Source organism: Streptomyces sp. NPDC001348, assembly GCF_053597535.1.
Genome location: NZ_JBSFIK010000003.1, coordinates 239209 through 341148 on the forward strand (window position 1 = coordinate 239209; position 101940 = coordinate 341148).

General features: G+C 71.6%; 97 protein-coding genes, 4 pseudogenes and 2 riboswitches. Of the genes and pseudogenes, 44 read left to right on the forward strand and 57 right to left on the reverse strand.

All coding sequences use genetic code 11. From position 1 onward, the window contains the following. Window positions 1-1813, forward strand: a 1813-nt coding sequence (locus tag ACWC21_RS04635; protein WP_450878092.1) for a transglutaminase TgpA family protein, incomplete at its 5' end; no start/stop codon positions are given. Between the two features lie 291 nt (window positions 1814-2104). On the opposite strand, the gene ACWC21_RS04640 is transcribed toward ACWC21_RS04635, so the two are convergent. From ACWC21_RS04640 to ACWC21_RS04650, 3 genes are all read right to left on the reverse strand, one after another. Further along, entirely contained in the window at window positions 2105-2494 is a 390-nt protein-coding gene (locus ACWC21_RS04640; RefSeq protein WP_450878094.1) for a DUF3040 domain-containing protein, read from the reverse strand. Window positions 2495-2778: 284 nt separating this feature from the next. After that, window positions 2779-3549 (reverse strand): methyltransferase, encoded by a 771-nt coding sequence (locus tag ACWC21_RS04645; protein WP_450878096.1) that lies wholly within the window; start codon window positions 3547-3549, stop codon window positions 2779-2781. Window positions 3550-3637: 88 nt separating this feature from the next. Continuing rightward, on the reverse strand, window positions 3638-4201 hold the full coding sequence (locus ACWC21_RS04650) for an SAV_6107 family HEPN domain-containing protein (RefSeq protein WP_450878098.1): 564 nt from the start codon (window positions 4199-4201) through the stop codon (window positions 3638-3640). A 180-nt stretch (window positions 4202-4381) separates the two neighbouring features. Between ACWC21_RS04650 and ACWC21_RS04655 the strand changes: the two genes are divergently transcribed. The 4 genes from ACWC21_RS04655 (at window position 4382) to ACWC21_RS04670 (ending at window position 9808) form a co-directional block, all read left to right on the forward strand. Continuing rightward, entirely contained in the window at window positions 4382-5194 is an 813-nt protein-coding gene (locus ACWC21_RS04655; protein WP_450878100.1) for an ATP-binding cassette domain-containing protein, read from the forward strand. Next, window positions 5166-7250 carry a YhgE/Pip family protein gene (locus ACWC21_RS04660; protein ID WP_450878102.1) on the forward strand — a complete coding sequence of 695 codons (2085 nt, stop codon included), beginning with the start codon at window positions 5166-5168 and terminating at the stop codon, window positions 7248-7250. Before ACWC21_RS04655 ends, ACWC21_RS04660 begins: the two co-directional genes overlap by 29 nt. A 50-nt stretch (window positions 7251-7300) precedes the next feature. After that, window positions 7301-7930 (forward strand): TetR/AcrR family transcriptional regulator, encoded by a 630-nt coding sequence (locus ACWC21_RS04665; RefSeq protein WP_450878104.1) that lies wholly within the window; start codon window positions 7301-7303, stop codon window positions 7928-7930. A 366-nt stretch (window positions 7931-8296) separates the two neighbouring features. Further along, on the forward strand, window positions 8297-9808 hold the full coding sequence (locus tag ACWC21_RS04670; RefSeq protein WP_450878106.1) for a phytoene desaturase family protein: 1512 nt from the start codon (window positions 8297-8299) through the stop codon (window positions 9806-9808). Between the two features lie 15 nt (window positions 9809-9823). Here the strand turns inward: ACWC21_RS04670 and ACWC21_RS04675 are convergent, their stop codons facing one another. The 6 genes from ACWC21_RS04675 to ACWC21_RS04700 form a co-directional block, all read right to left on the reverse strand. Further along, on the reverse strand, window positions 9824-10768 hold the full coding sequence (locus ACWC21_RS04675) for an SCO2102 family sporulation regulator (protein ID WP_450878108.1): 945 nt from the start codon (window positions 10766-10768) through the stop codon (window positions 9824-9826). Between the two features lie 56 nt (window positions 10769-10824). Then, window positions 10825-11748 carry a methylenetetrahydrofolate reductase [NAD(P)H] gene (gene metF, locus ACWC21_RS04680; RefSeq protein ID WP_450878110.1) on the reverse strand — a complete coding sequence of 308 codons (924 nt, stop codon included), beginning with the start codon at window positions 11746-11748 and terminating at the stop codon, window positions 10825-10827. Window positions 11749-11862: 114 nt separating this feature from the next. Beyond that, window positions 11863-12522, reverse strand: a complete 660-nt coding sequence (thiE, locus tag ACWC21_RS04685) for a thiamine phosphate synthase (protein ID WP_450878112.1) — start codon at window positions 12520-12522, stop codon at window positions 11863-11865. A gap of 118 nt (window positions 12523-12640) precedes the next feature. Beyond that, on the reverse strand, window positions 12641-13006 hold the full coding sequence (locus ACWC21_RS04690) for an Rv2175c family DNA-binding protein (RefSeq protein ID WP_053671919.1): 366 nt from the start codon (window positions 13004-13006) through the stop codon (window positions 12641-12643). A gap of 79 nt (window positions 13007-13085) precedes the next feature. Beyond that, entirely contained in the window at window positions 13086-14270 is a 1185-nt protein-coding gene (locus ACWC21_RS04695; protein WP_450878286.1) for an NAD(P)/FAD-dependent oxidoreductase, read from the reverse strand. Between the two features lie 86 nt (window positions 14271-14356). Further along, window positions 14357-14707: a hypothetical protein gene (locus ACWC21_RS04700; protein WP_450878114.1), complete on the reverse strand. Its 351-nt coding sequence runs from the start codon at window positions 14705-14707 to the stop codon at window positions 14357-14359. 53 nt (window positions 14708-14760) lie between these two features. Next, window positions 14761-14871: riboswitch (TPP riboswitch) on the forward strand. Here ACWC21_RS04700 and thiO point away from each other — a divergent pair. The 5 genes from thiO to ACWC21_RS04725 all read left to right on the forward strand — a co-directional run bounded on the left by thiO (window position 14869) and on the right by ACWC21_RS04725 (window position 20131). Continuing rightward, complete coding sequence (gene thiO, locus ACWC21_RS04705) at window positions 14869-16029, forward strand: glycine oxidase ThiO (RefSeq protein ID WP_450878116.1); 1161 nt, start codon at window positions 14869-14871, stop codon at window positions 16027-16029. Its footprint overlaps the riboswitch before it by 3 nt. Beyond that, window positions 16026-16226: a sulfur carrier protein ThiS gene (gene thiS / locus ACWC21_RS04710; protein ID WP_450878118.1), complete on the forward strand. Its 201-nt coding sequence runs from the start codon at window positions 16026-16028 to the stop codon at window positions 16224-16226. Before thiO ends, thiS begins: the two co-directional genes overlap by 4 nt. A 2-nt stretch (window positions 16227-16228) precedes the next feature. After that, window positions 16229-17023 carry a thiazole synthase gene (locus tag ACWC21_RS04715; protein ID WP_450878120.1) on the forward strand — a complete coding sequence of 265 codons (795 nt, stop codon included), beginning with the start codon at window positions 16229-16231 and terminating at the stop codon, window positions 17021-17023. A gap of 200 nt (window positions 17024-17223) precedes the next feature. Beyond that, on the forward strand, window positions 17224-19197 hold the full coding sequence (gene pknB, locus ACWC21_RS04720; protein WP_450878122.1) for a Stk1 family PASTA domain-containing Ser/Thr kinase: 1974 nt from the start codon (window positions 17224-17226) through the stop codon (window positions 19195-19197). Between the two features lie 34 nt (window positions 19198-19231). Beyond that, window positions 19232-20131 carry a deoxyribonuclease IV gene (locus ACWC21_RS04725; protein WP_450878124.1) on the forward strand — a complete coding sequence of 300 codons (900 nt, stop codon included), beginning with the start codon at window positions 19232-19234 and terminating at the stop codon, window positions 20129-20131. Between the two features lie 3 nt (window positions 20132-20134). Here ACWC21_RS04725 and ACWC21_RS04730 read toward each other — a convergent pair whose 3' ends face one another. Beyond that, window positions 20135-20776, reverse strand: a complete 642-nt coding sequence (locus ACWC21_RS04730) for a sulfite oxidase-like oxidoreductase (protein WP_450878127.1) — start codon at window positions 20774-20776, stop codon at window positions 20135-20137. Between the two features lie 176 nt (window positions 20777-20952). Here ACWC21_RS04730 and bfr point away from each other — a divergent pair, with 176 nt between their 5' ends. After that, on the forward strand, window positions 20953-21432 hold the full coding sequence (gene bfr, locus ACWC21_RS04735) for a bacterioferritin (protein ID WP_450878129.1): 480 nt from the start codon (window positions 20953-20955) through the stop codon (window positions 21430-21432). Between the two features lie 26 nt (window positions 21433-21458). Here bfr and ACWC21_RS04740 read toward each other — a convergent pair whose 3' ends face one another. Both ACWC21_RS04740 and ACWC21_RS04745 read right to left on the reverse strand, forming a co-directional pair. Next, entirely contained in the window at window positions 21459-21671 is a 213-nt protein-coding gene (locus ACWC21_RS04740; protein WP_450878131.1) for a (2Fe-2S)-binding protein, read from the reverse strand. Window positions 21672-21820: 149 nt separating this feature from the next. Further along, window positions 21821-23173, reverse strand: a complete 1353-nt coding sequence (locus ACWC21_RS04745) for a class II 3-deoxy-7-phosphoheptulonate synthase (protein WP_450878133.1) — start codon at window positions 23171-23173, stop codon at window positions 21821-21823. A 105-nt stretch (window positions 23174-23278) separates the two neighbouring features. Between ACWC21_RS04745 and ACWC21_RS04750 the strand changes: the two genes are divergently transcribed. Both ACWC21_RS04750 and ACWC21_RS04755 read left to right on the forward strand, forming a co-directional pair. Beyond that, window positions 23279-23335: a trp operon leader peptide gene (locus ACWC21_RS04750; protein ID WP_123970384.1), complete on the forward strand. Its 57-nt coding sequence runs from the start codon at window positions 23279-23281 to the stop codon at window positions 23333-23335. Between the two features lie 105 nt (window positions 23336-23440). Then, on the forward strand, window positions 23441-25306 hold the full coding sequence (locus tag ACWC21_RS04755; RefSeq protein ID WP_450878134.1) for an anthranilate synthase family protein: 1866 nt from the start codon (window positions 23441-23443) through the stop codon (window positions 25304-25306). Window positions 25307-25351: 45 nt separating this feature from the next. On the opposite strand, the gene ACWC21_RS04760 is transcribed toward ACWC21_RS04755, so the two are convergent. The 4 genes from ACWC21_RS04760 to ACWC21_RS04775 all read right to left on the reverse strand — a co-directional run bounded on the left by ACWC21_RS04760 (window position 25352) and on the right by ACWC21_RS04775 (window position 29208). Further along, window positions 25352-26380 carry a 6-phosphofructokinase gene (locus ACWC21_RS04760; protein WP_450878136.1) on the reverse strand — a complete coding sequence of 343 codons (1029 nt, stop codon included), beginning with the start codon at window positions 26378-26380 and terminating at the stop codon, window positions 25352-25354. A gap of 110 nt (window positions 26381-26490) precedes the next feature. After that, the gene (locus tag ACWC21_RS04765) at window positions 26491-27168 is read right to left on the reverse strand and encodes a response regulator (RefSeq protein WP_450878138.1); all 678 of its coding nucleotides are present in this window, start codon (window positions 27166-27168) and stop codon (window positions 26491-26493) included. Then, window positions 27165-28391: a MacS family sensor histidine kinase gene (gene macS, locus ACWC21_RS04770; RefSeq protein ID WP_450878140.1), complete on the reverse strand. Its 1227-nt coding sequence runs from the start codon at window positions 28389-28391 to the stop codon at window positions 27165-27167. The genes ACWC21_RS04765 and macS overlap by 4 nt, the downstream gene beginning before the upstream one ends. A gap of 49 nt (window positions 28392-28440) precedes the next feature. Continuing rightward, window positions 28441-29208, reverse strand: a complete 768-nt coding sequence (locus tag ACWC21_RS04775; RefSeq protein ID WP_450878288.1) for a lysophospholipid acyltransferase family protein — start codon at window positions 29206-29208, stop codon at window positions 28441-28443. Between the two features lie 166 nt (window positions 29209-29374). On the opposite strand from ACWC21_RS04775, the gene ACWC21_RS04780 reads away from it, so the two are divergent. Together ACWC21_RS04780 and ACWC21_RS04785 are read left to right on the forward strand one after the other, a co-directional pair. Continuing rightward, window positions 29375-30154, forward strand: coding sequence for an alpha/beta hydrolase (locus tag ACWC21_RS04780; RefSeq protein WP_450878142.1), 780 nt, complete (start codon window positions 29375-29377; stop codon window positions 30152-30154). Beyond that, window positions 30147-30740 (forward strand): hypothetical protein, encoded by a 594-nt coding sequence (locus ACWC21_RS04785; RefSeq protein WP_450878144.1) that lies wholly within the window; start codon window positions 30147-30149, stop codon window positions 30738-30740. The genes ACWC21_RS04780 and ACWC21_RS04785 overlap by 8 nt, the downstream gene beginning before the upstream one ends. A 99-nt stretch (window positions 30741-30839) precedes the next feature. On the opposite strand, the gene ACWC21_RS04790 is transcribed toward ACWC21_RS04785, so the two are convergent. The 6 genes from ACWC21_RS04790 to ACWC21_RS04815 all read right to left on the reverse strand — a co-directional run bounded on the left by ACWC21_RS04790 (window position 30840) and on the right by ACWC21_RS04815 (window position 35924). Continuing rightward, complete coding sequence (locus ACWC21_RS04790) at window positions 30840-31586, reverse strand: endonuclease/exonuclease/phosphatase family protein (RefSeq protein ID WP_450878146.1); 747 nt, start codon at window positions 31584-31586, stop codon at window positions 30840-30842. A 69-nt stretch (window positions 31587-31655) separates the two neighbouring features. Beyond that, window positions 31656-32609: an ROK family glucokinase gene (locus ACWC21_RS04795; RefSeq protein WP_388788471.1), complete on the reverse strand. Its 954-nt coding sequence runs from the start codon at window positions 32607-32609 to the stop codon at window positions 31656-31658. A gap of 113 nt (window positions 32610-32722) precedes the next feature. Further along, window positions 32723-33232 carry a DUF5304 domain-containing protein gene (locus ACWC21_RS04800; protein WP_450878148.1) on the reverse strand — a complete coding sequence of 170 codons (510 nt, stop codon included), beginning with the start codon at window positions 33230-33232 and terminating at the stop codon, window positions 32723-32725. A gap of 87 nt (window positions 33233-33319) precedes the next feature. Beyond that, window positions 33320-34486, reverse strand: a complete 1167-nt coding sequence (locus ACWC21_RS04805) for an ArsA family ATPase (protein WP_450878149.1) — start codon at window positions 34484-34486, stop codon at window positions 33320-33322. A 43-nt stretch (window positions 34487-34529) separates the two neighbouring features. Beyond that, on the reverse strand, window positions 34530-34973 hold the full coding sequence (locus tag ACWC21_RS04810) for an SRPBCC family protein (protein WP_450878151.1): 444 nt from the start codon (window positions 34971-34973) through the stop codon (window positions 34530-34532). A gap of 153 nt (window positions 34974-35126) precedes the next feature. Further along, entirely contained in the window at window positions 35127-35924 is a 798-nt protein-coding gene (locus tag ACWC21_RS04815; RefSeq protein WP_450878153.1) for a metallophosphoesterase family protein, read from the reverse strand. Between the two features lie 296 nt (window positions 35925-36220). Between ACWC21_RS04815 and ACWC21_RS04820 the strand changes: the two genes are divergently transcribed. Continuing rightward, the gene (locus tag ACWC21_RS04820) at window positions 36221-38017 is read left to right on the forward strand and encodes an AMP-dependent synthetase/ligase (RefSeq protein WP_450878155.1); all 1797 of its coding nucleotides are present in this window, start codon (window positions 36221-36223) and stop codon (window positions 38015-38017) included. Window positions 38018-38048: 31 nt separating this feature from the next. Here the strand turns inward: ACWC21_RS04820 and ACWC21_RS04825 are convergent, their stop codons facing one another. Beyond that, a complete protein-coding gene (locus tag ACWC21_RS04825; RefSeq protein WP_450878157.1) occupies window positions 38049-39686 on the reverse strand; it encodes a GMC oxidoreductase in 1638 nt (545 codons plus the stop codon). A gap of 32 nt (window positions 39687-39718) precedes the next feature. After that, window positions 39719-40861 (reverse strand): glycosyltransferase family 4 protein, encoded by a 1143-nt coding sequence (locus ACWC21_RS04830; protein WP_450878159.1) that lies wholly within the window; start codon window positions 40859-40861, stop codon window positions 39719-39721. A gap of 119 nt (window positions 40862-40980) precedes the next feature. Between ACWC21_RS04830 and ACWC21_RS04835 the strand changes: the two genes are divergently transcribed. Further along, the gene (locus tag ACWC21_RS04835; RefSeq protein WP_450878161.1) at window positions 40981-42216 is read left to right on the forward strand and encodes a glycosyltransferase 87 family protein; all 1236 of its coding nucleotides are present in this window, start codon (window positions 40981-40983) and stop codon (window positions 42214-42216) included. Between the two features lie 102 nt (window positions 42217-42318). Here the strand turns inward: ACWC21_RS04835 and ACWC21_RS04840 are convergent, their stop codons facing one another. From ACWC21_RS04840 to ACWC21_RS04860, 5 genes are all read right to left on the reverse strand, one after another. After that, window positions 42319-43509, reverse strand: a complete 1191-nt coding sequence (locus ACWC21_RS04840) for a hypothetical protein (RefSeq protein WP_450878163.1) — start codon at window positions 43507-43509, stop codon at window positions 42319-42321. Window positions 43510-43539: 30 nt separating this feature from the next. Continuing rightward, window positions 43540-44553, reverse strand: coding sequence for an NlpC/P60 family protein (locus ACWC21_RS04845; protein ID WP_450878165.1), 1014 nt, complete (start codon window positions 44551-44553; stop codon window positions 43540-43542). Between the two features lie 213 nt (window positions 44554-44766). After that, window positions 44767-45804: an NlpC/P60 family protein gene (locus ACWC21_RS04850; protein WP_450878167.1), complete on the reverse strand. Its 1038-nt coding sequence runs from the start codon at window positions 45802-45804 to the stop codon at window positions 44767-44769. 213 nt (window positions 45805-46017) lie between these two features. After that, on the reverse strand, window positions 46018-47361 hold the full coding sequence (locus ACWC21_RS04855; protein WP_450878169.1) for an NYN domain-containing protein: 1344 nt from the start codon (window positions 47359-47361) through the stop codon (window positions 46018-46020). 33 nt (window positions 47362-47394) lie between these two features. Then, complete coding sequence (locus ACWC21_RS04860) at window positions 47395-47634, reverse strand: hypothetical protein (RefSeq protein WP_389140449.1); 240 nt, start codon at window positions 47632-47634, stop codon at window positions 47395-47397. Window positions 47635-47796: 162 nt separating this feature from the next. Here ACWC21_RS04860 and ACWC21_RS04865 point away from each other — a divergent pair, with 162 nt between their 5' ends. Together ACWC21_RS04865 and ACWC21_RS04870 are read left to right on the forward strand one after the other, a co-directional pair. Beyond that, the gene (locus ACWC21_RS04865; RefSeq protein ID WP_450878171.1) at window positions 47797-48507 is read left to right on the forward strand and encodes a rhomboid family intramembrane serine protease; all 711 of its coding nucleotides are present in this window, start codon (window positions 47797-47799) and stop codon (window positions 48505-48507) included. Next, window positions 48504-48785 carry an Lrp/AsnC family transcriptional regulator gene (locus tag ACWC21_RS04870; protein ID WP_450878173.1) on the forward strand — a complete coding sequence of 94 codons (282 nt, stop codon included), beginning with the start codon at window positions 48504-48506 and terminating at the stop codon, window positions 48783-48785. Before ACWC21_RS04865 ends, ACWC21_RS04870 begins: the two co-directional genes overlap by 4 nt. Before the next feature lie 63 nt (window positions 48786-48848). Here the strand turns inward: ACWC21_RS04870 and ACWC21_RS04875 are convergent, their stop codons facing one another. The 8 genes from ACWC21_RS04875 to ctaE form a co-directional block, all read right to left on the reverse strand. After that, window positions 48849-50225: an aminotransferase class V-fold PLP-dependent enzyme gene (locus ACWC21_RS04875; RefSeq protein WP_450878175.1), complete on the reverse strand. Its 1377-nt coding sequence runs from the start codon at window positions 50223-50225 to the stop codon at window positions 48849-48851. Window positions 50226-50387: 162 nt separating this feature from the next. Next, a riboswitch (SAM riboswitch) is annotated at window positions 50388-50504 on the reverse strand. A gap of 65 nt (window positions 50505-50569) precedes the next feature. Beyond that, the gene (locus tag ACWC21_RS04880; RefSeq protein WP_450878177.1) at window positions 50570-50740 is read right to left on the reverse strand and encodes a hypothetical protein; all 171 of its coding nucleotides are present in this window, start codon (window positions 50738-50740) and stop codon (window positions 50570-50572) included. Window positions 50741-50767: 27 nt separating this feature from the next. After that, on the reverse strand, window positions 50768-51124 hold the full coding sequence (locus ACWC21_RS04885) for a PRC-barrel domain-containing protein (protein ID WP_450878178.1): 357 nt from the start codon (window positions 51122-51124) through the stop codon (window positions 50768-50770). A gap of 116 nt (window positions 51125-51240) precedes the next feature. After that, on the reverse strand, window positions 51241-52305 hold the full coding sequence (gene trpD, locus ACWC21_RS04890; RefSeq protein WP_450878180.1) for an anthranilate phosphoribosyltransferase: 1065 nt from the start codon (window positions 52303-52305) through the stop codon (window positions 51241-51243). Between the two features lie 121 nt (window positions 52306-52426). Next, window positions 52427-54064, reverse strand: coding sequence for a cytochrome bc1 complex cytochrome b subunit (qcrB, locus tag ACWC21_RS04895; RefSeq protein WP_450878182.1), 1638 nt, complete (start codon window positions 54062-54064; stop codon window positions 52427-52429). Further along, a complete protein-coding gene (gene qcrA / locus ACWC21_RS04900; RefSeq protein WP_450878184.1) occupies window positions 54061-55119 on the reverse strand; it encodes a cytochrome bc1 complex Rieske iron-sulfur subunit in 1059 nt (352 codons plus the stop codon). Before qcrA ends, qcrB begins: the two co-directional genes overlap by 4 nt. Further along, window positions 55116-55928, reverse strand: coding sequence for a cytochrome bc1 complex diheme cytochrome c subunit (qcrC, locus tag ACWC21_RS04905; protein ID WP_450878186.1), 813 nt, complete (start codon window positions 55926-55928; stop codon window positions 55116-55118). Before qcrC ends, qcrA begins: the two co-directional genes overlap by 4 nt. A 64-nt stretch (window positions 55929-55992) precedes the next feature. Further along, entirely contained in the window at window positions 55993-56613 is a 621-nt protein-coding gene (gene ctaE / locus ACWC21_RS04910; protein ID WP_450878187.1) for an aa3-type cytochrome oxidase subunit III, read from the reverse strand. A 198-nt stretch (window positions 56614-56811) separates the two neighbouring features. Here ctaE and ACWC21_RS04915 point away from each other — a divergent pair, with 198 nt between their 5' ends. Beyond that, window positions 56812-57213 carry a hypothetical protein gene (locus ACWC21_RS04915; RefSeq protein WP_450878189.1) on the forward strand — a complete coding sequence of 134 codons (402 nt, stop codon included), beginning with the start codon at window positions 56812-56814 and terminating at the stop codon, window positions 57211-57213. Window positions 57214-57267: 54 nt separating this feature from the next. On the opposite strand, the gene ACWC21_RS04920 is transcribed toward ACWC21_RS04915, so the two are convergent. The 4 genes from ACWC21_RS04920 to ctaC form a co-directional block, all read right to left on the reverse strand. Continuing rightward, window positions 57268-58527 carry an Ig-like domain-containing protein gene (locus tag ACWC21_RS04920; RefSeq protein WP_450878191.1) on the reverse strand — a complete coding sequence of 420 codons (1260 nt, stop codon included), beginning with the start codon at window positions 58525-58527 and terminating at the stop codon, window positions 57268-57270. Between the two features lie 145 nt (window positions 58528-58672). Then, window positions 58673-59071 carry a cytochrome c oxidase subunit 4 gene (locus ACWC21_RS04925; protein WP_389140473.1) on the reverse strand — a complete coding sequence of 133 codons (399 nt, stop codon included), beginning with the start codon at window positions 59069-59071 and terminating at the stop codon, window positions 58673-58675. Next, a complete protein-coding gene (gene ctaD / locus ACWC21_RS04930; RefSeq protein ID WP_450878193.1) occupies window positions 59068-60804 on the reverse strand; it encodes an aa3-type cytochrome oxidase subunit I in 1737 nt (578 codons plus the stop codon). Before ctaD ends, ACWC21_RS04925 begins: the two co-directional genes overlap by 4 nt. Beyond that, the gene (gene ctaC / locus ACWC21_RS04935) at window positions 60801-61760 is read right to left on the reverse strand and encodes an aa3-type cytochrome oxidase subunit II (protein WP_450878195.1); all 960 of its coding nucleotides are present in this window, start codon (window positions 61758-61760) and stop codon (window positions 60801-60803) included. Before ctaC ends, ctaD begins: the two co-directional genes overlap by 4 nt. A gap of 315 nt (window positions 61761-62075) precedes the next feature. Here ctaC and ACWC21_RS04940 point away from each other — a divergent pair, with 315 nt between their 5' ends. Further along, window positions 62076-63455: an aminotransferase class V-fold PLP-dependent enzyme gene (locus ACWC21_RS04940; RefSeq protein WP_450878197.1), complete on the forward strand. Its 1380-nt coding sequence runs from the start codon at window positions 62076-62078 to the stop codon at window positions 63453-63455. A 5-nt stretch (window positions 63456-63460) separates the two neighbouring features. Here ACWC21_RS04940 and ACWC21_RS04945 read toward each other — a convergent pair whose 3' ends face one another. After that, on the reverse strand, window positions 63461-64435 hold the full coding sequence (locus ACWC21_RS04945; RefSeq protein ID WP_450878199.1) for a carbohydrate kinase family protein: 975 nt from the start codon (window positions 64433-64435) through the stop codon (window positions 63461-63463). A 133-nt stretch (window positions 64436-64568) separates the two neighbouring features. Between ACWC21_RS04945 and ACWC21_RS04950 the strand changes: the two genes are divergently transcribed. After that, entirely contained in the window at window positions 64569-64778 is a 210-nt protein-coding gene (locus tag ACWC21_RS04950; protein ID WP_450878201.1) for a hypothetical protein, read from the forward strand. 101 nt (window positions 64779-64879) lie between these two features. Further along, the gene (locus ACWC21_RS04955; RefSeq protein WP_450878203.1) at window positions 64880-66709 is read left to right on the forward strand and encodes a hypothetical protein; all 1830 of its coding nucleotides are present in this window, start codon (window positions 64880-64882) and stop codon (window positions 66707-66709) included. A 94-nt stretch (window positions 66710-66803) separates the two neighbouring features. Here the strand turns inward: ACWC21_RS04955 and erpA are convergent, their stop codons facing one another. Next, window positions 66804-67160 (reverse strand): iron-sulfur cluster insertion protein ErpA, encoded by a 357-nt coding sequence (erpA, locus tag ACWC21_RS04960; RefSeq protein WP_388788385.1) that lies wholly within the window; start codon window positions 67158-67160, stop codon window positions 66804-66806. Window positions 67161-67412: 252 nt separating this feature from the next. Between erpA and nadA the strand changes: the two genes are divergently transcribed. Continuing rightward, the gene (gene nadA, locus ACWC21_RS04965) at window positions 67413-68609 is read left to right on the forward strand and encodes a quinolinate synthase NadA (RefSeq protein WP_450878206.1); all 1197 of its coding nucleotides are present in this window, start codon (window positions 67413-67415) and stop codon (window positions 68607-68609) included. 62 nt (window positions 68610-68671) lie between these two features. Here nadA and ACWC21_RS04970 read toward each other — a convergent pair whose 3' ends face one another. Both ACWC21_RS04970 and ACWC21_RS04975 read right to left on the reverse strand, forming a co-directional pair. Then, on the reverse strand, window positions 68672-69316 hold the full coding sequence (locus ACWC21_RS04970; protein WP_450878208.1) for a dihydrofolate reductase family protein: 645 nt from the start codon (window positions 69314-69316) through the stop codon (window positions 68672-68674). Between the two features lie 149 nt (window positions 69317-69465). Beyond that, complete coding sequence (locus tag ACWC21_RS04975; protein WP_450878210.1) at window positions 69466-69762, reverse strand: hypothetical protein; 297 nt, start codon at window positions 69760-69762, stop codon at window positions 69466-69468. A gap of 124 nt (window positions 69763-69886) precedes the next feature. Here ACWC21_RS04975 and ACWC21_RS04980 point away from each other — a divergent pair. After that, window positions 69887-70732, forward strand: a pseudogene (locus tag ACWC21_RS04980) (helix-turn-helix domain-containing protein). After that, complete coding sequence (locus tag ACWC21_RS04985) at window positions 70711-70908, forward strand: DUF397 domain-containing protein (protein WP_450878212.1); 198 nt, start codon at window positions 70711-70713, stop codon at window positions 70906-70908. The pseudogene ACWC21_RS04980 and the gene ACWC21_RS04985 overlap by 22 nt, the downstream one beginning before the upstream one ends. Before the next feature lie 7 nt (window positions 70909-70915). On the opposite strand, the gene ACWC21_RS04990 is transcribed toward ACWC21_RS04985, so the two are convergent. From ACWC21_RS04990 to ACWC21_RS05005, 4 genes are read right to left on the reverse strand one after another with little or no spacing between them, the layout of a single operon-like run. After that, the gene (locus ACWC21_RS04990; RefSeq protein ID WP_450878214.1) at window positions 70916-71593 is read right to left on the reverse strand and encodes a response regulator; all 678 of its coding nucleotides are present in this window, start codon (window positions 71591-71593) and stop codon (window positions 70916-70918) included. Beyond that, complete coding sequence (locus ACWC21_RS04995) at window positions 71590-72813, reverse strand: sensor histidine kinase (RefSeq protein ID WP_450878216.1); 1224 nt, start codon at window positions 72811-72813, stop codon at window positions 71590-71592. The genes ACWC21_RS04990 and ACWC21_RS04995 overlap by 4 nt, the downstream gene beginning before the upstream one ends. Before the next feature lie 42 nt (window positions 72814-72855). After that, the gene (gene pspAA, locus ACWC21_RS05000; protein WP_450878290.1) at window positions 72856-73134 is read right to left on the reverse strand and encodes a PspA-associated protein PspAA; all 279 of its coding nucleotides are present in this window, start codon (window positions 73132-73134) and stop codon (window positions 72856-72858) included. A gap of 43 nt (window positions 73135-73177) precedes the next feature. Beyond that, window positions 73178-73966, reverse strand: a complete 789-nt coding sequence (locus ACWC21_RS05005; protein WP_450878218.1) for a PspA/IM30 family protein — start codon at window positions 73964-73966, stop codon at window positions 73178-73180. 247 nt (window positions 73967-74213) lie between these two features. On the opposite strand from ACWC21_RS05005, the gene ACWC21_RS05010 reads away from it, so the two are divergent. From ACWC21_RS05010 to ACWC21_RS05020, 3 genes are all read left to right on the forward strand, one after another. After that, the gene (locus tag ACWC21_RS05010; protein WP_450878292.1) at window positions 74214-74849 is read left to right on the forward strand and encodes a DUF3043 domain-containing protein; all 636 of its coding nucleotides are present in this window, start codon (window positions 74214-74216) and stop codon (window positions 74847-74849) included. Window positions 74850-74929: 80 nt separating this feature from the next. Beyond that, entirely contained in the window at window positions 74930-75634 is a 705-nt protein-coding gene (locus tag ACWC21_RS05015) for a class I SAM-dependent methyltransferase (RefSeq protein ID WP_450878294.1), read from the forward strand. A gap of 146 nt (window positions 75635-75780) precedes the next feature. Next, window positions 75781-76851 (forward strand): S1C family serine protease, encoded by a 1071-nt coding sequence (locus ACWC21_RS05020; RefSeq protein WP_450878220.1) that lies wholly within the window; start codon window positions 75781-75783, stop codon window positions 76849-76851. 46 nt (window positions 76852-76897) lie between these two features. On the opposite strand, the gene ACWC21_RS05025 is transcribed toward ACWC21_RS05020, so the two are convergent. Further along, complete coding sequence (locus ACWC21_RS05025) at window positions 76898-77110, reverse strand: hypothetical protein (RefSeq protein ID WP_388788357.1); 213 nt, start codon at window positions 77108-77110, stop codon at window positions 76898-76900. Between the two features lie 113 nt (window positions 77111-77223). Here ACWC21_RS05025 and ACWC21_RS05030 point away from each other — a divergent pair, with 113 nt between their 5' ends. Both ACWC21_RS05030 and ACWC21_RS05035 read left to right on the forward strand, forming a co-directional pair. Continuing rightward, the gene (locus ACWC21_RS05030) at window positions 77224-78432 is read left to right on the forward strand and encodes a bifunctional adenosylcobinamide kinase/adenosylcobinamide-phosphate guanylyltransferase (RefSeq protein WP_450878222.1); all 1209 of its coding nucleotides are present in this window, start codon (window positions 77224-77226) and stop codon (window positions 78430-78432) included. 147 nt (window positions 78433-78579) lie between these two features. Beyond that, window positions 78580-78915, forward strand: a pseudogene (locus ACWC21_RS05035) (two-component system response regulator); the annotation flags it as partial. A gap of 123 nt (window positions 78916-79038) precedes the next feature. On the opposite strand, the gene ACWC21_RS05040 reads toward ACWC21_RS05035, so the two are convergent. The 3 genes from ACWC21_RS05040 to ACWC21_RS05050 all read right to left on the reverse strand — a co-directional run bounded on the left by ACWC21_RS05040 (window position 79039) and on the right by ACWC21_RS05050 (window position 82287). Beyond that, window positions 79039-81495, reverse strand: coding sequence for a SpoIIE family protein phosphatase (locus tag ACWC21_RS05040; RefSeq protein WP_450878224.1), 2457 nt, complete (start codon window positions 81493-81495; stop codon window positions 79039-79041). A gap of 238 nt (window positions 81496-81733) precedes the next feature. Further along, window positions 81734-81907: a DUF6980 family protein gene (locus ACWC21_RS05045; protein WP_450878226.1), complete on the reverse strand. Its 174-nt coding sequence runs from the start codon at window positions 81905-81907 to the stop codon at window positions 81734-81736. Beyond that, entirely contained in the window at window positions 81904-82287 is a 384-nt protein-coding gene (locus tag ACWC21_RS05050; protein WP_450878228.1) for a winged helix-turn-helix transcriptional regulator, read from the reverse strand. The genes ACWC21_RS05045 and ACWC21_RS05050 overlap by 4 nt, the downstream gene beginning before the upstream one ends. A 96-nt stretch (window positions 82288-82383) precedes the next feature. Between ACWC21_RS05050 and ACWC21_RS05055 the strand changes: the two are divergent. Continuing rightward, window positions 82384-83264: pseudogene (locus ACWC21_RS05055) on the forward strand (NAD(P)-dependent oxidoreductase). Between the two features lie 100 nt (window positions 83265-83364). On the opposite strand, the gene ACWC21_RS05060 reads toward ACWC21_RS05055, so the two are convergent. Beyond that, the gene (locus ACWC21_RS05060; protein WP_450878230.1) at window positions 83365-84363 is read right to left on the reverse strand and encodes a class I SAM-dependent methyltransferase; all 999 of its coding nucleotides are present in this window, start codon (window positions 84361-84363) and stop codon (window positions 83365-83367) included. 133 nt (window positions 84364-84496) lie between these two features. Between ACWC21_RS05060 and cobT the strand changes: the two genes are divergently transcribed. The 3 genes from cobT (at window position 84497) to ACWC21_RS05075 (ending at window position 88565) form a co-directional block, all read left to right on the forward strand. After that, window positions 84497-85699, forward strand: coding sequence for a nicotinate-nucleotide--dimethylbenzimidazole phosphoribosyltransferase (cobT, locus tag ACWC21_RS05065; RefSeq protein WP_450878232.1), 1203 nt, complete (start codon window positions 84497-84499; stop codon window positions 85697-85699). 68 nt (window positions 85700-85767) lie between these two features. Further along, window positions 85768-87813 carry a phosphatidylglycerol lysyltransferase domain-containing protein gene (locus ACWC21_RS05070; protein WP_450878234.1) on the forward strand — a complete coding sequence of 682 codons (2046 nt, stop codon included), beginning with the start codon at window positions 85768-85770 and terminating at the stop codon, window positions 87811-87813. Next, entirely contained in the window at window positions 87810-88565 is a 756-nt protein-coding gene (locus ACWC21_RS05075; protein WP_450878236.1) for a hypothetical protein, read from the forward strand. Before ACWC21_RS05070 ends, ACWC21_RS05075 begins: the two co-directional genes overlap by 4 nt. Here the strand turns inward: ACWC21_RS05075 and ACWC21_RS05080 are convergent. Then, window positions 88466-89233 carry a hypothetical protein gene (locus ACWC21_RS05080; protein WP_450878238.1) on the reverse strand — a complete coding sequence of 256 codons (768 nt, stop codon included), beginning with the start codon at window positions 89231-89233 and terminating at the stop codon, window positions 88466-88468. The genes ACWC21_RS05075 and ACWC21_RS05080 overlap by 100 nt on opposite strands. Window positions 89234-89315: 82 nt before the next feature. Here ACWC21_RS05080 and ACWC21_RS05085 point away from each other — a divergent pair, with 82 nt between their 5' ends. From ACWC21_RS05085 to ACWC21_RS05120, 8 genes are all read left to right on the forward strand, one after another. After that, window positions 89316-90101: an adenosylcobinamide-GDP ribazoletransferase gene (locus tag ACWC21_RS05085; protein WP_450878240.1), complete on the forward strand. Its 786-nt coding sequence runs from the start codon at window positions 89316-89318 to the stop codon at window positions 90099-90101. 531 nt (window positions 90102-90632) lie between these two features. Then, window positions 90633-92180: a leucyl aminopeptidase gene (locus ACWC21_RS05090; protein WP_450878242.1), complete on the forward strand. Its 1548-nt coding sequence runs from the start codon at window positions 90633-90635 to the stop codon at window positions 92178-92180. Between the two features lie 307 nt (window positions 92181-92487). Continuing rightward, window positions 92488-93876 carry a dihydrolipoyl dehydrogenase gene (lpdA, locus tag ACWC21_RS05095; RefSeq protein WP_450878244.1) on the forward strand — a complete coding sequence of 463 codons (1389 nt, stop codon included), beginning with the start codon at window positions 92488-92490 and terminating at the stop codon, window positions 93874-93876. 73 nt (window positions 93877-93949) lie between these two features. Beyond that, window positions 93950-95776 carry a 2-oxoglutarate dehydrogenase, E2 component, dihydrolipoamide succinyltransferase gene (gene sucB, locus ACWC21_RS05100; protein ID WP_450878246.1) on the forward strand — a complete coding sequence of 609 codons (1827 nt, stop codon included), beginning with the start codon at window positions 93950-93952 and terminating at the stop codon, window positions 95774-95776. A gap of 201 nt (window positions 95777-95977) precedes the next feature. Further along, window positions 95978-96601 (forward strand): GntR family transcriptional regulator, encoded by a 624-nt coding sequence (locus tag ACWC21_RS05105; RefSeq protein WP_450878248.1) that lies wholly within the window; start codon window positions 95978-95980, stop codon window positions 96599-96601. A 295-nt stretch (window positions 96602-96896) separates the two neighbouring features. Next, window positions 96897-99647 carry a pyruvate dehydrogenase (acetyl-transferring), homodimeric type gene (gene aceE, locus ACWC21_RS05110; protein WP_450878250.1) on the forward strand — a complete coding sequence of 917 codons (2751 nt, stop codon included), beginning with the start codon at window positions 96897-96899 and terminating at the stop codon, window positions 99645-99647. A 119-nt stretch (window positions 99648-99766) separates the two neighbouring features. Next, window positions 99767-100744, forward strand: a complete 978-nt coding sequence (locus ACWC21_RS05115; protein WP_450878252.1) for a helix-turn-helix transcriptional regulator — start codon at window positions 99767-99769, stop codon at window positions 100742-100744. Between the two features lie 56 nt (window positions 100745-100800). Then, window positions 100801-101319: a DUF4240 domain-containing protein gene (locus ACWC21_RS05120; RefSeq protein WP_450878254.1), complete on the forward strand. Its 519-nt coding sequence runs from the start codon at window positions 100801-100803 to the stop codon at window positions 101317-101319. Between the two features lie 3 nt (window positions 101320-101322). Here ACWC21_RS05120 and ACWC21_RS05125 read toward each other — a convergent pair whose 3' ends face one another. Together ACWC21_RS05125 and ACWC21_RS05130 are read right to left on the reverse strand one after the other, a co-directional pair. After that, on the reverse strand, window positions 101323-101517 hold the full coding sequence (locus ACWC21_RS05125) for a hypothetical protein (protein ID WP_450878256.1): 195 nt from the start codon (window positions 101515-101517) through the stop codon (window positions 101323-101325). A gap of 136 nt (window positions 101518-101653) precedes the next feature. Further along, window positions 101654-101803: a DUF397 domain-containing protein gene (locus ACWC21_RS05130; RefSeq protein WP_450878258.1), complete on the reverse strand. Its 150-nt coding sequence runs from the start codon at window positions 101801-101803 to the stop codon at window positions 101654-101656. A 59-nt stretch (window positions 101804-101862) separates the two neighbouring features. Here ACWC21_RS05130 and ACWC21_RS05135 point away from each other — a divergent pair. After that, window positions 101863-101940, forward strand: a pseudogene (locus ACWC21_RS05135) (helix-turn-helix domain-containing protein); the annotation flags it as partial.

Consider the following 101940-nt stretch of genomic DNA (forward strand, 5'->3'; position numbering starts at 1 on the left):
GTGGGGCCGGGTGTTCGGCGGGGCGCCCCGCACGCCCGGCGGGTCGTCGGACGGTGCGGTGGCCCCGGTCCGTACCGGGCGGCGCATCGGCGCGGCGGCGCTGGGCGTGGCGCTGTTCGTGCCGCTGGCCCTGCCCGCGATGAGCGGCGGCCTGCTGGACGCCGCCGGTACGGGCATCGGGAGGGGCAACGGCAACGGCGGCACGATCTCCGCGGTGAATCCGCTGGTGTCGCTGCGCGACAGCCTGAACGTGGACCAGGACCGCCAGGTGCTGTCCGTGAAGACGAGCACGAACGACATCTCGGATCTGTACCTGCGGATCGTCTCCCTGGACGACTTCGACGGCACCACCTGGAAGCCGTCCCAGCGGCACATCGTGGGCGTGCCGGACCGGTTCCCGACACCGATCGGCCTGAGCCCCGACGTCAAGCGCAGCAGTATGCGGACCGTGATCACGGCGGCCGACTGGTACGCCCAGGACTGGCTGCCGATGCCGTACCCGCCGAGCAGCGTGCGGATCAGCGGCAACTGGCGCTACGAGCCGGTGGGCATGACGGTCGTCGGTGACCACGGTCAGAACACGCGTGGCAAGTCGTACACGGTGACCAGCGTGGACGTGCAGCCGACCGCGGAGCAGCTGGGCGGTGCCCCGCAGCCGCCGGCCGCCCTGGTGCGGGAGTACACCAAGGTGCCGTCCTCGCTGCCCAAGGTGGTGAAGCGGACCGCCGAGGAGGTCACCTCGGGCGCGACGAGCCACTACGACGAGGCGGTCAAGCTCCAGGACTACTTCGCCGTGACCGGTGGCTTCCAGTACGACACCCGGGTGGAGGTCGGCCGGGGCCCGAACGCCATAGCCAACTTCCTGAAGCAGAAGCAGGGCTTCTGTGTGCACTTCTCGTTCGCGATGGCCGCGATGGCCCGCACGCTGGGCATCCCGGCCCGGGTGGCGGTGGGTTTCGCACCCGGGTCCCCGCAGGTGGACGGCTCGGTGTCGGTCGGTCTGAAGGACGCGCACGCCTGGCCGGAGCTGTACTTCGAGGGCGTGGGCTGGACCCGTTTCGAGCCGACCCCGACCCGGGGCACGGCACCGTCGTACACCCAGACGGACACACCCGGCAGCAGCCTCCCGGACCAGGTACGGCCCTCGCAGACGACGAGCGCGGCGCCGGCCGCGCCGGTCTCCCCGAGCGAGAGCTGCTCGGCGCAGCAGCGCAAGCTCGAGGCGTGCGGCGGTCCGTCGACGCAGGCCGCGCAGGACAACCAGCCGCAGTCCCGGTCGTGGTGGGTGTACGCGCTCTGGGTGCTCGGCGGGCTCGCCGTCGCGCTGGTCCCGTTCCTGCCGATGCTCTGGCGGGTCCGGCTGCGCGGGGCGCGGCTGGGCGGGCACGCCCGTACCGACAAGGGTGCGGCGGCGCACACGCTGGCCGCCTGGCAGGAACTGACCGACTCCGCCTGGGACTTCGGAATTCTGCCGGACGAGTCGCAGACGCCGCGCAAGGCGGCCGCCCGGATCGTCCGGCTCGGCCACCTCGACCCGGTGGCCGGGGCCGCGGTGCACCGGGGGGCGGACGCGGTGGAGCAGGTCCTGTACGCGCCTCGGCCGCGCCCGAAGGCCGGGCTGGCGGAGGATGTGCGGCAGGTGATCGCCGCGTTCGAGGGCTCGGTGAGTTCCCGTACGCGGCTGCGGGCGTTGTTCGCGCCCCGTTCCACCGTGCGGGTGCTGTGGGCGGCTTCGGCCTGGTGGGCGTCCGTCACGGCGCGCGCGGCGGCGGCCCGTCCGGCACCGCGCAGGGCGTCGGGCCAGCAGGGCTGAGGCTCCGCCGGAAACCGCCGGACAGCGGCAAAGGCCTCGCGGCATGCACGAGGGGCGGCCACCGGGATGGTGGCCGCCCCTCTCACGTCTGTCGCCCGAGCCGCCGGAGGCTGGTGGGCGGTCTTGCCCCGGGGGAACGGCGTCCGTCGCGGCGCACGGGGTGTCGGGACAGCAGGCCCGAAGCCCTGAGGCGGACAGCCGGACCGCGTCCCAGGCTTCGCCGCATGCACGAGGGGCGGCCACCGGGATGGTGGCCGCCCCTCTCACGTCTGTCCCCCGAGCCGCCGGAGGCTAGTGGCCCTGCTCGTCACGGCGGCGCTGCCAGCGCTGCTCGATCCTGTCCATCATGGAGCGCTTGGGCCGTCCCTGCCGCCGTGCCTGCGGGGCGCCGGCGGGCTGTTCGCCCGGCTTGGGGGCCTTGCGCCAGCCGGTGACGGCGAGCACCGCACAGCCCAGCATGACGAGGAAGCCCACCACGCTGACCCAGATCAGCTGCGCGACCATTCCGGCCATGAGGAGCGCGATACCCACGAGGAAGCCTGCGACCGCCTGGTAGACCCGCCGCCGGGTGTACGTACGCAGCCCGCTTCCCTCGAGCGCCGACGCGAACTTGGGATCTTCTGCGTACAGCGCTCGCTCCATCTGCTCGAGCATGCGCTGCTCGTGCTCCGAGAGCGGCACGGAGTCCTCCTCATCGTGCAGTCGCCGGGGCGACCGGGGGGTCCCTTCAGGATAGGCAGGGAATCGCCCCCGTGAAACCCGCCCCTATGCGCCAATTGGCCAACCAGGACCGCCATGCCGGGCCCGGCTCGCTGAGGCTTCCATTCCCCGGCGGCCGACCCGTCATGCCGAGCGGTCTCCTTCGATCATACGGCGCAAACCCCTCGATCGGGGGGCCTGTGGCGTACTCCATGTGCCGTCGACGCCCTGATCAGCGGGGTGCCGCTGTCGGCACGTGGGGCGGCTCACGCCGCCCTGGGCCCCGCCGTCTCGCCGAGCACGTGCAACTGGGTGGCCACGGAGTGGAAGGCCGGGAGCTCGGCGGCCGCCGCCTCCAGCTTCAGCAGGGCGTCGACGGCGCCGGGCTCGGTGTCCACGAGGACGCCCGGGACCAGGTCGGCGAAGACCCGCACGCCGTGCACGGCACCGACCCTCAGGCCCGCGCCCTCGACCAGGGCGGTGAGCTGCTCGGCGGTGAAGCGCCGCGGCACCGGGTCGCCGGAGCCCCAGCGGCCGTCGGGGTCCTCGAGTGCCTGCTTGGCCTCCTTGAAGTGGCCCGCGAGGGCGCGCGCGAGCACCGCGCCGCCGAGGCCGGCGGCGAGCAGGCTGAGGACGCCCTCGGGGCGCAGGGCTGCCACCGCGTTGCGGACGCCCTCGGCCGGGTCGTCCACGTACTCCAGGACACCGTGGCACAGCACCGCGTCGTACCCGCCGCGCTCGACCACGTCGAACAGGCCGTGGGCGTCTCCCTGCACGCCCCGCACCCGGTCGGCGACGCCGGCCTCGGCGGCCCGGCGCTCCAGCGCGAACAGCGCGTTGGGGCTGGGGTCGACGACGGTGACGCGGTGGCCGAGGCGGGCGACGGGCACCGCGAACTTGCCGCTGCCGCCGCCGGTGTCGAGGACGTCCAGCGAGTCCCGTCCCGTGGCCTTGACCCGGCGGTCGAGGGCGTCCTGGAGGACCTCCCAGACCACGGCGGTACGGAGAGAAGCGCGAGGGCGCATCGGGTCCGACACGGTTGTTGACTCCTCGGGACGGAAGGCTTCGGCAACGCTTCAGGCGTCCTCCACCCTATTGCCTCCGCCGCCGCTCGCGGTCACCGTCTCAGCCCGCGTCCGGCATCTCGCGCGGGGCGGCCGGGCCCTCCGGCTCGTCGGCGTCGCGACGGGGCTGGGGCAGGACCGGCTGGAGCACCAGCATCCGCTCCACGAGGCGGACGAACATCGCCACGTCACGTATCAGGTCGTCGGCGTCACGGCTGCTCGCGGCGCCCTGGATGCCCGCCTCGGCCCGGGCGCGGCGGTCGGCGCCGGAGGCGAACAGCGCGCTCCACTCGGTGAGTTCGGGTGCGATCTCGGGAAGCACTTCCCAGGCGCTCCGGATGCGTGCGCGGCGCCTCGGGGAGGGCTCGGGGCGGCCGCGGGCGGCGAGGACGGCGGCGGCGGTGCGCAGCGCGGCGAGGTGTGCGGTCGCGTAGCGCTCGTTGGCGGTTTCCAGGACGGCGGCCTCGTCGAGGCCGGCACGGGCCTGGGCGAGCAGGTCGAGGGCGGCGGGCGGGGCCGTGGACCGGCGCAGCACGGGATGCACGTCGCTCGCCGGTCCGGTCAGTGAGGGGGCAGGGCCGGTGGCGCGGCGCCGGTGGGCGGCGGCTGCGGACGAGTGGGCCATGACGAACCTCCTGTCGTCTGGGTAACGGCACGCCCTGCTATGAGGTGCCGTATGTGCCCATCGTGAGGTATGGCACTGACAATCCGTTCTGACCTGGACTTTTGCTTCGATCGAAGGTTCGGGTTAGTTTTTGCACTGACCAGTCAGTTCAAAGAATCGCGCAGGGGGAAGGCGGGAGCCATGGACCCGTCACAGGACAGTGCCCAGGACCTCGGTGTCACAGCCCTCGGCGTCACGGCCCGCGACTTCGGGCTGCGCGGGCCGCGCGGCTGGGCGTTCCGGGGCGTCTCGGTCGACGCGGAGCCCGGCTCGCTGATCGCCGTCGAGGGGCCCTCCGGCTCCGGCCGTACGTGTCTGCTGCTCGCGCTCACGGGACGCATGAAACCCACGGAAGGAGTCGCCACCGTCGGCGGCCTCAAACTCCCGCGCCAGATGTCCGCCGTGCGCCGGATCAGCGCCGTGGCCAACGTCGCCGGGGTCACCGACCTGGAGCCGGCCCTCACCGTCGGGGAGCACCTGCGGGAACGGGCGCTGCTGCAACGCCGCTTCGGCGGTTCCCTGCGCTCCCTGCTGCGGCCCCGGGCGGAACGGGCGGGTGAGGCCCGGCGCCGGCTCGACGCCGCGCTGGCCGCCGCCGGGCTCGACCTCGACGCCCTGCCCAAGGGCGCCCGGACGGCCGTACGGGACCTCGAGCGGCTCGAGGCGTTGCGGCTGTCCGTCGCCCTGGCCCTCGCCGGCGACCCCCGGCTGCTGGCCGTGGACGACACCGACCTCAAGCTCTCCGACACGGAGCGGGCCGAGGCGAACGCGCTGCTGGCCTCCGTGGCCGCGGCCGGGACGACGGTCGTGGCGGTGTACGCCGACGCCCCCGAGGGCGTCCCGACCGTCTCCCTCCGGCCCTCCGGTACCACCGGCGACGCGACCCACGACGAAGCGACCTACGACGAAGCGAAGGAGGCGGCGGATGCGCTCGCCGGGACTGGCCGCCCTTGAGCTCAGGCGCTTCGGCCGGGGCCGGCTCCCCCGTGCCGCCCTAGTCGCGCTCCTCGTGCTGCCCCTGCTGTACGGCGCCCTGTACCTGTGGTCGTTCTGGGACCCGTACGGCCGCCTCGACCGCATCCCCGTGGCCCTCGTCAACGACGACAAGGGGGCGACCGCCGACGGGAAGAGGATCACGGCGGGCGACGACATCGCCGACGGGCTGCGCGACAGCCGGACCTTCGACTGGCACCAGGTGAGCGCCGCCGAGGCCCGCCGGGGCGTCGAGAACGGCACCTACTACCTGTCGCTGACCATGCCCGCCGACCTCAGCCGGCGCATCGCCTCGAGCACGGGCGACTCCCCCGAGACGGGTGCGCTGCAGGTGCGCACCAACGACGCGAACAACTACATCGTCGGGCAGATATCCCGGACGGTGTTCAGCGAGGTGCGCACGGCCGCGTCCACCAAGGCGTCCCGGTCGTTCCTGGACCGGATCTTCATCTCCTTCTCCGACATCCACGGGCGGACGGAGAAGGCCGCCGAGGGCGCCGACGAGCTGGAGGGCGGCATCGGGAAGGCGGAGCGGGGCGCCAAGGACCTCGCCGACGGGCTGAAGGACGCCAAGAGCGGCAGCGGCAAGCTGGCCAAGGGCCTGAAGAAGCTCGACCGGGGCGCGGGCGACCTCCAGGACGGCTCGCGGCAGGTCGCCGACGGCACCCGGACCCTCGCCGACAAGGTCAACGGGGTCTACGCGAAGGTGGGCCCCTTCGTGAAGAACAACGAGAAGACCATCGGGGACACCGCCCGGCTCGTCGCCGACTCGGCGAAGACGGTCCGCGACAACCTCGACGTCCTGGTCAGGACGGCCCCGGCCGCCGCGAGGACCGCCCACGCGGCCTCCACCACGCTGGACGAGGTCTACCGGACGCACTGCGGGACGGCCGTACTCCCCGACCCGGTCTGCCCCGACCTGAAGAAAGCCAGGACGGCGGCCTCCGACGTGGCCACGGTCGCCGACGACCTGAACACGCTGATCGCCGACCAGGACGGTGACCTCAAGACCCTCCGCACGAACCTCGGCACGCTGCAGGAGCAGGCCCAGGCGCTCGCCGACCGCGCCCCGCACCTCTCCGAGGACCTCGACGACGCCGTGTCCCGGGTCAACGAGCTGAACGAGGGGGCGGGCAGGGTCGCCGCGGGCGCCGAGAAGCTGCACACCGGGCTGGGCACCGCGACGACCGGAGCGACCACGCTGGACAAGGGCATCGGCACGGCCGAGTCCGGCGCCGAGGACCTCGACGGCGGCCTGTACAAGCTGGTCGACGGATCCGGGAAACTGGCCGGCGGCCTGCACGACGGGGCGAGGAAGATCCCCGACTACGGCAAGCAGGACCGCGACAAGCGCACCGGGGTCATGGCCGATCCGGTACAGCTGGCCTCCAGGGACCTGCACCACGCGCCGAACTACGGCACCGGGTTCGCCCCGTACTTCATCCCGCTGTCCCTGTGGGTGGGCGCGATGGTGGCGTACATGCTGATCCCGCCGCTCAACCGGCGTGCCCTCGCGGTCGGCTCCTCCGCCTGGCGGATCGCGCTGGCGGGCTGGCTGCCGGTGGCCGCGGTCGGGGTGCTGCAGACGGCCGCCCTGATGTCCGTGCTGCACTGGGCGATCGGCCTGGAGATGACCCGGGCGGCCGGGACGGTGGGCTTCCTGTTCCTGGTGGCGGCCTGCTTCGCGGCGATCGTGCAGTGGCTGAACGCGCGCTTCGGCCCGGCGGGCCGGATTCTCGTCCTCGCACTGCTGATGCTCCAGCTGACCTCCGCGGGCGGCACGTACCCGGTGGAGACCAGTCCCGGCTTCTTCAACGCGATCCACCCCTTCCTGCCGATGAGCTACGTCGTGACGGCCCTGCGCCGGCTCATCACCGGCGGCGGGCTCGGCCCGGTGTGGCCGGCGTGCGCCGTGCTGGCGGCGTTCACCGTGGGAGCCCTCGCGCTCACCGCCCTGTCCGCGCGCCGCCTCCAGGTGTGGACACTGGACCGGCTGCATCCGGAACTGAGCCTGTGACCTCGCCTTTCGCATCCCCTTCGGGAGCCGTTCCTGTGACAATCGACGCCATGGAAAGCAGCAGCGCCACGTCGGGTGGCAGCACACGCCGGGAGGCCACCCGGCAGAAGCTCTACGAGGCGGCCGTCACGCTCATCGCCGAACAGGGCTTCTCCGCCACGACCGTCGACGAGATCGCCGAGCGGGCCGGGGTCGCGAAGGGCACGGTCTACTACAACTTCGCGAGCAAGTCGGTTCTCTTCGAGGAGCTGCTGCGGCACGGTGTCGGCCTCCTCACCGCGTCCCTGCGCGAGGCCGCCGAACGGACGGCGAGCGAGGGCGGCAACAAGGTCGACGCCCTGGACGCGATGATCCGGGCCGGGCTGGTCTTCATCGACCGCTACCCGGCCTTCACCCAGCTGTACGTGGCCGAGCTCTGGCGGACCAACCGCGCCTGGCAGTCGACGCTGATGGTGGTCCGGCAGCAGGCCGTCGCGGTCGTGGAGGGCGTACTGCGCGAGGGCGTGGCGAACGGCGAGTTCAGCGAGGACATCGACGTCCAGCTGACCGCGGCCGCCCTGGTCGGGATGGTCCTGGTGGCCGCACTGGACTGGAAGTCGTTCCAGCCGGAGCGGTCGCTGGACGACGTCCATGCGGCGCTGTCCCGGCTGCTCCAGGGGCGGGTCAGCGGGAAGGGCTGAGCGATCCGCACGCGCGCGTGCACGGAAGAAGGCGCCGGTCCCTCGTGGCCGCGTCCCCCGCGGGCCACCTCGAACCGGCGCCTCTCCCTTGCTCCCCCGTGCGGTCGTCCCCCGGGCACCCCCGTGCCTCGCTTCCGCCGACGGATCGGCGGCAACGAGCGGATCGAGGGCGGCCCCGTTCCGGCGCCCCGTGTCGCCGGTGCCGGAGCCAGGCCCCTTCTCCGTGTCTCCACTCTCTCGTCCGCGCAGGTGGCAGCCCATCCGTGCGCGTACTCATCTCATGCACTAGGTACGGATACTCAGCCCCGAGCGCTCATCCACAACCCCTGGGCGGAACTGTCGGTGCCGGTCGCTAAAGTCGCAGGCATGGCACGGATTGCGGTGATCGGCGCCGGGATGGGCGCGATGGCGGCCGCCGCCAGGCTGGCCGTCGCGGGCCACCGGGTGGCGGTGTACGAGCGTACGGAGACGTACGGCGGTGCGGTGCGCCGGTTCGAACGGGAGGGGTTCCGCTTCGACACCGGTCCCGGGCTGCTGCCCCTGCCCGCGGTCTACCGCGACCTGTTCGTCAAGACCGGCAAGGAACCCCTGGAGTCCTGCGTCGAGCTGGTGCAGGTCGACCCGTCGTCACGGCACGTCTTCGCGGACGGCACCGAGGTGTCGTTGCCGAACGCCTCGCGCGCGGGTGTCGTGGCCGCCCTGGACGAAGCCCTGGGCGAGGGCGCGGGCCGACGCTGGGGCGACTTCCTGGTGCGGGCACGCGAGGCCTGGGACCGCACCCGGCGCCCCCTGCTGGAAGAGCCCCTGTGGCCGAACTGGCAGGTGCTGGCCGAGCGCGAGCCCTATCCCGCCGTCCCGCACAAGCGGCTGCTGCGCACCCGGCGTGCCACCACGCTGTCCCAGGTCGGTGACTGGGAGCTGCGCGACCCGCGTCTGGCGGCGCTCCTGGAGAGCCACGCCCTCGCCCACGGCCTCGATCCCCGGGTGGCTCCGGCGAGCGCGGCCGTACTGCCGTACATGGAGCACGCCTTCGGCGTCTGGTATGTGCGCGGCGGCGTCCGGGAGTTGGCGCGCGCGGTGTACGAGCGGTGCGTGGCCCGCCGGGTGGAGTTCACCTTCGGCGCGGAGGTCACCGGGATCCTGGAGAAGGACGGCCGGGCCGCCGGTGTCGAGCTGGCCGAAGGGGCGGTGGCCGAGGCCGACTTCGTGGTGGCGGACGTGGACCCGGTGCGGCTGCGGGGCCTGACGGAGCATCCGCTCGACGCCGACGGGGACGTGCGCGCCGAGACCACGGCGTCCCGTCCGGGCCGGTTCACCGTGCTGCTGGCCCTGCGCGGCGAGCGCGAACCCGGCACCGCGCACCGCACGGTGGTGCACGCGCCGGACGCCGAGACCGAGCAGGACTTCCTGGCCTCCCCCGGCGGCGACGAGCCGGTGCGGCCCACGGTGACCGTGCTGCGGCCCGACGACCCCTCCCTGCGCCCGGAGGCCGGGTACGAGTCGGTGGTCGTCCATGCGGTGGCGCCGGCGGACGCGGGCTGGGAAGAGGCGGGCCTGGTCCGGCGCTTCACCGAGCTCGTCCTGGACGCCGCCGGGTCCGCCGTACCCGGGCTGCGGGAGCGGCTGATGTGGCACGAGGTGCGCACGCCGGGCGACGTGGCGGCCGGGACGGGCGCCGCTGCCGGAGCCGTTCCCGCTCCTTCGCTGGCCGCCGGCGGCGGCCGTTTCCTGCATCCGGCCAACACCACGCGCCTGCCGGGTCTGTACCGGGTGGGCGGCTGGGCACATCCAGGCGGGGGGCTCCCCCACTCCGGCATGTCCGGCGCGCTGGTCGCGGGGCTGATCGTGGAGGGGCCGGACTTCCGCGGTTCCCAGTGAGACCCGCGACGGGCCTCAGAAACGGTACTGCTCGTCGAATCCGTGCCCCTGCTGCTGCCCGCCCGACTGGTAGGGATACGGCTGCTCGGTGGGGAGTTCACCGCCGTAGGGCTCGTCGGTGCGCTGCTGCGGCACCCAGACGCCGTCGGAGGGGGTCTCGCCGTAGCCACCGGTGCCGTAGTGGCCCTGGCCGTAGCCCTGCTGGTCGTAGCCCTGGCCGCCGTAGCCCTGGTCGTACCCGGTCCCGCTGCCGGTCCCGTTGTAGGGGTCGGAGTAGCCGTTGTACTGCTGCTGGCCTCCGGCGTCGTAGGCGTAACTCTGCTGGCCGTAGCCGGAGTAGTCGTAGGCGTACGACTGGTCGGTGCCCGGGGCCGCCGTCGCGTAGGTCTCCTGGGGCTGGGCGGCGGAGGTGTGGGCGGAGCCCGTGAAGGAGTCGCCGTACACGCCGTACGAACCGGTGTCGTCGGGCATCGGCTGCGGCTCGTAGACCGCGGTGGTCTCGGCGGCCGTGGGCTCGGCGGAGCGGGTGAGAGGAGTGAAGACGTCGTCGCGGTCGTAGTCGTCGAGGCCGTAGGCGGTGCCGTCCGGGCCGAGGTCGCCGTAGCCGGCCGCCTCCGCCGCCTTGCGGCCGGAGACGTCGAGGGCGGGCTCGTCGGGCTCGGGTTCGCCGCGGCGGCGCTTGCTCCGGCCGGCTTCGCCTGCGGCCGGCCGGCTGACCGCCCAGCCCGCGGCGAAGCCGCGGCGGAACGACAGCGTGACGTAGGTCTGCCCGACCGCGAAGGCGGCCGCGCCCAGACCGATGACCAGCACGGACGGGATCAGCACACCGGCCACGACACCGAGGAAACCGACGAAGGCGAGCAGCCGCCAGCGCAGGCGCGCCTTGTACTGCAGCAGCACCTCACCGAGCAACCACAGCGCGACGATGCCGAACGCGATGTAGAGGACCGCCCAGCCCATGTACGCCCCTCTCCCAGTGGCCGCTACGCAGTGTGGCGTATCGCGGTGCGGCCGGTCTAGGCCTGCGGGGGATGGTGCAGGCCCAGGTTCTCGTAGATTTCCAGCGTCGCCGTGGAGTTGTTCAGCGTGATGAAGTGCAGTCCGGGCACTCCCTCGGACAACAGCCGTGCGCAGAACTCCGTGGCGAATTCGATACCGATTGAGCGTACCGCCGCCGGATCGTCTTTGGCTGTGAGGATCCGCTCTTTCAGGGCGGGCGGGAAGAGCGCGTTGCTGAGCTTCGGCAACCGCTGCAGCATCTTCACACTAGTCACCGGCAGGACCTCGGGGATGACCGGGGTCTCGCAGCCCGCGGCGGCCACCCGGTCGCGCAGGCGCAGGTAGGACTCCGGCTGGAAGAACATCTGCGTGATGGCGTAGTCGGCGCCGGCCCGGCACTTGTCGACGAAGTGCTCGACGTCGGTGTCCCACTCGGTGGAACGCGGATGCATCTCCGGGAAGGCCGCGACGCCCACGCAGAAGTCACCCGACTCCTTGATGAGCCTGACGAGCTCGGCCGCGTAGGTCAGGCCCTGGGGGTGCGGCACCCAGTCGCCCATCGGGTCACCGGGCGGGTCGCCGCGCACGGCGAGCATGTTGCGGATCCCCGCGTCCGCGTACTGGCCGATGATGTTGCGCAGCTCGGCGATGGAGTGGTTGACCGCGGTCAGGTGGGCGACCGGCGTCAGCGTGGTGTCGACGACGATCTGCTGGGTCTCCTTGACCGTGGTGGCACGCGTGGAACCACCGGCCCCGTACGTCACCGACACGAAGTCGGGCGCCACCGCCTCGACCCGGCGCAGCGCGTTCCAGAGGTTCCGCTCTCCCTGGGGTGTCTTTGGCGCGTAGAACTCGAAGGAGTACGTCGTCTTGCCGGTGCCGAGGATGTCACGCACCGTGCGCGCGCGATCGGTCCTGGTGGATGCGGTTCCGAGGGCCATACCGGCAGGTTAGCCAGGGGCGGCCGGTCCCCCAACCGAAGGCCGGAAATTTGCCCGAATTTGTCGGCCTGCTGTCCACCACTTGGACATACGTGCACACCGGTGGGTGCGGCGTCAGGCCTGTCGCAGTCGCTTGGTGAACTCCGCCGCCGCCGCTCCCGGGTCCGGGGCATCGGTGATCGCCCGGACGACGACCACCCGGCGGGCCCCCGCGTCCAGGACCTCGTCGAGGTTGCCCAGGTCGATGCCGCCGATCGCGAACCAGGGGCGGTCGGTGCCCAGTGCGGCGGTGTGCCGGACCAGGTCGAGACCGGGGGCGTGGCGGCCGGGCTTGGTGGGGGTGGGCCAGCACGGGCCCGTGCAGAAGTAGTCCACACCCTGCTGCGCGGCGGCGGCCTCCGCCTCCGCCTCGGCGTGCGTGGACCGGCCTATCAGGACGTCCGCTCCGAGGATGGCGCGGGCCGCGGGGACCGGGAGGTCGCCCTGTCCGAGGTGGAGCACGTCCGCGGCGGCGGCGTGGGCCACGTCCGCGCGGTCGTTGACCGCCAGCAGCTTGCCGTGCCGGGCGCAGGCGTCGGCGAGGACCGCCAGGTGCTCCAGCTCCTCGGCCGCCTCCATGCCCTTGTCCCGCAGTTGCACGACGTCGACACCGCCGGCCAGCACCGCGTCCAGGAACTCGGCCAGGTCGCCCTGCCGTCTGCGGGCGTCCGTGCACAGGTAGAGCCGTGCGTCGGCCAGGCGCTCGCGTGCGGTGCCGGCGGCAGTCTCAGTCATGCGCGGGTCCCCCCGGTGTCGTGCGGTGCCGGCGGCGTACGGACCGTGCCCCACCGTGGCCGGGCCCCGGCGGCCGCGGCCCGTACGCCGGACGGTGTTCGGTTCGAGACGATCTGGTTCAGACGGCGAGCGCCTGGGCGCGGCGCTTCACCTCCGTGCCGCGATTCTCGCTCAGGGCCTGCGCGGGGGTCCCGGGCAGGCTCGGGTCGGGAGTGAAGAGCCACTCCAGCATCTCTTCATCCGTGAAGCCGTCGTCCCTGAGGAGCGTCAAGGTGCCGGACAGGCCCTTGACGACCTTGTCCCCGTCGATGAAGGCGGCGGGGACGTGCAGCGCCCGGTTCTCACCACGGCGTACGGCGATGAGCTGGCCCTCCTTGACCAGCTGCCGCACACGTGTCACCTCGACGCCGAGCTGTTCGGCGATGTCGGGGAGGGTCAGCCAGGCGGGGACGAGCGCATCGATCTTCGCGTCAATCTCGGTCACGGAAACAAGCCTGCCATCTGCCACTGACAGTCGGAAGCCAGGAGGGCCCACACGGGGGTGACGCGGCAGGTCGCGGGCGCTACGCCGTGGCGTCCTTCAGGGGCCTCGCCGGGTCGGTCAGCGCCTCGGGGTGCATGGGTGTGCCCGCCTCGATCAGACGCCGGCCCTGGGCCAGGTCCCTGGGGCGCCCGACGGCGAGCAGGGCCACCAGCCGGTCCTCCTTCAGCCAGCAGACCGTCCAGGCCGGGCCGGCGGGGTCACCGCGCCAGAGGGTGCGGTCGGCGGCGCCGTGGTGGCCGGCGTACTGGACGAAGCGGCCGAACTGCTCGGACCAGAAGTAGGGCACGGGATCGTAGGCCGCGGGGGTCTCGCCGATGATGTTCGCGGCGACCGTGCGGGGGCCCTGGAGGGCGTTGTCCCAGTGGTGGACGAGCAGCCGCTCCCCGTACCGGCGGGAGGGGAAGGAGGCGCAGTCGCCGACCGCGTACACGTCGGAGGCGGAGGTCCGCAGGTGTTCGTCGGCCACCACCTCGTGCTGCGTGCCGAGCTCGATGCCGGAGCCGGCCAGCCACGCCGTGGCGGGACGGGCGCCGATACCCACGACGACGGCGCCCGCGGGCAGCCGCGAGCCGTCGTCGAGCACCACCGTGCCCGGCTCGACCCGCTCCACGCGTGCGTGGGTGCGCAGCACCGCGCCGCTGTCGGCGTACCAGGACGCCATCGGCGCGGCCACCTCGGCCGGGAGCGCCCCGGCGAGCGGGCGGTCCGCCGCCTCCACGACCGTCACCGCGCACCCCGCCTCCCGGGCCGCCGTGGCGAACTCGGCGCCGATCCAGCCGGCGCCGACGACCACGATGTCGTGCTGCCGGGTGAGCACCGGCCGCAGCCGCTCGGCGTCGTCGAGGGTGCGCAGCAGGTGCACTCCGGGCACGCCCTCCGTACCGGGCAGCCGGATCGGTTCGGCGCCGGTGGCCAGGACCAGGACGTCGTACGGCACAGGCCCGGCCTCGGTGTCCAGCTCGTGGTCGGCGGGGCGCACGCCCAGCGCCACGTGGCCGAGCCGGAGTTCGATGCCGAGCGCCTCGAAGTCGATGTCGAAGGCGGAGCCTTCGGCCTTGCCGAGCAGCACCGCCTTGGACAGCGGGGGCCGGTCGTAGGGCTGATGGGGTTCGGCGCCGATCAGTGTCACGGTGCCCTTCAGGCCCTGTTCACGCAGGGCGACCGCGGTCTGCACCCCGGCCATGCCCGCGCCGACCACGACCACTCGCCGCGTCTGTGACGTGCCCTGTTCCCGCGTCTCCCGCGTCTGCTCGCTCACTCGATCACCATAGTCAACTGACTCTGCGTCAGTCAGGGGGCGTGCTCAGTGACCTGCTCCACAACGCTCGTGCCGGCTCCCGACTGCGATTCCCACTGCCAGGTCTCCTCCAGGCGCAGCCGTCCGTCGGGCAGCTCGGCGACGGTCGACGCGCAGTGCCCGGAGGAGGTGGTTCCGTCCCGTTTGAGCTGCACGTACCGGAAGTCCAGCCGGTCGCCCTCCCGGGTGCCCACCAGGTACCCGCGGACGACGTCCCCACCCGTGTACTCGGCCCAGACCTCGCCCTCCTCCTCGTGGTAGGAGAAGCGGGTGCGCGTGCCCACCTGACCGGGGGCCTGGTCGGCGACGGGCGCGAGGACGAGGCCGTCGAGCGAACGGGCCATGTACCGAGGCCTCCTTACGGGTCCGGTGCGCTGCGGGCTAGGGTGGCCACCGTACAAGCACTCGCGGGAGCCCGGACGACCGGGCTGAGAGGGAGGCTGGCGGCCTCCGACCGTACGAACCTGATCCGGGTCATGCCGGCGAAGGGAGGGGCTGGACGCCCATGTCGTCACGTACCTCGGACGTCCTCGTCATCGGGGGCGGGATCATCGGGCTGGTCACGGCCTGGCGCGCCGCGCAGCGCGGGCTCGTCACGGCCGTGCTGGACCCGGAGCCGGGCGGAGGGGCCGCGCAGGTGGCGGCGGGGATGCTGGCCGCCGTCACGGAACTGCACCACGGCGAGCAGACTCTGCTCGGCCTGAACCTGGCGTCGGCCCGCCGGTACCCGGACTTCGCGGCCGAGCTGACCGACTTCACCGGCCTGGACCTCGGCTACCGCAGGTGCGGCACGCTCGCCGTCGCGCTGGACGCCGACGACCGCGCCCACCTGCGCGAACTGCACGCCCTGCAACACCGCTCAGGACTGGAGTCGGAGTGGCTGTCCGGCCGGGAGTGCCGGCGCCTGGAGCCGATGCTCGCGCCGGGCGTGCGCGGCGGGCTGCGGGTGGACCGCGACCACCAGATCGACCCGCGCCGCCTGGCGGCCGCGCTGGTCGCCGCGTGCGAGCGGGCCGGGGTGGTCTTCCACCGGGCGTGGGCCGAGCGCTTCGCCGTCGTACGGGACCGGGCGGCCGGGGTCACCACCTCGGACGGCGACGAGCTGGGCGCGGACCAGGTGGTGCTCGCGGCGGGCAGCCTGAGCGGGCGGCTCGCGGGCCTGCCGGGGGACCTGCTGCCGCCGGTACGGCCGGTGAAGGGGCAGGTGGTGCGGCTGTCCGTGCCCGGACGGTACGCGCCGTTCCTCAACCGGACCGTACGGGCCGTGGTGCGCGGCAGCCATGTGTACCTGGTGCCCCGGGAGAACGGCGAGCTGGTCGTCGGGGCCACCAGCGAGGAAGTGGGCTGGGACACGACGGTGACCGCCGGTGGCGTGTACCAGCTGCTGCGGGACGCACACGAGTTGGTGCCCGGCATCACCGAACTCCCGCTCACCGAGACCCGGGCCGGACTGCGTCCCGGGTCCCCCGACAACGCGCCGCTGCTCGGCCCGACCGGTCTGGACGGGCTGCTGGTGGCGACCGGGCACCACCGCAACGGGGTGCTGCTCACCCCGGTCACCGGCGACGCCCTGGCGCAGGCCCTGACCACCGGCGAACTGCCGGAGGAGGCACGCCCGTTCACCCCGAAGCGCTTCAGCACGGCACTCACGGAGCAGCCCGTATGAACATCTCCGTCAACGGGGAGCGCCGGGAGATCGCCCCGGGCACCGCTCTCGACACCCTCGTGAAGTCCCTCACCACGGCGCCGCGCGGAGTGGCCGCCGCGCTCAACGAAACCGTCGTCCCGCGCGCGCAGTGGCCGGCCACGGCACTGGCCGAGGGCGACCGCGTCGAAGTCCTCACCGCCGTCCAGGGAGGCTGACCATGGCCGACGACCCCTTCGTCCTCGGCGGTACGTCCTTCACGTCCCGTCTGATCATGGGGACCGGCGGCGCGCCCAGCCTCGAGGTGCTGGAGCGGGCGCTGGTGGCCTCCGGCACGGAGCTGACGACCGTGGCGATGCGGCGGGTGGATCCCGGCGTGCACGGGTCGGTGCTGTCGGTGCTGGAGCGGCTCGGCATCCGGGTGCTGCCGAACACCGCGGGGTGCTTCACCGCCGGGGAGGCCGTGCTCACCGCCCGGCTCGCCCGGGAGGCACTGGGCACCTCACTGGTGAAGCTGGAGGTCATCGCCGACGAGCGCACGCTGCTGCCGGATCCGGTCGAGCTGCTGGACGCGGCGGAGACGCTGGTCGACGACGGGTTCACGGTGCTGCCGTACACCAATGACGATCCCGTGCTGGCGCGGAAGCTGGAGGACGTCGGCTGTGCCGCGATCATGCCGCTGGGGTCGCCGATCGGGTCCGGGCTGGGGATCCGCAATCCGCACAACTTCCAGCTGATCGTCGAGCACGCGCGGGTGCCGGTGATCCTGGACGCCGGGGCCGGGACGGCGTCGGACGCGGCGCTGGCGATGGAGCTGGGGTGTGCGGGGGTGATGCTGGCCTCGGCCGTCACCCGGGCTCAGGAGCCGGTTCTGATGGCGGAGGCCATGCGGCGGGGGGTGGAGGCGGGGCGGCTGGCCCGACGGGCGGGGCGGATTCCCCGGCGGTACTTCGCCGAGGCGTCTTCTCCCGCGGAGGGCCTGGCCGTGCTCGATCCGGAGCGGCCTGCCTTCTAGTGGCCCGGGGCCGGTCCCGGTTTTGTCTCCCACCCACGCACCACCCGTTTCCAGTCGGTTCAGAGGTGGACGTCTCCTGTGGGGCTCGTTCGCCGTTGGCGGCCTTCCGTGCGTGGGAAGCGTCACAGGTGCGCTGCAGTACCGGTCCGATCCTGGCCGAAACCGGTGGGGTGTCGGTTCCGGCTCGTACACTCGCCTGCGTGGATACGACCCTTCAGGACGCCCTTGTCGGGCAGGTGCTCGACGGCCGTTACCGTGTCGACGCGCGGATCGCGGTCGGCGGGATGGCCACGGTCTACCGGGCCCTGGACACCCGCCTGGACCGGGTCCTCGCGCTCAAGGTGATGCACCCGACGCTCGCGGCGGACGTGTCGTTCGTGGAGCGGTTCATCCGGGAGGCGAAGTCGGTGGCCCGGCTCGCCCACCCCAACGTCGTCCAGGTGTTCGACCAGGGGGCCGAAGGGGCGTACGTCTACCTGGCCATGGAGTACGTCGCCGGGTGCACCCTGCGGGACGTGCTGCGCGAGCGGGGCGCACTGCAGCCGCGGGCCGCGCTGGACATCCTGGAGCCGGTGCTGGCCGCGCTCGGCGCCGCGCACCGGGCCGGGTTCGTGCACCGGGACATGAAGCCGGAGAACGTCCTGATAGGGGACGACGGACGGGTCAAGGTGGCCGACTTCGGGCTCGTGCGGTCCGTGGACACGGTGACCAGCACGACGGGGACCGTGCTCGGCACGGTCTCGTACCTGGCGCCCGAGCAGATAGAACACGGCACGGCCGATCCGCGCGTCGACGTGTACGCGTGCGGTGTCGTGCTCTACGAGATGCTCACCGGCGGCAAGCCGCACGCCGGGGACACCCCCGCCCAGGTGCTCTACAAGCACATCCACGAGGACGTACCGCCGCCCTCGGCCGTCGTACCGGGGCTGGCGTACGAGCTGGACGAGCTGGTCGCCGCCGCCACCGCCCGCTCCCCCGGGCTCCGGCCGCAGGACGCCGTGGCCCTCCTCGCCCAGGTGCGGGAGGCCCACGCGGCGCTCGGCGACGAGCAGCTGGACGCGGTGCCGCCGCAGGCGGTCGCGGCGGCGCACGACAACGCGGAGGACCGCACGAGCGTGATCCCGCGCGCGCTCACCTCCCCCACACTCGGCTTCGCTCGCGCGGGGGGACCCCCATCGCGCCCGCTGCCCGTCGACGAGGACGGCCTCCCGGACGCCGCGGCGGCCCTCGACCGGACCAGCGTGCTCCAGTCCCCGCCCGCCGAGCCGCCGCGTCGTCGGCTGGGGCGGCCCCGGCGCGGGCTCGTCACGGTCGTCGCGGCCGTGCTGCTGGTCCTCGGAGTCGGTGCGGGGGTCTGGTACATCAACTCCGGTCAGTTCACGAGGGTCCCGCCGCTCATGACCAGGACCGAGGACCAGGCCAAGGAGCGGCTGGACAAGGCCGGGCTGGAGCTCGGGAAGGTCGAGCACGCCTACAGCGACACGGTGAAGAAGGGCACGGTGATCAGCAGCGACCCGTCGAGCGGCGCCCGTGTCCGCAGCAACGACTCGGTGACGCTGACGATCTCCGACGGCCCGAAGACGGTGAAGGTGCCCGACCTGTCGGGCCAGGAGCTGGCCAGGGCGAGGGCTCGGCTGAAGGCGGAGGGGCTGGCGCCGGGCATGGTGAACCAGCAGTTCAGCGAGGACGTGCCCAGGGGCTCGGTGATCGGCACGACCCCGGCGGCCGGCACCGTACGGCACGCCGGCTCGGCGATCGCGCTGACCGTCAGCAAGGGCAGCCCGATCGACGTGCCGGACGTCACGGGCGACGACCTGGACAGCGCGAAGCAGGAGCTTCAGGGCGCGGGGCTGAAGGTGCGGGTGTCCGCGCAGCAGGTCAACTCCGAGTACGACAAGGGCAAGGTCGCCCGGCAGACCCCGGCGGGCGACAGCCGGGCCGCCGAGGGCGACACCGTGACGCTGACCGTGTCCAAGGGTCCGGTGATGGTCGAGGTGCCGGACGTGGTGGGCGACAGCGTGGACGACGCGCATCAGCGACTGGAGGACGCCGGCTTCCAGGTCGAGGACGACCGCGGACTGCTCGGCCTGTTCGGCGACACCGTGAAGAAGCAGTCCGTGGACGGCGGCGAGAAGGCGCCCAAGGGGTCGACGATCACGATCACCATCCGGTGACGGGGATCCGGTCGGGGCATGACACCCTGAAGGGGTGACACCGCAGCACCCCGCTCCCGCCGTCCCCGCCCCCGGCCCCGCCCGCAATCCCGTGGGCGGGCACGTGCCCGTGGCCGGTGGTCTGCACTCCGTGGGGCTGTCGTACGCCCGCGAGCTGGAGGCCGAGACGGTGCAGGTCTTCGTCGCCAACCCGCGTGGATGGGCGACGCCCGCCGGGAACCCGCGGCAGGACGAGGCGTTCCGTCAGGCGTGCGCGGAGAGCGCCGTCCCGGCGTACGTGCACGCGCCGTACCTGATCAACTTCGGCTCGCACACCGAGGCGACCGTGGAGAGGTCGGTGGAGTCCCTGCGGCACTCGCTGCGGCGGGGCCGGGAGATCGGTGCGCTCGGGGTCGTGGTGCACACCGGGAGCGCGACCGGCGGCCGGGAGCGGTCCGTGGCGCTGCAGCAGGTGCGGGAGCATCTGCTGCCGCTGCTGGACGAGCTCACCCACGACGACGATCCGTATCTGCTGCTGGAGTCGACGGCCGGGCAGGGCGCCTCGCTGTGCTCCCGCACCTGGGACTTCGGACCGTACTTCGAGGCACTGGACGCCCATCCGAAGCTGGGTGTGTGCCTGGACACCTGCCACGTCTTCGCCGCCGGCCACGACCTGACCGGGCTCGGCGGCATGCACCGGACGCTGGACCTGCTGGTGGACACGGTCGGCGAGGGCCGGCTGAAGCTGATCCACGCCAACGACTCCAAGGACGTGGTGGGCGCCCACAAGGACCGGCACGAGAACATCGGCGCCGGCCACATCGGCGAGGACGCCTTCCGCGCCCTGATGACCCACCCGGCGACCGCGGGAGTCCCGCTGGTCATCGAGACACCGGGCGGCAAGGAGGGCCACGCGGCCGATGTGGAGCGCCTGAAGAAGCTCAGGGACGGCTGAGGTTCACAGCTCCGGCCCGTCTCCCGGTTCCTCCTGGTAGGAGTAGCGCTGTTCCCTCCAGGGATCGCCGATGTTGTGGTAGCCCCGCTCCTCCCAGAAGCCACGGCGGTCCGTGGTCATGTACTCGACCCCGCGCACCCATTTGGGGCCCTTCCATGCGTACAGATGGGGGACGACGAGGCGGAGCGGGAAGCCGTGCTCGGCGGTGAGGAGTTCGCCGTCCTTGTGGGTGGCGAAGAGCGTCCGCCCGGAGGCGAAGTCGGTCAGGCGGAGGTTGGAGCTGAACCCGTACTCCGCCCAGACCATCACATGGGTGACGTCGGGCGCGGGCGGGGCGATCTCCAGGATGGTCCGGGCCGGGATGCCGCCCCATTCGGCGCCGAGCATGCTGAACTTCGTGACACAGTGCAGATCGGCCACGACGGTGGTGTACGGCAGGGCCGTGAACTCCTCGTGGTTCCAGCAGTGCTTCTCGCCGTCGGCGGTGGCGCCGAAGACCCGGAACTCCCAGCGCTCGGGCCGGAACTTGGGCACCGGACCGTAGTGCGTGACCGGCCAGCCGCGCTGGATTCGCTGCCCCGGCGGAAGCCCGGGCCGTGCGGTCTCTCCCGACTCTCCAGACTCGCGCTCCACCGGCTGACCCATGACTCCATCCTGACAGACCCCGGGCAGTGCACATGACCAGGGAGGCACCAAGGCGGGCAAACCGGAAGTAAGTACGCGCTAACTTACTGAGTACGCGCTTACTGGACGATCTTCGACGCCGATGACATCATGCCGCCGCAACCTCCCCCGTTCCCCATGTGGAAGGAGCCGCCGCGATGCAGGGCGATCCCGAGGTAATCGAGTTCCTGAACGAGCAGCTCACCGCCGAGCTCACCGCGATCAACCAGTACTTCCTGCATGCGAAGATGCAGGAGAACTTCGGTTGGACGAAGCTCGCCAAGTACACACGGCACGAGTCCTTCGACGAGATGAAGCACGCGGAGGTGCTCACCGACCGCATCCTGTTCCTGGAGGGGCTGCCGAACTACCAGCGGCTGTTCCATGTCCGGGTGGGGCAGACGGTCAGGGAGATGTTCGAGGCGGACAAGCAGATCGAGGTGGAGGCGATCGACCGGCTCAGGCGTGGCATCAAGCTGATGCGCGAGAAGGGCGACATCACGTCCGCGAACATCTTCGAGGACATCCTCGCCGACGAGGAGCACCACATCGACTACCTCGACACCCAACTGGAACTGCTGGACAAGCTCGGCGAGGCCCTCTACATCGCCCAGCTGATCGAACAGCCGGAGAGCTAGGGTCAGGCCCTGGGGAGCGGCTTTTCCTAGGCCGCCTCGTCCAGGGCCGGCAGTCGGCCGGCCGGCTCACGGGTGGGGCAGGCGCCGCGGCCGAGGATGGACTGGATACGGCGGACGCAGGAACCGCAGTCGGTGCCGGCCTTGCAGGCGGAGGCGATCTGGCGGGGCGTGCAGGCGCCGTCCTCCGCGTGCTTCTTCACCTGGGCCTCGGTGACACCGAAGCAGCTGCAGACGTACACGCGGGTTCACCTCCCGATGGGATCGATCGGTCCTGCCGTCCCGATTCCTCGGTGAGGCAAACCTAACCTTACTCGCCGGGTCGGGCCCGCGAAAGCGGAGTGGGGCGCGGATCGCATGTGATCCGCGCCCCACCGACGAAGCACGCCGCTTACTGGTCCCGGTACATCTCCGCCACGAGGAAGGCGAGGTCCAGGGACTGGCTGCGGTTCAGCCGCGGGTCGCAGGCCGTCTCGTAGCGCTGGTGCAGGTCGTCGACGAAGATCTCGTCGCCGCCGCCCACGCACTCGGTGACGTCGTCACCGGTGAGCTCGACGTGGATGCCGCCCGGGTGGGTGCCCAGCTCCTTGTGCACCTCGAAGAAGCCCTTGACCTCGTCGAGCACGTCGTCGAAGCGGCGGGTCTTGTGCCCGGAGGCCGCCTCGAAGGTGTTGCCGTGCATCGGGTCGGTCACCCAGGCCACCGTCGCCCCGGACGCCGTGACCTTCTCCACCAGGTGCGGGAGCCGGTCGCGGATCTTGTCGGCGCCCATCCGGACGATGAAGGTGAGTCGGCCCGGCTCCCGGTCGGGGTCGAGGCGGTCGATGTACTGCAGCGCCTCCTCGGGCGTCGTCGTCGGGCCGAGCTTGATGCCGATCGGGTTGCGGATCCTCGAGGCGAACTCGATGTGCGCGTGGTCCAGCTGCCGGGTGCGCTCGCCGATCCACACCATGTGCCCGGAGACGTCGTACAGCTGCCCGGTGCGGGAGTCGACCCGGGTGAGCGCCGACTCGTAGTCGAGCAGCAGCGCCTCGTGCGAGGAGTAGAACTCGACGGTCTTGAACTCCTCCGGATCGGCCCCGCACGCGTGCATGAAGTGCAGCGCGTTGTCGATCTCCCGGGCGAGCTGCTCGTAGCGCTGGCCGGACGGGGACGACCGCACGAAGTCCTGGTTCCAGGCGTGCACCTGGCGCAGGTCGGCGTAGCCGCCGGTGGTGAAGGCGCGCACCAGGTTCAGCGTCGAGGCGGACGCGTGGTACATCCGCTTCAGCCGCTCGGGGTCCGGGACACGGGCGGCCTCGGTGAAGTCGAAGCCGTTGACGGAGTCGCCCCGGTAGGTCGGGAGCGTCACGCCGTCGCGGGTCTCGGTCGGCTTGGAGCGCGGCTTTGAGTACTGGCCGGCGATGCGGCCGACCTTCACCACGGGCACCGAGGCGGCGTACGTCAGGACGGCGCCCATCTGGAGCAGCGTCTTGAGCTTGTTGCGGATGTGGTCGGCGGACACGGCGTCGAAGGCCTCGGCGCAGTCGCCGCCCTGGAGGAGGAACGCCTCTCCCTTGGCGACGGCCGCCATCCGGGCGCGCAGCTGGTCGCACTCGCCCGCGAAGACGAGCGGCGGATACGACTCGAGGTCCGCGATCACTGCGCGCAGAGCCTCGGCGTCGGGGTACTCGGGCTGCTGCGCCGCGGGCAGGTCTCGCCAGGTGTTGCCAGCGCTCTGGCTGGTCTTAGCGTTCACGGTCACCCGGTAAACACTACGGGGTCATGTCGACGGATTTTCCTCCTGCTCGAAAAGTGAGACGGGGCGATCACCCTACGGACGGGCGAGCGGTGCGGTAGGGTTCCCGGCATGTTCGCGCTGACGACCCAGAACTGGTGGTGGACCGCTCATCCGGCGGCCCACTGACTGCGCGTACGCAAGACTTCGCGAAGGCCGCCCGAGGGGCGGCCTTCGGTGTTCCCGGGGTCGTTCCTCACCGACATCGACGACAGTTCGACGGAAGAGGAACCCATGGACCTGGCACAGCTCCTTGCCGACCCCCGCCCCTTCGCCCTGCTGCGCCGCCGCACCCCCGGCCGCGACGAGAACACGGTCGAGGTCCTCCTCGGCCCGGTCGTCACCCGCGACCGTCTCGCCGACCTGCCCGACGAGGGCCTCGCGCTCGTCCCCTTCCGGCAGATCGGCGAGCGCGGCTTCGACGTCCGGGACGACGGCACACCGCTCGCGGTGCTGCTGCCCGAGGAGTCGTACGAGGTCCCGCTCACCGACGCGCTGGCGGCGCTGCCCTCCCACCGGGTGCGGGTCGAGGGCGGTGGCTTCGACGTCGACGACGAGGAGTACGGCGGGATCGTCGGACGGGTGCTGCGCGAGGAGATCGGGCGGGGCGAGGGCGCCAACTTCGTGATCCGGCGGACGTACCAGGGGGAGATCCCGGAGTTCTCCAGGGCCGACGCGATGGCGCTGTTCCGGCGGCTGCTGGAGGGCGAGCGGGGGGCGTACTGGACGTTCGTCGTGCACACCGGGGACCGGACGCTGGTCGGCGCCAGCCCGGAGGTGCACGTGCGGATGGCCGGCGGCACCGTCGTCATGAACCCGATCAGCGGGACGTACCGCTACCCCGACGGGGGACCGACTCCCGAGCACCTGCTGGGCTTCCTGGCCGACGGCAAGGAGATCGAGGAGCTGTCGATGGTGGTCGACGAGGAGCTCAAGATGATGTGCACCGTCGGGGACATGGGCGGGGTCGTCGTCGGTCCCCGGCTGAAGGAGATGGCCCACCTCGCGCACACCGAGTACGAGCTGCGCGGGAAGTCCTCCCTGGACGCGCGGGAGGTGCTGAGGGAGACCATGTTCGCGGCGACGGTCACCGGGTCCCCGGTGCAGAACGCGTGCCGGGTGATCGAACGCCACGAGGTCGGCGGACGGGGTTACTACGCGGGCGCCCTGGCCCTGCTCGGCCGGGACTCCGGCGGTGCCCAGACCCTGGACTCCCCGATCCTGATCCGCACCGCCGACATCTCCCGCGAGGGCCGTCTGCGCGTCCCGGTCGGCGCGACCCTCGTGCGCGGGTCGGACCCGGCGGGCGAGGTGGCGGAAACCCATGCGAAGGCGGCGGGCGTGCTGGCGGCCCTCGGGGTGCGGCCCGCCCGGCCGCGCGACGAGCGGGAACGCCCCCGCCTGGCCGACGACCCGCGGGTCCGGGCCGCGCTGGACGGGCGCCGGGCCTCGCTGGCCCCGTTCTGGCTGCGGATGCAGGAGCGGTCCGCGAAACTCACCGGGCACGCCCTGGTCGTCGACGCGGAGGACACCTTCACGGCGATGCTCGCGCACGTCCTGCGCTCCGGTGGCCTCGACGTGACCGTCCGGCGGTACGACGAGCCCGGTCTGCGGGAGGCGGTACTCGCACACGAGGGTCCGGTGGTGCTCGGGCCGGGTCCGGGCGACCCCTCGGACCCGGCCGACCCGAAGATGCGGTTCCTGCGCGAGCTGACCGCCGAGGTGGTCCGGGAGCACCGGCACGGTGTGCTCGGGGTCTGCCTCGGCCACGAGCTGATCACGGCCGAGCTGGGACTGGACCTCGTACGCAAGCGGGTGCCGTACCAGGGGGCGCAGACGACGATCGACCTCTTCGGACGCCCCGAGACGGTCGGCTTCTACAACAGCTTCACCGCGCACTGCGACGAGGAGACCGCCCGGGAGCTGGCCGCGCACCGGATCGAGGTGAGCCGGGCGGAGAACGGCGAGGTGCACGCCGTACGGGGTCCCGGGTTCGCCGGGGTGCAGTTCCACCCGGAGTCGGTGCTCACCCTGAACGGGGCGGCGATCGTGCGCGAGCTGATCGGCCGGCTCCGCACGGCGGCGGACAGCAGGAACTGAGCGTTCCGGGCCCGGGGATCGCGCTTCCCGGGCCCGGCAGGGTTGTCAGCCGAAGAAGACGCCGACCTCCGCGTACAGCGCGGGATCGACCGTCTTCAGCTTCGCCGTGGCCTCCCCGATCGGGACGCGGACGATGCCGGTGCCGCGCAGGGCGACCATCTTGCCGAAGTCACCGTCGCGGACGCAGTCGATGGCGTGCAGACCGAAGCGGGTGGCGAGCCAGCGGTCGAAGGCGCTGGGCGTGCCGCCGCGCTGGATGTGCCCCAGCACGGTCGTGCGGGCCTCCTTGCCGGTGCGCTTCTCGATCTCCTTGGCAAGCCACTCGCCGACCCCGGACAGGCGGACGTGGCCGAAGGAGTCGAGCGACCCGTCCTTGAGCACCATCTCGCCGTCCTTCGGCATGGCGCCTTCCGCCACCACGACGATCGGGGCGTAGGAGGCCCTGAAGCGGGAGGTGATCCAGGCACAGACCTGGTCGAGGTCGAAGCGCTGCTCGGGGATGAGGATGACGTTCGCGCCGCCCGCGAGCCCGGAGTGCAGGGCGATCCAGCCGGCGTGACGGCCCATCACCTCGCAGACCAGGACCCGCATGTGGGACTCGGCGGTGGTGTGCAGCCGGTCGATGGCCTCGGTGGCGATGCCGACCGCGGTGTCGAAGCCGAAGGTGTAGTCGGTGGCGGAGAGGTCGTTGTCGATGGTCTTCGGCACGCCCACGCAGGGCACGCCGTACTCGTCCGACAGGCGCGCGGCGACCCCGAGGGTGTCCTCGCCGCCGATCGCGATCAGTGCCTCGACCTCCTGCTTGGCGAGGTTGTCCTTGATCCGGCGGACGCCGTCCTCCTGCTTGAGGGGGTTGGTCCGCGAGGAGCCGAGGATCGTGCCGCCGCGGGGCAGGATGCCGCGCACCGCGGGGATGTCGAGACGGATGGTGTCGCCCTCGAGGGGCCCCCGCCAGCCGTCCCGGAAGCCGACGAAGTCGTAGCCGTACTCCTGTACGCCCTTGCGCACGATGCCCCGGATGACGGCGTTGAGCCCGGGGCAGTCGCCGCCTCCGGTCAGTACTCCGACCCGCATGGAATTGTCCCTTCGCAGCGGTTGCCTGACGGAGAGTAACGGTAGTGGTGATGCGCGTCACACAGCGAGAGGCGGGAAGGGCAATTCCGGTGAACCGACGGGAATTTGCTTTACTCGTCGTCAAGCCCGCGTTCTATGGCGTACCGCACGAGTTCGACCCGGTTGTGCAACTGGAGCTTGCCCAGGGTGTTCTGCACGTGGTTCTGCACCGTGCGGTGCGAGATGACCAGGCGTTCGGCGATCTGCTTGTAGCTCAAACCCTTGGCGACCAGCCGCAGCACCTCGGTCTCGCGCTCGGTGAGCCGAGGCGCCTTCGGCTCGTCGGTGTCCGGAGCGGGCGCGGGCTCGGAGGCGAGCCGGCGGTACTCGCCGAGCACCAGACCGGCCAGGCCGGGGGTGAACACCGGGTCGCCGACCGCGGTACGGCGCACCGCGTCCAGCAGTTCCTCCGTGGACGCCGACTTCAGCAGGTAGCCGGTCGCGCCGGACTTCACCGCCTCCAGCACGTCGGCGTGCTCACCGCTCGCCGACAGCACCAGCACGCGCAGCGCCGGATCGGCGGCCACCAGCTCCTTGCAGACCTGGACGCCCGGCTTGACGGGCAGGTTGAGGTCCAGCACGAGGACGTCGGGCGCCGCGGCTTTCGCACGGCGCACCGCCTGCTCGCCGTCGCCCGCGGTGGCCACCACCTCCAGGCCGGACTCGGCCAGGTCCCGGGCGACCGCGTCGCGCCACATCGGGTGGTCGTCGACCACCATGACCCTGATCGGGTCCTGCCGCTGGGTCATCGCCTGTCCGCCTTCCCCCGGGAGACCTTGTCGTCCTTCGGTACCTTCAGTTCGACTTCCGTGCCCTGCCCCGGAGTCGAGACCAGCTCGGCGCTTCCGCCGAGGTCGCGCAGCCGCCCCCGGATGGACAGGGCCACTCCGAGCCGCCCCTCGCCCTCGGCCTGGTCCAGCCGCCCTTCCGGGATACCGGGTCCGTCGTCCCGTACGGTCACCACGACCTCGTCGGGTTCGTCCTCGACCAGGATCCAGGCCCGGGCCCCCTCGCCCGCGTGCCGCCGGACGTTGTCCAGGGCGGCGCCGACCGCCGCGGCCAGCTCCCGTGCGGCGCCGGGCGGGAGGAACACGGGGGCGCCGGGCTCGGCGAGGCTGACGAGCGCGCCGGCGTACGGGGCGAGCAGTGCGCGCAGGTCGACGGGGCCGGCGGGAACGTCCGGCTCCTCGACGGCCCGTACGACCGCCCCCTCGGCCGGGTCCTGGGAGGTGCGCGGGACGGGCACCAGGCCGCCGGAGACCAGCGTGCGCAGCGCCACCTCCTGCTCCCCCGCCATCCGGCCCAGCTCGGCCGCCTCGCCGCCGATGACCGCGCCGCGCCGCTGCACCATGGCGAGCACCTGCAGCACGCTGTCGTGGATGTCCCGGGCGAGCCGCACGCGTTCCCGGGTCGCGGCCTCGATCTCCAGGGCGCGGGCGAGGGTGCGCTCGGAGGCGCGGGCCACCTCGACGACGTAGCCGATGGCGATGGACGCGACCCATACGAGGATCACGTTGTGCACCGTGTCCCTGGCCGGGCTGCCGCGCTCGATCAGGTTGGCGACGGCGACGGGCGTGGAGGCGAACGCGGCCCAGCGCCAGCCGCCCTTGACGGCGAAGGCGAGGACCGACCCCGCCGTCCATATCGACGGCAGGGTGGGGCCGCCGCGGTCGATGTGCTGGGCGGTAGCCACCCATGGGGTGAGGACGATGCCGGCGAGCGCGACCGCGAGGTCGACGGCGAGGAAGCGCTTGGTGCAGGCCACCGCGTTCTGCACGCGGGGCAGCGTGGCCAGCGTCCAGACGAACAGGACGGCGTAGTAGGCGATGGCGACGCCGGGGCGGTCGTACTCGTCGTAGGCGGAGGCGAACAGGCCGACCGCGTACAGCATCGTCAGCACGCGGTAGCCGCTGAGCGCCCGCCACAGCGGCAGCTCCACCGACATCCGCATGACTCGCTCGCGCCTGGCCATGTCCCCCACGCCCCCCGGATCCCGACTCCCCCGACGCCACCGACTCCGGCTAGGACTCGGTGTTCTTCTTCCCGGCCTTCTCCGCCTTCTCGGCCTTCTCCGCCTTCTCGGCCTTCTCCGCCTTCTCCGCCTCCTTGGACGCCTTCGCGGCGTCGGCTATCCGGCGCTTGGCCGCGGTGGCGTAGATGTCGACGTACTCCTGGCCGGAGAGCCTCATGATCTCGTACATGACCTCGTCGGTCACCGCGCGCAGCACGAACCGGTCGTGCTCCATCCCCTGGTAGCGGCTGAAGTCCAGGGGCTTGCCGATGCGGATGCCGGGCCGCATCAGCTTCGGCATCACCTTCCCGGGCGGCTGGATCTTCTCCGTGTCGATCATCGCGACGGGGATGACCGGCGCGCCGGTGGCGAGGGCCACGCGGGCCAGGCCGCCGGGCTTGCCCCGGTACAGGCGGCCGTCGGGCGAGCGGGTGCCCTCGGGATAGATGCCGAACAGCTCACCGCGTTCCAGGACCTCTATCCCGCTCTTGATCGCCGCCTCGCCCGCGCCCCGCGCGCCGGAGCGGTCCACCGGGAGCTGGCCGACCCCCTTGAAGAAGGCCGCGGTGAGCCGTCCCTTCACGCCGGGCGTGGTGAAGTACTCCGCCTTCGCGATGAAGGTGACCTTGCGGTCGAGGACCGCGGGCAGGAAGAACGAGTCCGAGAACGAGAGGTGGTTGCTCGCCAGGATCGCGGCGCCCTCGGCCGGAATGTTCTCCAGGCCTTCCACCCAGGGCCTGAAGGCGACCTTCAGCGGTCCCCCGATGGCGACCTTCATCGTGCCGTACAACAACCGAGTGCCTCCTGTTCCCGTCGATCAGACCTTAACCCGGTCCGCCGTCAATGGCGCCGACGGCCCTGCCCTGGTCGGTGTCAGTGGGGTCGCGTACGGTGAAGCAACACCTGGAGTCGTTCACGCCCCCTCTCATGAACAGGAGACCGAAATGCCGGTTCTCCCTGGAGCCGAGCCGTACCGCCACGAGGGCGGTCCGGTGGGTGTCGTCCTGTGCCACGGGTTCACCGGAGCGCCGCAGTCGCTGCGCCCCTGGGCGGAGCATCATGCCGCGCACGGCCTGACCGTGTCGTTGCCGCTGCTGCCCGGTCACGGTACGAGTTGGGAGGACATGCAGGTCACCGGCTGGCAGGACTGGTACGCGGAGGTGGACCGCGAACTGCGTCTGATGCGCGAGCGCTGCGCGCGGGTGTTCGTGGCCGGCCTGTCGATGGGCGGGGCGCTGGCGCTGCGGCTCGCCGCGAAACACGGGGAGAAGGTGCAGGGCGTCGTACTTGTCAACCCGGCCAACAAGGTGCACGGCCTGTCCGCGTACGCCCTTCCGGTGGCCCGGCACCTCGTCCGTACGACGAGGGGCATCGCGAGCGACATCGCGAAGGAAGGGGCCGCGGAGCTGGGCTACGACCGGGTGCCGTTGCGCGCGGCCCATTCCCTGCGCGTCTTCCTCCGCCTGCTGGACGGCGAGTTGCCGCAGGTCACCCAGCCGTTGCTGCTCCTGCGCAGTGTGCACGACCACGTCGTGCCGGCGGCCGACTCGGCCCGTGTCCTGAGCCGGGTGTCCTCGACGGACGTAACGGAGGTCGTGCTGGAACAGAGCTACCACGTGGCGACGTTGGACCATGATGCGGACCGGATCTTCGAGGAGAGCCTCGCCTTCATCGGTCGGCTCGCACCCAGTGTCGGCAAGGAAGGGACGGCCGCAGTTGGCTGAGCACGACTCCGACCGCGAGGACCGCGAGCCGGACGAGAAGGGCGTTCCCTTCGACGAGGAGGCCGCCTGGGCGGCGATCGTCGCCGGATACGGCGAGGAGCCCGAGGACCCACCGGGCACCAGTCCGTTCAAGCCGGTCGAGGATCTCGCGCTGCCCGAGAAGGATCTCGGGACGAAGATCGACGGGAACCCCGGGAAGAAGACGGACGACGACGAAGAGGAGCGGCCGCGGCCGCCTGCCCGGCCGCTGGGCAGCTCGGTCTCCTTCGCGCCCGGGGTCGGCCCGCGCGACTACACGGCGCGGGAGGCGTCCGAGGACGACTTCGACGAGGACGACGAGGGCCACTTCGTGCCGCCCGAGCCGCCCCCGCTGCCCGACGCCGACACCACGGCCAAGTTCGCCTGGCTGGGTGTGGTCGGCGGCCCCGTCCTGCTCCTGCTCGCCGTGGTGCTCGGCTGGGACATGACCTGGTGGCTGGCGACCCTCGGGATCGGCGGCTTCCTCGGCGGGTTCACCGCGCTGGTGGTGCGGATGCGGACGGACGACGACGAGGACGGCGATCCGGGGCGGGGCGCGGTCGTCTGAGCGGCGCCTCAGCCTGCCGGGATCTCCAGGGCGGCCAGGATCACCCCGGCGGGCTGAAGGCGGTCCTGGCCGCCCCGGAAGGCGGTACCTCCCGGTGGTTCAGGCCGCGGGCACCCTCAGTGCGGCCAGCACGGGCAAGTGGTCCGTCGCCCTCATGAGGTCGGCGTCGGACACGCCGGGGTGGCCCAGGGGCACCCCGCAGCCGAGGACCTCGATGCCCTTGGTGGCGAAGACGGCGTCGATACGGCGGTGGGGCTCGTCGCGGGTCCAGGTGTGCTCGCCGCCCCAGGGGGCGGTGGCCCTGCAGTCCTGGAGGCCGTCGGCGAGGCGCCGGAAGGTCGGTCCGTCGGGGCGCTCGTTGAGGTCGCCGCCCGCGATCGCGTGCGGGGTGCCGAGGCCTGCCAGACGGTCGAGGAGCATGCCGCCCTGCTCGTACCGCTCGTCCTTCCGGAGGCTGAGGTGACAGCTGAGGACGCCGAGGCGGGCGCCGCCGAAGCGGACCACCGCCGTGGCGAAGCCGCGCCGGTGCAGTCCGGGGGTGAGCGGGAGGAGTACGTCTTCCGTCCGCTCCACCGTGGCCCGCAGATCGCAGAGGATCGCCGGGCCCGCGGCCGTCGCGCCGCCCGTGAGGACGACCAGGCCGGAGGCGGCCGCCAGGCGGGCCAGCTTCTTGCGCCAGCGGAAGAAGAGGGGGGCTTCCTGGACGAGGACCAGGTCGGGGGAGCAGGCGGTGATCACCCTGGCGAGGGCGTCGGTGTCGTCGCGCATCGAGCGGATGTTGTAGCCGAGGACGCGGATGACGGCTGAACCGTCGGGCTCGGTCCGGGAGTTCGGGAGCAGCGCCATGTGATCAATGTACGCCCGATGACCCGGGCGCGAGGTTTCCGCCTCGCGCCCGGGTACGGCACAGGTCTCCTACATGATCGGGTCCGGCTCGCGGGCCAGGTCCGCCGCGCCGACGAGTCCCGCCTTGTTGCCCAGCTGGGCCGCGATGACGTCCGCCACCGGGCGCCAGTTGCCGCCGACCAGCCAGCGCTTGTAGGACTTGCGGATGGGGTCGAGGACCAGTTCGCCCTCGTCGGAGAGGCCACCGCCGACGATGAAGGCGGAGGGGTCGAAGAGGGAGGCGAGGTCGGCGAGGCCGGCGCCGGCCCAGCGGGCCAGCTCGCGGTAGGAGTCGACGGCGACCGGGTCGCCCTGGCGGGCGGCCATGGAGATGTGCTTGCCCTCGATGCCGTCGGGGGTGCCGTCGCCGAGGCCGAGCAGGATCTCGGCGTTCTCGGGGGTGGCGTTGGCGCGCTGCTTGGCGTATCTGACGAGGGCGCGTCCGGAGGCGTACTGCTCCCAGCAGCCCTGCGAGCCGCAGCCGCACAGGAGCCCGTCCGGGACCATGCGGATGTGGCCGAACTCGGCGGCCACGCCGAAGTGGCCGCGGCGCAGCTTGTTGCCGATGATGATGCCGCCGCCGAGGCCGGTGCCGAGCGTGATGCAGATGACGTTGCGGTGGCCCTTGCCGGCACCGAACTTGTACTCGCCCCAGGCGGCGGCGTTGGCGTCGTTCTCGACGACGACCGGGAGGCCCACGCGGGCCTCGACCTCTTCCTTCAGCGGTTCCTGGCGCCAGTCGATGTTGGGCGCGAAGTAGACCGTGGAGCGCTGGCGGTTGACGTACCCGGCGGCGCCGATGCCCACGCCGACGATCTCGTGCCCGGCGCGGGCGCCCTCCACCGCCGAGGCGATGGCGTCCACGATGCCCTCGGGCGTGCCCGGGGTCGGCACCTTGAAGGTCGAGAGGATGTTGCCTTCCTCGTCGACCACGCCGGCCGCGATCTTCGTGCCGCCGATGTCGACGCCGATGGTGAGTCCCATGAATCCCTCAGTTTCGGTCGAGCCCCGCTACCGCCAACCGTACCCGAGGCGCTGCCGTCGGCTTCCCGTCGGCGGGCGGGCGGGAAGCGGGCGGCAGGGCCTTGCGGGGGCTCTCAGTCCAGGTCGATGCGCTGGCCCGGGCCGGTGCCCTCGTCCGGGTCGTCGCGGTCGGTCCAGGCCTTCCTCAGGTCGTCCTTGAGGCCGCCCGGGTCGGACGTCCAGCGCCGCTCCTGGGACTGGACGGCCGAGCGGTAGGCGGCCAGCAGCTCGTTTCCGGCGGCGGCCAGGTGGTCGAAGACGTCGGGATTGCGCTCCAGGACGGGTTCCACGGCGGCCTTCGCCTGCTGTACGACCTGTCGCACCGCCTGCTGGGCGGCGGGTCCGGCCACCGCGCCGAGCAGCGGGGACTGGAAGCCGGAGAGTTTGTCGGCGACCGCGTCGACCAGTTTGCGCAGTTCCTCTGCGGCCGAGCCCGGGGGCGGACCGTGTTCGGCACGTCGGCGGGCCTTCTCCGCCGCGAGGTCCTCGGCACAGGCCGTGGCCCAGGCGTCGGCGTCGGTCGCCCGTACCTCGTCGGCGGCCTCGGGTTCCGGGGCGTCGGGCGTGGGGCGCTCTTCGCTCATGACGGACTCCTGACTACGGTTCGCTCTTACGACGTTACCCGAACGGGCGTACTCGGGTTCACCGCCCCGCGCCGGGCCGCGGCCGGGTCACTGCTCGCGCGGCCACAGGCCGGGGTCCGGCGCGAACCGGATGCGCAGTTCGCCGTCGCGCAGCGCGGCCCCCGCCACGGTGCACCGGCGCAGCGCGGAGGGCAGCGGGACGATCCGGCGGAACGGGCCGACCGTGATCACGATCTCGTCGCCGCGCCGCACCAGGTCGAGTTCGTCCCGTATGGCGCCGGGCAGCGGAATGTGCCAGACCAGGACGCCGTCCTCGGTGATCCGGTCGGTGACGGGCCACTCGACCGGGGTGGGCGCCGGGACCTCGGGCACGGCGAGCGCGGCGAGGTCGTCGGCGCCGCGCGGGTCCCGGCCGAGGTGGGGGACGGCGTGGACCTCGTACGAGGCGCGCCACTCGGCCACGGTCTTGCCCTGCTGGGTGACGAGACCGGCTGTCCAGGGATCGTCGGCGGTCTCCGGCAGGACGCGGTTGGCGATCAGGGCCTCGGTGCGCAGGCCGCGCAGCGCGAGGCCCAGGCGGGCGGTGCGCACGGCGTCGGCGGCGGCCGGTCCGGGCTCGGCGACCAGGTGGACGGCGGTGTGACGGTCGGCGACGACCGCTTCCACGGCGGCGAGTTCGACGTCCCAGCGGGCGGCCGTCTCGTACAGCCAGTCCGCGGGCATGGGGACCCCGGCGAGCCGGCCGAGGACGGGGCGCAGGGCGCGGGCCGCCTGGCGCTCGGGCGGGAGGAGACGGCGCAGGTACCGGCGCAGTTCCTCCGGGAGGGCGAGCAGGGCGAGGGCCTGCGGGGCGGGCGGCAGGTCGACGACGAGCAGTTCGTACCGCTCGGAGAGGGCGGCGTCCCTGAGGGCGCGCAGGAAGGTCAGTTCCTCGGCGCCGGGGAGCGGGGTGACCTCCTCGGCGTCCAGCCGGGCGGCGCCGAGCAGGTCGAGGACGCTCGCGGCGCGGCCTTGGAAGGCGGTGAGGTCCTCCCGGAAGCGCTCGGTCGCGTCGGGGCGCCAGGCGGTGAGTCCGGGCGCGACCTGGACCGGGGCGGCGCCCGTGGCCGTGCCCAGTGCCGCCCCGAGGGTGTCGGTGCGGTCGGCGCTCAGCACGAGGGTGCGGGTGCCGTGCTCCGCGGCACGCAGGGCGGCGGCAGCGGCGACGGTGGTACGTCCGCAGCCGCCCGGGCCCGTGATCAGGATGGTGCGCATGGGGGTGAACGCTACCCGCGCTTCGCGGACGTTCCGGGCAACGCTACTGCTCGCCCGACTCCACCCGCTTCTTCAGCCCCGCCAGCGCCCGGTCGATGATGACCTTCTCGGCCTTGCGCTTGATCATGCCGAGCATGGGGATCTTGACGTCCACCGTCAGCCGGTAGGTGACCTCGGTCGCGCCCGCGCCGGCGGGCTTCAGGAGGTACGAGCCGTCGAGGGAGCGCAGCATCTGGGACTTCACCAGGGTCCAGGAGACCTCGTTCTCGCCGGTCCAGGTGTAGGCGAGGGTCTGGTCGTCCTTGATGGCGCCCGCGTCCATGACGAGCCGGACCTGCTCGGCGCGGCCCGCGCCGTCGGTCTTGAGGACCTCGGCCTCCTTCACCTCGCCGGTCCAGTCCGGGTAGCGGGCGAAGTCGGCGATCACCCCCATGACATCGGCCGGTGCCGCCTCGATGGTGATGCTCGAGCTGGTGTGTTCCGCCATCGCCGTGGCTCCTCCGGATGCGGCCGGTAGTCGGGTGGTCGTCGTGCGTGGTGGTGTGCGTGGCCGTCGTGCTTGGTGGTCATGCGCACGGGTGTGCAGCGGAAGGCTACCGCGCCCGCCACCAGCCGACTTCACCCCGTACCCCCCGGTCCCTCACCATTCCAGGGCCCAGGGCTTTCCGGTGCCCGCGAAGTGCCCCACGTTCACGCATTCGGTCGCCCCGATCCGCATGCGCCGGACCAGTGGCTGGTGGACGTGACCGAAGAGGGAGTAGCGGGGCCTGGTGCGGCGTATGGCGTCGAGCAGGGCGCGGCTGCCCCGTTCGAAGCGGCGGGCGACCGTGTCGTAGACCAGTTCCGGCACCTCCGGCGGGATGTGCGTGCACAGTACGTCGACCTCGCCGACGGCCTCGATCTTGGCCGCGTACTCCTCGTCGCTGATCTCGTACGGTGTCCGCATCGGGGTGCGCAGGCCGCCGCCCACGAAGCCGAAGACCCGGCCGCCGATCTCCACCCGCTCGCCGTCGAGCACGGTGGTGCCCGGCGCGGCGTACTCCCGCCACAACGGCGGCATGTCGACATTGCCGTAGGTGGCGTACGTCGGTGTGGGGAACGCGGCGAACATCTCGGCGTACTGCTTGCGCACCGCCTTCTCTATGGCGGTGGCCCGGTCGGCGCCGATGCCCGCCCACAGCCTGGCCCCGAACTCGCGCGCCTCCTCGAAGCGGCGCGCGGTGCGCAGTTCGACGATGCGGTCGGCGTTCTCCTTGCCGAACAGGTCGGGGAAGATGCCGCGCGCGTGGTCGGCGTAGTCCAGGAAGAGCACCAGGTCGCCCAGACAGATCAGCGCGTCGGCTCCCTCACCGGCCGTGGCCAGGTCACGTGCGTTGCCGTGCACGTCGCTGACCACGTGGACGCGGGTGCGGGAGCGGGCGACTGATGTGGGGGCCATGGTGATCAAGGGTAGGCCGAGCGATGCAGTTGTGAACAGTGGCGGCCGGGCCTGCGGTTACTGGCTAGTCAGTTAGTGCGTCGACTACTGTGCGCTGAGGAACATCAACCCGTGTGACGCAGCGAACATCTCGCCGGAACCCCCTGTCGAAGAAGCCATACCGGCGGGTAACGTCCGGGCAGTCCAGTCGTGCTCAGGATTTCAACAGCTGAATCTCCGAGCACTTGCCCGAGCCTTGGACCGACCGTCGCATCACACAACGTCGTGGCGCCGGCGCCCTATGAGGAGCAGCAGTCTTGCGCGAGTTCAGCCTTCCGGCTTTGTACGAGGTCCCTGCGGACGGAAATCTGACCGACATCGTCCGCAGAAACGCCGCGCAGCATCCCGACGTCGCCGTCATCGCCCGCAAGGTGGGGGGTGCGTGGCAGGACGTGACGGCCACGGCGTTCCTGACCGAGGTGCGCGCCGCCGCCAAGGGCCTGATCGCCGCAGGCGTCCAGCCGGGCGACCGGGTGGGCCTGATGTCCCGTACCCGGTACGAGTGGACGCTGCTGGACTTCGCGATCTGGAGCGCGGGCGCGGTCACGGTGCCGGTGTACGAGACCAGCTCGCCCGAGCAGGTGCAGTGGATCCTCTCCGACTCGGGCGCCACCGCCTGCGTCGTGGAGCAGTCGGGTCACGCCGCCGCCGTGGAGTCGGTGCGCGAGTCGCTGCCCGGGCTCAAGCACGTCTGGCAGATCGACGCCGGGGGTGTGGAGGAGCTGGGCCGGCTGGGGCAGGACGTCGCCGACGCGACCGTCGAGGAGCGCAGCTCGCTGGCGAAGGCCGACGACCCGGCGACGATCGTCTACACCTCGGGCACGACGGGCCGCCCCAAGGGCTGTGTCCTCACCCACCGCAGCTTCTTCGCCGAGTGCGGGAACGTCGTGGAGCGGCTGCGCCCGCTGTTCCGCACCGGTGAGTGTTCCGTCCTGCTGTTCCTGCCGCTCGCGCACGTCTTCGGGCGCCTGGTGCAGATCGCCCCGATGATGGCGCCGATCAAGCTGGGCAACGTCCCGGACATCAAGAACCTCACCGACGAACTGGCCGCGTTCCGCCCGACGCTGATCCTCGGCGTGCCGCGGGTGTTCGAGAAGGTGTACAACACCGCGCGGGCCAAGGCGCAGGCGGACGGCAAGGGCGCGATCTTCGACAAGGCGGCCGACACGGCCATCGCGTACAGCAAGGCGCTGGGCACGCCGTCGGGCCCGTCCGTGGGGCTGAAGATCAAGCACAAGGTCTTCGACAAGCTGGTCTACAGCAAGCTGCGCGCGGTGCTCGGCGGGCGCGGCGAGTACGCCATCTCCGGTGGTGCGCCGCTGGGCGAGCGGCTCGGCCACTTCTTCCGCGGCATCGGCTTCACGGTCCTGGAGGGCTACGGTCTGACCGAGTCCTGCGCGGCCACCGCGTTCAACCCGTGGGACCGGCAGAAGATCGGGACGGTCGGGCAGCCGCTGCCCGGCTCGGTGGTCCGCATCGCCGACGACGGCGAGGTGCTGCTGCACGGCGAGCACCTGTTCAAGGGCTACTGGAACAACGAGGCGGCGACCGCCGAGGCGCTGGCCGACGGCTGGTTCCACACCGGTGACATCGGCACCCTCGACGAGGACGGATACCTCAAGATCACCGGTCGCAAGAAGGAGATCATCGTCACGGCGGGCGGCAAGAACGTCGCCCCCGCGGTGATAGAGGACCGCATCCGGGCGCACGCGCTGGTCGCGGAGTGCATGGTGGTGGGCGACGGACGGCCGTTCGTGGGCGCGCTGGTCACCCTCGACGAGGAGTTCCTCGGCCGGTGGTGCGCCGAGCACGGCAAGCCGGCCGGCTCCACCGCGGCGTCGCTGCGCGAGGACCCGGATCTGCTGGCGGCGATCCAGGCCGCGGTCGACGACGGCAACGCCGCGGTGTCGAAGGCGGAATCGGTGCGGAAGTTCCGCATTCTGCCCTCCCAGTTCACGGAGGAGTCGGGCCATCTCACGCCGTCGCTGAAGCTCAAGCGCAACGTGGTGGCGAAGGACTACGCGGGCGACATCGAGGCGATCTACGCGAAGTAGCCGTCCGGGCGGTCACCCCTTCCACCGCGGCTCATGGCGCGATGTCCTCGGCGAGGACCCGCGCCATGAGGCGTTCGGCGAGCGCGGTGATCGTCACGAACGGGTTGACGCCGGTCGAGCCGGGCACGAGCGAGCCGTCGGTGATGTAGAGCTTCGAGTAGCCCTTCACCCGGCCGTAGTCGTCGGTGGCCTTGCCCAGGACGCAGCCGCCCAGCGGGTGGTAGGTGAAGTCGTCCGCGAAGACCTTGCTGGTCGAGCCGAACAGGTCGTAGCGGTAGATGGTGGCGTTCGCCGAGTTGATCCGGTCGAACAGCTTCTTGGCCATGGCCACCGACACCGCGCTCTGGGCCGCCGTCCAGCCCAGCTTCACCGAGCCCGACGCGGAGTCGTAGGTGAATCTCGCCCGTTGCGGGTTCTTGGTGATGGCGAGGTACATGCTGACCCAGTGCTCGATGCCCATGGGCAGCGGGGCGATCTCGGCGAAGACCGGGTTGTCGGCGTTGGCCCAGTCGTCGATGCCCATCACGGGCATGGTGGCCTGGTGGGCGCCGACGGTGTCCCAGACGTGGTTGGCGCGGCCCACCATGGTGTTGCCGTTGGTGCCCCAGCCGGCGCCGACGTTCGCGTCCAGGTCGGGCAGGGTGCCGGTGTCCCGGGCGCGGACGAGGAGTTCGCTGGTGCCGAGGCTCCCGCCGCCGAGGAAGAGGTACGTGCAGCCGTAGCTCTTGGTCTCGACGACCTTGCCGGTGGTGTCGATGCGGTCGGCGGTCAGCACGTACGAACCGTCGCTCGCCCGGCTGATGCTCCGCACCTTCTCCAGGCTGTGGACGGTGACGTTGCCGGTGCCGAGCGCGGCGGCGAGATACGTCTTGTCCAGGCTGCGCTTGCCGTAGTTGTTGCCGTAGATGACCTCTCCGGCGAGCGCGGACTTGGTCGCGGTGCCGGCCGCCTCGCGCTGCATGTAGCCGAAGTCGTAGACGTTCGGCACGAAGGTGGTCTTCAGGCCGGCGGCGGTGGCGGCCTTCCGGGAGGTCCGCGTGAACTGGTACCACTCGGTCGACTCGAACCAGGCGGGGTCGATGCTGTTGACGCCGAGCATGGCGCGGGCGCGCGGGAACCAGGTGCCGTACATCTCGTTCGCGTCCACGGTCGGGAACAGCTCGGCGAAGTACGACTGCGGCGGGGTGACCGCCATCCCGCCGTTGACCAGGGAGCCGCCGCCGACGCCCCGGCCGACGTAGACGGACATGGCGTCGTAGTGCACGCGGTCGAGGGCCCCGGGGTAGGGGGTGATGTCCCTGTTGACGAGGTCGAGCCACAGGAAGGTGGCCAGCGGTGCCTCGGTGCGGGTGCGGAACCACATGGACCGCTGGTCCGGGGCGGTGGTGGTGCAGAACACCTTGCCGTCGGAGCCGGTGGTGTTCCACAGGCGGCCCATCTCGAGGACGACGGTACGGATCCCGGCCTGGCCGAGGCGGAGGGCGGCGACGGCACCGCCGTAGCCGGAGCCGATCACGATGGCCGGGGCGGACTCGACCGCCGCGGGCTCCACCGCGTGGGCCGACTGCAGGCCGACGCGGGTGAAGCCGAGGGTGGCCGCCGTCTGCAGGGCGGCCATACCAAGGATATGACGTCTCGTCAGCTGACGCTGCATCAGTTTGGCTGTCATGCGCGCAGCATCGGCGGATTATCGGCCTCCGGCTAGAGGAGCGCTTTCAACTTCTCGGCCAAAAGGTCCCAGCGCCACTTCTCCTCGACCCAGCTCCGTCCTCGCTCGCCCATCCGGCGGCGCAGTTCGGCGTCGCCGAGGAGGGTGACGATCCGTTCGGCGGCGTCGGCCGGGGAGCCGCCCCGGACCACCCAGCCGGTCTCGCCGTCGAGCACCGCGTCGGGGGCGCCGCCGGAGTCACCGGCGACGACGGGCAGCCCGGTGGCGGAGGCCTCCAGGTAGACGATGCCGAGGCCCTCGACGTCCAGACCGCCCCGGCGGGTCCGGCACGGCATGGCGAAGACGTCCCCGGCACCGTAGTGCGCGGGCAGCTCGGCCCAGGGCACGGCGCCGGTGAAACGCACCGAGTCCGCCACCCCGGTCTCGTGGGCGAGGCGGCGCAGGTCCCTCTCGTAGGGCCCGCCGCCGACGATCAGCAGTACGGCGTCCGGCTCCGCCGCGAGGATCCGGGGCATGGCCCGGATCAGCGTGTCCTGGCCCTTCCTCGGCACCAGCCGGGAGACGCACACCACCACGGGCCGCTCGGTCAGCCCGAGCCGCGCCCGCACCTCGGCGCCGCCCGAGCCCGGATGGAACGTCTTCTCGTCCACCCCGGGCGGCAGCTGCACCATCCGACCGGCCGCCTCGGGGCTGAGCGCCGTGGCGATCCGCGAGCGCGTGTACTCGCCCAGGTAGGTGATGGTGTCCGTCGACTCACCGATCCGGTGCAGCAGCTGCCGCGCGGCGGGCAGCTGGGCCCACCCGGCCTCGTGCCCGTGGGTGGTGGCCACCAGCCGACGGGCGCCCGCCTTCCTGAGGGCCGGGGCCATCAGCCCGAGCGGGGCCGCCGCCCCGAACCACACCGATGTGCACCCGTGCTCCCGGAGCAGCCCGACGGCCCGCCGGGTGGCCCGCGGTGTGGGCAGCAGCATGGTGGTGCGGTCGCGCACCACGGTGAACGGCTGCTCGGCGTCGAACGCGGCCGTCGCCTCGATGCCCTCCCGGCTCCGCTTCCAGGTGGAGGCGAGGACGACCAGCCGGTCCGGGTCCAGACGCAGCGCCATGTTGTGCAGGAACGCCTGGATGCCGCCGGGCCGGGGCGGGAAGTCGTTGGTGACGATCAGGGTCTTGTGCATCGCCGCCGACCCTACCGAACGCGCCGTGACCCGGCCCGGAGCGGCCGTGTGTGTGGCATGCTCACAGCCGGGCAGGACATCATGTTCCCCTCGAGTGGAATCGAACGGCAGGGGATCGTGTGAAGACGAAGGGCGCCGGGTGGTCCCTGGCAGGGCTGTCCGTGGCCTGGGCCGCGACCCGGCTGGTGGTGCTGCTCTACGTCCTCCGGGTGCTCGTCCTCCCGGGCGCGGACGTCACGTCCGACGTGTCCGTGACCTACCGGGGCTGGTACGAGGTGCTGCGCACCGGCACCTTCCCGCTGGACGACGTGACCTGGCAGTACCCGCCCGCGGCCGCGCTGGCGATCCTCTCCCCCGCCACCCTGCCCTTCCTCAGCTACACACACGCCTTCTTCGTCCTGGCCGTCCTCGCCGACCTGGCCGTGCTGGGCCTGCTGCTGTACACCGGCCGGCGCCCCGGCAAGTCGTTGCGCGGCGCCTGGGTGTGGGTGGTGGGCGCCCCGCTGCTCGGGCCGACCCTGTACGCCCGCTACGACGTGATGGTGACCGCGGTCGCGGTGGCCGCGCTGCTCGCGGGTGCGCAGCGCCCCCGGGTGATGGGTGCGCTGGTGGGTTTCGGGGCCATGCTCAAGGTGTGGCCGGCGCTGCTGCTGGTGGGTGCCGTACGGCGCCGCGCGTGGGGCGCGGCGGCGGCGACCGCGGCGGGCCTGGCCGCGGTGTTCTCGGTCGCCATGCCCGGCTCGTTCGCGTTCCTCACCTTCCAGCGCGACCGCGGCACCGAGGTGGAGTCGCTGGGAGCCCTGGTCTTCCATGTGGCTCGGCACTTCGGCTGGCGGGGCGAGGTGCTGCTGAACTACGGCTCGATCGAGTTCCTCGGTCCGTACGTCGACGTCGTGAGCACCGTGGCCCTGACGCTGACGGCGGCCTGCTTCGGATGGCTGCTGCTGTGGCGGATGAACGCGAACCGGTTCCGGCCCCACACGCTCGCGGACGCGGCCTTCACGGCGGTACTGATCTTCACCGTCACCAGCCGGGTGATCAGCCCCCAGTACATGGTGTGGCTGGTCGGCCTGGCCGCGGTCTGCATGTGCTTCCGGGCCGACCGGATGGGCCTGCCCACACTGCTGGTGCTGGCGGCGACCCTGGTGACGGTCCTGGAGTTCCCCACCAACTTCACCCATGTCATCGCCAGCGACTGGTACGGCACCGGCCTGCTGTTCCTGCGCAACGCCCTGCTGGTCGCCGCCTCGGTCACCGCGGCCCGCCGCCTGTGGCGCTCCACGGTCGCCCCGTCCCGGCTGCCCGCGCTGCCGAGCCCGAGCTCGCCCTCGGCGGAGACCCCGGTCTCCCCCTGATCCCGGACCGGACCACCCGGCCCGGACCACCCGGCCCGGACCACACGGTCCGGCCGCACGGACGGCACGGCCGGGGCCCCGCGCTGCCGTCGGTCCGCCGGCTCAGCCGAGTCGGTCCCGGACGTAGGCCTGCCACTGCGTGGTGAAGTCCTGCGGTGTCGTGCCGAGGACCTTCTTCAGCGCGTCCTCGACCGCGCCCGCTCGCTTTCCGTGCGCGCCGACGGCCCGGTAGAACTCGCCGAGCCGGATCTCGCCCCAGCGGTCGGCGATCATCCGGCAGGCCAGCCAGCCGCTCTCGTACGCCCGGGCCAGGGCCACGGCGTCCGTGCTGAAGCCGAAGTCCTTGTCGGCGGGCAGATGCGCCGGGACGTGCCCGTCCCGGACCGCCCGCGCCAGCTCCGGCGCGGCCTGTGGCGCCGTGCGGCCCGTGCCCAGATAGCCGATCCAGTCGGCGTAGCCCTCGGAGAGCCACAGCGGGGTGGCGGCGCCGGTGTGGGCGCGGGTGGCCACGTGGGTCGTCTCGTGGGTGAGCACGACCTGTTTTCCGATGGCGCCGAGGATGGCGTAGGCCTCGGGGTTGACGATGACCCGGTCGGCGGGCGCACCGCCGGAGCCGCCCACCTCTCCGGTGGTGACCGCGGCGATTCCCCGGTAGGAGGAGGCGGGCGAGCCGAGCAGCCGGGCCATCCCGTCCAGGTCCCGCGGTACGAGCAGGACGACCCGCCGGGTCCAGTCCGCGCCCCATACCCGCGACACCGCGGGGACGGCGCGGTCGGCGAGGCGGGCGTAGCCGCGCAGCTCGGCACCGGACTGCCCGACCCCGAGCACCAGGCTGTGCTCTCCCCGTGCGGCCGTCACGGTGCCCTCGTCCCACAGCTGCTGCCCGGCCTTCTTCGCGGGCCGGTCGGCGGCGACGTACCAGTGTCCGTCGGTGGTGCGCCCGAGGGTGAGCCTGCGGTCGGTGGTGACGGGCGCCCGGTCGTAGTCCCGGACCCGGTAGCTCAGCCGGGCGTCGGCGCTGGCGCCGGTGCCATCACGGTGCAGGGCGGTCAGCCGGTAGGCCCAGGACGTCAGCGGCACCGCGCGCAGCTGCCGGTACTGCGCGGGGCTGCCGGTCTCGTCGTACGCCGCTTCGTCGTGCCGCAGCAGGGCCGCCGCCCGGCGGTCCAGCACCTGCTGCACCTGCGCCTTCGCCGAGTCGGTACCGGACTGCCCGCCGCACCCCGTCAGGGAGGTGAGCAGCAGACAGAGCCCCACCAAGGGGGCGTGCCACGCCCGTCCGCGTCCAGCCACCTGCCGATGGTACGGCCCGGCGCGGGAAAGTCAGGGCCGGGTGACCGAGGAGATCGGCATCATCCCGACCGGGTCGTAGCGCACCGGTGCACCGGGGTAGGGCGCGTGGATCACCTGGCCGTTGCCCGCGTACAGGCCGACATGGCCGGCATCGGAGCGGTAGACGACCAGGTCGCCGGGCCGGGCCTGGGAGAGGGGGACCTGCCGGCCGGCGTACCGCTGCTCCTGCGAGGTGCGCGGCAGATGGACGCCCGCCTGTGCGTACGCCCACTGGGTCAGGCCCGAACAGTCGAAGGCCGAGGGGCCGTTCGCGCCCCAGACGTAGGGGCGGCCGAGGGCGGAGCGGGCGGCGGCGACGGCCGCGGCGGCGCGGGCGTTCGGGGCGGTGGCACCGAAGAGATCGGAGATGCCGCCGCGGCCCGAGCGGGAGGCCCGTACGTAGGCGGCGCGCTCGGCGGCGGGCAGGGAGTTGAGCAGCTGCCTGGCCCGGGCGAGCTTCTTCTCCACGATCCGCTTGCGGGCGGCGACCTGCTTGCGGCTCCGCTCGAGTTCGGCGAGTTTCCCCGCGGTCCGGTCACGTTCCCGGGCGAGTTCGCGCATCGCCGTCTGCAACTGGGTGAGCCGGTCGGACTGGCGGGCACCGATCCGGTCGAGGGTGGTGGCCTTGTCGAGGTAGTCGCCCGGGTCGTCGGAGAGCAGCAGGGCGACGGTCGGAGCGAGGCCCCCGGAGCGGTACTGGGCGCCGGCCAGCGAACCGAGCGAGTCGCGCATGGCGTTGATGCGCTGCTGCTGCCGGGCGATCCGGTCCTGGGCGTCGCCGACCTCCTCGCGCAGCCTGTCGGAGCGCTCGTCGGCCTTGTCGTAGGCCTCGGTCGCCTGCTCGGCCTGCCGGTAGAGCCGGTCCACCTCGGCGCGCGTGTCCTCGTGCGGCGCGGCGCTCGACGGTACGGCGCCGAACGCGGCGGTGGCGACGGACAACACGCACAGGGCGGTGCCGGCGCCCCGGTCGAACCCGGACGGTGCTGGACGGCGATGGGACCCCACGGGAAACCGCACTCCTTCCGCTGGCGGATGTCTGGCAGAGCTCGGCAGACAGTAGCCGTGCGGACACGCAGCGTCCAAGGAGGCCGGGGGCCCGGCAACCCGACGCCCCGCCGCTGACGCAGGTCACCGGCGGGGCGTGGAGTCAGTTTCCGGTTGTGGTGAATCGCCCGTTCGGGCGCACCCACGGGACCGCGAGGGGCGGCCCGCGCAGGGTCAGCCGATGCGGACGCCGAACTCGAACGTCATGTTGCTCATCGCCTCGTAGCGCACCACGGCACCGGTGTGCGGGGCGTGCAGCACCTGCCCGTTGCCCGCGTACAGGCCGACGTGGTGGTAGTCGCCGAAGAAGATGACGAGGTCGCCGACCTTCAGGTCCGCCTGGTTGTAGATGCGCGTACCGGCGTTGGCCTGCGCCTCGGAGGTGCGCGGGATGGAGACGCCGGCCTGGGCGTAGGCCCAGGAGGTCAGGCCCGAGCAGTCGAAGGCGGACGGGCCGGTGGCGCCCCACTGGTAGGGCGAGCCGATCCTGGTCTGGGCGGCGGCGAAGGCCGCGGCGGCACGGCTGGAACCGGGCGGGGTGTCGCCCAGGTTGACGCGCTCGGTGGAGGAACGGCTGGCGCGGTTCTGCTCGGCGGCGAGGGCCGCCTTCTCCTTGGCGGTCAGGGTGTTGAGCAGCTTCTGCGCCTCGGCCAGCTTGCCCTGGACTTCCCGCTTCTTGTCACCCAGTGCGGTGCGGGTGGAGGCGAGGTCCTTGAGCTTCTCGGTCGCCTCGGCGCGCTCCTGGGCGAGTTCACGCTGTTTGTCCTGAATTTCCTTCAGGGCCTCGACCTGCTGGCTGCTCAACTGGTCGAGAGTGGAGGCCTTGTCGAGGTAGTCGTCCGGGTTGGAGGACAGGAAGAGCTGGACCGAGGGGTCGATGCCGCCGGTGCGGTACTGCGCGGTGGCCATCGAGCCCAGGCCGTCGCGGAGCTTGTTGAGCTCCTGCTGACCGCGGGCGACGTTGTCCTGGATGGTGGAGATCTCCTTCTGGAGCTTCTCCTGCTTCGCCTTGGCTCCGTCGTACTTCTCGGAGGCCTGCTCGGCTTCCTCGTAGAGCTTGTCGACCCTGGCCTTGACCTCGCTCTTGCTCAGCTTCTCGCTGGGTGCGGCGTTGGCGGCGTTCGCGCTGAACGCGACGGCGGCGGCTGCTGCGGTGGTCAGCACGGTGACACGCGTGCGACTGGGCTGCTTGGGTCGACGGTGGGACGCCACGACAGGCGAACTCCTTCTTGTGAGTGATCACCCGCTCGGAGGTTCGAGCCCAGACCCTAGTGACCCTCTTGTGATCAGATCAAATCCTCACACCAAAAATCCTCGTCACGCAATGCATTCTTTGCACTCAACCCACATGGAGTGATGCGCGGTTGACACTACGTTGCGTGACAGAACCGCCAATTCGGGCATTAAACCTCTACGTTGGCGTTTTCAGGACAGGCGCTTCAGAAGCACCGCAGAAGCCACCGGACGGGCCCCCGCCCTGGCGACCCCGTCGGCCACCTCGCGGTCCGTCGAGGCGACGATGACCGGGCGGCCCGGCGGCTCCGCGCGCACCAGCTGGCGGATGAGCTCGTCGGCCGTGACGCCCGGCTTGGAGAACAGCACCCGCACCCCGCGCGGCGGGGCCAGCAGCACCGGCGCGGCCAGTTCGGCCCCGTCGAAGACGCACGTCACCTCGGCGCCGGTCTGGGCGGCGAGCTGGGAGAGCTGGCCGAGCAGCCGCAGCCGCTGCTTCTCCAGCGGCATCTGCGGATAGCCGGTCTTGGTGACGTTGTAGCCGTCGACCACCAGGTGCGCCTGCGGCAGGGCGAGGAGCTGGTCGAGGATCGCGGGATCGTTCTCGGACAACGCCCGTGCGGCGATGTCCTTCGGGGTCATCCGTCCCGGTTCGACCGCGTCCACCGTCTCCGCCGGCCGCACCGACACCGGCGGCAGGGCCAGCTCCCGGCGCAGCCCCTGCGTCGCGTCCAGAAGGGTGTCAAGGAGCAGCCGGACGCGCATGTCCTCCACACTGCGCCCCTCGCGGGCTGCTCTGCGCGTGGCCTCCAGCGCGGCCTCGGCCTCGCCGAGGCGGGACTTGAGCCGCCGGGTCTCGCTCTCCGCGGCGGACACCTGGGCCTGCCCCTCGGCCCGCACCACCTCGATCTCGCCCTGCACCCTGCGCAGGGCCGCCTCGCCGCGCTTGACGTCGCTGAGGGCGGCGCGGAGCTTGCGGTGAAGCGATTCCGCTTCCCTCTTGGCCGACTCCAGCTCGGCGCGCAGCCGCTCGGTCTCGGCCCGGGTCTGCTCACGGGCCCGGTCGAGCTCCTCGCGCAGCCGCTCCAGCTCGGCGCGGCTCTCCTCGTCGGCGCGCTCGGCGTCCGCCCGCAGGGCCTCCTCGCCGGCCGCGGTCACCAGCTTCACCCAGCCCGCGGGGCGCAGTACGTAGGCCGCGGCCGCCACGTCGAGCGGGTCCGCGGCCGGAGGCGGGGAGCCCGAGTCGAGGGCGCCGGTGAGTTCCGGCTGGGCCTCTCTGAGTTTCTCGCCGATGCGCTGGCGGAACAGCGGCTCGGTCTCCAGCGCCGCCGCCATCGCGTTGCCCGCGAACTTCGCGCGACGGTTGGGGGCGAAACGGGCGTACTGCCGTAGCTGGGCGGGTAGTTCGGCGACCGTCAGCCCGCCGAAGCCGTCCGAGACGATCTGCACGACCCGCCGCCGCACGCCGTCGGGCAGCGGACGGTCAAGCACCTCGGCGGTGCCGTCGCCCGGCCCCCCGCCCGTGGTCTCCACCATCCGTCACACCCCATCACGTGTGCGTCGCTCCGGTCAGGAGTCGGCGCCCGGCCTGTCCACGAGTTCCACCTGGTCCACCGCGTTGCACCAGCGGCAGCGCACCGACTCGATGGTCTCACTGACCACCTCCCGCTCCTCGACCTTGGGCTCACCGGCGAGGTCGAGGTGGACGTACTCGACGACCTTCGACGAGCGGGTCACGTCGAAACGGGTGAGGTTGCCGCAGAGGGTGCAGCGCCACCGGGTCTCGGCGGTCGGCAGGGGAACCGGCATCGTGACTGTTCGCTTCCTTCTAGTGTCCGTGGTCCGTGACACATCGTCTCCGCGACGCGTGTGGCTCGTAACCCTACGGCCTGGCGGCGACTCGCCGCCCGTCCGTCCACGGCGGCGAGGCGGTCCGTGCGCTTGCGTCCCGTTACGTCATGCTCTGTAGCCATGGTCAGCAAGTCGACGCCGATGACGTACGCCCTGATCGTCCTGTGCTGTCTGCTGTTCCTGCTCGGGCCGGCGGGCGGGCTGAATCCGGTCTACGGCTCCGGCGACGCCCTGCTCGCCGCCCAGCGGGCCTACTTCCGGCACTGGGGGGTGATCCCCGCCGAGCTGTTCGACGGCCCGGCCCGGACGGCCCTCACCCCGGCCACGGCGCTGTTCGTGCACGGCAGCTGGGTGCACCTGCTGGGCAACATGCTCTTCCTCTACGTCTTCGGGGCGATGACCGAGGAACGCATGGGCCGCGTCCAGTTCATCCTGTTCTACGTCGGCTGCGGCTATCTGGCGCTGCTCGGCTACGCCGCCGCCAACGCCGCCTCCGAACAGTCCCTGGTCGGGGCCTCGGGGGCGATCTCGGCGGTCCTCGGCGCGTTCCTCTACCTGTTCCCCGGCGCCCGCGTCACCAGTCTCCTCCCGTTCCTGTTCTTCCTCCCGCTGCGCTTCCCCGCCTGGATCGTCCTGCCCTTCTGGGCGGCCCTGCAGTGGCTGGCGGCGGGCCGTGCCCCGCAGGGCCCGGGTGTGGCGTACCTGGCCCACCTGGTGGGCTTCGGGCTGGGCTTCGTCCTCGCGTGGGTGCTGTTCGGGCGGGCCACCAGGGGCTGCCCTAGAGTTGAGGCCGCCCCAGCCCCGGCCCCCGAGGGAGAGAACCAGCCGTGATCACCGCGATCGTGCTCATCAAGACCAGCGTGGACCGGATCCCCGAGATCGCGGAGCAGATCGCCGCGCTGGACAGTGTCAGCGAGGTCTTCTCGGTCACCGGCACCTACGACCTGATCGCCATGGTCAGGGTGAGCCGGCACGAGGACCTGGCGGATGTCATCCCCGGCCGGATCAGCAAGATCCCCGGCGTGGAGGCCACCGACACGCACGTGGCGTTCCGCACCTACTCCCAGCACGACCTGGAGGCGGCGTTCGCGATCGGGCTGGACAGCTAGGACGGGCCGACGAGGGCCTCGTTTCGGCCGGAGGCCGCGTGGAGCCGGTTGCCGAGCCGGGGGTCAGACGGCCGGAACGCAGCGGCCGTCCTCGGTCCGGTAGCGCCACTTGGCACCGTCCCGCACCAGTTCCTTCACCGCGGACACGAACCGCTCCACGTGCTCGTCCGGTGTGCCCGCGCCGAAGCTGACCCGGACGGCGTTGAGGGACTTCTCGCCGGGCGCCGCCTCGGGGGCGCCGCACTCGCCCTGCGTCTGCGGGTCGCTGCCCAGCAGGGTGCGGACCAGGGGGTGGGCGCAGAACAGGCCGTCGCGGACGCCGATGCCGTACTCCGCGGAGAGCGCGGCGGCGAAGTGGGAGCTGTTCCAGCCCTCGACGACGAAGGAGATGACGCCGACGCGCGGGGCGTCGTCGCCGAAGAGGGACAGCACCCGGACCTCGGGGACCTCCGCCAGGCCCGCGCGGACCTCGGCGATCAGGTGCTGCTCGCGGGCGACCAGGCTCTCGAAGCCCGCCTCGGTGAGCGCCTTGCAGGCCGAGGCGATGGAGTAGGCGCCGATGACGTTCGGGGAGCCGGCCTCGTGGCGGGCGGCGCTGTCGTGCCACTCCACCTCCACTCCCCCGTCGTCGCGCCGGGTGACCTTGCGGCTGGCGCCGCCGCCCGCGAGGTACGGCTCGGCCGCGCGCAGCCAGTCGGCACGGCCGGCCAGCACACCGGAGCCGAACGGGGCGTACAGCTTGTGCCCGGAGAACGCGACCCAGTCGACGTCCAGCTCCCTGAGGCTCACCGGGTGGTGCGGGGCCAGCTGGGCGGCGTCCAGGACGATCCGGGCGCCGTGCGCGTGGGCGGCGGCGGCCAGTTCGCGGACCGGCCAGAGCTCACCGGTGACGTTGGAGGCGCCGGTCACGCACACCAGGGCCGGGCCGTGGCCCCCTCCGGTCGGTACAGGGCGGCCGGCGAGGGCCCGCTCGAGGGTCTCCACGGCCTGCCGCGGGGTGCGGGGGGCGTCGAGGTAGGTGACCCGGGCGTCCTGCCAGGGCAGCAGGGAGGCGTGGTGCTCGGTCTCGAAGACGAAGACCTGGCAGCCCGCGGGGAGCGCGCGGGCGAGGAGGTTCAGGGAGTCCGTGGTCGACCGGGTGAAGACGACCTGGTCGTCCGCCCGGCAGTCGAGGAACTCGGCGACCGTGGCGCGGGCGTTCTCGAAGAGGTCGGTGGACAGCTGCGAGAGGTAGCCGGCGCCCCGGTGCACGCTGCCGTAGTAGGGGGCGTACGCGGCCACGTCGTCCCAGACCCGCTGGAGCGCGGGGGCGCTGGCCGCGTAGTCGAGCGCGGCGTAGGCGACCTCCCCACCGGTGACGAGCGGGACGGTGACGTCCCGGCCGAGAACGGGCAGCGGGGCACAGAGGGACTGGTCGGCGGCAACGGTGCGGACGGACATGGGTGTACTCCTGTGAAGGCAGGCGGAACTCACCGCACGAGCGGACGGCGCTCAAGCACGGATGAGGTGAAAAGGGGGATGCGGAGGCGGGGCTCGACGCCCTAGCGCATTCGCTTGCTCACAGAAGGCTCCCTCGACGACCAGGACCCCTGGCTTGCGAGGGGTCCGCGCTTGCCGCGGACCTCGCTGCCCACGGCCTGGTCTTCACCCGGGGCACCCCGCCACGGACGGAGGGTTGCCGGACAGTCGGCCGGGGCCGAATGACTGTCACTCATGACCTGGTCACAGAAGTTACGTGGCTGATCACCGGCCCGCAACTCATGTCCGGATGGCGGACGGGAGTCTCACCGCACGACGTGGTGCCCGTGGTGCCGGGACCAGCGCACGCCGAACAGCACCAGGTCGGCCACCAGGATCACCGCACCGATGACCAGGAGGTAGAACAGCCCCTGTGCCGCCACGCCGATGAGCCCCAGGATGACGGCCACGAGGATCAGGAACAGGAAGAGCGCCATGGGTGACCGCCTCCTCCGACGGGCCGGTCAGCCGCGCGCCAGCCGGCGCCCGCGTTGGACATCGGCCTCGTAGGGCCTGTCGTAGTGTTCGTAGATCTCGTGCTCCCGCTCGACCGGCAGGACGTCGTCCATGCCGATGGACGGTGCCTTCTTCACCTGCCCCCTGGAGTGGGCCACCTTCACGTACCCGGGACCGAGGGTCGCCTCGTCGAGGGGGACGAAGACGAGCCGGTGCCGGGTCGGCAGTCCGGTGCGGACGGTGACCATGGCAGGAGTGTCGGTGGTGGTGTCCACGTAGACCGCTTCCAGGGCACCGATCTTGCGGCCCCTGGGATCGATCACGTCACGGTTGCGCCACTCGCGGATATCGGCTGAGTGGATCATGCCTCGCTCCTTGCGGCCCGTGTCCCCGGGCACCCCACGCCGAGACGGAGCAGCCGCGGGGCCACGTTTTCACAGTTTCACTCTACTCCCGCGGCTGCTCCCCGTCGGGGCAGTCCCTACGCGTTGCTCGCCGCCACCCAGCGGTCGAGGGTCCGCCTGGCCGCCCCGGAGTCGATCGACTCGGCCGCCTTGCGCATCCCGGCACGCAACTGCTCGGCCAGCGGTTCTCCCGTCGGGTCCAGGGCCACCAGCGCCGCCGCCGAGTTCAGCAGGACGGCGTCGCGGACGGGCCCGGTCTCGCCGTCGAGCAGACGCAGCGCCACCTCGGCGTTGTACGACGGGTCGCCGCCGCGCAGCGCCTCCACCGGCACCAGTTGGATGCCGACGTCCCGCGGGTCGAAGGTCTCCTCGGTGACCTTGCCGTCCCTGACCACCCAGACGTGGGAGGTGGAGGTCGTGGTCAGCTCGTCGAGGCCGTCGTCACCGCGGAAGACGAGGGAGGAGTTGCCGCGTCCGGCCAGGACGCCCGCGATCATCGGCGCCAGGCGGGGGTCCGCGACGCCGACCGCCTGCGCCTTCACCTTCGCCGGGTTGGTCAGCGGCCCGAGGGCGTTGAAGACCGTCCGGATGCCCAACTGGCCGCGTGTGGCGGCCACATGGCGCAGTGCCGGGTGGAACTTCACCGCGAAGCAGAAGGTGATGCCCGCCTCCTCCGCGACCTCGGCCACCCGCTGTGGCGTCAGGTCCAGGTTGACGCCCAGCTTCTCCAGGACGTCCGAGGAGCCCGACGCCGACGAGGCGGCCCGGTTGCCGTGCTTGACGACCTTCGCGCCGGTGCCGGCCACCACGAGCGCCGCCATCGTGGAGATGTTCACCGTCTTCGCGCCGTCGCCACCCGTGCCGACGATGTCGACCGTGCGGCCGGTCACCTCGATCACGTTGGCGTGCTCGTACATCGCCCGGACCACACCGGTGATCTCCTCGACGGTCTCGCCCTTGGCGCGCAGCGCCACCACGAAGCCGGCGATCTGCGCGTCGGTGGCCTCGCCGCGCATGATCTGGTCCATCGCCCAGGCCGTCGCGTCCGCGCTCTGGTCACGGCCGTACAGCAGGGCGTTCAGCACCTCGGGCCAGGAACGGCCCGCCGCGGTGTCGCCTCCAGCGGGGGTCACAGCGCTCATGAGCCGCTCCTGATGGTCGTAGCAGGGTGTGGCCCCACCCTATCCAGCCGTCGGGCATGGCGAAGGGCCCCGTCCGAACACCGGACGGGGCCCTTCGCGCGTGGCGTGGCGTGCGCAGCGATCAGTGGTGGCCGTGGCCGCTCGTGATCTCCTTGTACTCCTCGACGGTCGGCTTCGGGATCTGGTTGTCCTCGCCGTAGTAGGCGTTGCTGAGCTTGGCGCGCAGCTTCTCCGAACCCTTCACCTTCCGCTCGACACCGTTCTCGTCGACCGTCGGGCCGATCTCGGCCGGCACGTACTGGTTGTGGGCCGTGAGGGTGTGCAGCTGCTCCTGGCTGAGCGGCTCGTGGACCTCGATGAACTCACCGTGCGGCAGGCGCTTGATGATGCCGGTCTCCCGGCCGTGCAGCACCTTGTCGCGGTCGCGGCGCTGCAGACCGAGGCAGATCCGCTTGGTGACGATGAACGCGACGACCGGTCCGACGAAGAAGCCGATCCGGACGAACCAGGTGACGGCGTTGATCGACAGGTGGAAGTGCGTGGCCCACAGGTCGTTGCCGCCACCGACCAGACCGATCATGTACACCGTGACCCAGGCGACACCGAAGCCGGTGCGCGTAGGGGCGTTGCGCGGGCGGTCCAGGATGTGGTGCTCGCTCTTGTCGCCGGTGACCCAGGACTCGATGAACGGGTAGACCGCGATCGCCGCCAGCACCACACCGAAGAGGACCAGCGGGATGAACACGCCCAGGACGAGCGTGTGCCCCCAGAAGTTGATCTCCCAGCCCGGCATGTAGCGGACGAGACCCTCGGCGAAGCCCATGTACCAGTCGGGCTGGGCGCCGGTGGACACCTGGTCCGGGCGGTACGGGCCCATGGCCCAGATCGGGTTGATCTGGGCGACCGCCGCGATGGCCGCGATGATGCCGAAGACCAGGAAGAAGAAGCCTCCGGCCTTGGCCATGTAGACCGGCAGCAGCGGCATGCCGACGACGTTGTTGTTCGTCTTGCCGGGGCCCGCGAACTGCGTGTGCTTGTGGTAGAAGACCAGGATCAGGTGGCCCACGACCAGGCCGAGCATGATGCCCGGCAGCAGCAGGATGTGGATCGAGTAGAACCGGGCCACGAAGTCGTGGCCGGGGAACTCGCCGCCGAACAGGAAGAACGAGATGTACGTGCCGACGATCGGCATGGACAGGATCGCGCCCTCGGTGAAGCGCACACCCGTGCCGGACAGCAGGTCGTCCGGGAGCGAGTAACCGGTGAAGCCGGTGAACATGCCCAGGACGAACAGCAGGAAGCCGAACAGCCAGTTGATCTCACGCGGCTTGCGGAACGCGCCGGTGAAGAACACGCGCATCATGTGCACGAACATGCCGGCGAGGAAGATCAGCGCGGCCCAGTGGTGGATCTGCCGGATGAGCAGACCACCGCGCACGTCGAAGGAGATGTGCAGGGTCGAGCTGAACGCCTCGCTCATCAGCTGTCCCTGCAGCGGGACGTAACTGCCGTGGTACTCCACCTCGTTCATCGACGGGTGGAAGAACAGCGTCAGGTACACACCCGTGAGGATGATGATGATGAAGCTGTAGAGGCAGACCTCACCCAACATGAACGACCAGTGGTCGGGGAAGATCTTGCGCATGTTGGCCTTGGCCAGGGAGTAGATCCCGAGCCGGCCGTCGGCCCAGTCGGCGACGCGCTCGCCGGCCGGCGCCTTCCCGCGGGGGCGGGGCTGGTCGTTGGCTGCAGTACTCATCCGCGCTCCCAGAATGCAGGACCGACGGGCTCCTCGAAGTCGCCGAGCGCCTGGAGGTAACCGTCTCCGTTCACGCCGATGCGGAGCTGGGGCAGGGCGTGACCGGCGGGGCCGAAGATCACTCGGGCACCGTCGGAGAGGTCGAAGGTGGACTGGTGGCACGGGCACAGCACGTGGTGCGTCTGCTGCTCGTACAGGGAGATCGGGCAACCGACGTGGGTGCAGATCTTCGAGTACGCCACGATGCCCTCGTGCGACCACTCGAGCTCGCGCTTGTCCTTGATGTTGTCCGGCTGGAGCCGGATGATCATCAGGGCCGACTTGGCGATCTCGTTCTGGAAATCCTCCTGTGCCTCCTCCAGGCCGTCGGGCTTGGCGAAGGTGAGCGAGCCGACCTGCACGTCCTCGGGACGCAGCGGCTGGTTGGTGTTCATGTTGACCAGCAGCTTGCCCTTGGACCAGAGCGTGTGGCGGAGCTTGGTCTGGGGCAGCGGACCGAGGTCGCGCAGCAGGACGACGCCGGAGAGCGGCACCAGGGTGAGCGCGCCGAGCATCGTGTTGCGGATCAGCTTGCGGCGGCCGATCGCCGACTCCTTGGCGCCCAGCTTGAAGTCCGCGTGGACCTTCGCCCGGGTTTCGGGCGAGGCCTCGATCGGGTGGCGCTCGTCGGCGACCTCCACGTCGGACATCAGGGTGCGGGCCCAGTGGACCGCGCCCGCGCCGATGCAGAACAGCGCCGTGCCGAGGCACAGGCCCAGCGCGAAGTTGAGCGCGCTGATGTGCCCGATCGGGAACACGAAGATGTGCTTGTCGGCCGGGATCGTCACGTAGGACGCGATGAAGCCGATGGTGGCCAGCATCGAGACCGTGAACAGCAGGGCGACGACGCGCTCGGACCGCTTGGCGGCCCGCTCGTCGATGTCCTGGATCCGGTGCTCGTGCGGGGGCAGCCCGGGGTCGGCGAACGGGTTCTGCTCGTCCGCGACGCCTACGGCGCCGTGCGTGGTGTCCTGCGCTGCGGGCAGGTTCTCTTCTGGAATGTCTTGGCTACTCATGACTTCTTGGCCTTTGCGGTCCGAGCGGCGACCCAGACGGCGACTGCGACAAGCACACCGAGACCGAAGATCCACGCGAACAGGCCCTCGCTGACCGGCCCGAGGCCGCCCAGCTCCAGACCGCCGGGGTTCACCGTCTCATCGCCGTTGACCTCGTGCAGGTACGCGATGATGTCCTTCTTGTTCTTCTCCGTCAGCGTCGTGTCGGGGAAGGACGGCATGTTCTGCGGGCCGGTCTGCATGGCCTCGTAGATGTGCTTCGGGTCGACGCCCTCCAGGGACGGGGCGTACTTGCCCTTGGTGAGCGCACCACCCTTGCCGGTGAAGTTGTGGCACTGCGCGCAGTTGGTGCGGAACAGCTCGCCGCCCTTGGCGATGTCCCCGTCGGCCGGGTCGTACTGCGCCTTGGTCGGGACGTTCGGACCGGCACCCAGCGAGGAGATGTACGCCGCGAGCTGGTCGATCTGGGCCTGGGTGTAGATGTTCTTCTTCTTCTGGACCTGCGCGCCCTGCGAGGTGGCGGCCGGCATACGGCCGGTGCCGACCTGGAAGTCGACGGCCGCGGCGCCCACGCCCACGAGGCTCGGCCCGTCCGAGGAGCCCTGGCCACCGGTGCCGTGGCAGCTGGCGCAACCGACCTCGTAGAGCTTCTTGCCCTCTTCGATGGTCAGGGACTGGGAGGATTCATCGGCCTGCGCCTTGCTCGCAGGCGCGAACGCGGCGTACAGCCCCCCAGTGGCCGCCAGCGCGAGGAGTAGGACGACGACTGCCGCCAGCGGATGGCGTCGTCGTGCGGAGAGCTTTTTCACGGATTACCCCGGTGTCAGGATCTTCTGCGTCGATGCTGCGGTGATGTTCGGGAGCGGTCCCCGGCTACTTGATCAGGTAGATCGTGGCGAAGAGGCCGATCCAGACGACATCGACGAAGTGCCAGTAGTAGGACACGACGATCGCCGCGGTCGCCTGCTCGTGCGTGAACCTCTTCGCCGCGTAGGTGCGGCCGAGGACCAGCAGGAACGCGATCAGACCTCCCGTCACGTGCATGCCGTGGAAGCCGGTGGTCAGGTAGAACACCGAACCGTACGGGTCGGAGGAGAGCGAGAGCCCGTCCTTCTTCACCAGCTCGGTGTACTCGAAGATCTGACCGCCGATGAAGATCGCGCCCATCACGAACGTGACGATGAACCAGCCCCGGAGCTTCTTCACGTCACCGCGCTCGGCGGCGAAGACGCCGAGCTGGCAGGTGAGGGAGGAGAGCACCAGGATCGTGGTGTTCGTCGCCGAGAACGGAAGGTTCAGGCTGGAGGCCATCTCCTTCCAGTGCGCGGGACCCGTCACCGATCGCAGGGTGAAGTACATCGCGAAGAGGGCCGCGAAGAACATCAGCTCGGAACTCAGCCAGATGATGGTTCCGACGCTGGTGAGGTTCGGCCGGTTGACCGACGGGTGCGCGTGCCCGGTTTCTACTGTCGTTGCTGTCGCCACGACCGACATTATGTCGGTCGCTTATCCCGCCCTCACCCCCGGGGGTGCCGTTCGGAGTGTTCGCAGCCCGGGCAGGGGACGGACGGCTCGCCGAACGGTTCTCGCGAGTCCTGTCCGGCCCGGTGTTGACAGGGTGTGCAAGGGGGTAGCATCCGCCGCATCGGTCCTGTTCGTACGACGGTGTACGCCCTGTGTATCGGAGGAACTATGCAGCCGACCGCCACGGTGCTGGTCTACAGCGACGACTCGGGCACCCGCGAACAGGTGCGGCTCGCCACCGGACGCAGGCCGGCTCCGGACGCGCCCGTGGTGGAGTTCGTGGAGTGCGCGACCCCCGGCGCCGTCCTGCGGGAGCTGGACAGGGGCGGGATCGACGTCTGCGTCCTGGACGGCGAGGCCGTGCCCATGGGGGGCATGGGGATGTGCCGGCAGATCAAGGACGAGATCTTCAACTGCCCTCCGGTGCTGCTGCTGATCGGGCGGCCCCAGGACGCCTGGCTGGCCACCTGGAGCCGGGCCGACGCGGCCGTGACCCTGCCGGTGGACCCGGTGGAGTTCGCCGCCGCCCTGGCCTCCCTGCTGCAGAAGAAGCGGCTGCTGAGCGCGTAGCAGCCCGGGGCGCGGGTTCCCCGCGCCCCTTGCCGCTCTCACCCGGCCGCGCTGCTACACGGCCGCCGGCTGGAGTCGCGGAGCCTCCTGGGGCTCCGCGGCGTCCGGCGCGCCGTTCGCCAGCGCGCTGCCGGTCCGCCACTTGTTCCAGTCGACGTTCCAGTCGCCGAAGCCGTTGCCGAACGGTTCCATCGGGTCGCCGTTGGAGTTGACGACCTTGACGATGTCACCCTGATGGATGGTGTCGAAGAACCATTCGGCGTTCGACGTGCTCATGCCGGTGCAGCCGTGGCTGACGTTCGCGGAGCCCTGGGAGCCGACGGACCAGGGGGCGGCGTGCACGTACTCGCCGGACCAGGTGACGCGGGTCGCGTAGTAGACCGGCAGGTCGTAGGAGTCGGAGCTGCCCTCCGCGATGCCGACGGTGGTGCCGCGCATGCGTACGTACTGCTGCTTCTCCAGGACGACCTTGACCCCGTTGCGGGTCTCGAAGCCGGGCTTTCCGGTGGTGACGGGGATCTCGTTGATCACCGCTCCGTTCTTGTAGACGGTCATCTGGTGCGACGACGCGTCCGTGACCGCTTCGATCCGGTCGCCGGTGGCGATCTTCAGGGGTTTGGCGGTGCCGCCCCAGAGGCGGTCGCCGATCCTTACGCCGTCCAGGTTGCTGTGCACCTGGATGGTGGCGTGCGCGGGCCAGTACTCCCTGGGGCGGTAGTGCAGTTCCTTGCCGTCCACCCAGTACCAGGAGCCGACCACGGCCGGGTAGGAGTCGACCCGGAGGGCGCGCTCGACGACGGCCCGCTGGGCCTTGTCCTTGATCTCCTGGTTCAGCTTCGCCGTGATGGGCTGGCCGACGCCGAACGTGCCCGAGCCGGGCCCGAAGGTGACGCCCAGACGCTTGGTGATCTTCGCCTTGCTGGTGTCGAAGGTGACGGTGCGGCGGCCGGGGGCCCCGTCCTCGTCCTCCGTGCTGACCCGCACCGTGTAGTGGGCGTTGGCGGCCAGCGGGGCCGTGCTGTGCCAGCGGCTGCCGTCGGCGGCGAGCTCGCCCGCCACGTAGCGTCCCGTGGCGTCCACGGCGGTGACGTCCGTGATGCGCCCGTCGCCCTGTGCGGTGACCTCGATGGGCTTGTCCGGGTCGGCCTTCTTACCGTCGCCGGTGAGGCCGCTGAAGGAGATCTGGTCCGCCGCGTCGTACGGCTCGTCCGCCAGGGGGCTGCCATGTGATCCGCAGGCGGAGACGCCCGCGCCGAGGGCGGCCACCAGCAGGGCGCAGCTGATGACGGTGCGGGTGTGCGCAGAGGTGCTCATGAGCTCACGCTAAGGAGCCGCGTCAGCCCCGGCGCGCTGAGTGACCCCTACGGGTGAAGGGCCGTACGGCAAAGGGGGGAGCCCGGACCTCCTGACGGAGTGTCCGGGCTCCCGGTGCGCTCGGCGCTGCTACAGCATGTACGTACTACTGGGTGCGGTTCTCACCGCGGTAGTACTCGAACACCCAGCCGAACAGGCCGACGAGGATGATCGGTGCCGCGAAGTAGATCAGCCACCAGCCGACCGCGACACCGAGGAAGGCGATCGCGCCACCGGTGCCGAGGGCGAGCGGCTGCCAGCTGTGCGGGCTGAAGAAGCCCAGCTCGCCGGCGTCGTCCGCGACATCGGCCTCCTTGTTGTCCTGGGCACCCGCGTCGACCCGCTGAGCGGTGAAGCTCAGGTAGAAGCCGATCATGATGCTCAGGCCGAAGGCCAGGAAGAGCGCCGTGGTGCCGGCCGGCTCCTTCGACCACACGCCGTACACGACGGCCATGATCAGGATGAAGAAGCTCAGCCAGATGAACATCCGGCCCTGGATCTTCACTTGCCGGCCTCCTTGCTGCCCGCGATGGCGCTGCCACTGCCGTGACCGGCGTGCTCGAGCTGCTCAAGAGCGGCGATCTCGGGGTGGTGCAGGTCGAACGCCGGGGATTCGCTGCGGATCCGCGGCAGGGTGAGGAAGTTGTGCCGCGGCGGCGGGCAGGAGGTCGCCCACTCGAGCGAGCGGCCGTAGCCCCACGGGTCGTCCACGCCGACCGGCTTGCCGTACTTGGCCGTCTTCCACACGTTGTAGAGGAACGGCAGGATCGACAGGCCGAGCACGAAGGAGCTGATGGTCGACACCGTGTTCAGGGCGGTGAACCCGTCGGCGGCCAGGTAGTCCGCGTAACGGCGCGGCATGCCCTCGGCACCCAGCCAGTGCTGGACCAGGAAGGTGCCGTGGAAGCCGACGAACAGCGTCCAGAAGGTGATCTTGCCGAGGCGCTCGTCCAGCATCTTGCCGGTGAACTTCGGCCACCAGAAGTGGAAGCCGGAGAACATCGCGAACACGACGGTGCCGAAGACGACGTAGTGGAAGTGCGCCACCACGAAGTACGAGTCCGAGACGTGGAAGTCCATCGGCGGCGAGGCCAGGATGACACCGGTCAGGCCACCGAACGTGAAGGTGATCAGGAAGCCGGTCGCCCAGAGCATCGGGGTCTCGAAACTCAGCGAGCCCTTCCACATGGTGCCGATCCAGTTGAAGAACTTCACACCGGTCGGGACCGCGATCAGGAAGGTCATGAAGGAGAAGAACGGCAGCAGCACACCACCGGTGACGTACATGTGGTGCGCCCACACCGTCACGGACAGACCGGCGATCGAGATGGTCGCGGCGATCAGGCCCATGTAGCCGAACATCGGCTTGCGGGAGAAGACCGGGATGACCTCGGAGATGATGCCGAAGAACGGTAGCGCGATGATGTACACCTCTGGATGGCCGAAGAACCAGAAGAGGTGTTGCCACAGGAGTGATCCGCCGTTGGCGGCGTCGAAGACATGGGCGCCGAACTTGCGGTCGGCCTCCAGGGCGAACAGCGCGGCGGCCAGGACCGGGAAGGCCAGCAGGACCAGGACACCGGTCAGCAGCACGTTCCAGGTGAAGATCGGCATGCGGAACATGGTCATGCCCGGGGCGCGCATGCAGATGATCGTGGTGATGAAGTTGACCGAGCCGAGGATCGTGCCGAAGCCGGAGAAGGCCAGACCCATGATCCACATGTCGGCGCCGACACCGGGGCTGCGGATGGCGTCCGACAGCGGCGCGTAGGCGAACCAGCCGAAGTCGGCCGCACCCTGCGGGGTGAGGAAGCCGGCCACCGCGATCAGCGAGCCGAACAGGTACAGCCAGTAGGCGAACATGTTCAGCCGGGGGAAGGCCACGTCCGGAGCGCCGATCTGCAGCGGCATGATCCAGTTCGTGAAGCCGGCGAACAGCGGCGTCGCGAACATCAGCAGCATGATCGTGCCGTGCATCGTGAACGCCTGGTTGAACTGCTCGTTCGACATGATCTGCAGGCCCGGACGGGCCAGCTCGGCACGCATGAGCAGTGCCATCACGCCGCCGATCAGGAAGAAGGCGAACGACGTGACGAGGTAGAGCGTCCCGATCGTCTTGTGGTCGGTGGTCGTCAGCCACTTCACCACGACGTTGCCGGGCTGCTTGCGCCTGACCGGCAGCTCGTTCTCGTAAGAGTCGGCCGCCGCGGCACCCTGGGGTTCGTTGAGGATGCTCACAGGTTGTTCGTCTCCCGGTTCTTCTCGTGGCTCGTCTGGGCGATGCCGGCGGGAATGTAACCGGTCTGCCCCTTCTTGACGAGATCCTTGAGGTGCTTCTCGTACGCGTCCGGGGAGACGACCTTCACGTTGAACAGCATCCGGGAGTGGTCGACGCCGCAGAGTTCGGCGCACTTGCCCCTGAAGGTGCCGTACGCGTTGGGAGTCACCTGGAAGGCGTTGGTGTGACCCGGGATGACGTCCTGCTTCATCAGGAACGGCAGCACCCAGAAGGAGTGGATGACGTCACGCGAGGTCAGGACGAAGCGGACCGTCTTGCCCTTGGGCAGCCACAGCGTCGGACCCGGGTTGTGGGTCTCCGGGTTCTTCGTGCCCGGCGTACCGACGTCGTAGACACCGCCGGCGTTCGCCGGGAAGGCCTTCTTGTACCGGTCCGGGATCGCGTTCAGCTGCGGGTCGGTCTTCGCGTCACCGGTGGAACCGGGCACGTTCTCGATGTAGTTGAAGCCCCAGCTCCACTGGAAACCGACGACGTTGATCGTGACGTCGGGCTTCTTGGAGAGATCCAGGAGCTTCGACTCGTCCCGGGCCGTGAAGTAGAAGAGGACCGAGATGATGATGATCGGGACCACCGTGTACAGCGCCTCGATGGGCATGTTGTACCGGGTCTGCGGAGGTACCTCGACCTTGGTGCGGCTGCGCCGGTGGAACATGGCGCTCCACAGGATCAGGCCCCACACCAGCACGCCGACGGCGAGCGCGGCAGCCCAGGAGCCCTGCCACAGGGAGAGGATCCGCGGAGCCTCTTCCGTGGTCGGGGTGGGCATACCAAGGCGGGGGAAGTCCTTGTATGTGCAACCGGTCGCGGTCGCCAGGACCAGGCCCGCGGTCATTGCCTGCAGCAGCTTCCGCCGCATCGGGCGCCGCGGCGAGCGGTCGGAGCCGTTGGGACTCACGTAGCGCCTTCCCGAGAGTCTCGCCCGCGCTGTTGGCTGCGGCCTTCTCGCTGGTCCGGTCGCCGCCCTGCGTCGGGCAGGGGTTTGATGTTTATGCGGACCAAACCCTACTGGACGCCTCCCGGCGGGTTGCGGGGAGGGGTGCCGTACGCGCCGCGGGTCGGGCCGATGGGGTGGGTTCAGCGGGGCTGGGCCTGGATTGGGCGCCCATTAGCACGGGGTGCTGGGGTGTGTGGGCGGGTGCAGGACCCGTTGTGGCTTGTCGCGCAGTTCCCCGCGCCCCTGTAATCGGCGGCCGGGTTCTAACGTTGCCGTGTGGTCTACTTCGACGCTGCTTCCAGTGCTCCTCTGCATCCCGTTGCCCGGCAGGCCCTGGTGGCCGCGCTCGACGAGGGGTGGGCCGATCCTGCTCGGCTCTATCGGGAGGGGCGGCGGGCTCGGATGCTGCTGGATGCCGCGCGGGAGGCGGCCGCTGAGGCTGTGGGGTGTCGGGTTGACGAACTGGTGTTCACCTCCTCCGGAACCCGGGCCGTGCACGGCGGGATCGCGGGGGCGCTGGCGGGACGGCGACGGGTCGGGCGCCACCTGATCGTGTCATCCGTCGAACACTCCTCGGTCCTGCATTCGGCGGAGGCGTTCGAGGCGGACGGCGGGACCGTGACACGGGTACCGGTGGGGCGTACGGGGGCGGTGACCGCGGAAGCCTACGAGGCCGCTCTGCGGCCCGGCACCGCGCTCGCCTGTCTGCAGTCGGCCAACCACGAGGTCGGGACCGTGCAGCCGGTGGCCGAGGTGGCCGAGGTGTGCCGGGCGGCGGGCGTGCCGCTGCTGGTGGACGCGGCGCAGTCGCTGGGCTGGGGGCGGGTCGAGGGCGACTGGTCGCTGCTGACGGCCAGCGCCCACAAGTGGGGCGGGCCGTCCGGGGTCGGGCTGCTGGTGGTGCGCAAGGGGGTGCGGTTCGCGCCGCGGGGCCCGGTGGACGAACGGGAGTCGGGGCGGGCGTCCGGCTTCGAGAACATCCCCGCGATCGTGGCCGCGGCCGCCTCCCTGCGGGCGGTGCGGGCGGAGGCCGAGCGTGAGGCGGTACGGCTGCGGGAGCTGACGCGGCGGATCCGCGAGCGGGTGGCGGGGTCGGTGGCGGACGTGGAGGTGGTGGGCGATCCGGAGCGGCGGCTGCCCGGCGTCGTCACGTTCTCGTGTCTCTATGTCGACGGGGAGACACTGCTTCACGAACTGGACCGGAGCGGTTTCTCCGTCTCCTCCGGGTCGTCCTGCACCAGCAGCACGCTGACGCCCAGTCATGTACTGAAGGCGATGGGGGTGCTGAGCGAGGGCAACGTGCGGGTGTCGCTGCCGCCGGGGACGGCCGAGGAGGACGTGGAGAGGTTCCTGTCGACGCTGCCGGACCTGGTGGCGGGGGTGCGGGAGAAGTTCGGTGCCCCGGTGCCCGCGGCGGCGGCCGTACGGCCGGACGAGGTGGTCGTCGACTCGCTGGGCAAGCGCTGCCCGATCCCGGTCATCGAGCTGGCGAAGGTCATCGGGGACGTGCCGGTGGGCGGCACGGTCCGGGTCCTCTCCGACGACGAGGCGGCCCGGCTGGACATTCCGGCGTGGTGCGAGATGCGCGGGCAGGAGTACGTCGGTGAGGAGCCGGCGGACCACGGTTCGGCGTACGTGGTCCGCCGTGTCGCGTGACCGGGCTAGGCGAGGTGCCGCTGGACCTCGGCGGCGGCCTCGTGACCGTAGGCCTTGGTGAAGCGGTCCATGAAGTGGGCGCGGCGCAGCTGGTACTCCTGGGTGCCGACCGTCTCGATGACCAGGGTGGCGAGCATGCAGCCGACCTGGGCGGCCCGCTCCGGGGTGACGCCCCAGGCCAGGCCGGAGAGGAAGCCGGCGCGGAAGGCGTCGCCGACACCGGTGGGGTCGGCCTTGCGCTCCTCCTCCGGGCAGCCGACCTCGACAGGGTCCTCACCCTCCTGCTCGATGCGGACGCCACGTGAGCCCAGGGTGGTGACCCGCTTGCCGACCTTGCCGAGGATCTCCTCGTCGGTCCAGCCCGTCTTGGACTCGATGAGGCCCTTCTCGTACTCGTTCGAGAACAGGTACGTCGCACCGTCCAGCAGTATCCGGATCTCCTCGCCGTCCATGCGGGCGATCTGCTGGGAGAAGTCGGCGGCGAACGGGATGCCGCGCGAGCGGCACTCCTCGGTGTGGCGGAGCATCGCCTCCGGGTCGTCGGCGCCGATCAGGACCAGGTCCAGGCCGCCGACGCGGTCGGCGACGGTCTTCAGCTCGATCAGCCGGGCCTCGCTCATGGCACCGGTGTAGAAGGAGCCGATCTGGTTGTGGTCGGTGTCCGTGGTGCACACGAAGCGGGCGGTGTGCAGCGTCTCGGAGATGCGGACCGACTCGGTGTCCACGCCGTGCCGTTCCAGCCAGGCCCGGTACTCGTCGAAGTCGAAGCCCGCGGCGCCCACCAGGACGGGGCGCGTGCCGAGCTGGCCCATGCCGAAGGCGATGTTCGCGCCGACGCCGCCGCGGCGGACGTCGAGGTTGTCGACCAGGAAGGAGAGGGAGACCGTGTGCAGCTGGTCCGCGACCAGCTGGTCGGCGAAGCGGCCGGGGAAGGTCATGAGATGGTCGGTGGCGATGGAGCCGGTGACTGCGATGCGCACGGCGAGGACTCTCCTGCTGGACGGGAGGGCAACTGACACTTCACGCTACCCGGTCGGGGCCCGGCTCAGGAGCGGGAAAACTACCCGGAAGTAGATCTTTATTCGCCGACCCCGGCGTGCCTACGGTGCCGTCATGACGAACATCAAGGTCCACGCGCCCGCTCCGGCCGAGTTCGACGGCGGTCTGGCGGTGCTGCGGGGTGACTGCGCCCGGATGGCCCCGCACTGGGCGGTACCGGACCGGGACTCGTCCGTTCCGGTGCCCCCGTCGCTGATCCACGGCGTGACGGTTCCCGTGGCCTCCGCGCGGCTGCTGGACGCCATGTCGGACTACGGCGACTGATTCGTCCGGTCCGGCCCAGGGAACCGCTCGCTCGTCCGCCGCGTCTCATCGCCGTCCCCCGAGGAGGGGATGCGGGATACGACCCAGCAAGGAGCGATGCGGTGAACACCGAGCGACCCGACAACGACGACGCGGCCGCGCACACCGCCGGGGAAGCCTCGGCGGAGCGGCCGGCTCCGGAGCCCGCCCCCGAGGCGGAGACCGCGTCCGGGGCCACGGCGGGGGCCGAACCCGAGCGGGAAGCGACGTCCGAGCCGGAGTCCGCACCCGGGCCCGAACCGGAGGCCGCCTCCGAGGCGGACCCCGAGCCCGCACCGCAAGCCGCCGCCCAGCCCGAGCCCGAGCCCGCGCCGGACCGCGCGTCGGAGGCCGCCGGCGCGCCGCAGGCCGTCTCCGATGCTCAGGCCACCGCTGAGCAGCCGGAAGCGGCCTCGCAGGCGCCCGTCGAGGAGGTTCCGCGGGAGCACGGCGCGGAGTCCGACGACGACCGGTCCGCTCGCCGCCGCTCCCCCCTGGTCGCCGCCGCCGTCGCCGCCGCCGTGCTGCTCGTCGGTGGCGGCGGGGCGTACCTGACGGCCACCGCGAACGGGACGTCGAACAGCGGTACGGGTTCCGCGTCCTCCGGCGGCACTCCCCCGCCGCTCGCGCTGGACGGCGGTTCGAACGGCCAAGGCATCGCACCCGGTGAGCCCAACCCCTACGGCGCCACCTACAAGGCCGAGGGCACGCTGCCCGGCGGCCCCGGCTCCGCGCCGGTGTACCGGGCGGGCGGCGAGGTCGCCAAGGACGACGTGGCCCGGCTCGCGAAGGCGCTGGGCCTGGCCGGCGCGCCGGTGGCCGAGGGTCGGATCTGGCGGGTGGGCTCCGCGAAGGACGGGTCGGGGGCGGTCCTGCAGGTCGCCGAGGAGGCGCCGGGCAACTGGACGTACAGCCGGTACGCGCCCGGCACCGACAACTGCAGGAAGGTCATCGTCTGCGCTCCAGACCCCGCCGACCCGGCCGTCGGCCAGGTGAGCGAGGCGGCCGCGAAGAAGGCGGCCGCACCGGTGCTGAAGGCGCTGGGCCAGGAGACCGCCAAGGTGGACGCGAGCCAGGTCATGGGTGCCCGGCGGGTGGTGAACGCCGACCCGGTGGTGGGCGGGCTGCCCACCTACGGGTGGACGACCGGCCTGACCGTCGGCGAGCAGGGCCGGGTGGTGGGCGGCCACGGTGAGCTGATGACGCCGGTGAAGGGGGACACGTACCCCGTCCTGGGCGCGAAGAAGACGCTGGACCTGATGAACGCGACGCCTGGGAACGGAAGCGGGAGCGGGAACGACCACCGGATGGGCATCGGCGGTTGCGCCAGCCCCGTCCCGCAGAAGGACCGGCTGGAGCAGCCCTGCGGCACCTCACCGTCGGGGCCGGGCACGGCCGGGCCGGCGCCGGCCCGGGAGACGGTCATCGTCCGGAAGGCGGTGTTCGGGCTGGCCGCGCACGTCGTCGACGGCCGGCCGGCGCTGGTGCCGTCGTGGCTGTTCCAGGTGCGGGGTGCGGCGGACGGCTACACGGTGACGTATCCGGCCGTCGACCCGAAGTACCTGGCGTCGCCGAGCACACCGCCGGGCGGCACCCCGCAGACCCCGTCGGCGTCGCCGTCCGAGCGGCCGGTGAAGGTCACGGGCTACAGCACCACGGGCAACAGCCTGACCGTGGCGTTCGAGGGCGGGGTGTGCGCCGACTACAAGGCCTCCGCGGCCGAGGACTCCGGCAAGGTGACCGTCACGGTGACCGAGACGCCGTGGAAGGGCAAGGTCTGCATCCTGATCGCCAAGGTCTACCACCGGACCGTGCACCTGGACCAGCCGCTCGGCGACCGGAAGGTGGTCGGCTCGGACGGCCGGCAGGTCCCCCAGGAGCGGCCGGGCGCACGCCTGCCGAAGACGTCGTAGGCCCGGAGGACGCGAGCCGGCGGACACGCGAAGGCGGCGGCCCCTCAGGAGGGGGCCGCCGCCTTCATGTCGTGCGCGTCGTGCGGCGCTCGGCTCAGCTGAAGGAGTCGCCGCAGGCGCAGGAGCCCGTCGCGTTCGGGTTGTCGATCGTGAAGCCCTGCTTCTCGATGGTGTCCACGAAGTCGATGGTGGCACCGCCGAGGTACGGCGCGCTCATGCGGTCGGTGACGACCTTGACGCCGTCGAAGTCCTTCTCGACGTCACCGTCGAGCGAGCGCTCGTCGAAGAAGAGCTGGTAACGCAGGCCGGAGCAGCCGCCGGGCTGGACGGCGACGCGGAGGGCGAGGTCGTCACGGCCTTCCTGGTCGAGCAGGGCCTTGACCTTCGCCGCGGCGGCGTCGGTCAGGACGATGCCGTCGGTGACGGTGCTGGTCTCGTCCGATACGGACATCTACATCTCTCCCGGGTTGTACGGAGACTGCTTGCCGACGGTTGCAACCGGCGGGGCCGCGGATTCATTCCGGGCCGAGCTGTTTGTCTTGTCGTTCCCTCCTCATGCTCGCACATGCGGTTGGAAGCGGAAAACGCCTCACCGGGATTCACGTCACATCGACGCGATGACCATCGTCAAAGTGACGTGAAGCGGGTTATGATAGATAACGTCAATTCGACGAAAAGTGGAAAAGTAGAAAGGGTGCGTGTCGTGACCACCGCCCAAACCCCGGAGCTCGACGTACAGCCGTCGCCGCTCGCCCTGCTGCTGCTCGGCCGTGAGGCCGACCCGAAGAGCGAGCGGGGCGTCGACTGCCCCGGCGACCTGCCCTCGCCGTCCGACCCCGACCTGGTCGAGCGTGCCCGCGCGGCCAAGGAGAAGCTCGGCGACAAGGTCTTCGTGCTCGGCCACCACTACCAGCGCGACGAGGTCATCCAGTTCGCGGACGTCACGGGCGACTCCTTCAAGCTGGCCCGGGACGCGGCCGCGCGCCCGGAGGCCGAGTACATCGTCTTCTGCGGTGTGCACTTCATGGCCGAGTCCGCGGACATCCTGACGTCCGACGCCCAGAAGGTCGTCCTGCCCGACCTCGCCGCCGGCTGCTCCATGGCCGACATGGCGACCGCCGAGCAGGTCGCGGAGTGCTGGGACGTGCTCACGGAGGCCGGCGTCGCCGAGCAGGTCGTGCCCGTCTCGTACATGAACTCCTCCGCGGACATCAAGGCGTTCACCGGCAAGCACGGCGGCACCATCTGCACGTCGTCGAACGCCAAGCGCGCCCTGGACTGGGCCTTCGAGCAGGGGGAGCCCTCGGCAACAAAGGTTCTCTTCCTCCCCGACCAGCACCTCGGCCGGAACACCGCCGTCCGCGACATGGGCATGTCCCTGGACGACTGCGTGGTCTACAACCCGCACAAGCCGAACGGCGGCCTGACCGCGGACGAGCTGCGCGCCGCCAGGATGATCCTGTGGCGCGGCCACTGCTCGGTCCACGGCCGCTTCAGCCTCGACTCGGTCAACGACGTCCGCGCCCGCATCCCCGGCGTCAACGTCCTGGTCCACCCCGAGTGCAGGCACGAGGTCGTCGCCGCCGCGGACTACGTCGGCTCGACGGAGTACATCATCAAGGCCCTGGAGGCCGCCCCGGCCGGCTCCAAGTGGGCCATCGGTACGGAGCTCAACCTGGTCCGCCGCCTGGCGAACCGTTTCGCTCCGGAGGGCAAGGAGATCGTCTTCCTCGACAAGACGGTCTGCTTCTGCTCCACCATGAACCGCATCGACCTCCCCCACCTGGTCTGGGCCCTGGAGTCCCTCGCCGAGGGCAACCTCGTCAACCGCATCCAGGTCGACAAGGAGACCGAGGCCTTCGCGAAGCTGGCGCTGGAGCGGATGCTGGCGCTGCCGTAACCGCTTGCACCTCGTGAATGATGCCCCTTCTCGTATGGAAGGGGCATCTTTCCGCACGTGCGTCACCTTCGCCAGAACAGGTGGTGCGTCACCCCGCTCGGGCTGGGCACGACCTCCAGGTGGAACCGGTCGAGCAGTTCATCGGGAGACTGCCACAGTCGTAGTCCGGACCCGAGCTTCACCGGCGAGACCGCCACATGCATGGTGTCGACCAGGCCTGCATCAAGGAACTGCCGGATGCTGGTGACCCCGCCGCCGAGTCGGACGTCCTTCCCCTGCGCCGCTTCCCGCGCCCGTTCCAGGACCGTGGACGGGTCGCCGTCGACGAAGTGGAAGGTGGTGTCGGAGAGCGTGAACGACGGACGCGTGTGGTGGGTCATGACGAACACCGGAGTGCGGAACGGGGGCTCCTCCCCCCACCAGCCGCGCCACTCATGGTCCTGCCAGGGCCCGCGCTGGGGCCCGAACTTGTTGCGGCCCATGATCTCGGCGCCGATGTTGCGTGCGAAGTCTCGCGTGAAGTAGTCATCGAGGCCCTGGCTGCCGCCGGGGTCCGTGCGCATGGGCCAGCTCGCCGTGGCTCCGGCCCAGGCGAACAGCCTCTCGGGATGGTCGAGGCCGAACGGCCGCTCGAGACTCTGGTGCTCACCGGCGCCGATTCCGTCGCTCGAGAGGTTGAAGTTCATGACTCTCAGCAATTGATCCATGTCTGCCCTCGTCAGGTCCCGTCGCGTCATCGTGTGGCGAGGCGCCGCACATCATGACGTCGAACGGGATCTGGTCGGATCGACAGTGGCCCGCAACTTTTCCCGAGGCGCATCAGCAAACAGCCATTACCCAGACCGCGCCATGACCGTCAGCGCTCCGGCAGCCGGGCGCCCCGGCACTCCGCGATCCCCAGGGCGTCCTGCAGCGCTTCGGCAAGCCGCACCCCGGCGAAGCGCAACTCCCGCGCCTCGGCGTTCGCTTCGGCGAGCAACGGCTTGGCCTTCCGCAGCACGGTCTCGGCCGAGGCGAGCAACTGGGCCTCCAGTTCGTCGGCCATCACCGAGAGGCGGCTACCTGGGTCGTCGGAACTGAGGTAGCAAGGCCCGCCTTCCGGCGTGGTCCAGGGCAGCAACCGCAGCGGTTTGCCGTATCCGTCCCGCATCATCGCGTCGATTCCTCCATGATTACCGTGTGCTTCACCATGGTCACTCTGCGGTGCGGCATCTCGACAGTGACTCATCGTCCCAGCGTTGAGAACGGGACGAACAACAACAGGAAAGGCGCGACTCATGACCTTCCGGCCCCAGGCCCTGACCCCGTACCTGTCCGCCCGCCACTACTTCGGCGCCGAACAACGCCGCCACCGCGAGGTCGCGGGCCTGTCTCTCGTCCAGCTCGCCGGCATCGTGAACTCCAGCAAGAGCACGCTCGCCCGGATCGAGACGGCGGAGTTGATGCCGCCCCCGGACCTGCCGGACCGGCTGGACGCCGCGTTCGGCTCGGACAGGCACTTCCACGGGCTGTACCAACTGGCCAAGCGGGAGGCGCACCCGGACCAGTACCGGCGCTTCATGGACTCCGAGGCGCAGGCGTAGGTCATCGAGACCTTCGTTGCACAAGCCGTCCCAGGGCTGTTGCAGACCAAGGAGTACGCCCACGCACAGCTCAGCCTCCGGGAAGAACTGACGCCGGAACAGGTGGAGCAGCGTGTCAACGCGCGCCTGTCCCGGCAAGACAGGCTGCGCTCGGCCGAACCGCCCTTGCGGTGGGCGATCATCGACGAAGCCGTCCTCCGGCGACCGGTCGGCAGCAGAGAATGCATGCACAATCAACTGGCCCGGCTGCTCGAACAGGTGGATACTCCGGACAGCAAGGTCCAGGTGATGCCTTTCAGCGCTGGTGCTCACTACGTGTTGGGCGGCACATTGACCCTGCTGACCCTTCCCAACAGCTCCACCGTGGCCTACGAAGAGGGCGTCGAGGTCGGCCACCTCCACGAGGATCGGGACTCGGCGAAGAAGTGGCGGCGGCGTTACGAAGTGCTTCGCGCCAACGCCCTTCCACCGGCCGCCTCGGCGGAGCTGATCCGACAGGCGATGGAGGACTACCAGCCATGCGACACACCCCCGAGCTGAACTCCGCCCGGTGGCGCCGGAGCAGTTACAGCAACGCCAACGGGGGTGATTGCGTCGAGATCACCGACGACTTCCCCGGCATCGTCCCCGTCCGCGACAGCAAGGCCCCCCACGGCCCCGTACTCGTCGTCCCAGCCCCCGCCTGGGACGCGTTCGTGAGCGCCCTCAAGCGATAAGGACCCGTCAGTCCCCCCTCGGCCGCACCAGCCCCGACTCGTAAGCGATCACCACGAGCTGCGCCCGGTCCCGGGCCCCCAGCTTGGCCATCGCCCGGTTCACGTGCGTCTTCACGGTCAGCGGACTGACCTCCAGCCGCTCCGCGATCTCGTCGTTCGAGTGGCCCCCCGCGACCTGCACCAGCACCTCCCGCTCCCGCCCGGTCAGCGCCGCGAGGCGTTCCGCGCGGACCGGGTCGCCGTCGCCCGTGTCGCCCTGGGCGAGGAAGCGGGCGATGAGGCCCTTGGTGGCCGTCGGGGAGAGCAGGGCCTCTCCCCCGGCGGCGACCCGGATGGCGTTCAGGAGTTCCTCCGGTTCCGAGCCCTTGCCGAGGAAGCCCGACGCTCCGGCCCGCAGCGCCTGCACCACGTAGTCGTCCACCTCGAAGGTGGTGAGGATGACGACGCGGACATCGGCGAGCCTGGGGTCCGCGCTGATCAGCCGGGTGGCCGCCAGGCCGTCCGTGCCCGGCATGCGGATGTCCATCAGGACGACGTCGGCCCGGTGCTCGGCAGTCAGCCGCACGGCTTCCGCGCCGTCCGACGCCTCCCCCACCACCTCCATGTCCGGCTCGGAGTCGACGAGCACCCGGAAGGCGCTGCGCAGCAGTGCCTGGTCGTCGGCGAGCAGGACACGGATGGTCATGCGGGGTCTCCAGGTGCGGCGGTGGGGGTCTTGACCGGCAGGATGGCATGGACGCGGAAACCAACGCCGTAGCGGGGCCCGGTGGTGAGGGTGCCGCGCAGGGCGGTGACGCGTTCGCGCATGCCGAGCAGGCCGTGGCCACCGCCCGAGGGGGTGGGCTCGTCCTCCCCGGGCCGGCCGTCGTCCAGCACCGTCACCTCTATGTTCGGGCCCACGCGGACCACGCTGACCTCGGCCTTGGCGTCGGGTCCGGCGTGTTTCCGCACGTTGGTGAGGGCCTCCTGGATGATCCGGTACGCGGCCAGGTCGACGGCGGCGGGCAGTTCGGTGCCCTGGTCGGCGCGGGCGACCTCGACCCGGAGACCGGCGTTGCGGAAGGTGTCCGCGAGGTCTTCGAGGCCGCCCAGGCCGGGGGCGGGTTCGGTGGGGGCCTCCGGGTCGCCGGACTGGCGGAGCAGGCCGACGGTGGCGCGGAGTTCGTTCAGCGCCGAGCGGCTCGCCTCGCGGACGTGGGCGAGGGCCTCCTTGGCCTGGTCGGGGCGCTTGTCCATGACGTGGGCGACGACCCCGGCCTGGACGTTGACCAGGGCGATGTGGTGGGCGACGACATCATGCAGGTCGCGGGCTATCCGCAGGCGTTCCTCGGCGACCCGGCGGCGGGCCTCCTCCTCGCGGGTGCGCTCGGCCCGCTCGGCGCGCTCGCGGATGGCCTGCACGACGGCGCGCCGGCTGCGGACGGCGTCCCCGGCGGTGGCTCCGATGCCGGTCCAGGCGAGGATGGCGAGGTTCTCCTGCGCGTACCAGGGCAGGGGACCGGCGAGCATGGCGGCGCCGGTCAGCACGGTCATGGTGAGCAGGCCGGCGCGCCAGGTGGTGGCGCGGTCGGTGGTCGAGGCGACGGTGTAGAGGGCGACCACGGCGGACATGGCGACCGGGGCGCGTGGGTCGCCGGTGACGCACTCGATGAGGGAGACGGTGCCGGTGACGGCGAGCACCGTCTTGGGGGCGCTGCGGCGCAGGACGAGCGCCGCCGCGCCCACGGTGATGAGCAGCAGGCTGAGCGGGTCGGGGCGGTGCACGCCCCAGTCGGCGCCGTTCTCGCCCTGCGGGGTCACGAAGGACCCGACCACCATGCACACCAGCACGCCGCCCGCCAGTGCCGCGTCCAGCGCGAGGGGGTGCGCCCGCAGGCGGCAACGGGCGCGGTCGAGGGTGCTCACAGGTGCACAGTACGTTCCTGGGGGCATTGCCCCCAGTCCCCGTCAGCCCGGAATGAGACCGTCGTCGCTCAGCAGTTCCCTGACCTCCTCCAGCGTCGCGTCGGGCGACGGCAGGATGAGGTCGGAGGGGTCCAGGGAGTCGTCCGGTACGGGCTCACCCAGGTCCCGGACCTTGGTCAGGAGGGCGTGGAGGGTGCGGCGGAAGCCGGGGCCGTCGCCGTTCTCCATCTCGGCCAGTAGCTCGTCGTCCAGCTTGTTCAGCTCGGTGAGGTGGCTGTCCGCCAGTCTCACCTGCCCCTCCCCCATGATCCGTACGATCATGTCGGCCATGTCGCCCTCCAGGCTGTGGCTGTCGGCGCTCGGGCTACTGCTTGTCGAAGCGCGGGGTGTCCTGCGGCTGCTGGGACTGTCCCTGGCCGGTGCCGCCCTCGATCGCCTGCTGGGGCGAGCCTCCGGCGAGTTCCGCCTTCATGCGCTGCAGTTCCAGCTCTACATCCGTACCACCGGAGATCCGGTCCAGCTCGGCCTGGAGGTCGTCCTTGGCCGTGCCGGTGGGGTCGTCGAGGGCACCGGAGGCGAGGAGCTCGTCGATGGCGCCGGCCCGGGCCTGGAGCTGCTGCGTCTTGTCCTCGGCGCGCTGGATGGCCAGGCCGACGTCGCCCATCTCCTCGGAGATGCCGGTGAAGGCCTCGCCGATCCTGGTCTGGGCCTGGGCGGCGGTGTAGGTGGCCTTGATGGTCTCCTTCTTCGTACGGAAGGCGTCGACCTTGGCCTGGAGCCGCTGGGCCGCGAGGGTGAGCTTCTCCTCCTCGCCCTGGAGGGTGGAGTGCTGCGTCTCCAGGTCCGTCACCTGCTGCTGGAGCGCGGCCCGGCGGGACAGGGCCTCGCGGGCCAGGTCCTCGCGGCCGAGCGCGAGCGCCTTGCGGCCCTGGTCCTCCAGCTTGGTCGACTGGGACTGGAGCTGGTTGAGCTGGAGTTCCAGACGTTTGCGCGAGGTGGCCACGTCGGCGACGCCGCGGCGGACCTTCTGCAGCAGCTCCAGCTGTTTCTGGTACGAGTAATCGAGGGTCTCGCGCGGGTCCTCGGCCCGGTCAAGGGCCTTGTTCGCCTTCGCGCGGAAGATCATCCCCATACGCTTCATGACACCGCTCATGGGCTTCGCGCGCCCCCTTCTGACGGACTCCAGCTCACAGATCCTGCTGCAGAACCCACAGTACGGGCCCTGCATCCATTACCGCACTGTTCGGGGACGGATGCGCTCATCCCCAAGGACGAGTGCGGTCCGGTCCGCTCCGGCGTAGGGAGTAGGTGGCTCCCGGGGGTGCCGTGGGCGAACCGTCTGCAACGTCCCCTGTGTCCCCCTGGAGACGAATGGTGTTGCCCAATCGTTCCCAGCCGGGCTGGGGCTCACTCCCCCGCACCCCGTACCCTTGGGTTTTGTGTTCCGTAGCCGTGCCAAGGATGAGAAGGCCCCCGCCGCCAAGGCGGTGCTGACCGACTCCAATCAGCCCCGTGACCCGCAGGCGAAGAAGGGACGGCCCACGCCCAAGCGCAGTGAGGCCCAGGCCCAGCGCCGCAGCTTCGCCAGCACCCCGACGAACCGCAAGGACGCCGCCAAGCGGCAGCGCGAGGAGCGCCGCGTCCAGCTGGAGCGGCAGCGCCAGGCGCTGGCGAGCGGCGACGAGCGGTACCTGCCGGCCCGTGACAAGGGCCCGGTCCGCCGGTTCGCCCGCGACTGGGTCGACTCGCGGTTCAACATGGCGGAGTTCTTCCTGCCGCTGGCCGTGGTCATCCTGGTGCTGAGCGTCGTGCGGGTGCCCGCCCTGCAGAGCATCGCGCTGCTGCTGTGGCTGGTCGTGATCGTCCTGATCGTGCTCGACTCGGTCCTCAGCGGTGTCCGGCTGCGGAAGCGGCTGACCGAGCGCTTCCCTGACAAGAACAGGAAGGGCGCGGTGGCCTACGCCCTCATGCGCTCCCTCCAGATGCGTCGGCTCCGGCTGCCCAAGCCGCAGGTCAAGCGCGGAGAGCGGCCCTGAGCACGGACGCTTTCCAGGGGGGTGCGGCCGAGAGCTGGCTGAGCAAGCTGGGCGGGCTGCGGGACGTCGTACGGCAGGAACTGGTCGGCCGGCAGCTCGACGAGCAGATAGCCGGGCGGTTCCCGGTCGGGCAGCGGCTGCGGGTGCTCGACGTCGGGATGGGCCAGGGCACGCAGGCGCTGCGGCTGGCCCGGGCCGGGCACAAGGTGACCGGTGTCGAGCAGGACGCCACGATGATCGCGGCGGCGCGTCAGGCGCTGTCCGGCCAGCCGGAGGGGATCCGCGAGCGGATGCGGATCGTGCAGGGCGACGGGCGGGACACCGGTGTGCACTTCCTGCCGGGCAGTTTCGACGTGGTGCTGTGCCACGGGGTGCTGATGTACGTCGAGGAGCCCGATCCGCTGCTGGCCGGGCTGGCCCGGATGCTCGCCCCGGGCGGGCTGCTGTCGCTGCTGGTGCGCAACGGCGACGCGCTGGCCATGCGGCCGGGGCTGTCCGGCGACTGGGCGGGCGCGCTGGCCGCGTTCGACTCGACCGCCTATCGCAACCGCCTCGGCCTCGACGTGCGCGCCGACCGGCTCGCCAAGCTGACGGCCACGCTCGCCGGGATCGGGGCGCCGCTGCACACCTGGTACGGCGTGCGGGTCTTCACGGACACCGCACCGGACGGCGCGGAGCTCCCGGCCGACCTGGACACCCTGCTGGCCGCCGAGGAACGCGCCGGCCGGACGGACCCGTACCGGGGAGTCGCGGCGCTGCTGCACCTGTGCGGGGTACGGGGCTGAGGACCGCGCCGGGCAGCGAGCACCCGGGCGGGCGCTCGCCGGGTCCGGCACCTCCGCCCGGCTGGAGCGGCTCCCCAGGCCCACAGCCACGCTCGTTCGGGTGAGTCCGGGGGGACGGTGGAAGACGCCGTGGGGAAACTCGGGGCATGAGTGCCTCGCCTGTGCCTGCCCTGCGGACCGTCGCCGCCCTCGGGGCGTTCGCGTGCTGCGCGGCGCTCGTCGGCGGCTGTTCCGCCCTGGATCCGTCGGCCGGAACGGAGCGGTCGGCGGTCGGTGCCGCGGTTCCCGGGTCCGGGGCCGACCTGCAGAGCGCGTATCTGAAGGTGATCAGGGACGTCCTGCCGTCGGTGGTACAGATCCGGGCGAGCGGTTCCCTCGGCTCCGGTGTGGTGTACGACGGCGACGGACACATCGTCACCAACGCCCATGTCGTTGGGGACGACAAGACCTTCCGGGTGACCACCGCGAACAGCGAGGACCCGCTGACCGCGTCCCTGGTGTACTCCTACCCGGAGCAGGACCTCGCGGTGATCAAGCTGGACGGGGTTCCGGGCGGGCTGAAGGCCGCGCGGTTCGGGGACTCCGGGAAGGTGCAGGTCGGGCAGATCGTCCTGGCCATGGGCTCGCCGCTCGGGCTGTCGTCCAGCGTGACGCAGGGCATCGTGTCGGCGACCGGACGGACCGTCAGCGAGGGCAGCGAGGGCGGGGGGACGGGCGCCACCATCGGGAACATGGTGCAGACGTCGGCGGCCATCAACCCGGGCAACAGCGGCGGGGCGCTGGTCGATCTGAGCGGGCAGGTCATCGGCATTCCCACGCTCGCCGCCGCCGATCCCGAGCTCGGCGGCAGCGCGGCGCCCGGGATCGGGTTCGCGATCCCCGCGTCCATGGTGCGGACCGTCGCCGACCAGATCGTCAGGAAGGGCAGGGTGACGGACTCGGGACGGGCCGCGCTCGGCATCACCGGCCGGACCGTTCTCGACGGGGCGTTGCGGCCCGCCGGGGTGGCCGTGGTCGACGTGCGGGGCGGGGACGCGGCCGACCGGGCCGGTATCCGGCCCGGTGACGTCGTCACCAGGCTGGGCGACGCCGGGATCACCACGATCACCTCGCTGTCCGAGGCGCTGGCGGCGGACCGGCCGGGGCAGCGGATACCGGTGACCTTCGTGCGCGACGGCGCCCCGCGGACCGTGTACGTGACGCTGGGCGAGCAGTGAGGAGGGCGGGCGAGTACCCGTTCCGGTACTCCCCGCCCCCCGTGGGTCAGGACTCCTCGGCGTGCAGGCTCATCGGGCCGTAGATCTCCGTGGTGTCCTCGAACAGCCGTACCTGGTCCGCGCCGCCCTCGAGCAGGGCCTTGTAGTGCTCACCGACCCAGGATTCGGCATCCCCCTGGGTGGTGAACTCCTCCGGCTGCACCGCGGGCTGGACCTCCGTCCCGTCGGCCTTCTCGAACCGCCACGTCCAAGCCACCATGTACGCCTCCCTGGTGCGACCACGTGCAGAGCGAAAGCCGGATCTTGGTCCGGCTTCTGCCACGAGCCTAACCGGACGCGCAAGACGTGCGGCGACAAGCGAAAATCAGGTCCGTGGAAGTGACTCTGCTAGGCACCGGTGCCCCCGCGGGCCTGCCCCGCCCCGACTGCCCCTGCGCGGCCTGCGCCACCGCGCTCGGGCCGGACGCGCGGGCCGCCACCGCGCTGCTCGTGGACGGGCTGCTGCTGCTCGACCTGACGCCCGGCGCGGCGTTCGCGGCGGCACGGGCCGGGCATTCGCTGGGCGGGGTGCGGCAGGTGGCGCTGTCGCATCCGCACGACGGACCGGCGATCGAGGTGCCGGACGGCCTGCCGCAGCCCGTGCGGGTGCCGGACGGCCAGGAGTTGACGCTGCTGACGGGGCATCGGGTGCGGGCGCTGGCGATGGACGCGGGCGGCACCGGGTACGCGGTGACCGGGCCGGACGGGCAGCGGCTGCTGTACCTGCCCCCGGGCAGCGCGCCGGCCGGACTGGAGAACGGGGCGGTGCCCGGGGGGACGTACGACATGGTCCTGGCGGACGTCGTGGGACGGCCGGACGCGCTGGCCAAGCTGCGGGCGGTGGGCGCGGTGGGGCCGACCACGGACGTCGTCGCCGTCCACCTCGACCACGACGTGCCGCCCGGGGCGGAGTTGCGGCGGCGGCTGGCCGCGGCGGGGGCACGCGCGGTGCCGGACGGGGCGACGCTGGTGGTGGGCGCGTACGAGGACGTGCCGGACGTTCCCCGGCGGACGCTGGTGCTGGGCGGTGCGCGGTCGGGGAAGTCGGTGGAGGCCGAGCGGCGCCTCGAGGCCTTTCCCGGCGTGCTGTACGTGGCGACGGGCGGTGCGCGGAACGGGGACACCGAGTGGGCGGCGCGGGTGGCGGCGCACCGGGAGCGGCGGCCGGGTTCCTGGCGTACGGCGGAGACCTGCGACCTGGTGCCGTTGCTCGGGGAGGACGGGCCGCCGCTGCTGATCGACTGTCTGTCGCTGTGGCTGACGGACGCGATGGACTCCGTCGGGGCGTGGGACGACGCGGAGTGGGCGTCCGGTGGGGAGCGGGCGTTGCGGGAGCGGGTGCGGGAGCTGACCGCGGCGGTGCGGGGGGCGCGGCGGACCGTTGTCGCGGTGTCGAACGAGGTCGGCTCGGGGATCGTGCCGGCGACCTCCTCCGGCCGGCGCTACCGGGACGAGCTGGGACGGCTGAACGCGGCGTTCGCCGGCGAGTGCGAGCAGGTGGTGCTGGTGGTGGCGGGGCAGGCGGTGGTGCTGCGGGGCTAGGGGATTTCGTTTGATCAGCGGGCGGGCCACAGGAAGATGCCGGCGATGTGGAGTGCGGCCAGGTAGATGGTCGCGCGTGACCTACTGCCCGGTGGCGCCCCTGCCCGACTCTCGGCCGACAAGGCCGCCACCTTGATGCCGGCTTGCACGGTCGCGCGCAGTCAGGCCGACATCGACCGCGGACTGGCTGCAGCGGCGGGGTCGGGCCAGGCCGCCCCCGCCCTGCCCAAGGGCATGAGCATGGAGACCGCCGAGATGATCGAGCGGGCCCTGCGCGAGGCGGACGGCACCCTGTCGGCCACCGAGTGCGCCGTCCTGACCGGCGTCTCCCGCGTGAGCGTCCGCCGCTACCTGGAGCACTTCCGGACCGTCGGGCGCGCCGAGGTGTCCCTGCGCTACGGGGTCACGGGCAGGCCCGAGCGCCGGTACCGCTTCCGTGACCTGCCCGGCCGACTGCGCCCGAACGACCAGGCGCGCGCCTGAAGCCGCTCGTGGACCTCGGTGACCGCCGAGGCCGGGCGGGCCGGCGCCTCACGGGCGGCCGGACGCGGTCGCTCCGGTTCTGCCCGCACTCAAGCGCCCATGATCCGCATGAGGACGGTGCGGTCATGGGAGCTCCTGCTCGGCCCAAATGATCTTCCCTCCGGGCGTGTACCGGACACCCCAGCGATGGGAGAGCTGGGCGACGAGGAAGAGGCCGCGGCCGCCCTCGTCCGTGCTGCGGGCGTGCCTCAGGCGAGGAGCCGTACTGCTGCCGTCGGCCACCTCGCAGGTCAGGCGAGCGTCACGGAGCAGTCGCAGGCGTACGGGGCCCGAGGCGTAGCGGATCGCGTTGGTGACGAGTTCGCTGACGATGAGCTCCGTCGTCATGGCCAGTTCCCGGCAGCTCCAGGTCTCGACCTGACGTGTCGCGGCTGCGCGGACGTCACCGACGGCGGCCGGGTCCAGCGGCACGTCCCAGGAGGCGACCTGATCGGGGCCCAGGGCGTGGGCGCGGGCGAGCAGCAGGGCGACGTCGTCGGGCTGCGGCGCGGGAACGAGCCGGCGCACCGCGTTCGCGCACAGCGTTTCCAGGTCGGAGCCGGGCGAGCACAGCAGATGTCCGAGACGGGACATGCCGCCCTCGATGTCGCGGTCGGCCCCCTCGACCAGGCCGTCGGTGTAGAGGCCGAAGATGCTGTACTCGGGGAGTTCGATCTCGGTTGCCTCGAAGGCCATGCCGCCCAGCCCGAGCGGAGGACCGGCGGGAAGCTCCGGGAAGGAGAACCGCCCGTCCGGGGTGACGACGACCGGCGGTGGATGGCCGGCCCGGGCCAGCGTGCACCGCTGTGTCACCGGGTCGTAGACGGCGTACAGGCAGGTCGCTCCGAGGAAGGCGGTGACGGTCTGGTCGGCGGGGTCGGTGGTCGGTTCCTCGCTCAGCCGGAGCACCAGGTCGTCGAGGTGGGCCAGCAGCTCATCTGGGGGCAGGTCCATGTCGGCGAGGGTCTGCACGGCGGTGCGCAGCCGGCCCATCGTCGCCGCCGCGGTGATGCCGTGGCCGACCACGTCACCGACGACCAGACCCACACGGGCACCGGACAGCGGGATCACGTCGAACCAGTCGCCGCCGACCCCGTCCGACGCGTCCGCCGGCAGATAGTGGGAGGCCACCTCCAGCGCTGTTCCACCGGTCAGGGCGTGGGGGAGCATGCTGCGCTGCAGCGTGACCGCCGCGGTGTGTTCCCTGGTGTAGCGGCGGGCGTTGTCGACGCACAGCGCCGCCCGCGCCACCAGCTCCCGGGCCAGCAGCACGTCGTCCTGCTGGAACGAGGTGGGGTTCACCGACCGGGCGAAAGAGGCGAGACCGAGGACGGTGTTGCGCGCCCGCATCGGCACCGAGATGAGGGAGTGCAGACCGAACTCGCGGATGCTGGCCATCCTGGCCGGCTGCTCGGCGATCCACAGGGGATCGCTCGGGTCGAGAACGGGTATGAAGATCGGTTCGCCGTCGACGAGCAGGTTCGCGTCGTGCGGCGGGGGAACGAAGTCGACCTTGTCCCCTGTCTGCGCGACGGCCTCCGGGCAGCCCGGTCGTACGGAGCTCATTCCGGCCCGGCGCATCACCGGCCGGGCCGGCGCCGGCCCGGCGTCGGGCAACCATGTCCCCTGGCCCTCGCCGCTCAGGACCGGCTCGAGAAGGTCGACGATGACGAAGTCGGCGAAGCGCGGAACAGCGAAGTCGGCGAGTTCCTGCGCCGTGCGCATCACGTCCAGCGTCCTGCCGATGCTGGTCCCGGCCTCGCTGACCAGCGACAGCAGCCGGCGGGCGTTCCAGCGCTCGGTGACGTCCATGACCATGTAGCACAGCCCGGTGACGGAGTTGTCGGCGTCCACCAGCGGGAAGAACGAGGTGGAGTAGGCGTGCTGACGGTGCGGGTCCGCCCAACTCCATCCCATGTACTCGTAGTCGGTGACCGGCACGCCGGTCGTGAGCACCTTGCGCATCACGCCCTCGAGGGTCTCCCCCTGCAGGCCCGGCAGCAGCTCGCTCAGCCGGCGCCCCAGCCGTTGTTCACGTGGCACACCGCCGAAACGCTCCAGGGTGTCGTTGATCCAGACGTAGCGCATCTCCAGATCCATCACCGCCATACCGACCGGAGAGCGGGTCAGGAAGCCGTCCAGGACGGACTCGCCCATGGTCCACTGCTGCCGCTCCGGTCGTGCCGAGATCAGAAAACACTCGTCCTCGCCGATGTGGAAGGGCCCGGACACGCGCAGGCCGACCTCGACGGGGGCACGGTCGCGCCGTACGGCGACCCGGCCACTCCAGCCCATTCCCGCGCGGCACCGTTCCGCGATACGGGCGACACGTACCGGGTCCCCGGGCATCGCCAGCAGCTCTGCGGCAGGACGCCCGACCACCTGCGCACTGGAGTAGCCGAGGAGTGCTTCAGCCCCCCGCGTCCAGCCGATCACCTTGCCGGCCGCGGACACCAGCGCTACCGCGTCGTCGGACGCGTCGAGGAGGTCGTGCGGTCCTACGGGCGGAGGCGCGTCGAATCCGTCTCGCACAGGCGCCATGGCTCTCACCTCTACACGCCAGTATGTTCCCGCCCGGGCTTGGTGCGCATGCTCCGGGCCGCGGGGTCAGCCCCGTCGGAAAGGCGGGGAACGTCGTTTCCATGGCGTTGGCAACCATCGGAACCTCCTCCCAAGCTGAGGGACGCTCGGGCAGACCGTGTGCAGGTCGATGCAGGGGGTCCAGACTTGCTCTCGCGCCTCGGCGTGTCGCAGAAGTGGCCCGGGAGCCGCCGGCTCGTCACTCTCGGTGCGGCGGGGTGAGCCGGCGGGCGTCCTGGAACTCGGCGGGCAACTCGTCCTCAAACCTGGCGCTGAAGTCGACCAGCGCGTCCGGGCAGGCGAACGGGTCGTCGTGCTCGTCGCAGCGCAGGTTCACGCTGTTGGTCATCGTCTCGCAGCAGCGAGTGGTCATGACCTCGGCTTCTCGCTGATCGGCACCGTGACGGCTCGGGCCGGGGCGGCCGGCCGCTCGCGCCCCCAGGCGGCCAGCGGCCGGAGGGCGTCGTTGCGGCGCATCCCGTCCTCGGTCAGCGAGTACTCGACGCGGGGCGGCACCTCGTCGAAGGAGACGCGGTGCACGACGCCGTCCGCTTCCAGCTCACGCAGGTGAGAGGCCAGCACCTTCTCGGTGATCCCGGGAAGCAGCCGGCGCAGCTCGCCGAAGCGACGGCAGGGGTGCCCGTGGAGCGCCCACAGGATCAGCACCTTCCACTTGCCTCCGATCACCTCCATCGCGGCTTCGATCCCGCAGACGTGTCGCTCCGGTGCGCCCGGCCGGTTCAGCGTCGTCATGCCCCGCCCTCCTGACGTGCTCGCTCACCCCGGGGTAACCACCCACAACCAAGTGCGTACTTGATCACCCCCGGCCCTGTGACCAGCCTGGTCGGCATGGCACACAACCCTGTTGAGAAGACTCCCGTCACCGTGCTGGGCCTCGGCGCCATGGGCACCGCGCTGGCTCGCACCTGGCTTGCCGCCGGCCACCCGCTCACCGTCTGGAACCGCACCCCGGCCCGCGCGGCGGCACTCGCCGCCGAGGGCGCGAGGGTGGCGGACACCGCCGCCGAGGCGGTCGCGGCGAACTCCCTGATCGCCGTCTGCCTGTTGGACGACACCTCGGTCGACCAGGTGCTGGCCGGCACCGACCTGGCCGGCAGGGACCTGGTCAACCTGACCACCAGCACCCCTGCCCAGGCCCGAGCACGCGCCGAGTGGGCACGCGAGCGCGGCGCCCGCTACCTGGATGGCGGAGTCATGGCCGTCCCTCCGATGATCGGCGTCCCGGAAGCCGGCGGCTACGTCTTCTACAGCGGCTCGCGGAAGCTGTTCGAGCGGCACCGGGAGACCCTGGCGGTACCGGTCGGCACCACCTACGTCGGCGAGGACGCGGGCTTCGCGGCCCTGCACGACGTGGCCCTGCTCAGCGCCATGTACGGAATGTTCGCCGGTACCGCGCACGCCTTCGCTCTGATCCGCAGGGAGGACATCGACCCCGCGGCACTCGCCCCGCTGCTGGCCGACTGGCTCGTCGCGATGGCCCCGGCGGTTACCGGACCGCCGACCGGCTGCGCAGCGGCGACTACACCAAGGGCGTCGTCTCCAGCCTCGCCATGCAGGTGGCCGGCACGCCGACCTTCCTGAGCACCGCCGAGCAGCAGGGCGTCAGCCCGGAACTGCTCGGCCCCTACTTCGACCTGATGCGCCGCCGCCTGGGCGAGGGCGGTGGCGACGAGGACCTCACGGGTGTGATCGACCTGCTGGTGCACTGAGGCGCCGCGGGTTCTGCGGTCTGGCCGGTCAGCTTTTACGGCCTGGTTCTGCGGCCTGGTTCTGCGGCCTGGTTCTGCGGCCTGGTTCTGCGGCCTGGTTCTACGGTCTGTCCTTGCGGGCGACGAGGCGGTACGCGTTGGAGAAGCGGGTGCGGCGGAGGGCGGGGGCCAGGGTGTGGTCCAGGGCGGAGGCCGCCGCGGCCAGGGGGGTGGCCGCCGCTCTGAGCGCGGGGTGGGCCCGGGTCAGGGCCAGGCGGAGCGCCGCTGACAGGTCGTAGGGGGTGTGGGGGGCTCTGCGGTCCGTGACGAGGATCGTGCAGCCCTGGGCCTGGAGTTCCGTACGGAGGTTGCCCAGGGGCACCAGGTGCAGGTGGCGCGGCTGCCCGTGGGGCAGCCACCACCTGCCGAGCAGGGCGGCGAACGCGCTGTGCGGATCGGGGACCTCGACGACGAGGTGGCCGCCGGGACGCAGGACGGTGAGGGCGGCGCGGAGTTCGGCGCGCGGGTCGGGGACGTGCGCCAGGTGGTGGAACATGGTGACCACGTCGTAGCGGGAGCGCAGCCGGGCCGGGTTCCCAGGGGTGGACAGGAAGCCGCGGTGGGCTTCCTCGACCCGCCCGGCAAGGAGGGCCTGTTCCACGCGGGCCGTCGGGTCCAGGCCGTCGAAGCTGGTGTAGGGGAAGAACTCCTTGGCCGCCTCGGGGAAGCGGGCGTGCCCGGTGCCCACGTCCAGCCAGCTCTCCGGATCGGGCAGCGCCGACAGCGCGTGGGCGGTGGCGCGGTGCCGGCGGCGGACCGCGCGGGCGCTCAGGACGCGTTCGCCGAACTCCTCCAGGTGTTTTTGGTAGGCGTCCCGGTGGTAGAGGTCGATTCCCTCCGCCGTGAGCCGGGGGTTCTGGAAGACGTGGCCGCAGTCGTGGCACTCGTCGACGACGAACGTGCCCGGCCGGTGCCGCAGCGGGTCGGGGGCGCGCAGCCGGGTGCGCAGTCGCCGGGAGCCGCACCAGGGGCAGTCCGCACGGCGCCGTTCCAGGAAGGGGTCCGTGACCTGCGGGCCGCCCTGAGGGGTCGTCCGCGGGGTGTGGGGCGAGGGCTGCATGGGCGGCTCCCTGTGCGACATTCCGCTGCAAAGCGGAACGTATGGGATGCCGATCTTGGGTGCAAAGACATCGCGCGGGTGTGGTGCTGATGTGGCGCGGAACTGTTCGATCGCTGCCGGTACTGTTCGGCGAATGAGCTCGCTTAATCTCGACGACTTCACCGATCTGATCGAGCGTCCGGACGGGGGCGTGCGCCGTGACGCCGAGGCCCGCCGAGCAGGGCGGATCGTGCCGCCCGGGTCCCTGGGCCGCCTCGACGACCTGGGTGAGTGGCTGGCCGCCGCGCAGGGGACCGTACCGGTTCGGCCGGTCGAACGGCCGCGCGTCGTGCTCTTCGCCGGTGACCACGGCATCGCCGAAATGGGTGTCTCCGCCCGGCCCGCGGGCAGCGCCGGCCGGCTGGTCCGGGCGGTCCTGGAGGGCGCGAGCCCGGCGTCGGTGCTGGCCCGCAGGCTCGGGGTGCCGGTGCGGGTGGTGGACATGGCGCTGGACTGCGACCCGGAGTCACTGCCGGCGGAGGTGGTACGGCACCGGGTGCGGCGCGGCAGCGGACGCATCGACGTCGAGGACGCGCTGACCCTGGACGAGGCCGAGGCGGCCTTCCGGACGGGTGTCGCCGTGGCCGACGAGGAGGCCGACTCCGGTACGGACCTGGTGGTGCTCGGCGATGTGAGCGTCGGCGGGACCACGCCGGCCTCGGTGCTGGTGGCCGCGCTGTGCGGGACGGACGCGTCGGTGGTGACCGGGCGGGGCGGCGAGGCGATCGACGACCTGGCGTGGATGCGCAAGTGCGCCGCCGTCCGGGACGCGCTGCGGCGGGCGCGACCGGTGCTCGGCGACCAGCTGCAGCTGCTGGCGACGGTGGGCGGGGCCGACCTCGCGGCGATGACCGGGTTCCTGCTGCAGGCCGCGGTGCGCAAGCTGCCGGTGATCCTGGACGGGGTGGTGGCGGCCGCGAGCGCGCTGGTCGGGCAGCGGATCGCGTTCCGGGCGCCGGACTGGTGGCTGGCCGGGCACGACAGCGGGGAGCCGGGGCAGGCCAAGGCGCTGGACCGGATGGCGCTGGAGCCGCTGCTCGAGCAGCGGGTGACCGTCGGGGAGGGGGCGGGGGCGCTGCTCGCCCTGCCGCTGGTCCAGGCGGCGGCCGCACTGGCGGCGGAGCTGCCCGAACGGGAGCAGGAGGAGGAGCCCGCGGAGAAGACCGGGGAGCAGGAGCCCGGGGAGCAGGTCGAGGAGAAGCGGCCCGAGGAGCAGGCCGAGGCGAAGCCGTCCGAGGAACAGGCCGAAGCGAAGCCGTCCGGGGAGTCCGACGCCGGGCCCGAGCAGGCGGAGTAGCCGACGGGAGGATGGCCCGACCGGAAAAGCCATGGTTCGCCGCGGCGGCACCCATATGATCCTCCATCATGGGAGATGCCCGAATTGCCGCGCACCAGCAGGCCACCCCGGACCGGCCGGGTGAGAACGGCCGGCGGTCCACCGGGGCGTCCCGGCGGGCCGCCGCACTCGCCGTCTGGTATCTGCGCGCGGTCGCCTTCGTCAACTTCCTGAGCGCGGTGTGGGTCTCGCTGGGTCAGGACGTGCGGCGGCACAACCAGGAGAACCTCTTCACGCCGTACCTGCTGACGGCCGGCTTCGCCTCGGGCGTGTTCACCACGTTCCTGGCGATCACCATGCGGCGCCGCAAGCGGGCCGCGTGGATCCTGAACCTGGTGCTCAGCGGCCTGTTCCTGGCCCTGTTCGCATTCGCCATGGCGTTCCCGGAGATCCAGCGGTACGCGCAGAACTGGATCTCGCTGGTCCTGTCGGCCGCCTTCGTCGGAGCGCTGCTGGTGGGCCGCCGGGAGTTCTACGCCAAGGGCGACCGGTCCAACCCCAAGCTGGCCGTCACGGTCGCGGTCGGCGGCGGGCTCGTCGCCTCGATCCTGGCCGCGCTGCTGGTCACGGTCACCAACCAGGCCCCGGACGCCGGGCGTTCGACGTTCCCGGAGCGTTGGCACTACGGCACGCTGCGGCTGGTCTCGGTCGCCGCCGACGAGGCGCGGTTCCCGGGGATCACCTCCCCGAACTGGGTCAACGTCGTCATCAACGTGATGAGCACGCTCCTCGTCCTGGCCGTGCTCTACGCCGCCTTCCGCTCCCGGCGTGCCGTGGACCCGCTCACCGAGGACGACGAGAAGCGGCTGCGGGCCCTGCTGGACCGGCACGGCGACCGGGACTCCCTCGGCTACTTCGCGCTGCGCCGGGAGAAGAGCGTGGTGTGGTCGCCGACCGGGAAGGCGGCGGTGGCCTACCGCGTGGTGGGCGGGGTGTCGCTGGCCTCCGGGGATCCGATCGGCGACCCCGAGGCATGGCCGGGGGCGATCGTGCCGTGGCTGGCCCAGGCGCGGGAGCACGGCTGGATCCCGGCCGTGATGGGCGCCGGCGAGGAGGCGGGCACCGTGTACGCGCGGCACGGTCTCGACGCGCTGGAGCTCGGTGACGAGGCGATCGTGGAAGTCGCCGACTTCACCCTGGAGGGGCGGGCCATGCGGACCGTCCGGCAGGCGTACAACCGGGTGCGGCGGGCCGGGTACACGGTGCGCATCCGGCGGCACGAGGACATCCCGGCCGACGACATGGCGTACCTGCTGCGGCGGGCGGACGACTGGCGCGACGGGGCGACCGAGCGCGGGTTCAGCATGGCGCTGGGGCGGCTCGGCGATCCCGGGGACGGGCGGTGCGTGATGCTCGAGTGCGCGGACGCCCGGGGTGAGCTGCGCGCACTGCTGTCCTTCGTCCCGTGGGGGCCGCGCGGTCTGTCCCTCGACCTCATGCGGCGCGACCGGGACTCGGACAACGGGCTGATGGAGTTCATGGTCATCGAGCTGCTGCGCCGGGCCGGCGAAATCGGCGTCGCCCAGGTCTCGCTCAACTTCGCCATGTTCCGTTCCGTTTTCGAACGTGGCGCGCGCCTCGGCGCCGGGCCGGTGCTGAGGCTGTGGCGGTCGCTGCTCAGCTTCTTCTCCCGCTGGTGGCAGATCGAGTCGCTGTACCGCGCCAACGCGAAGTACCGGCCCATCTGGGAACCGCGGTTCCTGCTCTTCGAGAAGAGCGCGGACCTGCTGCGCATCGGCCTGGCGTCGGCGCGGGCGGAGGGGTTCCTGGGGGGCCTGTCGTCGGATTCCCGTCGTCCGCCCGAAGGGCGGGCCCCGCGGCGTCCGGTGCGTGTGATCGCAAGGCGCCGGAGCGTCCTCGATGGGGGTGCCCCCGCTCGAGCGCAGTCGAGAGTGGGGGAGGAGCCACGTGGGCGGTTCGGCAACGCCGCATGGGGGTCCCCCCGCTCGAGCGAAGCCGAGAGTGGGGGAGCGCGTGCCGGACGCCGCCGGGCAGGCGGGAATCCGACCACAGGCCCCACGGCGCCGGGGCTGCCGAAGTGGCTGCACCGCACGCATCCGGAGACCCACAGGTGAACCCGCTCGCCCGCCGGCTCGCCCGCTGGGCCCGCGCCGAATGGGGACTGCTGTACGTCACCGTGCGCGGGCCGCTGTTGCGGCGGCGCCTGCGGGCGATCCCGATGACGGTCGGGGCGGTGTGCCTGACGGCGGCGGTGCAGTCGGTGCAGAACCAGCCCTGGGGTTGTCGGCCGATACAGGCCATGGGGGCCGTACGGGCCGCGGACCCCCTGTGGCTGGCGCTGTTGCGCACTCCCCTCTCCCTGTTCGTGCCGGCGCTGGACCTGCCGGTGTGGGGGGCGCTCGCCCAGATCCTGTTCGTGTTCGGCCTCGCCGAGATCTGTCTGGGCCGACGGCGGACGCTGGCCATCGCGTACGTGGCCACGCTCGCCGGCACGCTGTACGCGCGCGCCGGCATCGCGCTGGGCCCGCACCACCTGCTGGGCCTGCCCGCCACGGACGCCCAGGTCGTGGACACCGGCCCGTCGGCGGCCGTGGTGGGCCTGGCCGTGTACCTGGGCCGACGGTACGGCGCGTACGTCACGGCGGGTGGCGTGGCCGCCGCGATATTGGCGGAGATCCTGGTGAAGGAGAACCTCGCGGGCAAGGAACACCTGGCGGCCCTGGCGGGCGTGACGCTGCTGTGCGCGGGCGAGACCCTGCGGCTCGGTCAGCGCCGGCCGGGCACCCTCGAGGGCGTCGGGTCCGGTCTGCCGCCGATCCAGTCCTGGAAGGCGAGGCCCGGGCGCAGCCAGCGCCGGTCGTGGTGATAGTCCCGCAGGATCGAGCGCGCACGCGCGCGCGGCCGGCGGCGGTACAGGCGGCGGGCCCAGTAGGAGCCGGGCCGGGCCAGGCGCGCCGCGCCGACCAGAGCGACCACCGGAACGATCACGCCGAAGATCGCGGTGCGGAGCTTGCCCTTGGCCAGGGCGACGAGGGAGAGGAGGAAGTTCCCGGCCACGGTGGAGATGACGGTGCCGCGGTCCTGGAGTTCGCCCTGGGTGAGGTCGTTGACGCCGAACGGGGAGAAGCCGACGAGGATCAGGCCGACAAGGGCGGCGGTGAGGACGACGACCTCGACGCTCTTGCGGCCGTCCTCGGTCCAGTAGACGTCATGGAGGTGCAGGATCAGCGCGAACTCGTCCAGGACGAGTCCCGCGCCGACGCCGAAGACGACGGCGAAGAGCCCTTCGCCGAAGGTGTGCCGCTCGCTGGCGACCGCCCCGAAGCCGCCGACGACGGTGAGGACGACCCCGGGCACCACGTGGTGGATGTGCAGCCCGCCCGCCCCCGTGACGTTGCCGAACGGCCCTTTGCCCGCCCGGATCAGGCGGGTGATCACGCGGGTGACCACGAAGGTCAGGACGAAGGCGCTGAGGGCGAGGAGCAGCGGGAGCTTGCCCGGCTCGATGATGTTCCGGTACCACCAATGTCCCATATGCGCACTTTAACCGCGGAGGGCGTGCCCGCCCGCGGGAGCGGCCGTACCGGCCCGTCCGGGCGCCGGGTAGCCTGCGCCGGTGGTCAAGACCCCCTGGCCGGACGGCCTGCGCTTCGCCTTCGGGACCCTCACCGTGCTCCCGGTCCGGGTCACCCGCTGGGACCGGGAGGCGGCGCGCGGCGGCATGCTGTGCGCCCCGCTGGCCGGCCTGGTGGTCGGCGCGTGTGCGGCCGCGGCCGGCCTGCTGCTGCTCCTCCTCGGTGCGGGCCCGCTGCTCGCCGCGGTCGCCACCGCCGCCGTACCCGCCGCGCTCACCCGGGGCCTGCATCTCGACGGGCTGGCCGACACCGCGGACGGGCTGGGCAGCGGCAAGCCCGCCGAGGACGCGCTGCGGATCATGAAGCAGTCGGACATCGGGCCGTTCGGCGTGCTCACGCTGGTCTTCGTGCTCCTGGCCCAGGTGGCCGCACTCGCCCAGGCCTACGGCGGCTCGTGGGCGCGGGGCGCGCTCGCCGCCGTCGTCTCGGCCACGGCGGCCCGGCTGGCGCTGACCCTCGCCGCCCGCCACGGGGTGCCGGCCGCCCGGCCGGAGGGGCTCGGGGCGGCGGTCGCCGGGGTGGTGCCGACCGGTGGCGCCCTGGCCGTCGCGGTCGGCGTCGTCATGGCGGCCGGGGCGGCGGGCGCCCTTCTCGACGCGTACGACGTCGCCCGCGCCGCGCTGGCCGTGGCGGGCGCCGTCGCCGTCGCCGAACTCCTGCTCCGGCACTGCACACGCCGCTTCGGCGGAGTCACCGGCGACGTGTTCGGCGGACTGGCGGAGACCGCGGCGACAACGGCGCTCGTCGTCTTCGGCCTGGGCCGGTAGGACCTGCCCGGCGGATCATGCCGCGGGCGCGGGGCCGGCACGCCATGCCCCCCTCTCGTGCCCCCACGGCGTACACGGTGGCCTGTGTGCCGCTGATCGAGGGTCAGTTCCCGCGGCCGGTGCGGTGTGCACGCCGGCGGTGGCGCCGTTCCTGGTCAACGCGCTGCCGGTGCGCTCCCCCAGCCGCCGCTCCCTCGCCGGCCGGCTCGCGGGCACCTCGGTCACGGGGCGTTCCAGGAGACCGGCGACCGGGCGCGGGGCAGGGTTTCCCGGGGCTGAGGTCGATTCGCCCGCGAGGCCGTGCCGTTGCCGCCCATGTGGTAAACCCGGGGAGGACCGGGCCGTGCACACCCGCAGGAATGAGCGCACGCGACGACGCGCGTAGGCTCGTCCCGGGTGTTCGCCGACAGGGTGAAGGCCCGGTCGCAACGCGCCTCCCCAGCTCGGTGCCAGGGCGGTCGCTCCCCGGGCCCGGTCGCCCCACCCGCATCGGCCACAGAACTTACATATCGGAAGCGAGATTTCACCACCGTGACTGCTCTCACTCTCAGCACCGCCGCGGTGCCCGGCCTCCGGGCCGACGCGATCGTGATCGGTGTCGCCAAGGGCACTGCGCCCAAGTCTGCGGACCTCGTCGTCGCGCCGGGCGCCGAGGCCGTGGACAAGGCGTACGACGGCAGGCTCGCCGACGTCCTGGACACCCTCGGTGCCTCGGGCGCCGAGGGCGAGCTGACGAAGCTGCCCGCCCCGGCCGGCTTCAAGACGCCGCTCGTCGTGGCGGTGGGCCTGGGGGCGGCGCCGGACAAGGACGGCTCGTACGACGCCGAGACGCTGCGCCGGGCCGCCGGCGTGGCCGCGCGTGCCCTCGGCGGGGCGAAGAAGGCCGCCTTCGCGCTGCCCGTCGGCGACGCCGGCGACGTCGGCGCGATCGCGGAGGGCGTGCTGCTGGGCGCGTACTCCTTCGACGCGTACAAGGACAACGGCAAGGCCGACCGGTCGTCGAAGGCGAAGAACGGCAAGGGCCCCCTCGCCGAGGCCACGCTGCTCGGCGGCAAGCCGCGGGACGCGGCCCACAAGGGCGCCGTCGCGCGTGCCGCCGCCGTCGCCGAGGAGCTCAACCGGGCCCGTGACCTGATCAACATGCCGCCGAACGACCTCACCCCCGAGGCGTTCGCCCAGGTCGCCCAGGCGGCGGCCAAGGAACACGGCCTCAAGGTGCAGGTGCTCGACGAGAAGGCCCTGACCAAGGGCGGCTACGGCGGCATCCTCGGCGTCGGCGGCGGCTCGGCCGCGGCACCCCGCCTGGTGAAGCTGTCCTACACGAGCTCGAAGGCGAAGAAGCACCTGGCCCTCGTCGGCAAGGGCATCACGTACGACTCGGGCGGCATCTCGCTCAAGCCCGCCGGTCACAACGAGACGATGAAGTGCGACATGAGCGGTGCCGCCGCCGTGTTCGCCGCCGTCGTCGCCGCCGCCCGGCTGGGCCTGGAGGTCAACGTCACCGGCTGGCTGGCGCTCGCCGAGAACATGCCGTCGGGCACCGCGGTCCGCCCCGGTGACGTGCTGCGCATGTACAGCGGGAAGACCGTCGAGGTCCTCAACACCGACGCCGAGGGCCGCCTGGTCCTCGCGGACGCGCTGTGGGCGGCCTCGCTGGAGAAGCCGGACGCGATCGTCGACGTGGCGACGCTGACCGGCGCGATGGTGCTGGCGCTGGGCAGCCGCACCTTCGGTGTCATGGCCAACGACGACGCGTTCCGCACGGCGATCGTCGAGGCCGCCGAGGAGGTCGGCGAGGCGTCCTGGCCGATGCCGCTGCCGGAGCACCTGCGCAAGGGCATGGACTCCCCCACCGCCGACATCGCCAACATGGGCGAGCGGATGGGCGGCGGCCTGGTCGCCGGTCTCTTCCTGCGCGAGTTCGTCGGCGAGGGCATCACCTGGGCCCACCTCGACATCGCCGGCCCGGCCTTCAACGAGCAGGGCCCCTTCGGGTACACGCCCAAGGGCGGCACGGGTTCGGGTGTGCGGACGCTGGTGCGGCTCGCCGAGCTGACGGCTGCGGGTGACTTGGGCTGAGTTCGCTTCGGAGCTCGGTTCGTCCGTAGTACGGCGGCTGCGTCGCGTGGGGGCTGGTCGCGCCCACGCGGCGGAGCCGCACATCGACACAGCCCCGCGCCCCTGGGTGGGCAAGCTCGAGCCCTGTGCGCATCTGAACGTGGGACGTCTCACACACCGGCCCGGCGTCTCGGACACGACTGACAAGTGCGAAGATGGGGCTCGGCAGGACAGGGCCCCCACCACAGGGCCGAAGAAGAGCGGCCGGACACCAGCCGCCGACCGGTCACCGACGACCGGCGTGGCGCACATGCATGGAGGACGTGACGTGGCGAACGACGCCAGCACCGTTTTCGACCTAGTGATCCTCGGCGGTGGCAGCGGCGGTTACGCCGCGGCCCTGCGCGGAGCGCAGCTGGGCCTGGACGTCGCCCTGATCGAGAAGGACAAGGTCGGCGGCACCTGCCTGCACCGGGGCTGCATCCCCACCAAGGCCCTGCTGCACGCGGGCGAGATCGCCGACCAGGCCCGCGAGAGCGAGCAGTTCGGCGTCAAGGCCACCCTCGAGGGCATCGACATCGCGGGGGTCCACAAGTACAAGGACGGCGTGATCTCCGGCCTGTACAAGGGCCTTCAGGGCCTCGTCGCCTCCCGCAAGGTGACCTACATCGAGGGTGAGGGCCGGCTGTCCTCCCCGACCTCCGTCGACGTGAACGGTCAGCGCGTCCAGGGCCGCCACGTCCTGCTGGCGACCGGCTCCGTGCCGAAGTCGCTGCCGGGCCTGGAGATCGACGGCGACCGCATCATCTCCTCCGACCACGCCCTCGTCCTGGACCGCGTGCCCAAGTCGGCGATCATCCTGGGCGGCGGTGTCATCGGCGTCGAGTTCGCCTCGGCGTGGAAGTCCTTCGGCTCGGACGTCACGGTCATCGAGGGCCTGAAGCACCTCGTCCCGGTCGAGGACGAGAACTCCTCCAAGCTTCTCGAGCGCGCGTTCCGCAAGCGCGGCATCAAGTTCAACCTGGGCACCTTCTTCCAGAAGGCCGAGTACACCCAGGACGGTGTCAAGGTCACCCTCGCCGACGGCAAGGAGTTCGAGGCGGAGATCCTCCTCGTCGCCGTCGGCCGCGGCCCGGTCTCGCAGGGCCTGGGCTACGAGGAGCAGGGTGTCGCCATGGACCGTGGCTACGTCCTGGTCGACGAGTACATGCGGACGAACGTGCCGACCATCTCCGCCGTCGGTGACCTGGTCCCGACGCTCCAGCTCGCGCACGTCGGCTTCGCCGAGGGCATCCTGGTGGCGGAGCGTCTGGCCGGCCTGAAGACCGTCCCGATCGACTACGACGGTGTCCCGCGGGTGACCTACTGCCACCCGGAGGTCGCCTCCGTCGGCATCACCGAGGCCAAGGCCAAGGAGATCTACGGCGCGGACAAGGTCGTCGCTCTGAAGTACAACCTGGCGGGCAACGGCAAGAGCAAGATCCTGAACACCTCGGGCGAGATCAAGCTCGTCCAGGTGAAGGACGGTGCCGTGGTCGGCGTCCACATGGTCGGCGACCGCATGGGCGAGCAGGTCGGCGAGGCCCAGCTGATCTACAACTGGGAGGCGCTGCCGGCCGAGGTGGCCCAGCTCATCCACGCCCACCCGACGCAGAACGAGGCGCTCGGCGAGGCCCACCTGGCCCTGGCCGGCAAGCCCCTCCACTCCCACGACTGAGCCTTCGGTCAACGGGCGCGCGACAACTCGCGACGACACAGACTTCCGCAATTCGTTAGGAGCAACCGAAACCATGGCGGTTTCCGTAACCCTTCCGGCGCTCGGTGAGAGCGTCACCGAGGGCACTGTCACCCGCTGGCTGAAGGCCGAGGGCGAACGCGTCGAGGCCGACGAGCCGCTGCTCGAGGTCTCGACCGACAAGGTCGACACCGAGATCCCCTCGCCCGCCGCCGGTGTGCTGGCCTCCATCAAGGTCGCCGAGGACGAGACCGTCGAGGTCGGCGCCGAGCTGGCCGTGATCGACGACGGCACGGGGGCCCCCGCTGCCGCTCCGGCCCCGGCCGCCGAGTCCGCCCCGGCCGCCGAGCCGGCGCCGACCCCCACGGCCGCTCCGGCGGCCCAGACCCCGGCCGCCCCCTCCACCGAGCAGGCCGCGCCGGCCCCGGCCCCGACCGCCGAGGCCACCACCGGTGCCTCCGGCGCCGAGGGCACGGACGTGGTCCTGCCCGCGCTCGGTGAGTCCGTCACCGAGGGCACCGTCACCCGCTGGCTGAAGGAGGTCGGCGACTCCGTCGAGGCCGACGAGCCGCTGCTCGAGGTCTCCACGGACAAGGTCGACACCGAGATCCCGGCGCCCACCTCCGGCGTGCTGCTGGAGATCGTGGTCGGCGAGGACGAGACCGCCGAGGTCGGCGCCAAGCTCGCCGTCATCGGCGCCCCGGGTGCCGCCCCGGCCGCCGCTCCGGCTCCGGCCGCCCCCGCCCCGGCGCCCGCCGCCGAGGCCCCGGCGCCCGCCCCCGCCGCTCCGGCCCCCCAGGCGCCCACGGCTCCGGCCCCGCAGCAGGAGACCACCCCGGCCCCCGAGCCGGTGCCCTCCGCTCCGGCGCCCGCCCCCGCTCCCGCCCCCGCCCCGGCCCCGGTGACCCCGGCCACCGCGCCCACCGCGCCGACCGCCACCCAGGCGACCGACGAGGGCGCCTACGTGACCCCGCTGGTACGCAAGCTCGCCGCCGAGAACGGCGTCGACCTGGCCACCGTCAAAGGCACCGGCGTCGGCGGCCGTATCCGCAAGCAGGACGTCGTCGCCGCCGCCGAGGCCGCGAAGGCCGCCGCCGCTGCCCCGGCTCCGGCCGCGGCAGCCGCTCCGGCCAAGAAGGCCCCGGCGCTCGAGGTCTCCCCGCTGCGCGGCCAGACCGTGAAGATGCCGCGGATCCGCAAGGTCATCGGCGACAACATGGTCAAGGCCCTGCACGAGCAGGCCCAGCTGTCCTCGGTCGTCGAGGTCGACGTCACCCGCCTGATGAAGCTGCGCGCCCGTGCCAAGGACGCGTTCGCGGCCCGTGAGGGCGTCAAGCTCTCCCCGATGCCGTTCTTCGTCAAGGCCGCCGCGCAGGCGCTGAAGGCCCACCCGGTCATCAACGCCAAGATCAACGAGGCCGAGGGCACGATCACCTACTTCGACTCCGAGAACGTCGGAATCGCGGTGGACTCCGAGAAGGGCCTGATGACCCCGGTCATCAAGCACGCGGGCGACCTCAACATCGCCGGCATCGCCAAGGCCACGGCGGAGCTGGCGGGCAAGGTCCGCGCCAACAAGATCACCCCGGACGAGCTGTCCGGCGCGACCTTCACCATCTCCAACACCGGTTCGCGCGGCGCGCTGTTCGACACGATCATCGTGCCGCCGGGCCAGGTCGCGATCCTCGGCATCGGTGCCACGGTCAAGCGTCCGGCCGTCATCGAGACCGAGGAGGGAACGGTCATCGGCGTCCGCGACATGACGTACCTGACCCTCTCCTACGACCACCGCCTGGTGGACGGCGCCGACGCCGCCCGCTACCTGACGGCGGTCAAGGCGATCCTGGAGGCGGGCGAGTTCGAGGTCGAGCTCGGCCTCTGACTCTCCTGATCAGGCAGTACGACGCCCCGTCCGGGTCTTTCCGGGCGGGGCGTTCGTGTTTGCCGGGCCGCTCACCGTGTAAGGCTCGTCTCACCTGCGCAAAAGCACCCCCATGCGCCCTGCCCGCGTGGCGAACCGGCCGTATTGTCTAAACGTCGAAGCCCCGGGGACCGCAGTACGGCCCCTCCCTAAGGAGCCCCCATGACCGCGCCCGTCGTCCACTCGCTGCGCGAGCAGATCCGCGAGCACATCGTGGAGGGGATCGTCAGCGGGCGCTGGCAGCCGGGTGAGCGGATCGTCGAGCGCCGGATCGCCACCGAGCTGGAGGTCAGCCAGACCCCCGTACGGGAGGCCCTCCGCGAGCTGGAATCGCTGCGCCTGATCGAGTCCGCGCCGAACAAGGGCGTACGGGTGCGCAACCTGACCGCGGCCGACCTGGAGGAGAGCTACCCCGTCCGGGCCGGGCTCGAGGCCATAGCGGCGGAACTGGCGGCCGGCCGGCTCGCCGAGGACTGCTCGGCCCTCGAACCGCACGTCATCGCGCTGTACGAGGCCGACCGCAACACCGACGGTACCGGTCAGGTCCGCCACACGGTGGGCTTCCACCGCGAGTTGGTCCGCGCGGCGGGCAACTCGGTACTGCTGCACACCTGGGAGGGACTGGGCATCGAGGTGTTCACCGCCCTCTCCATCCGCTGGCTGGGCACGGTCCAGCAGTCGTACGCGGAGGAGCACGAGGAGCTGGTGCAGGCCTTCAAGCGCCGGGACCCGCGCATCGCGGAGCTGGTGAAGGCCCATGTGCTGGGCTGTGCTCCGCGCGCCTGACGCCTCGCCGACTCTGTCGAACACCAGAGCACTCCCCTGCTCAAACGCCGCTCGACCTGCGAAAACACTGCCCAGTCGCGACACTCTGTGCCCCCGCCGGAGGCACCCCGTGCCGACTTTCTCGTGATCAAGAGGTTTTGCCCCTCAACCCTTTGATCGATCATCGATCAGGGAGTTACAGTCCTCGACGGGCTTCCACCCCCGAAGTCCTTCAGCCCTGTCCTGCCAAAGACCAAGGGCACCCCCGAACCCTTCACCGATGAGGGAACCCCCTTCGACTGAGGAAGGCGGCGACATGACCGACCCCAACGCCATCCAGCCGAGCGCGCTCGACCAGCTCCCGGACCGCGACCCGGAGGAGACCGCCGAGTGGCAGGCCTCCCTGGACGCCGTGGCCAGGGAGGCCGGGCCGCACCGCGCCGCGTACCTGATGCGGCGCACGCTGGAGCGCGCCGAGGCGGGCGGCATCGCGCTGCCGAAGCTCCTCGAGACCGACTACGTCAACACCATCCCGACCGCCGCCGAACCGGCCGTCCCCGGTGACGAGGCGATGGAATCCCGGATCACCGCGTGGAACCGCTGGAACGCGGCCGCCATGGTGACCCGGGGCAGCAAACACGGCGTCGGCGGCCACATCGCCACCTTCGCCTCGGCGGCCTGGCTGTACGAGACCGGCTTCAACCACTTCTTCAGGGGCAAGGAGTCCGGCGACGCCGCCGGCTCGGGCGACCAGCTGTACATCCAGGGCCACGCCTCCCCCGGTATCTACGCCCGCGCCTTCCTCGACGGTCGTCTGACCGAGCAGCACCTGGACAACTTCCGCCAGGAGGCCGGCGGCAACGGACTCCCGTCGTACCCGCACCCGCGCCGCCTGCCCTGGCTGTGGGAGTTCCCGACGGTGAGCATGGGCCTCGGCCCGCTCTCCGCCATCTACCAGGCCCGCTTCAACCGCTATCTGACGGCGCGCGGCATCAAGGACGTCTCCTCGTCCCACGTCTGGGCCTTCCTCGGCGACGGCGAGATGGACGAGCCCGAGTCCACGGCGGCGCTCGCGCTGGCCTCCCGCGAGGGACTCGACAACCTCACCTTCGTCATCAACTGCAACCTGCAGCGCCTGGACGGCCCGGTCCGCGCCAACTTCAAGATCGTGCAGGAGCTGGAGGCCCAGTTCCGCGGCGCCGGCTGGAACGTGATCAAGACGCTGTGGGGCTCGGCGTGGGACGAGCTGTTCCGGCTCGACACCACGGGTGCGCTCGTACGACGGCTCCGCGAGGTGCCGGACGCCCAGGTGCAGACGTACCAGACGCGGGACGCGGCCTACATCCGCGAGGACTTCTTCGGCAAGGACCCGGCGCTCGCCGAGATGGCGAAGCTGCTGAGCGACGACAAGATCCTCGAGTGCTTCCACCTCTCGCGCGGCGGTCACGAGGCCCGCAAGGTCTACGCCGCGTACAAGGCGGCCGTCGAGCACAAGGGCGCGCCGACCGTGATCCTGGCCCAGACGGTCAAGGGCCACACCCTCGGTGCGGGTTTCGCGTCGAAGAACGCCAACCACCAGATGAAGAAGCTGACGGTGGACGAGTTCAAGGCGATGCGCGACCTGCTCGACCTGCCGATCAAGGACAGCGACTTCACCGACGGCGTGGTCCCCTACGGCCACCCCGGCGCCGACTCCCCCGAGGTCCGCTACCTCCAGGAGCGCCGCGCGGCGCTCGGCGGCCCGGCCCCGGCCCGCCGCGTCCACCCGCTCGCCCCGCTGCCCGCCCCCGCCGAGAAGGCCTTCGCCTCCTTCGACAAGGGCTCCGGCTCCCAGAACGTGGCGACCACCATGGCCTTCGTCCGCCTGGTCAAGGACCTGGTGCGCGACAAGGAAACCGGTAAGCGCTGGGTGCCGATCGTGCCCGACGAGGCGCGCACCTTCGGCATGGAGAGCCTCTTCCCGTCCCTCGGTATCTACTCGCCGAAGGGCCAGACGTACGAGCCGGTCGACCGCGACCAGCTGATGTACTACAAGGAGGCCCAGAACGGCCAGATCCTCAACGAGGGGATCACCGAGGCCGGTTCGATGGCCGACTTCATCGCCGCTTCGACGTCGTACGCGACGCACGGCGAGGCGATGATCCCGTTCTACATCTTCTACTCGATGTTCGGCTGGCAGCGCACCGCCGACCAGATGTGGCAGCTCGGCGACCAGCTCGGCCGCGGCTTCCTCGTCGGCGCGACCGCGGGCCGTACGACGCTGACGGGCGAGGGCCTGCAGCACGCCGACGGCCACTCCCCGGTGATCGCCGCGACGAACCCGGCGGCGCTGTCGTACGACCCGGCGTTCGCCTACGAGGTCGCGGCGATCGTGAAGGACGGTCTGCGCCGGATGTACGGCGAGGCCGCCCCGGACGAGGACCCGAACGTCTTCTACTACCTGACCGTCTACAACGAGCCCCTGCCGCAGCCGGCCAAGCCGTCGGTCCCCGGCATCGACGAGGGCATCGTCAAGGGCCTGTACCGCTTCAACACGGCGGAGTCGGCGGGCATCACCCCCGCCTCCCCCTCGCTCTCGGCTTCGCTCGAGCAGGGCGGTACCCCCATCGCCCCGCGCATCCAGCTGCTGGGCTCCGGCACCGCGATCCACTGGGCACTGAAGGCGCAGGCGCTGCTCGCCGAGGACTGGGGCGTGGCGGCGGACGTCTGGTCGGCCACCTCCTGGACGGAGCTGCGCCGCGACGCCCTGGAGGCCGACGCGGCCCTGCTGCGCGGCGAGGAGCGGGTGCCGTACGTCCGCCAGGCGCTCCAGGGCGCCGAGGGCCCGGTGCTCGCGGTCTCCGACTACATGCGCCAGGTCCCCGACCAGATCGCGCAGTGGGTCGAGCAGGACTGGTCCTCGCTGGGCGCCGACGGCTTCGGCCTCTCGGACACCCGTGAGGCGGCCCGCCGCCACTTCGGTGTCGACGCGGAGTCGATCGTCGTCGCGGCCCTCGCCCAGCTCGCGAAGCGCGGCGAGGTCAAGGCGACGGCGGTGAAGGAAGCGCGGGAGAAGTACGGCCTGTAGTTCGTCCTGGACGTCGCTGGACGTCGCTGGACGTCGCTGGACGGGAGGGGCACGGCGTGGTCGCCGTGCCCCTCCCGCTGTCCGTGGGCGCTGTCAGTGGTCCCCGGCATCATGAACGCATGCGTGCCGCCCGCCTGATCAAGATGGTGCTCCTGCTCCAGTCCCGTCCCGCCATGACCGCCGCCGAGCTCGCGCGCGAGCTGGAGGTGTCGGAGCGGACGGTCACGCGGGACGCGCAGGCGCTGTCGGAGGCGGGGGTGCCGGTGTACGCGGACCGGGGCCGGGCCGGGGGCTACCGGCTGGTCGGCGGCTACCGGACCAGGCTGACGGGCCTGGCCCGGACGGAGGCGGAGGCGCTGTTCCTGTCCGGCGTGCCGGGAGCGCTCAGGGAGATGGGCCTGGAGGACGTGGCCTCGGCGGCCCGGCTGAAGGTGTCGGCGGCCCTGCTGCCCTCCCTGCGGGACGCCCCGCGCACGGCGGCCCAGCGCTTCCACCTGGACGCCCCGGCCTGGTTCCGTGAGCCGGAGACACCGGCACTGCTGCCCGCGATCGCCGAGGCGGTGTGGGACGACCGCCGCGTGACGGCCCGCTACCGGCGGGACGGCACGGAGGTGGAGCGGGAGCTGGAGCCGTACGGGCTCGTACTCAAGGCAGGCGTCTGGTACCTGTGCGCGAGGATCCCCGGTCCTGGCACCTTCCGGACCTACCGCATGGACCGCTTCACCACGGTCGAACCCTCGGGGACCCGCTTCGACCGGGACGAGGACTTCGACCTGCCCGCCCACTGGGCACGGGAGGCGGAGGAATTCGCCCGCTCGATCCTGCGCGCCGAGGTCACGGTCCGGCTGTCGGCGGAGGGGGTACGAAGGCTGCCGTACGCGGTGGACCCCGTGTCCGCCCGGGACGCGACACTGCCTGTGGGCCCGGCGGACGACGACGGCTGGCTGACCCTGACCCTGCGCGTGGAGTCCGAGGAGGTGGCGCACGCCCAGCTCACCGCGCTCGGCCCGGAGGTGCAGGTGCTGGCGCCGGAGTCACTGCGGGCGCGTTTCGCGCTGGACGCGAGGCGGCTGGCCGCGCTGTACTCCTGCCCGTAGCGATCCGCCGCACTCCGCGTGCGTCCCCGTGCCGGAGGGCCGATGCTGGAGCCGTGATGGACGAGATGGAGTTCTGGGAGCTGGTGGACGCCACCCGCGACGCCGCCGAGGGCGACCCCGAGGAGCAGGCGGACCTGCTCGTGGACCGGCTCCTGACGCTGGACCCGGACATGGTCCTGGACTTCGCCCGTCACTTCGAGGCCCGCTACAACCGCGCGTACACCTGGGACCTGTGGGGTGCCGCCTGGGTGCTCCTCGACGGCGCCAGCGACGACGCGTTCGACTTCTTCCGCTGCTGGCTGATCGGCCAGGGCCGCGAGGTCTACGAGGGCGCGGTGCACGCCCCGGACTCGCTGGCCGAGCTCCTGGACGACTTCGACGAGGAGATCGACGGCGACGGCGAGGAACTGGGCTACGCGGCGGACGAGGCCTACGAGCAGCTCACCGGCACGGTGGCCCCCGACCTGGGCATCGCCCCGGCCCCGGCGGAGCCGGAGGGCACACCGCTCGACTTCGAGGACGAGACGGCGCTCGCCGAGCGCTACCCCCGCCTGTGGGCCCGCTTCAAGACCTGACCCTCAGACGTCGGCACGCCGCCGGCCGGTGCTGTCCGCCGGGATGTACCCCTGCACCTGCTCGGCCCGCACCGCGTGGTGCATCGGCGCCTTGTTGGCCTGATCCAGCGCGGACGCGGTGACGGCGGCCGGCCCGAGGACCACCGTGGCGACGGCGCAGACCACGGCCCAGGCCCTCTTCTTCGTCTCGCTGCTCATCTCTCTCCCCACCTCGGTCAGTGCGTACCCGTGACGCTATGGCGCCCCGCTCAGGGAGACCGGTGAGCCGCCTGGGAGGAACCTGTGAGGGCACCGGCCCCCGCTCCGCGGTGTCGCACCGAGTGTGATGAGGCGGTTACTCCACCGCCGTCCGGGCTGCGAAGTCCACGAAGGCCGTCCACCTGCGCGCCGAGAAGGCGAGGGTGGGACGGGCCGTGGCCTTCGAGTCGCGGATGTGGACGGTGAAGTCTCGCACAGCGACCACATGGAGTGGCTGGTTCACCATGCCGCTGAGGTTGAAAGGGTGGGGTGACAGCGGGGCGTTGGCGGTGCTACATCCTCGTCATGAGGTACGCGGATGGCGGCGGCCTGACCGCTGCGGGGCGGGCGAAGCGTGAGGCAGTGCGCTTCGAAGCCGCGGAG

What these genes read in the sequence shown, in the direction of transcription:
- ACWC21_RS04650 (WP_450878098.1), bottom strand. Translation starts at nt 4,201, where the DNA reads ATGGCCCACTCGTCCGCAGCCGCCGCCCACCGGCGCCGCGCCACCGGC.
- ACWC21_RS04655 (WP_450878100.1), top strand. Translation starts at nt 4,382, where the DNA reads ATGGACCCGTCACAGGACAGTGCCCAGGACCTCGGTGTCACAGCCCTC.
- ACWC21_RS04660 (WP_450878102.1), top strand. Translation starts at nt 5,166, where the DNA reads ATGCGCTCGCCGGGACTGGCCGCCCTTGAGCTCAGGCGCTTCGGCCGG.
- ACWC21_RS04665 (WP_450878104.1), top strand. Translation starts at nt 7,301, where the DNA reads ATGGAAAGCAGCAGCGCCACGTCGGGTGGCAGCACACGCCGGGAGGCC.
- ACWC21_RS04670 (WP_450878106.1), top strand. Translation starts at nt 8,297, where the DNA reads ATGGCACGGATTGCGGTGATCGGCGCCGGGATGGGCGCGATGGCGGCC.
- ACWC21_RS04675 (WP_450878108.1), bottom strand. Translation starts at nt 10,768, where the DNA reads ATGGGCTGGGCGGTCCTCTACATCGCGTTCGGCATCGTCGCGCTGTGG.
- metF (WP_450878110.1), bottom strand. Translation starts at nt 11,748, where the DNA reads ATGGCCCTCGGAACCGCATCCACCAGGACCGATCGCGCGCGCACGGTG.
- thiE (WP_450878112.1), bottom strand. Translation starts at nt 12,522, where the DNA reads ATGACTGAGACTGCCGCCGGCACCGCACGCGAGCGCCTGGCCGACGCA.
- ACWC21_RS04700 (WP_450878114.1), bottom strand. Translation starts at nt 14,707, where the DNA reads ATGGCCCGTTCGCTCGACGGCCTCGTCCTCGCGCCCGTCGCCGACCAG.
- thiO (WP_450878116.1), top strand. Translation starts at nt 14,869, where the DNA reads ATGTCGTCACGTACCTCGGACGTCCTCGTCATCGGGGGCGGGATCATC.
- thiS (WP_450878118.1), top strand. Translation starts at nt 16,026, where the DNA reads ATGAACATCTCCGTCAACGGGGAGCGCCGGGAGATCGCCCCGGGCACC.
- ACWC21_RS04715 (WP_450878120.1), top strand. Translation starts at nt 16,229, where the DNA reads ATGGCCGACGACCCCTTCGTCCTCGGCGGTACGTCCTTCACGTCCCGT.
- ACWC21_RS04730 (WP_450878127.1), bottom strand. Translation starts at nt 20,776, where the DNA reads ATGGGTCAGCCGGTGGAGCGCGAGTCTGGAGAGTCGGGAGAGACCGCA.
- bfr (WP_450878129.1), top strand. Translation starts at nt 20,953, where the DNA reads ATGCAGGGCGATCCCGAGGTAATCGAGTTCCTGAACGAGCAGCTCACC.
- ACWC21_RS04755 (WP_450878134.1), top strand. Translation starts at nt 23,441, where the DNA reads ATGGACCTGGCACAGCTCCTTGCCGACCCCCGCCCCTTCGCCCTGCTG.
- ACWC21_RS04760 (WP_450878136.1), bottom strand. Translation starts at nt 26,380, where the DNA reads ATGCGGGTCGGAGTACTGACCGGAGGCGGCGACTGCCCCGGGCTCAAC.
- ACWC21_RS04765 (WP_450878138.1), bottom strand. Translation starts at nt 27,168, where the DNA reads ATGACCCAGCGGCAGGACCCGATCAGGGTCATGGTGGTCGACGACCAC.
- macS (WP_450878140.1), bottom strand. Translation starts at nt 28,391, where the DNA reads ATGGCCAGGCGCGAGCGAGTCATGCGGATGTCGGTGGAGCTGCCGCTG.
- ACWC21_RS04775 (WP_450878288.1), bottom strand. Translation starts at nt 29,208, where the DNA reads ATGAAGGTCGCCATCGGGGGACCGCTGAAGGTCGCCTTCAGGCCCTGG.
- ACWC21_RS04780 (WP_450878142.1), top strand. Translation starts at nt 29,375, where the DNA reads ATGCCGGTTCTCCCTGGAGCCGAGCCGTACCGCCACGAGGGCGGTCCG.
- ACWC21_RS04790 (WP_450878146.1), bottom strand. Translation starts at nt 31,586, where the DNA reads ATGGCGCTGCTCCCGAACTCCCGGACCGAGCCCGACGGTTCAGCCGTC.
- ACWC21_RS04795 (WP_388788471.1), bottom strand. Translation starts at nt 32,609, where the DNA reads ATGGGACTCACCATCGGCGTCGACATCGGCGGCACGAAGATCGCGGCC.
- ACWC21_RS04800 (WP_450878148.1), bottom strand. Translation starts at nt 33,232, where the DNA reads ATGAGCGAAGAGCGCCCCACGCCCGACGCCCCGGAACCCGAGGCCGCC.
- ACWC21_RS04805 (WP_450878149.1), bottom strand. Translation starts at nt 34,486, where the DNA reads ATGCGCACCATCCTGATCACGGGCCCGGGCGGCTGCGGACGTACCACC.
- ACWC21_RS04810 (WP_450878151.1), bottom strand. Translation starts at nt 34,973, where the DNA reads ATGGCGGAACACACCAGCTCGAGCATCACCATCGAGGCGGCACCGGCC.
- ACWC21_RS04815 (WP_450878153.1), bottom strand. Translation starts at nt 35,924, where the DNA reads ATGGCCCCCACATCAGTCGCCCGCTCCCGCACCCGCGTCCACGTGGTC.
- ACWC21_RS04825 (WP_450878157.1), bottom strand. Translation starts at nt 39,686, where the DNA reads ATGACAGCCAAACTGATGCAGCGTCAGCTGACGAGACGTCATATCCTT.
- ACWC21_RS04830 (WP_450878159.1), bottom strand. Translation starts at nt 40,861, where the DNA reads ATGCACAAGACCCTGATCGTCACCAACGACTTCCCGCCCCGGCCCGGC.
- ACWC21_RS04855 (WP_450878169.1), bottom strand. Translation starts at nt 47,361, where the DNA reads ATGGTGGAGACCACGGGCGGGGGGCCGGGCGACGGCACCGCCGAGGTG.
- ACWC21_RS04860 (WP_389140449.1), bottom strand. Translation starts at nt 47,634, where the DNA reads ATGCCGGTTCCCCTGCCGACCGCCGAGACCCGGTGGCGCTGCACCCTC.
- ACWC21_RS04865 (WP_450878171.1), top strand. Translation starts at nt 47,797, where the DNA reads ATGGTCAGCAAGTCGACGCCGATGACGTACGCCCTGATCGTCCTGTGC.
- ACWC21_RS04875 (WP_450878175.1), bottom strand. Translation starts at nt 50,225, where the DNA reads ATGTCCGTCCGCACCGTTGCCGCCGACCAGTCCCTCTGTGCCCCGCTG.
- ACWC21_RS04880 (WP_450878177.1), bottom strand. Translation starts at nt 50,740, where the DNA reads ATGGCGCTCTTCCTGTTCCTGATCCTCGTGGCCGTCATCCTGGGGCTC.
- ACWC21_RS04885 (WP_450878178.1), bottom strand. Translation starts at nt 51,124, where the DNA reads ATGATCCACTCAGCCGATATCCGCGAGTGGCGCAACCGTGACGTGATC.
- trpD (WP_450878180.1), bottom strand. Translation starts at nt 52,305, where the DNA reads ATGAGCGCTGTGACCCCCGCTGGAGGCGACACCGCGGCGGGCCGTTCC.
- qcrB (WP_450878182.1), bottom strand. Translation starts at nt 54,064, where the DNA reads ATGAGTACTGCAGCCAACGACCAGCCCCGCCCCCGCGGGAAGGCGCCG.
- qcrA (WP_450878184.1), bottom strand. Translation starts at nt 55,119, where the DNA reads ATGAGTAGCCAAGACATTCCAGAAGAGAACCTGCCCGCAGCGCAGGAC.
- ctaE (WP_450878187.1), bottom strand. Translation starts at nt 56,613, where the DNA reads ATGTCGGTCGTGGCGACAGCAACGACAGTAGAAACCGGGCACGCGCAC.
- ACWC21_RS04915 (WP_450878189.1), top strand. Translation starts at nt 56,812, where the DNA reads ATGCAGCCGACCGCCACGGTGCTGGTCTACAGCGACGACTCGGGCACC.
- ACWC21_RS04920 (WP_450878191.1), bottom strand. Translation starts at nt 58,527, where the DNA reads ATGAGCACCTCTGCGCACACCCGCACCGTCATCAGCTGCGCCCTGCTG.
- ACWC21_RS04950 (WP_450878201.1), top strand. Translation starts at nt 64,569, where the DNA reads ATGACGAACATCAAGGTCCACGCGCCCGCTCCGGCCGAGTTCGACGGC.
- erpA (WP_388788385.1), bottom strand. Translation starts at nt 67,160, where the DNA reads ATGTCCGTATCGGACGAGACCAGCACCGTCACCGACGGCATCGTCCTG.
- ACWC21_RS04970 (WP_450878208.1), bottom strand. Translation starts at nt 69,316, where the DNA reads ATGGATCAATTGCTGAGAGTCATGAACTTCAACCTCTCGAGCGACGGA.
- ACWC21_RS04975 (WP_450878210.1), bottom strand. Translation starts at nt 69,762, where the DNA reads ATGATGCGGGACGGATACGGCAAACCGCTGCGGTTGCTGCCCTGGACC.
- ACWC21_RS04985 (WP_450878212.1), top strand. Translation starts at nt 70,711, where the DNA reads ATGCGACACACCCCCGAGCTGAACTCCGCCCGGTGGCGCCGGAGCAGT.
- ACWC21_RS04990 (WP_450878214.1), bottom strand. Translation starts at nt 71,593, where the DNA reads ATGACCATCCGTGTCCTGCTCGCCGACGACCAGGCACTGCTGCGCAGC.
- pspAA (WP_450878290.1), bottom strand. Translation starts at nt 73,134, where the DNA reads ATGATCGTACGGATCATGGGGGAGGGGCAGGTGAGACTGGCGGACAGC.
- ACWC21_RS05005 (WP_450878218.1), bottom strand. Translation starts at nt 73,966, where the DNA reads ATGAGCGGTGTCATGAAGCGTATGGGGATGATCTTCCGCGCGAAGGCG.
- ACWC21_RS05020 (WP_450878220.1), top strand. Translation starts at nt 75,781, where the DNA reads ATGAGTGCCTCGCCTGTGCCTGCCCTGCGGACCGTCGCCGCCCTCGGG.
- ACWC21_RS05025 (WP_388788357.1), bottom strand. Translation starts at nt 77,110, where the DNA reads ATGGTGGCTTGGACGTGGCGGTTCGAGAAGGCCGACGGGACGGAGGTC.
- ACWC21_RS05040 (WP_450878224.1), bottom strand. Translation starts at nt 81,495, where the DNA reads ATGGCGCCTGTGCGAGACGGATTCGACGCGCCTCCGCCCGTAGGACCG.
- ACWC21_RS05045 (WP_450878226.1), bottom strand. Translation starts at nt 81,907, where the DNA reads ATGACCACTCGCTGCTGCGAGACGATGACCAACAGCGTGAACCTGCGC.
- ACWC21_RS05050 (WP_450878228.1), bottom strand. Translation starts at nt 82,287, where the DNA reads ATGACGACGCTGAACCGGCCGGGCGCACCGGAGCGACACGTCTGCGGG.
- ACWC21_RS05060 (WP_450878230.1), bottom strand. Translation starts at nt 84,363, where the DNA reads ATGCAGCCCTCGCCCCACACCCCGCGGACGACCCCTCAGGGCGGCCCG.
- cobT (WP_450878232.1), top strand. Translation starts at nt 84,497, where the DNA reads ATGAGCTCGCTTAATCTCGACGACTTCACCGATCTGATCGAGCGTCCG.
- ACWC21_RS05070 (WP_450878234.1), top strand. Translation starts at nt 85,768, where the DNA reads ATGGGAGATGCCCGAATTGCCGCGCACCAGCAGGCCACCCCGGACCGG.
- ACWC21_RS05080 (WP_450878238.1), bottom strand. Translation starts at nt 89,233, where the DNA reads ATGGGACATTGGTGGTACCGGAACATCATCGAGCCGGGCAAGCTCCCG.
- sucB (WP_450878246.1), top strand. Translation starts at nt 93,950, where the DNA reads ATGGCGGTTTCCGTAACCCTTCCGGCGCTCGGTGAGAGCGTCACCGAG.
- ACWC21_RS05105 (WP_450878248.1), top strand. Translation starts at nt 95,978, where the DNA reads ATGACCGCGCCCGTCGTCCACTCGCTGCGCGAGCAGATCCGCGAGCAC.
- aceE (WP_450878250.1), top strand. Translation starts at nt 96,897, where the DNA reads ATGACCGACCCCAACGCCATCCAGCCGAGCGCGCTCGACCAGCTCCCG.
- ACWC21_RS05115 (WP_450878252.1), top strand. Translation starts at nt 99,767, where the DNA reads ATGCGTGCCGCCCGCCTGATCAAGATGGTGCTCCTGCTCCAGTCCCGT.
- ACWC21_RS05120 (WP_450878254.1), top strand. Translation starts at nt 100,801, where the DNA reads ATGGACGAGATGGAGTTCTGGGAGCTGGTGGACGCCACCCGCGACGCC.
- ACWC21_RS05125 (WP_450878256.1), bottom strand. Translation starts at nt 101,517, where the DNA reads ATGAGCAGCGAGACGAAGAAGAGGGCCTGGGCCGTGGTCTGCGCCGTC.
- ACWC21_RS05130 (WP_450878258.1), bottom strand. Translation starts at nt 101,803, where the DNA reads ATGGTGAACCAGCCACTCCATGTGGTCGCTGTGCGAGACTTCACCGTC.